This is a genomic window from Enterovibrio qingdaonensis (genome assembly GCF_028683135.1).
GTDB classification, from domain to species: domain Bacteria; phylum Pseudomonadota; class Gammaproteobacteria; order Enterobacterales; family Vibrionaceae; genus Enterovibrio; species Enterovibrio qingdaonensis.
Window position 1 is genome coordinate 1 of sequence record NZ_JAJUBB010000013.1, and the last position, 115,343, is coordinate 115,343.

Annotated in this window: 95 protein-coding genes, 1 tRNA gene and 1 riboswitch (1 of these 97 running past the window's edge); of the genes, 36 read left to right on the plus strand and 60 right to left on the minus strand. The window is 46.7% G+C overall.

From position 1 onward, the window contains the following. Positions 1–347: 347 nt before the first annotated feature. The 11 genes from LRP49_RS16555 to LRP49_RS16605 all read right to left on the minus strand — a co-directional run bounded on the left by LRP49_RS16555 (position 348) and on the right by LRP49_RS16605 (position 21,170). Entirely contained in the window at positions 348–1,934 is a 1,587-nt protein-coding gene (locus LRP49_RS16555; RefSeq protein ID WP_274143422.1) for an AMP-binding protein, read from the minus strand. A gap of 36 nt (positions 1,935–1,970) precedes the next feature. Continuing rightward, positions 1,971–3,428 (minus strand): coniferyl aldehyde dehydrogenase, encoded by a 1,458-nt coding sequence (locus LRP49_RS16560; RefSeq protein ID WP_274143423.1) that lies wholly within the window; start codon positions 3,426–3,428, stop codon positions 1,971–1,973. A 226-nt stretch (positions 3,429–3,654) separates the two neighbouring features. Continuing rightward, the gene (locus LRP49_RS16565; RefSeq protein ID WP_274143424.1) at positions 3,655–4,725 is read right to left on the minus strand and encodes an AraC family transcriptional regulator; all 1,071 of its coding nucleotides are present in this window, start codon (positions 4,723–4,725) and stop codon (positions 3,655–3,657) included. A 131-nt stretch (positions 4,726–4,856) separates the two neighbouring features. Continuing rightward, positions 4,857–5,165: a DUF202 domain-containing protein gene (locus tag LRP49_RS16570; RefSeq protein ID WP_274143425.1), complete on the minus strand. Its 309-nt coding sequence runs from the start codon at positions 5,163–5,165 to the stop codon at positions 4,857–4,859. Beyond that, entirely contained in the window at positions 5,165–5,500 is a 336-nt protein-coding gene (locus tag LRP49_RS16575; RefSeq protein WP_274143426.1) for a YidH family protein, read from the minus strand. Before LRP49_RS16575 ends, LRP49_RS16570 begins: the two co-directional genes overlap by 1 nt. A 10-nt stretch (positions 5,501–5,510) precedes the next feature. Next, on the minus strand, positions 5,511–6,359 hold the full coding sequence (locus LRP49_RS16580; RefSeq protein WP_274143427.1) for a MurR/RpiR family transcriptional regulator: 849 nt from the start codon (positions 6,357–6,359) through the stop codon (positions 5,511–5,513). Positions 6,360–6,486: 127 nt separating this feature from the next. Then, complete coding sequence (locus tag LRP49_RS16585; RefSeq protein ID WP_274143428.1) at positions 6,487–7,842, minus strand: PTS transporter subunit EIIC; 1,356 nt, start codon at positions 7,840–7,842, stop codon at positions 6,487–6,489. A gap of 1 nt (position 7,843) precedes the next feature. Beyond that, the gene (gene murQ / locus LRP49_RS16590; RefSeq protein ID WP_274143429.1) at positions 7,844–8,746 is read right to left on the minus strand and encodes an N-acetylmuramic acid 6-phosphate etherase; all 903 of its coding nucleotides are present in this window, start codon (positions 8,744–8,746) and stop codon (positions 7,844–7,846) included. 222 nt (positions 8,747–8,968) lie between these two features. Beyond that, on the minus strand, positions 8,969–17,929 hold the full coding sequence (locus LRP49_RS16595) for a S8 family serine peptidase (RefSeq protein ID WP_274143430.1): 8,961 nt from the start codon (positions 17,927–17,929) through the stop codon (positions 8,969–8,971). 876 nt (positions 17,930–18,805) lie between these two features. Continuing rightward, positions 18,806–19,966, minus strand: coding sequence for an amidase family protein (locus LRP49_RS16600; protein ID WP_274143431.1), 1,161 nt, complete (start codon positions 19,964–19,966; stop codon positions 18,806–18,808). A 61-nt stretch (positions 19,967–20,027) separates the two neighbouring features. Continuing rightward, positions 20,028–21,170: a hypothetical protein gene (locus LRP49_RS16605; RefSeq protein ID WP_274143432.1), complete on the minus strand. Its 1,143-nt coding sequence runs from the start codon at positions 21,168–21,170 to the stop codon at positions 20,028–20,030. A gap of 414 nt (positions 21,171–21,584) precedes the next feature. Next, a riboswitch (glycine riboswitch) is annotated at positions 21,585–21,699 on the plus strand. Positions 21,700–21,810: 111 nt separating this feature from the next. Between LRP49_RS16605 and LRP49_RS16610 the strand changes: the two genes are divergently transcribed. Then, positions 21,811–23,196, plus strand: coding sequence for an alanine/glycine:cation symporter family protein (locus LRP49_RS16610; protein WP_274143433.1), 1,386 nt, complete (start codon positions 21,811–21,813; stop codon positions 23,194–23,196). A gap of 67 nt (positions 23,197–23,263) precedes the next feature. Here LRP49_RS16610 and LRP49_RS16615 read toward each other — a convergent pair whose 3' ends face one another. The 3 genes from LRP49_RS16615 to LRP49_RS16625 form a co-directional block, all read right to left on the minus strand. Next, a complete protein-coding gene (locus tag LRP49_RS16615) occupies positions 23,264–23,941 on the minus strand; it encodes an HAD family hydrolase (RefSeq protein ID WP_274143434.1) in 678 nt (225 codons plus the stop codon). Between the two features lie 244 nt (positions 23,942–24,185). Beyond that, positions 24,186–24,458, minus strand: coding sequence for a DUF6482 family protein (locus LRP49_RS16620; protein WP_274143435.1), 273 nt, complete (start codon positions 24,456–24,458; stop codon positions 24,186–24,188). A gap of 143 nt (positions 24,459–24,601) precedes the next feature. Further along, positions 24,602–24,675 (minus strand) — tRNA-Cys (locus LRP49_RS16625). Between the two features lie 336 nt (positions 24,676–25,011). Between LRP49_RS16625 and LRP49_RS16630 the strand changes: the two genes are divergently transcribed. The 4 genes from LRP49_RS16630 (at position 25,012) to LRP49_RS16645 (ending at position 29,456) form a co-directional block, all read left to right on the plus strand. Next, positions 25,012–27,168, plus strand: a complete 2,157-nt coding sequence (locus tag LRP49_RS16630) for an adenosylcobalamin-dependent ribonucleoside-diphosphate reductase (protein ID WP_274143436.1) — start codon at positions 25,012–25,014, stop codon at positions 27,166–27,168. Between the two features lie 66 nt (positions 27,169–27,234). Continuing rightward, positions 27,235–27,936 carry a TSCPD domain-containing protein gene (locus LRP49_RS16635; RefSeq protein WP_274143437.1) on the plus strand — a complete coding sequence of 234 codons (702 nt, stop codon included), beginning with the start codon at positions 27,235–27,237 and terminating at the stop codon, positions 27,934–27,936. 225 nt (positions 27,937–28,161) lie between these two features. After that, entirely contained in the window at positions 28,162–28,752 is a 591-nt protein-coding gene (locus LRP49_RS16640) for an FMN-dependent NADH-azoreductase (protein WP_274143438.1), read from the plus strand. 227 nt (positions 28,753–28,979) lie between these two features. Beyond that, positions 28,980–29,456, plus strand: a complete 477-nt coding sequence (locus LRP49_RS16645) for a hypothetical protein (protein ID WP_274143439.1) — start codon at positions 28,980–28,982, stop codon at positions 29,454–29,456. A 77-nt stretch (positions 29,457–29,533) separates the two neighbouring features. Here LRP49_RS16645 and LRP49_RS16650 read toward each other — a convergent pair whose 3' ends face one another. Beyond that, complete coding sequence (locus tag LRP49_RS16650; protein WP_420791600.1) at positions 29,534–30,886, minus strand: MipA/OmpV family protein; 1,353 nt, start codon at positions 30,884–30,886, stop codon at positions 29,534–29,536. A gap of 137 nt (positions 30,887–31,023) precedes the next feature. Next, the gene (locus tag LRP49_RS16655; protein WP_274143440.1) at positions 31,024–31,659 is read right to left on the minus strand and encodes a 2OG-Fe dioxygenase family protein; all 636 of its coding nucleotides are present in this window, start codon (positions 31,657–31,659) and stop codon (positions 31,024–31,026) included. Between the two features lie 327 nt (positions 31,660–31,986). On the opposite strand from LRP49_RS16655, the gene LRP49_RS16660 reads away from it, so the two are divergent. Beyond that, entirely contained in the window at positions 31,987–32,757 is a 771-nt protein-coding gene (locus tag LRP49_RS16660) for a nucleotidyltransferase family protein (protein WP_274143441.1), read from the plus strand. A 16-nt stretch (positions 32,758–32,773) separates the two neighbouring features. On the opposite strand, the gene LRP49_RS16665 is transcribed toward LRP49_RS16660, so the two are convergent. From LRP49_RS16665 to LRP49_RS16700, 8 genes are all read right to left on the minus strand, one after another. Beyond that, the gene (locus LRP49_RS16665; protein ID WP_274143442.1) at positions 32,774–33,556 is read right to left on the minus strand and encodes a class II glutamine amidotransferase; all 783 of its coding nucleotides are present in this window, start codon (positions 33,554–33,556) and stop codon (positions 32,774–32,776) included. 89 nt (positions 33,557–33,645) lie between these two features. Then, entirely contained in the window at positions 33,646–34,836 is a 1,191-nt protein-coding gene (locus tag LRP49_RS16670) for an NnrS family protein (protein ID WP_274143443.1), read from the minus strand. A 97-nt stretch (positions 34,837–34,933) separates the two neighbouring features. Next, positions 34,934–35,875, minus strand: a complete 942-nt coding sequence (locus LRP49_RS16675; protein WP_274143444.1) for an ABC transporter permease — start codon at positions 35,873–35,875, stop codon at positions 34,934–34,936. Further along, a complete protein-coding gene (locus LRP49_RS16680) occupies positions 35,872–36,840 on the minus strand; it encodes an ABC transporter permease (RefSeq protein ID WP_274143445.1) in 969 nt (322 codons plus the stop codon). Before LRP49_RS16680 ends, LRP49_RS16675 begins: the two co-directional genes overlap by 4 nt. Next, positions 36,837–37,865 carry an ABC transporter ATP-binding protein gene (locus LRP49_RS16685; protein ID WP_274143446.1) on the minus strand — a complete coding sequence of 343 codons (1,029 nt, stop codon included), beginning with the start codon at positions 37,863–37,865 and terminating at the stop codon, positions 36,837–36,839. The genes LRP49_RS16680 and LRP49_RS16685 overlap by 4 nt, the downstream gene beginning before the upstream one ends. Before the next feature lie 8 nt (positions 37,866–37,873). Then, positions 37,874–38,821, minus strand: coding sequence for an ABC transporter ATP-binding protein (locus tag LRP49_RS16690; RefSeq protein WP_274143447.1), 948 nt, complete (start codon positions 38,819–38,821; stop codon positions 37,874–37,876). Positions 38,822–38,830: 9 nt separating this feature from the next. After that, a complete protein-coding gene (locus LRP49_RS16695; RefSeq protein ID WP_420791606.1) occupies positions 38,831–40,315 on the minus strand; it encodes a peptide ABC transporter substrate-binding protein in 1,485 nt (494 codons plus the stop codon). Positions 40,316–40,644: 329 nt separating this feature from the next. Continuing rightward, a complete protein-coding gene (locus LRP49_RS16700) occupies positions 40,645–41,493 on the minus strand; it encodes a TauD/TfdA dioxygenase family protein (protein WP_420791601.1) in 849 nt (282 codons plus the stop codon). Positions 41,494–42,075: 582 nt separating this feature from the next. On the opposite strand from LRP49_RS16700, the gene LRP49_RS16705 reads away from it, so the two are divergent. The 11 genes from LRP49_RS16705 (at position 42,076) to purT (ending at position 52,563) form a co-directional block, all read left to right on the plus strand. Further along, entirely contained in the window at positions 42,076–43,098 is a 1,023-nt protein-coding gene (locus LRP49_RS16705; protein ID WP_274143449.1) for a GGDEF domain-containing protein, read from the plus strand. Beyond that, positions 43,095–45,170, plus strand: a complete 2,076-nt coding sequence (locus tag LRP49_RS16710) for an EAL domain-containing protein (RefSeq protein WP_274143450.1) — start codon at positions 43,095–43,097, stop codon at positions 45,168–45,170. The genes LRP49_RS16705 and LRP49_RS16710 overlap by 4 nt, the downstream gene beginning before the upstream one ends. Positions 45,171–45,356: 186 nt before the next feature. Beyond that, entirely contained in the window at positions 45,357–45,614 is a 258-nt protein-coding gene (locus LRP49_RS16715; RefSeq protein ID WP_274143451.1) for a type B 50S ribosomal protein L31, read from the plus strand. A gap of 3 nt (positions 45,615–45,617) precedes the next feature. Further along, positions 45,618–45,755 (plus strand): type B 50S ribosomal protein L36, encoded by a 138-nt coding sequence (ykgO, locus tag LRP49_RS16720; protein ID WP_274143452.1) that lies wholly within the window; start codon positions 45,618–45,620, stop codon positions 45,753–45,755. Positions 45,756–45,911: 156 nt separating this feature from the next. Beyond that, positions 45,912–47,336 carry an exodeoxyribonuclease I gene (sbcB, locus tag LRP49_RS16725; RefSeq protein ID WP_274143453.1) on the plus strand — a complete coding sequence of 475 codons (1,425 nt, stop codon included), beginning with the start codon at positions 45,912–45,914 and terminating at the stop codon, positions 47,334–47,336. Positions 47,337–47,461: 125 nt separating this feature from the next. Next, a complete protein-coding gene (locus LRP49_RS16730; protein ID WP_337992955.1) occupies positions 47,462–47,974 on the plus strand; it encodes a hypothetical protein in 513 nt (170 codons plus the stop codon). Positions 47,975–48,133: 159 nt separating this feature from the next. Further along, on the plus strand, positions 48,134–48,481 hold the full coding sequence (locus tag LRP49_RS16735; protein ID WP_274143455.1) for a CidA/LrgA family protein: 348 nt from the start codon (positions 48,134–48,136) through the stop codon (positions 48,479–48,481). Beyond that, positions 48,481–49,182, plus strand: a complete 702-nt coding sequence (locus LRP49_RS16740) for an LrgB family protein (RefSeq protein WP_274143456.1) — start codon at positions 48,481–48,483, stop codon at positions 49,180–49,182. Before LRP49_RS16735 ends, LRP49_RS16740 begins: the two co-directional genes overlap by 1 nt. 135 nt (positions 49,183–49,317) lie before the next feature. Continuing rightward, positions 49,318–50,205 (plus strand): cytidine deaminase, encoded by an 888-nt coding sequence (gene cdd / locus LRP49_RS16745; RefSeq protein WP_274143457.1) that lies wholly within the window; start codon positions 49,318–49,320, stop codon positions 50,203–50,205. Positions 50,206–50,337: 132 nt separating this feature from the next. Beyond that, entirely contained in the window at positions 50,338–51,225 is an 888-nt protein-coding gene (locus tag LRP49_RS16750; RefSeq protein WP_274143458.1) for a DMT family transporter, read from the plus strand. Between the two features lie 162 nt (positions 51,226–51,387). Then, complete coding sequence (purT, locus tag LRP49_RS16755) at positions 51,388–52,563, plus strand: formate-dependent phosphoribosylglycinamide formyltransferase (RefSeq protein WP_274143459.1); 1,176 nt, start codon at positions 51,388–51,390, stop codon at positions 52,561–52,563. 31 nt (positions 52,564–52,594) lie between these two features. On the opposite strand, the gene LRP49_RS16760 is transcribed toward purT, so the two are convergent. Then, positions 52,595–53,236, minus strand: a complete 642-nt coding sequence (locus tag LRP49_RS16760; protein ID WP_274143460.1) for a thiopurine S-methyltransferase — start codon at positions 53,234–53,236, stop codon at positions 52,595–52,597. 196 nt (positions 53,237–53,432) lie between these two features. Between LRP49_RS16760 and LRP49_RS16765 the strand changes: the two genes are divergently transcribed. Both LRP49_RS16765 and LRP49_RS16770 read left to right on the plus strand, forming a co-directional pair. Further along, the gene (locus tag LRP49_RS16765; protein WP_274143461.1) at positions 53,433–53,933 is read left to right on the plus strand and encodes a SulA-like leucine-rich domain-containing protein; all 501 of its coding nucleotides are present in this window, start codon (positions 53,433–53,435) and stop codon (positions 53,931–53,933) included. A 232-nt stretch (positions 53,934–54,165) separates the two neighbouring features. Beyond that, positions 54,166–55,575 carry a basic amino acid/polyamine antiporter gene (locus LRP49_RS16770; protein WP_274143462.1) on the plus strand — a complete coding sequence of 470 codons (1,410 nt, stop codon included), beginning with the start codon at positions 54,166–54,168 and terminating at the stop codon, positions 55,573–55,575. On the opposite strand, the gene LRP49_RS16775 is transcribed toward LRP49_RS16770, so the two are convergent. Beyond that, complete coding sequence (locus LRP49_RS16775; RefSeq protein WP_274143463.1) at positions 55,570–55,935, minus strand: hypothetical protein; 366 nt, start codon at positions 55,933–55,935, stop codon at positions 55,570–55,572. The two genes, LRP49_RS16770 and LRP49_RS16775, sit on opposite strands and share 6 nt — an antisense overlap. 289 nt (positions 55,936–56,224) lie before the next feature. Then, entirely contained in the window at positions 56,225–56,599 is a 375-nt protein-coding gene (locus LRP49_RS16780) for a MarR family transcriptional regulator (protein WP_274143464.1), read from the minus strand. Positions 56,600–56,837: 238 nt separating this feature from the next. Between LRP49_RS16780 and LRP49_RS16785 the strand changes: the two genes are divergently transcribed. After that, positions 56,838–57,527, plus strand: coding sequence for a DUF2982 domain-containing protein (locus tag LRP49_RS16785; protein WP_274143465.1), 690 nt, complete (start codon positions 56,838–56,840; stop codon positions 57,525–57,527). Positions 57,528–57,561: 34 nt separating this feature from the next. Here LRP49_RS16785 and LRP49_RS16790 read toward each other — a convergent pair whose 3' ends face one another. Then, positions 57,562–58,215 (minus strand): MBL fold metallo-hydrolase, encoded by a 654-nt coding sequence (locus tag LRP49_RS16790; RefSeq protein WP_274143466.1) that lies wholly within the window; start codon positions 58,213–58,215, stop codon positions 57,562–57,564. A gap of 238 nt (positions 58,216–58,453) precedes the next feature. Between LRP49_RS16790 and LRP49_RS16795 the strand changes: the two genes are divergently transcribed. Both LRP49_RS16795 and olsF read left to right on the plus strand, forming a co-directional pair. After that, positions 58,454–59,272 carry a UDP-2,3-diacylglucosamine diphosphatase gene (locus tag LRP49_RS16795; protein WP_274143467.1) on the plus strand — a complete coding sequence of 273 codons (819 nt, stop codon included), beginning with the start codon at positions 58,454–58,456 and terminating at the stop codon, positions 59,270–59,272. 27 nt (positions 59,273–59,299) lie between these two features. Next, entirely contained in the window at positions 59,300–61,045 is a 1,746-nt protein-coding gene (gene olsF, locus LRP49_RS16800; protein ID WP_274143468.1) for a bifunctional ornithine lipid synthase OlsF, read from the plus strand. Between the two features lie 40 nt (positions 61,046–61,085). Here the strand turns inward: olsF and mepK are convergent, their stop codons facing one another. The 6 genes from mepK to LRP49_RS16830 all read right to left on the minus strand — a co-directional run bounded on the left by mepK (position 61,086) and on the right by LRP49_RS16830 (position 68,504). Then, a complete protein-coding gene (gene mepK / locus LRP49_RS16805; protein ID WP_274143469.1) occupies positions 61,086–61,637 on the minus strand; it encodes a peptidoglycan L,D-endopeptidase MepK in 552 nt (183 codons plus the stop codon). A 283-nt stretch (positions 61,638–61,920) separates the two neighbouring features. After that, the gene (locus LRP49_RS16810; protein ID WP_274143470.1) at positions 61,921–63,564 is read right to left on the minus strand and encodes a L,D-transpeptidase family protein; all 1,644 of its coding nucleotides are present in this window, start codon (positions 63,562–63,564) and stop codon (positions 61,921–61,923) included. 101 nt (positions 63,565–63,665) lie between these two features. Then, positions 63,666–64,721, minus strand: coding sequence for a DUF1513 domain-containing protein (locus LRP49_RS16815; RefSeq protein ID WP_274143471.1), 1,056 nt, complete (start codon positions 64,719–64,721; stop codon positions 63,666–63,668). Positions 64,722–64,758: 37 nt separating this feature from the next. Further along, entirely contained in the window at positions 64,759–65,784 is a 1,026-nt protein-coding gene (locus tag LRP49_RS16820) for an imelysin family protein (protein WP_274143472.1), read from the minus strand. An 8-nt stretch (positions 65,785–65,792) separates the two neighbouring features. Then, positions 65,793–67,169 carry a di-heme oxidoreductase family protein gene (locus tag LRP49_RS16825; protein WP_274143473.1) on the minus strand — a complete coding sequence of 459 codons (1,377 nt, stop codon included), beginning with the start codon at positions 67,167–67,169 and terminating at the stop codon, positions 65,793–65,795. A 78-nt stretch (positions 67,170–67,247) separates the two neighbouring features. Continuing rightward, a complete protein-coding gene (locus tag LRP49_RS16830; protein ID WP_274143474.1) occupies positions 67,248–68,504 on the minus strand; it encodes an imelysin family protein in 1,257 nt (418 codons plus the stop codon). A 318-nt stretch (positions 68,505–68,822) separates the two neighbouring features. Here LRP49_RS16830 and LRP49_RS16835 point away from each other — a divergent pair, with 318 nt between their 5' ends. From LRP49_RS16835 to LRP49_RS16855, 5 genes are all read left to right on the plus strand, one after another. Continuing rightward, a complete protein-coding gene (locus LRP49_RS16835) occupies positions 68,823–69,302 on the plus strand; it encodes a MarR family winged helix-turn-helix transcriptional regulator (protein WP_274143475.1) in 480 nt (159 codons plus the stop codon). Positions 69,303–69,569: 267 nt separating this feature from the next. After that, positions 69,570–70,793: an EAL domain-containing response regulator gene (locus LRP49_RS16840; protein ID WP_274143476.1), complete on the plus strand. Its 1,224-nt coding sequence runs from the start codon at positions 69,570–69,572 to the stop codon at positions 70,791–70,793. 197 nt (positions 70,794–70,990) lie between these two features. Continuing rightward, complete coding sequence (locus LRP49_RS16845; RefSeq protein ID WP_274143477.1) at positions 70,991–71,686, plus strand: aspartate/glutamate racemase family protein; 696 nt, start codon at positions 70,991–70,993, stop codon at positions 71,684–71,686. Between the two features lie 12 nt (positions 71,687–71,698). Beyond that, positions 71,699–72,196 carry a GNAT family N-acetyltransferase gene (locus tag LRP49_RS16850; RefSeq protein ID WP_274143478.1) on the plus strand — a complete coding sequence of 166 codons (498 nt, stop codon included), beginning with the start codon at positions 71,699–71,701 and terminating at the stop codon, positions 72,194–72,196. A gap of 327 nt (positions 72,197–72,523) precedes the next feature. Beyond that, complete coding sequence (locus tag LRP49_RS16855) at positions 72,524–74,839, plus strand: methyl-accepting chemotaxis protein (protein WP_274143479.1); 2,316 nt, start codon at positions 72,524–72,526, stop codon at positions 74,837–74,839. A gap of 107 nt (positions 74,840–74,946) precedes the next feature. Here LRP49_RS16855 and mukB read toward each other — a convergent pair whose 3' ends face one another. The 4 genes from mukB to cmoM all read right to left on the minus strand — a co-directional run bounded on the left by mukB (position 74,947) and on the right by cmoM (position 82,287). Then, on the minus strand, positions 74,947–79,407 hold the full coding sequence (gene mukB / locus LRP49_RS16860; protein WP_274143529.1) for a chromosome partition protein MukB: 4,461 nt from the start codon (positions 79,405–79,407) through the stop codon (positions 74,947–74,949). 2 nt (positions 79,408–79,409) lie between these two features. Further along, positions 79,410–80,129 carry a chromosome partition protein MukE gene (gene mukE / locus LRP49_RS16865; RefSeq protein ID WP_274143480.1) on the minus strand — a complete coding sequence of 240 codons (720 nt, stop codon included), beginning with the start codon at positions 80,127–80,129 and terminating at the stop codon, positions 79,410–79,412. Beyond that, a complete protein-coding gene (gene mukF / locus LRP49_RS16870; RefSeq protein WP_274143481.1) occupies positions 80,110–81,432 on the minus strand; it encodes a chromosome partition protein MukF in 1,323 nt (440 codons plus the stop codon). The genes mukE and mukF overlap by 20 nt, the downstream gene beginning before the upstream one ends. Positions 81,433–81,504: 72 nt before the next feature. Further along, positions 81,505–82,287 (minus strand): tRNA uridine 5-oxyacetic acid(34) methyltransferase CmoM, encoded by a 783-nt coding sequence (gene cmoM / locus LRP49_RS16875; RefSeq protein WP_274143482.1) that lies wholly within the window; start codon positions 82,285–82,287, stop codon positions 81,505–81,507. Between the two features lie 113 nt (positions 82,288–82,400). Here cmoM and elyC point away from each other — a divergent pair, with 113 nt between their 5' ends. Further along, positions 82,401–83,222, plus strand: coding sequence for an envelope biogenesis factor ElyC (gene elyC, locus LRP49_RS16880; protein ID WP_274143483.1), 822 nt, complete (start codon positions 82,401–82,403; stop codon positions 83,220–83,222). Between the two features lie 53 nt (positions 83,223–83,275). Here elyC and kdsB read toward each other — a convergent pair whose 3' ends face one another. Genes kdsB through LRP49_RS16905 form a run of 5 tightly spaced genes read right to left on the minus strand, consistent with a single transcriptional unit; the run spans position 83,276 to position 89,286 of the window. Beyond that, complete coding sequence (gene kdsB, locus LRP49_RS16885) at positions 83,276–84,028, minus strand: 3-deoxy-manno-octulosonate cytidylyltransferase (protein WP_274143484.1); 753 nt, start codon at positions 84,026–84,028, stop codon at positions 83,276–83,278. Then, on the minus strand, positions 84,028–84,210 hold the full coding sequence (locus LRP49_RS16890; protein ID WP_067415103.1) for a Trm112 family protein: 183 nt from the start codon (positions 84,208–84,210) through the stop codon (positions 84,028–84,030). Before LRP49_RS16890 ends, kdsB begins: the two co-directional genes overlap by 1 nt. Continuing rightward, a complete protein-coding gene (lpxK, locus tag LRP49_RS16895; RefSeq protein ID WP_274143485.1) occupies positions 84,191–85,222 on the minus strand; it encodes a tetraacyldisaccharide 4'-kinase in 1,032 nt (343 codons plus the stop codon). Before lpxK ends, LRP49_RS16890 begins: the two co-directional genes overlap by 20 nt. 3 nt (positions 85,223–85,225) lie before the next feature. Continuing rightward, positions 85,226–86,983 (minus strand): lipid A ABC transporter ATP-binding protein/permease MsbA, encoded by a 1,758-nt coding sequence (gene msbA, locus LRP49_RS16900; protein ID WP_274143486.1) that lies wholly within the window; start codon positions 86,981–86,983, stop codon positions 85,226–85,228. Positions 86,984–87,018: 35 nt separating this feature from the next. Then, positions 87,019–89,286 carry a DNA internalization-related competence protein ComEC/Rec2 gene (locus tag LRP49_RS16905; protein WP_274143487.1) on the minus strand — a complete coding sequence of 756 codons (2,268 nt, stop codon included), beginning with the start codon at positions 89,284–89,286 and terminating at the stop codon, positions 87,019–87,021. Between the two features lie 32 nt (positions 89,287–89,318). On the opposite strand from LRP49_RS16905, the gene LRP49_RS16910 reads away from it, so the two are divergent. Continuing rightward, positions 89,319–89,870 (plus strand): DUF2062 domain-containing protein, encoded by a 552-nt coding sequence (locus tag LRP49_RS16910; RefSeq protein WP_274143488.1) that lies wholly within the window; start codon positions 89,319–89,321, stop codon positions 89,868–89,870. A 158-nt stretch (positions 89,871–90,028) separates the two neighbouring features. Here the strand turns inward: LRP49_RS16910 and lolE are convergent, their stop codons facing one another. From lolE to lolC, 3 genes are read right to left on the minus strand one after another with little or no spacing between them, the layout of a single operon-like run. Next, the gene (gene lolE, locus LRP49_RS16915; RefSeq protein WP_274143489.1) at positions 90,029–91,273 is read right to left on the minus strand and encodes a lipoprotein-releasing ABC transporter permease subunit LolE; all 1,245 of its coding nucleotides are present in this window, start codon (positions 91,271–91,273) and stop codon (positions 90,029–90,031) included. Further along, the gene (gene lolD, locus LRP49_RS16920; protein ID WP_274143490.1) at positions 91,270–91,974 is read right to left on the minus strand and encodes a lipoprotein-releasing ABC transporter ATP-binding protein LolD; all 705 of its coding nucleotides are present in this window, start codon (positions 91,972–91,974) and stop codon (positions 91,270–91,272) included. The genes lolE and lolD overlap by 4 nt, the downstream gene beginning before the upstream one ends. After that, positions 91,967–93,163, minus strand: a complete 1,197-nt coding sequence (lolC, locus tag LRP49_RS16925) for a lipoprotein-releasing ABC transporter permease subunit LolC (RefSeq protein ID WP_274143491.1) — start codon at positions 93,161–93,163, stop codon at positions 91,967–91,969. Before lolC ends, lolD begins: the two co-directional genes overlap by 8 nt. 326 nt (positions 93,164–93,489) lie before the next feature. Here lolC and LRP49_RS16930 point away from each other — a divergent pair, with 326 nt between their 5' ends. From LRP49_RS16930 to LRP49_RS16945, 4 genes are all read left to right on the plus strand, one after another. Continuing rightward, on the plus strand, positions 93,490–94,056 hold the full coding sequence (locus LRP49_RS16930; protein ID WP_274143492.1) for a PilZ domain-containing protein: 567 nt from the start codon (positions 93,490–93,492) through the stop codon (positions 94,054–94,056). 11 nt (positions 94,057–94,067) lie between these two features. Further along, positions 94,068–97,532 (plus strand): transcription-repair coupling factor, encoded by a 3,465-nt coding sequence (gene mfd / locus LRP49_RS16935; protein ID WP_274143493.1) that lies wholly within the window; start codon positions 94,068–94,070, stop codon positions 97,530–97,532. Between the two features lie 36 nt (positions 97,533–97,568). Continuing rightward, the gene (locus LRP49_RS16940; RefSeq protein WP_274143494.1) at positions 97,569–98,471 is read left to right on the plus strand and encodes a peptidoglycan binding protein CsiV; all 903 of its coding nucleotides are present in this window, start codon (positions 97,569–97,571) and stop codon (positions 98,469–98,471) included. Between the two features lie 68 nt (positions 98,472–98,539). Further along, positions 98,540–99,094, plus strand: a complete 555-nt coding sequence (locus tag LRP49_RS16945) for a GNAT family N-acetyltransferase (RefSeq protein ID WP_274143495.1) — start codon at positions 98,540–98,542, stop codon at positions 99,092–99,094. Between the two features lie 67 nt (positions 99,095–99,161). Here the strand turns inward: LRP49_RS16945 and LRP49_RS16950 are convergent, their stop codons facing one another. The 8 genes from LRP49_RS16950 to hinT form a co-directional block, all read right to left on the minus strand. Then, positions 99,162–100,454, minus strand: coding sequence for an NAD(P)/FAD-dependent oxidoreductase (locus LRP49_RS16950; protein ID WP_274143496.1), 1,293 nt, complete (start codon positions 100,452–100,454; stop codon positions 99,162–99,164). Positions 100,455–100,822: 368 nt separating this feature from the next. Next, entirely contained in the window at positions 100,823–101,365 is a 543-nt protein-coding gene (gene ycfP / locus LRP49_RS16955; protein WP_274143497.1) for an alpha/beta hydrolase YcfP, read from the minus strand. A gap of 286 nt (positions 101,366–101,651) precedes the next feature. Beyond that, complete coding sequence (locus LRP49_RS16960; protein WP_274143498.1) at positions 101,652–102,506, minus strand: DUF6279 family lipoprotein; 855 nt, start codon at positions 102,504–102,506, stop codon at positions 101,652–101,654. Between the two features lie 15 nt (positions 102,507–102,521). Then, positions 102,522–103,367, minus strand: a complete 846-nt coding sequence (locus tag LRP49_RS16965) for a phosphotransferase (RefSeq protein ID WP_274143499.1) — start codon at positions 103,365–103,367, stop codon at positions 102,522–102,524. 3 nt (positions 103,368–103,370) lie between these two features. After that, a complete protein-coding gene (gene lpoB, locus LRP49_RS16970; RefSeq protein ID WP_274143500.1) occupies positions 103,371–103,961 on the minus strand; it encodes a penicillin-binding protein activator LpoB in 591 nt (196 codons plus the stop codon). Between the two features lie 22 nt (positions 103,962–103,983). Then, positions 103,984–104,373, minus strand: coding sequence for a YcfL family putative periplasmic lipoprotein (locus LRP49_RS16975; protein ID WP_274143501.1), 390 nt, complete (start codon positions 104,371–104,373; stop codon positions 103,984–103,986). Further along, complete coding sequence (locus tag LRP49_RS16980; protein ID WP_274143502.1) at positions 104,373–105,752, minus strand: COG3014 family protein; 1,380 nt, start codon at positions 105,750–105,752, stop codon at positions 104,373–104,375. The genes LRP49_RS16975 and LRP49_RS16980 overlap by 1 nt, the downstream gene beginning before the upstream one ends. A 65-nt stretch (positions 105,753–105,817) precedes the next feature. Then, positions 105,818–106,168, minus strand: coding sequence for a purine nucleoside phosphoramidase (gene hinT / locus LRP49_RS16985; RefSeq protein WP_274143503.1), 351 nt, complete (start codon positions 106,166–106,168; stop codon positions 105,818–105,820). A gap of 451 nt (positions 106,169–106,619) precedes the next feature. Between hinT and LRP49_RS16990 the strand changes: the two genes are divergently transcribed. Next, entirely contained in the window at positions 106,620–108,623 is a 2,004-nt protein-coding gene (locus LRP49_RS16990; RefSeq protein ID WP_274143504.1) for a methyl-accepting chemotaxis protein, read from the plus strand. 88 nt (positions 108,624–108,711) lie between these two features. On the opposite strand, the gene LRP49_RS16995 is transcribed toward LRP49_RS16990, so the two are convergent. Further along, positions 108,712–109,152 (minus strand): hypothetical protein, encoded by a 441-nt coding sequence (locus LRP49_RS16995; protein WP_274143505.1) that lies wholly within the window; start codon positions 109,150–109,152, stop codon positions 108,712–108,714. 87 nt (positions 109,153–109,239) lie between these two features. Beyond that, positions 109,240–110,283 (minus strand): NAD(P)H-dependent flavin oxidoreductase, encoded by a 1,044-nt coding sequence (locus LRP49_RS17000; RefSeq protein WP_274143506.1) that lies wholly within the window; start codon positions 110,281–110,283, stop codon positions 109,240–109,242. Positions 110,284–110,685: 402 nt separating this feature from the next. Between LRP49_RS17000 and LRP49_RS17005 the strand changes: the two genes are divergently transcribed. Both LRP49_RS17005 and LRP49_RS17010 read left to right on the plus strand, forming a co-directional pair. Further along, the gene (locus LRP49_RS17005) at positions 110,686–111,561 is read left to right on the plus strand and encodes a glycoside hydrolase family 17 protein (RefSeq protein ID WP_274143507.1); all 876 of its coding nucleotides are present in this window, start codon (positions 110,686–110,688) and stop codon (positions 111,559–111,561) included. A 63-nt stretch (positions 111,562–111,624) separates the two neighbouring features. Further along, entirely contained in the window at positions 111,625–112,530 is a 906-nt protein-coding gene (locus LRP49_RS17010) for a glycoside hydrolase family 17 protein (protein ID WP_274143508.1), read from the plus strand. A 93-nt stretch (positions 112,531–112,623) separates the two neighbouring features. Here the strand turns inward: LRP49_RS17010 and LRP49_RS17015 are convergent, their stop codons facing one another. The 4 genes from LRP49_RS17015 to LRP49_RS17030 all read right to left on the minus strand — a co-directional run. Further along, entirely contained in the window at positions 112,624–113,007 is a 384-nt protein-coding gene (locus LRP49_RS17015) for a GFA family protein (protein WP_274143509.1), read from the minus strand. A gap of 251 nt (positions 113,008–113,258) precedes the next feature. Beyond that, positions 113,259–113,783: a DinB family protein gene (locus LRP49_RS17020; protein WP_274143510.1), complete on the minus strand. Its 525-nt coding sequence runs from the start codon at positions 113,781–113,783 to the stop codon at positions 113,259–113,261. A gap of 14 nt (positions 113,784–113,797) precedes the next feature. Next, positions 113,798–114,997: a serine hydrolase domain-containing protein gene (locus LRP49_RS17025; protein ID WP_274143511.1), complete on the minus strand. Its 1,200-nt coding sequence runs from the start codon at positions 114,995–114,997 to the stop codon at positions 113,798–113,800. 26 nt (positions 114,998–115,023) lie between these two features. Further along, positions 115,024–115,343: the 3' portion of an NAD(P)H-dependent oxidoreductase gene (locus tag LRP49_RS17030; RefSeq protein WP_274143512.1), read on the minus strand. Its footprint extends 262 nt past the window's final position; only the last 320 of its 582 coding nucleotides appear in the window; its start codon lies beyond the right edge, outside the window — the gene reads right to left on this strand; it ends in the stop codon at positions 115,024–115,026.

Consider the following 115,343-nt stretch of genomic DNA (forward strand, 5'->3'; position numbering starts at 1 on the left):
GATTAATCCGCGTACATTTGTGCTAATTTACTATATAGATGCATAAAATCAGTGGATTAACTTCTATGATTGTGACCTGAATGGGAGAAAGCGGGCGTCCCTGACTAAAAACAGGCGCATTTTTACTATGTACATTGTTCAGTGTATTTATACAGCGGAATACATAAGGGAAATTTAAGCGTTATGGGGTAATTCGAGCACTCAGAGGGTCGAAACGATAACTCACTTTGGTCAGCAATGCGTTCCCCCCCCCTCTATCACTCTCTTCTTAAAACGCTGATTTATGACAAACAAAAAAAGCCCCGACGGACTCGGGGCAAACAAACAACGGCTAGGACAAAAAAGAATTAAGGCGCAATTTTCTCCGCGATTTCTCGCAAGTCTTTGCGAAGAATTTTTCCAACAGCAGTTTTCGGCAGTTCAGTTACGGTTACAATTTCTTTGGGCACTTTGTAAGGCGTGAGGTTTTCTCGGCAGTACGCTTTTAACTCATCCACGTCCAGTTCAGGTGTCGCGGTAATATACGCACGCACGGACTCACCCGTATTGTCATCGGGCACACCAATCACGGCTGCTTCTAAGACATCACCGTGTGAACAAAGAACATGTTCCACTTCGCTGGGGTAGACGTTAAAGCCGGAAACAATGACCATATCTTTAAGGCGATCGACGATTTCAATGCAACCATCTTCGAGAATTCGGCCCATATCCCCCGTTTTAAAATACCCATCGGATGTAATCGCTTGTTTGGTTTCCTCTGGGTTATTCCAGTAACCCTTCATCACCAAATCACCTTTCACGACAATCTCGCCCACATGACCGTCTGGTAGCTTTCTGTTGTTGATATCCCATATTTCCAACTGCGTACCTTTCAGTGGCGGCCCCACGGTGCCGTAATGTTCTTCACCTGGATGATTTAACGAGATAACAGGCGATGTTTCAGACATGCCATAGCCTTCGGTGATCGAGCAGCCGGTGACTTCTTTCCACGCCAACCGTGCACTTTCCACCAGTGCCGTACCGCCAGAAAGGGTTAATTTCAGCTCGGAGAAATCCAATTGTTTAAACCCTTCGTGGTTACAAAGCCCTACAAACAAGGTGTTGATACCCGCAAATCCCGTGAAACGATGCGGTTTGATTTGTTCGACAAACGCATCGAGATCTCTTGGGTTTGGAATAAGGATGTTGGTGTTCCCTTGAGAGAAAAACAGGATAAGGTTCACTGCAAAGGCGTAAATATGGTAAAGCGGCAACGGGCACACATACAATTCATTACCTGGGTCAGCATTGTCCGCCAACCTATCTGCGGTTTGAAGTGTGTTGAAAATCACCGAGCGATTAGTCAAACAAGCACCTTTTGCCAGTCCAGTTGTGCCCCCCGTGTATTGCAGCATACATATATCTTCAGGCCTCACTTCTGTTGGCTTCAGGGTCATACCTTTTGTCAAACTAATAATGCTGGCCATGTCTTTTTGAATGGTCGTGCGTTGAGTCGGTATGTTAGGTATGTCTCCGCCATGAGATTGCACCACGACGCCAATGTCAGTGTCGTTAATAATTTCAGCCAGTTTTTTCGATAACGGAGAAAAAATAACGATAGCTTTAACACCTGAATCTCGGAACTGATGGAGCATCTCGCGCTGCGTATACAGTGGATTGGTATTCACCAATATTAACCCAGCCCTTAATGCTGCAAACGCCGCAATGGGAAACTCAAGGATATTGGGCAATTGAATGGCGATTCGATCGCCAGGTTTCAACGGCGTATTGTGCTGAAACCAGCAGGCTAAGGCACGAGACTTTTCTTCCACATCGCGATAAGTCAGTGTTTCCGCACCACATATAAAGGCAGTGCTATCTCGGTAGTGCTCACAGGCCGTTTCTATCAGATTCGCGAGACTTAAGGCCCTCACTTGATTTGATTCTTGATTCACGTTTTTGTCCTCCATTACGACGTTAGATCCGTTGTTCTAGCTAATGAAAAAACGGTAGAACAACTCGTGTATCTTCTTTCCATATGGAGGAAACAACATATCACTGAAAAAGAGCCGTCCCCGTTTCAATAGTGCTTTCGAATGAGAAAATGTGCGAAACCCTTCAATCCCGTGGTAACTCCCCATACCCGATTCACCAATACCGCCAAATGGCAAGTCATCGACAACAACATGAAATGCAGCATCATTAATGCACACACCACCCGCATGAGTTTGTGTAAGAAGTTTTTCTTGGAAGGCTTTGTTAAAGCTCTGGATGTAAAGACCTAGTGGCCGTGGTCCCGCATTGACTGCATCAATGACGTCTTGGATTTCGTCATAGCCGACAATGGGCAATATTGGGCCAAAGATCTCCTCACGCATGACACGCATTGTTGGATCTGTATCCGTAACAAGCGTAAGCGGCATGAAGCAGGTAGCATCATCTGCGGGTAACCCACCGAGTGAAATGACATTTGCTCCTGACGATTTTGCTTCATCAATGTAGCCTTTAAGGCGCAGATATTGGCGAGTATTGATAATACGGGTTCGCTTACTGCTCCCTTCATGTTTGGGATACATGATGTTGTATTGCTTCTCTATCGCACCGACCAGTTCGTCTACCCTTCCCTTTGGGCAAAAAATATAGTCAGGGGCAACACATGTTTGCCCTGCATTCATGGTTTTGCCGTATATAAACCGAGATACAGCGTCGTCTACGGGCATTTCATCATCCATAATCACAGGAGACTTCCCGCCCAATTCTAAAGTGACGGGCACTAAGTTCTCTGCTGCCGCTTTCATCACATGTCTTCCCACTTGTGTCGAGCCAGTAAAAAGCAAGTGGTCAAAAGGCAGAGATGAGAACGCCTGAGCGATATCAGTTTCTCCTTGGACAACACTTACCTTGTCGGCGGCAAAAACGTCAGCAAGCAGGTGAGTTAACACCGCATTGGTATGCGGCGTGAATTCGGACACTTTTATCATTGCCCTGTTACCCGCAGCGATAGCTGCAACCAGAGGACCGATGGTCAAAAATACCGGATAATTCCATGGAGAGATGATGCCGACAACGCCACGTGGTTGATAAATGACTTTCGCTTCTGCAGGCTGGAACACCACGCCAACGTGACGCTTTTGGGGTTTCATCCAACGACGAAGATGCTTAATGGTGTAATCAATGCTTGATAAGGACGAAAATATATCTCCGAGCAGGCTTTCGTCATGGCTACGGTAGTGGAAGTCTTTTTCTAATGCCGACAACAAGGTTTTCTTTGAGCTCAGAATGGCCTTTTTCAACGATTTAAGATCTCGCACTCTCTGGTCATAACTTGGATAGGCATTAGCGTTAAATGCCGCTTTTTGTTGAAGAAAGATATGTTGCAGGTGCGACTCAAACGGCATGGCACCTTCACCGATTGTCGTTACCTCAGAGATTTGTTCAGCATTCGTCATTGAAAAATCCTCGTCTCAAGTTCTGACTTTCCAAACAATTCATCCGCTCTTTTTGACAGAACAATGAAAGACAGAAAGTATCCGTTGCATCACTATGATCGAAAACTAGGCGGATCCCTTTGTTCATTCATGCCAAAGGTTTGTCATTGAAAATGAGCGACACGCGTGAACAGCGTGGGTTTAACACGCTGTAAGATAAGAGGTAACGTGAGAGGTATTGTTATTGTCAGCGAGACGCTTGCGCGGAATGATCAGGCTCGGAGATAGTGTTTTCTGAAAGATAACTTTGGCGGTACTCGCCGGGAGCAGTTCCCAACCAGCGTTTGAATGCGCGATTAAAATTGGCAACATTCGAAAAGCCCACAAGGTAACTTATTTCGCTGATGCTGAGATGAGGTTGCTTAATATAACTGAGAGTCAGTCGCTTGCGAGTGGCATCCAATATGTCTTTATAACAGGTGCCTTGCTCGCTGAGTTTGCGTTGCAAATTTCGAAGGCTAAACCCTAGATGCTTCGCGACATCAGACTGCGATGGCGCGCCCATCGGCAGCTCTTCAATGATCTTGTTCTCTATAAGGTAACTGAGATTGGTTTTATCAACCCTGCTCATAAACTGGTTCAACATTTCCATGTGAATTTGGTTCATAACCGGGTTATTGCCCAAGCAGCGCTCTTTACATGCCGCCAAATCGAGCACGATGGCATTTCGTTCGCATCCATACTGCACCGGACAATTGAAGAACGACGCAACGGCTTCACTGTTTTCTCGTGGAGACGGTGTCGACAACTGCACTTTCAAAGGTTCTAAATTTCCACCGACCATATCTCTCGCAACTTGCACCAGCGTCGCAAGAAAAGACTCTATAAGATCAGGCGACAGCACTTGCCTCCCACTGTCAGGATAACGATAAACGACAAACTCAACGATCAGTTCATCGCCATCTTCGTAGGTTTCCATATTGCTGCAATTTGATACAACGCGTTTGTACTTAGATACGCGCTCTAGGGCTTCTTGTAGGCTAAATGCTGACTGTATGGCATAACCAAGGGCGTGTAACGCGGAGGGGTGGAAGTGCCTCGCGACTTCAATATTAAACTCGCGATCATCGACAACTTTATTGCAATACTCAAACAGATTACCCAAGCTGACTACACAAATGCGCCCTTCAGGGTCGTTCACATCTGCGGGGTCAATATTGAATTTTTCCAATGTCTCGTTAGGGTCAATATCCAGTGCTTTCATTGCACGAGTTACGGGGATAATCCAACCACTTAACGTAGAATAATACGCACCCATCTCAACTACTTCACATCATACAACTCACTCAAGTGTTGCAACGATGTAGCAGTCTGTAAAGTTACGCCTACTCATAATTGAGAACAACCGTCGGTTGACAGCCTGCATCTTCGTCGATCATGTCGACATAATTACAGAAAAACAAACGAAGTAAATGCGGTCGCTGACAGCAAAACAACGAATCCTGACAGGAGCAACTTACGAATCAGCTCCCGCCTATTGGTTACGTTGTAACTAATGGCAATCATGTTTTTTCTCATCATGCTCGAGTTAAGGGCAATCCAAGAGACAACAATCAGGCTTATCATCCCTATCGTTGATAACACACTCAGTTTTAGTAAAAGCATGACCGCCGTTGCTAACGCAAGGCTTGTTCGGGTCCAAGCAAGTTGGCTCCGCTCTCTTTGTAACCCGGGGTCTCTTTCAACGACTTTTGACATCAAATCGACAGTACCGCAATGATCAAACCCACCATGGTGACGATGACGGTTAATAAGACCAAGCTTTTGCTGTAGTGAAAAGGCTCTTCAAGGCGCATTGCTCTTTCGTTTTGATACCACCGGAAAAATGCCCAACAGCCCGTAATCACAGAGACCAAAGAGAGTAATGCAGGCAGCCATTGCGTATACAGCGGCATGTTTTCACCCAAATGGGCCGACAAAATGTCCACACCAATGGCCGTTGCTAGAAAAGCTAGAGATGTTCTAATCCACGCCAAAAACGTTCGCTCATTTGCCAAAGAGAAACGGTAATCGGGCTCTTTTCCTACTTTCATCCTCTGCGACCTATTTTTGAATGGTTCTAATCGAGCGAAGGGCTTTAGACATTTTGCCCTGATCTATGAGGGTATTTAGTTTGAAGTACAAAACGTCAAACGCCACCATTTGCAACAGTTGAGATGTGACCATCCCTAATTGCTCATGCGTTTCAGAGTAGCTGTAAGGAATGAGGTAATCGGACATGAGTGCGACTTTTCCTTTGCCAAAACGCGTTAAAGCAATGACCTTTGCCCCAGACTCTTTTGCCTTTTCTATTGCGGTAATCACTTCTTGCGTTTCACCACGCGCAGATATCACGATCAAAAGATCTTTCTCTGTCAGTAACGAGGCCTGAACAATTTGCGAATGGTAGTCAGAATTAAAATGCACGTTTAGGCCGGTGCGGATCAATTTATGGTTGATATCCGACGCGACGATTGCCGATGCACCAATCCCCGTTAGCACAATCTTTCCGCTTGAAAGCATCACCCGTGCGCATAGATCGATGACATCCGGCTCAATCAAGCTCAGAGACTGTTCAATTTTGTCGGTAAACAGTTGCTTAGATTTGCTGAGAATGGCGGCAGTAGAATCATCAGATGAGATTTCTTGGTACAAGGTGTGCGTGGTGGTCTCTGAGGCTAACTGCTGCGCTGAAGCTGCTAATTTCAGTTTTAAATCAGGGAAGCCCGAGCAGCCCAAACTTTTTGCATAGCGAATGATTGATGAATCACTGATACCCAGTTGCGCACCGACTTTTGTTGCACTTTGATCGGCTAAATCAAATGCCACATCCACAATGAACTGAGAAATCTTTTGCTCGTTTGCATTCTTTGAATGCAGCAAGGCTTTTACTTTGTTTACGAGGGTATTCATTCGCTTCCTATTGATCTTTTTTCTATACCCAAACAACGTAATATCGCGTTGTTTGGGTATAGAAGCCGAGACAGGCTCGGCTCCGTTTCATGTCGTTGCCATTTCACACAATGGCATTAACGCGTTTTTACTCTTTTGGCTCTGCAAAACCAAGAACGATGGATGCAATGAAACCTACTACCCATGCGCTAAGTACCGCAATCATAAAGTGAATTATTTGTCCCTCACCCACAAGTGGGATCAAAGACAGACCTGCCGTACCGAATGGGATGATGATACCAACTTTGAAGGCTGCCATCACCGCACCACCTGCAAATCCACCAATACAACCCGCAATAAATGTCTTACCAAGTGGCAGAGACACACCAAATAGCAGCGGTTCACCGACCCCTAGAATACCGACAGGTAATGCACCTGTGATGGTCTTCTTCAAGCGCTCATTTTTGGTTTTCAAGTAGACATAAGCTGCCGCGCCTACTTGTCCCATACCACCCATCGCAAGAATTGGGAAAAGGTAGTTCAAACCAAACGTTTCAAGAATTTGCGCATGAATAGGAATAAGGCCTTGGTGCAAGCCAGTAAGCAGCAGGAACAAGAAGCCACCACCTAGCACACCACCAACGGCAACTGAGCCTGCTGAATCGTTTAGCAATGCGACTGATACCATGCTGCCAAGCCACATATTGACTGCATGCGCGATTGGCTGCAGTACCATTAAAGCAACGGCGGACGACACGATGATCGTTACTGTTGGCGTCAAAATGAGGTCAAGACTTTCTTTACAACGGCTGCGGAACCACAGCTCAAACTTCGAAGAGAAGATACACACCAACAACACAGCAAACATGCCGCCGCCCGCTGGCACCATTTTATTGCCGAAGAGTTCAATGTTCGCCAATGCAGGGCTCGCCAAGATCGCGGCCATGACGGCACCAATCGCTGGAGAAGCCTGAAGCTCTTTCGCTGTGTTCATGCCAATCATGATTGATAGGACGGCAAAGACGGCACGCCCTACCACATTGAACAATTCGAAAATATTGGCATGTGCGGTAACAAATTCTGGTGATACCAACTTAAAGATATTCACCAGACCAAGCACCAAGCCACAGCCAATTAACGCAGGAATTGTCGGAACAAAAATAGCTGCCAGCGTGTTCAGGGCTTTTCTAACCGTCATTGGTTGTTTTTCTGCGTCGGCTACAGACGAGGTTGAACCCGTTTTATTTAGGCGCTTCGTCAATACACCCGCTACTTTGGCAGCGGTTCCCATGCCAACAATAATTTGAAATTGCTCGCCTGCATCAACCACACCTTTAACGCCTTCAATTTTCTTTAGCGCATCGGCGTTAAACATTGAGCGGTCTTTCAATACAACACGCACTCGTGTCATACAGTTTGTTAATGTTGCCACATTTCCAAAGCCACCGATGTATTGCTCAATGCCATCGGCAATGATTTCCAGATGTTCTATCTTGTTAGCCATACTACTTTCCTTGGTCTAATTGCTCATTGAGCGAACGGTAAGGTTGAGATGCGATCTCTTTTGCTTCGCTAGCGGAAATATCAAGGGAATAAAAAAGGACTGCTGCGCGAACGTTGTAACCCACGTTTTCCAGCAATTTGATTGCCACTGCTTCTTTTACATCACAAATCTGCATGACCATGTTTTGAGCACGAACTCGCAGCTTTTCGTTGGTCGGTTTCACATCAATCATTAGGTTGCCGTGAACTTTACCCAATTGAATCATCACGGCCGTGCTTATCATGCCTAACAACATCTTCTGTGCGGAACCGCTTTTCATTCGGGTTGAACCCGCGAGAACTTCCGGCCCTACGTCGGGACAAATCGAGAGATCTGCAGACTCGCAAACCAAACCACGTCCGCGTGTAGAAATGGCTACCGTTTTCGCACCAATATCGCGCGCATATTCTAAGCCAGAAATCACAAACGGTGTTCTACCACTCGCAGCAATGCCGATAACGACGTCATTACTGCTCAACCCACGCAGTTTCAGCTCTTTAGGTGCTGATTCCACGCAGTCTTCAATGTTTTCTACCGCTTGCAACATGGCTTGCTGACCGCCAGCAATAATTGACTGTACCAACGAAGGATCCGTGCCAAATGTCGGCGGACATTCCGCCGAATCAAGCACGCCGAGTCGGCCACTTGTGCCTGCGCCAACATAAAAAAGGCGCCCGCCGCAGCGAATCTGTTGGGTGATCAATTCGACCACTTTTTCAATTTCAAACAGCTCATGTTTGATGGCCTTCGGAACTTCTGCATCATTCTGATTTAAAAGGGATAACACCTCAATCAGTGGAAGCTCTGAAAGCATTTGGGTATCAGGGTTTTGCTCTTTGCTAATGGTGAGTGACAGATTGTCCATATCACTTTCTCGTTGTTATTCGACACATGAAATATATATAAATGTCGAATTCCGACAACAACGAAAAACAACTAATGAGATTTAGATCACCGAAGAAATCAAAATGCCGTTTCAATTGAGATTCAAATGAAAAAAGAGGGGAAATGAGTGCTTCTCATTTCCCCTCTTTGTAAGCGATGAACTTTAGTTAACCATTGTATTTAGTTAACGACGGTTTTCTAATCAAGAACCTGGTTGTTCAGCAATATCCGCCATGCCATTGTGATTATTGTCTTGACCACCAAAATCATCTTGGCTGTTTAACATGCCATCACCGTTACCGTCGAAGAACGAATATCCACTATTATAGATATCAAATGCCGTCCCATCGTTTGCAGGATTCAGGCTTTCCAAATCCAAATAGTCAGGGATACCATCGTTATCTGAATCTTGCGGTGCAAATACACTGCCTTCAAGATCAGCGGTGTCTACTTTGAGGTCGCCGTTTGCATCGGGTAAGCCTACTTCGATCAAATCAGGAATCGCATCATTATCGCTGTCCAGATCGATGTCATTGGTAATGCCATCACCGTCCATATCATCGTTTAACGTAGTCGTACCTAAACGACTCAAGGTGATATTGGCGATTTCAAACACGCCACTGTAGAAACTGCTATCGACGTAATAGTCGACTTCGGTAGAGGCAATGTTAACCTCTCTAACCACTTCGCCATTTCTTAGGTAGCGTACAGCATTGTCACTGACTTCAATGGCATACTTATCACCAACAGCTACACGCCCAAACGACCCACGATACGACCCGCTTTCGTATATATAAAGCGTTGTACCCGCGAAATAGAACGCAAAATCTATATCGGTATAAGACGCCCCGATTTCTTGGTCTCCCAAACCAACCATGTTGTAAGTCCCCAACTTGCTGAGAACAAAACTGAATTGGTAGTTACGTCGGAAGCCAAACGTAGAGAAGCGGTCCGAGTTGGCCTGATGAGACCAAGACCCGCCATTTGCACTTAGCTTGCCGTCTGCATATCCTGCATTGCCAACAAGAACTGGCCAGCGCGTTATGGAGACATCGGCATGCGTTTCGACGAGATTACTGATGCCATCATTGTCTCTATCCAAATCGGCATTATTGCCTACACCATCTAAATCAGTGTCTTGCGTCTCATCCGCATTGTTGGGGAATGCGTCCGCATTATCGCCGACTCCATCATCGTCTGAGTCACGGGTTTCATCTGGGTTAAACGGCAACGCATCATCTAGATCACGAGTGCCATCGTTGTCATCGTCGTCGTCATTTCCATTAAGCACTCCGTCTCTATCTGCATCCTCAGCGCGATCATCGACACCGTTTCCGTTCGAATCGACTCCCCCTTCTCCGTCTTGGAGGTTCAGCATGCCATCAGCGTTGGTGTCATAAGACGCGTAGATGAATCGGTGCATGTCATAATCCGTTCCGTCGTTCTCGGCGTTGTGACTCTCAAGGTCGAGGTAATCTGGAATACCGTCACTGTCGCTATCAGGAGCTGGACTGACAATGCCCTGCTGGAAGATATAATCGACCATCAGGTCACCATCTCTGTCCGTTAGGCCCGCTTCCACTACATCTGGGATCGTATCGTTGTCGCTGTCCAAATCGAGGTCGTTAGCGAAACCATCACCGTCTGCATCCACCGCAAAACCTGAGCCAGACGCTGGAGTCAGTTTGATGTCGGTCAGGCGTATAGCCCCGTTATAGAAGCTTGAATCCACGTAGAAGTCTGGCGTGTCACCGCTGTAGGTGGTTTCACGCAGCACGTCGTCATTCCTTCGATAGGTAATGGTGCCGTTATTCACTTCAATCGACAGTTTGTCGCCTACCTTCACGCTGCCACTGCCGAAGTTGGTGATATACGCACCGCTTTCGTAGAGATACAGGTAGGAATTAACGATGTAGAAGGCGTAATCCACATCTGAATAGTACGCGCCACCTTCAACGTTACCTAGCCCGAACATGTTGTTCGCACCCAGCGATGTCACGGTAAAGTTCAAGCGATAATTGTCGCTGTAGCCGTACTCAGAGAAACGGGCTGAGTTGGCTTGATAACCCCATGAACCGCCGTTTGCAGAGAGTTCACCGTTCGAGAAGCTTGCACCATACAATGTTGGCCAGTCGACGATCTCCGCTTCAGTGCGCAGCTCAAGTTCATCAGACAAGCCATCGTTATCGCGGTCTATGTCGGCATTGTCACCAATACCGTCATTATCCGCGTCAGCCGTCTCGTTCGCATCATTCGGGAAGGCATCTGCATTGTCGCCTATACCGTCACCGTCCGAGTCTTTAGTCTCTGACGCATCTTCTGGGAAGGCATCGGCATTATCGCCCACACCGTCACCGTCTGTGTCTTTGGTCTCGGTTGCATCTGTTGGGAAGGCATCGCCGTTGTCGCCGACACCATCGCCATCGGTGTCCGCATCTTCATTCGGATCAAACGGGAAGGCATCGTAGATATCGAGCGTGCCGTCGTTATCGTCATCCTCGTCATTCGGGTTGGAGATACCATCACCATCCGAATCTTCGGCGCGGTCATCAACACCGTTTCCGTTGATGTCTGCGCCACCCTCGCCGTCTTGCTGCGTGAGCTTGCCGTCGCCATTGGTATCAAACGCCGCGAAGTCGTAGCCATGCATATCAAACGCCGTACCGTCGTTCTCTGGGTTATTACTTTCGAGGTCAAGGTAATCGGGAATACCATCGTTATCTGAATCTGGTGCTGGATTCACCGTACCTTGCAGGTTGTTTTGATCAACCATCAGGTCGCCGTCCGCATCCGTCAGGCCTGCTTCCACCACATCTGGGATGGTGTCGTTATCCGAGTCCAAATCCAGATCGTTAGCGACACCGTCACCATCTGCATCCACCGCTAAACCAGAACCAGAGGCCGGTGTCAGCTTGATATCAGTAAGACGGATCGCGCCGTTGTAGAAGCTTGAGTCGACGTAGAAGTCTGGCGTGTCACCGCTGTAGGTAGTTTCACGCAGTACATCGTCATTTCTGCGATAGGTAATGGAGCCGTTATTCACTTCAATCGACAGCACATCGCCTACCTTCACGCTGCCACTCCCGAAGTTGGTGATATACGAACCGCTTTCGTAGAGGTAGAGATAGGAATTAACGATGTAGAAGGCGTAGTCCACATCCGAGTAGTACGCCCCACCTTCAACGTTACCTAGCCCGAACATGTTGTTCGCACCCAGTGACGCTACGGTAAAGTTCAGGCGGTAATTGTCGCTGTAGCCGTACTCAGAGAAACGCGCTGAGTTGGCTTGATAACCCCATGAACCGCCGTTCGCAGAGAGTTCACCGTTCGAGAAGCTTGCACCATACAGGGTCGGCCAGTCGACGATCTCTGCTTCGGTGCGAAGCTCTAGTTCATCAGACAGCCCATCGTTATCGCGGTCGATGTCGGCGTTGTCACCGATGCCGTCGTTGTCTGCGTCATTGGTCTCGCTCGCATCGTCTGGGAAGGCGTCTGCGTTGTCGCCAACGCCGTCACCATCGGTGTCTTTAGACTCTGACGCATCGTTCGGGAAGGCATCGGCATTATCCCCCACACCGTCGCCATCCGTGTCTTTGGTCTCGGTGGCATCTGTTGGGAAGGCATCGCCGTTGTCGCCGACACCATCGCCGTCCGTGTCGGTATCTTCATTCGGATCAAACGGGAAGGCATCGTAGATATCTAAGGTGTCGTCGTTATCGTCATCCTCGTCATTCGGGTTGGAGATCCCGTCGCCGTCGGAGTCTTCAGCGCGGTCATCCACACCATTTTTATTGACGTCCCCGCCGCCTTCACCATCTTGAAGGTTCAGCATGCCGTCGCCGTTAGTATCGAAGGCTGCAAAATGGTATCCATGCATATCAAACGCAGTTCCATCATTTGCCGCATTCTGGCTTTCAAGGTCGAGGTAATCTGGAATACCATCGTTATCAGAGTCCGGTGCGGGGTTCACTGTGCCTTGTAGGTTGTTCTGATCAACCATCAGGTCGCCGTCTGCATCTGTCAGGCCGGCTTCCACCACATCTGGGATGGTGTCGTTATCTGAATCCAAATCCAGGTCGTTCGCGACACCATCACCGTCTGCATCCACCGCAAAACCTGAGCCAGACGCTGGAGTCAGTTTGATGTCCGTCAGACGGATCGCACCGCTGTAGAAGCTGGTATCGACATAGAAGTCCGGCGTATCACCACTGTAATTAACACTGCGGATCTCACTGTCGTTATAGAAATAACGAATGGTGCCATTATTTACTTCAATCGATAATGTATCGCTTGCCGAAACAGAATTGTATCCACCGATATAGCTGCCACTTTCATAAATGTATAGGTAGCTGCCAGACAGGTAGAAGGCATAATCAATGTCACTGTAGGAAGCACTGCTTTCCGCATTGCCCAATCCGAACATGTTGTAGGATCCCAACGACGCAACCGTAAAGTTCAGGCGATAGCTGTCGCTGTAACCGTAATTGGAGAAACGCGCAGAGTTGGCTTGATAACGCCAAGAACCGCCATTCGCAGAGAGTTCACCGTTCGAGAAGCTTGCACCGTAAAGGGTTGGCCAGTCGACGATTTCCGCTTCAGTGCGCAGCTCAAGTTCATCAGACAGCCCATCGTTATCGCGGTCTATGTCGGCGTTGTCACCGATGCCGTCGTTGTCTGCGTCATTGGTCTCGCTCGCATCGTCTGGGAAAGCGTCTGCGTTATCGCCGACGCCATCACCATCGGTGTCTTTGGTTTCTGAGTCATCCTCTGGGAAGGCATCGGCATTATCGCCCACACCGTCACCATCCGTGTCTTTGGTCTCGGTGGCATCTGTTGGGAAAGCATCGCCATTGTCGCCGACACCATCACCGTCCGTGTCGGTATCTTCATTCGGATCAAACGGGAAGGCATCGTAGATATCTAAGGTGCCGTCGTTATCGTCATCTTCGTCATTTGGGTTGGAGATACCGTCACCATCGGAGTCTTCGGCGCGATCATCGACACCATTGCCGTTAACGTCTGCGCCGCCCTCGCCGTCTTGCTGCGTAAGCATGCCGTCGCCATTGGTATCAAACGCGGCGAAGTCATAGCCGTGCATGTCGAAAGCGGTACCGTCGTTCTCTGGGTTATTACTTTCGAGGTCAAGGTAATCCGGAATACCATCGTTATCAGAGTCAGGTGCTGGATTCACCGTACCTTGCAGGTTGTTCTGATCAACCATCAGGTCGCCATCCGCATCCGTCAAACCTGCTTCCACCACGTCTGGGATGGTGTCGTTATCCGAGTCCAAATCCAGATCGTTAGCAACACCGTCACCGTCTGCATCCACCGCAAAACCTGAACCTGACGCTGGAGTCAGTTTGATATCAGTGAGGCGTATAGCCCCGTTGTAGAAGCTTGAGTCGACGTAGAAGTCTGGCGTGTCACCGCTGTAGGTGGTTTCACGCAGTACATCGTCGTTTCTGCGATAGGTAATGGAGCCGTTGTTTACTTCAATCGACAGCACATCGCCGACAGCCACACTGCCACTGCCAAAGTTGGTGATGTAGGAACCGCTCTCGTAGAGGTAGAGATAGGAATTCACGATGTAGAAGGCGTAATCAACGTCTGAATAGTACGCCCCACCTTCAACGTTACCCAAGCCGAACATGTTGTTCGCACCCAGCGATGCCACGGTGAAGTTCAGGCGGTAATTGTCGCTGTAGCCGTACTCAGAGAAACGGGCTGAGTTGGCTTGATAACCCCATGAACCGCCGTTAGCAGAGAGTTCACCGTTTGAGAAGCTCGCACCGTAAAGGGTCGGCCAGTCGACGATCTCCGCTTCGGTACGAAGCTCAAGTTCATCAGACAGCCCATCGTTATCGCGGTCGATGTCGGCATTGTCACCAATGCCATCATTGTCTGCGTCATGGGTTTCTGAGGCATCTTCAGGGAAGGCATCTGCGTTATCGCCGACGCCGTCACCGTCCGTGTCTTTGGTCTCAGAGGCATCTTCAGGGAAGGCATCCGCGTTATCACCCACACCGTCGCCGTCTGAGTCCTTGGTCTCGGTTGCATCTGTTGGGAAGGCATCGCCGTTGTCACCCACGCCGTCGCCATCGGTATCCGTGTCTTCATTCGGGTCGAATGGGAAGGCATCATAAATATCGAGTGTGCCGTCGTTATCGTCATCCTCATCATTCGGGTTGGAGATCCCGTCGCCGTCGGAGTCTTCAGCGCGGTCATCCACACCATTTTTATTGACGTCCCCGCCGCCTTCACCATCTTGAAGGTTCAGCATGCCGTCGCCGTTAGTATCGAAGGCTGCAAAATGGTATCCATGCATATCAAACGCAGTTCCATCATTTGCCGCATTCTGGCTTTCAAGGTCGAGGTAATCTGGGATTCCATCATTGTCTGAGTCCGGAGCAGGATCCACAGAACCTTGGAGGTTGATACTGTCTACCGTCAGGTTTCCATCTTCATCTGCCAATCCAGCCTCAATAACATCTGGAATCGTGTCATTGTCACTGTCGAGATCTACGTCATTGGCATACCCGTCGTTGTCTGCATCGGCAGAAATGCCGGCACCTTCGATAGGCACCAACTGAAGCTCTGACAATCTGATAGCACCACTGTAGAAACTAGAATCAACGTAATAATCTGGCACTTCGCCACCAAGATTAACGGTACGGATAACATTGTCATTTCTCAGGTAGCTGACCACACCCGCTTTCACTTCAATCGCTAGCGTGTCCCCAACAGAAACTGCGCCGAGGCTTCCTCGCGATGCGCCACTTTCATAAGCGTAAAGTGTTGAGTTAACGAGATAGAATGCGAAATCGATGTCCGTATAACTCGCCGAGCTCTCTACCGAGCCCAAGCCAATCATGTTGTAGGTGCCTGTCGCTTCTACTTTGAACTGGAAACGATAATTGTCGGTAAAGCCGTAATTAGAGAAACGAGCGGAATTAGCCTGATATCCCCAGCTTCCGCCATTTGCCGTTAACGCACCTTCGTTAAACGCCGCATTTCCCGTTAATAGTGGCCAGTCAACGATGTCTGCCTGAACACGCGATTCCAGCGTATCGCTCAGACCATCATTGTCACGGTCTACGTCTCCGTTATCGCCGACGCCATCGCCATCAGAGTCTGTCGTTTCATTTGGATCGTTCGGGAATACGTCACTGTTGTCACCGACACCGTCATTGTCTGAATCCGTCGTTTCTTCTGGATCAAGCGGGAATGCATCGTTTTCGTCAGACACGCCATCGTTGTCATCGTCTGTATCTTGTGAGTTGCCAACACCGTCCCCGTCAGTGTCGTATTGTTCGTTTGGATCAAGGGGAGCCCAATCATCCTCATCATTCACGCCGTCGCCATCATCATCACGGTCAGCGTTATTGCCAATACCATCCCCGTCGGTGTCCACCGACTCTTCAGGATCTTTAGGGAATGCGTCATCGACGTCTAACACACCATCGTTGTCATCATCAGTATCAACATCGTCGAGAATCCCATCACCATCAGTATCGACAATCACAGACTCCACCAGCCTTTCCATGTCGATGATACCTTCAGATACCGTCAAGCCCTGCCATGCTGCAACGGGACGTGCCGTATCTAAAACCAGTCGCTTAATATCGCGGTAGGTCATTGAGGGATCCATTGACCACGCCAATCCCACGATACCTGTCACGACTGGCGTTGCTTGAGATGTACCGCTAAAACCTGAATAACTCCCAGACGAGTTGGCGGTGTTAAATTCTGTCGGTGCAGCAATATCTACGCTCGTACGACCGTAGTTCGAATAACTAATACGCCCTTCACTTTGATTGGATGCAGCGATACTCAGAATGTTTTCGTTATCGTAAGAAGCGGGATATACCGGTGATGCATCAATATTTGAATTGAAATTGTGTGAAGCGATGACCATCAAGTGATCATCGCCAGCGATTTGCGTGATCACATCCTTAAACGCTTGGGAGTAATCGTTTCTGATCCCCCAGCTATGGTTTGATAGGCGAGAGCCTTTGTTTGTCGCATATAACAATGATGCCATGGCGTCAGACACTGCAGCCGAGAAGCTTAACGGCCCGCCAGTATCCATTAGCTGACACCGCCACGCGCTACCTACGTAGCCGATGCCATTATCACCACGACCACAAATGGTGCCCGCAACAGGTGTACCGTGACCACCAAAAACCTGATTGGTACGACCATTTATGTCATCGACAATGCCGTTGTTATCATCATCCACGCCATTTCCGGCAATCTCATCTGGGTTTATCCAAAAGTTTCCCTGCAAGTCCTCGTGGCTGCGAAGAATACCTTGGTCATAGACCGCAATTGGCCCAATGGCCGACGCGTCAGTAATAGTATCCCACGCTTCATACGCATTAATTTGGTTTAGCCACCAAGCGTTTCCACTGCTAATGCCACTGTTAGATTCGTTCGGTGCTAATGCCCATTCAATTTTGTAGTCAGGCTCGGCATACGCCACATTGTGATGCGCATTGACAACCTCTACAGCCTCTCGCATCGACATGCTTTCAGGTAACGAGTAAACATGGAGGCGAGAATCAGGCAAGGCAGGGTTGAGTGCTTGTTTATGTTCGAGGCCGATGTCAGAAAGTGCCGTAAATGTGTCTACACCATCAGCAATGCGAACTGTGATAACGCCGGGAATATGCTCCGACTCAGCCATACGATCAAACGTGGGAAGTTTTAACGGGTCTTGCCCTTTTTGCAATTGATAGCTTTCAAACTTTAGCCAACCAGGCGTGCGCTCTTGCGCAATATGTGCGTTAACTTGCTTGAGCCAATATTCACTGTAAGGGTGCATTCTTAATGAAGCTTGAAACCAAGGCTTTTCTGGGTCGACTGGATACTCAACCCCCTGCCCGATAAGACTCTCTTCATAAGGAATTAAAGACGGAGATGTGAGGTATTGGTCAGATTGAGAGGCGGCGGGAGGATAAGGTTCTTGGGCAACGGGACGTTGGGAACGAGAGGCTTGTTGATTTTCCAATTTGCTTTCATTCATTGGTAGTAAGTAAGCCGCAATACCCGTAGCGACAGCAATTGCCACCAAAACACCAACTTTGACGAAGCCAAATTGCGGATTTCTCAACGTCACACAAGAGTGAGAAGTTTTACTCTTTTCGTTATTCGAAGCAGTCATATAGCAACCCCTATGAAGTAGGCCGACCTGCAGCTTCTGCAATCCATTTTATGCTAATATACTGAATTGCATGCTGTATAAAGAAGCCTTTCACGCACGTAAATATCCTCTGTGCTGAAGCATATGCTCGAACCAACTTCGCAATATGTCGCATTAATACGATTTACAGTAAACAGAACTTTAAACTGGGCCCACTACTACATTTCCCTCATGTTTTATGCGGTAATTCAGCCTCATTCATACGGGATGCCATTTCCTAACTCACTGTTAATTATTAAATATTTATGAATCATCTCCTTTTATACTCATTGAGTCTCGTATCGTAATCAAAATACAATTTCGTTAGTGTTTGCTAATATTCCGTACTGTAACGCGATACACCTTCCTCAGAAATCCCACACTGCTGCCGTGGAATGACCACCCGACTCCTTTTTTTGTGGGTGAGAAGGTTTCTGTTTATGTCTAAAAATGACAGATTTGTTGAATTTCAAGAACATTCACAGCCAAGGCGCAATGAAAAAACGAATCAAAACCTCGGATTTTATTCTTTTAAAACATGATATTAGGCAATCTTCCACTCATGTAATTCACCTAGTTATCCACAGAATCTGTGAATAGGTCACAAGCAACCCCAAAGCTACATTTTCTATATATTTCATGCAGATAGATGCGATTTGACAAAAAAATAAATTTTTCTTGACCTAATGACGATAATTCTGGCGGTTCAAAGCGGTATATCACCATGGTATGAAAGCGTTTTCTTAATGGATTTTTCTATTGCACATCACTGCTTTATGAGCTAGATGTTCAACGCCATATCGCATCAACGTGCACAAGAATGTGGGTAGGTATTTGAAAGGAATCTGAAAGGGAAAGTTACATAAACCATCTAGCTGCGGCTTCGAACAATATACGGTCCTCGCCAGGAAGGGCGAGTAAGGATACGCCCATTGGTGAACCGTTCACACTCACCACAGGCAACGTCAGTTGAGCTAGCCCTGCCACTTCAGCAATAGAATACAATCTGCGCTGGTTAAGCAAATATATGTCATCCACATCACCCAACTGTGGTGCGTGACCCGGTGTCGTTGGAATCATTAACAGTTCGCCACTGGAAAACAAGCCCCTCAATGTTTCCGTGAAGATCTCTCTCTTCTTTTTCGTTTCAACAAACTCTTTAAAACTTTTGCCTCGAATCCGTTTCAAGAACTCTTGTGTTTCATCAGTTAGTTTGGGTTTGTAATGATCCAACCACTGCCCATACTCCAACTCAATCTCTCGACCAAGAATCGTGGTATGAATATTATGGGCTTGGGTCAATATGAGTTTGCTAAAGTTTGATATGTCTTTTCTAGGGACACTATTGTTAGACATGGCAACCTCCCACTCCAACATTGCTTCTATGGGAAGCAATTCCTGAAAGAGCGTAGATGCATATTTTATCCCTTTAAATCTCGTGGCTTTGGGAGGTTTAGCCCAGCACTTTTCCGCAATTTGCTTAACCGTAGGTAGTTTTCGGCCCATTATGCCCACAGAGTCAAAAGAAGGTGATAGAGGAGCAATACCTCTAAGATCAATCATGCCGGCTGAAGGCCGATACCCAATTAGGTTACACAGAGAGGCAGGAATAAGTACACCACCACAGCAGTCGTTCCCAATCCCTATCGTCGCTTTTTTTTTCGCCACCGCCACAGCAATACCAGACGAAGAACCACCAAGACGTGCGCCTCTTACGACAGGATTACCTAACGTCGCTAAAAATGGATTTTGGCCGCTTATACTCGCACCGAAATCATCGACTTGCCCCTTACCAATGAGCTTGCACCCAGACATCAGCAGTATTTTGACAACTTTAGCATCAAATTTTGCGGGTTCATTTCCATCAGACCATGCCGGAATTCCTATACCTGTGACCACATCCTTCACACTCACACCATCACTGACAATCATGGATTGTCTACTAAGTACGCCGCTAGGCACATCGACCCGCTCTGGCGAAAAATGGTGGAGCATGTAATGGTTATCAAGCATAGGCATGAAACTCTAATTCTATCGCATATTCATAAGCTTAAGAGTAAATGCAGCATTTTGCTCAAAACTAACTGATATTTTGGCACTGATCGACAAGTGCGTTGTAATTGGCGCCGAAATCATCACTGGTAAAATATTCATCATTAATTTTCAATCGACGACTTTGCAACCAACTCTCTGGCGACGAGCCTTGCCCATATGGAATTTTATATACGTAAAAATGCTGGTTTTGGTGCATATAGATGAGATTTGCCGCAACCCTCAGTGGCCTATATTGCTCGTTGAGATACAAAGTAAACGCACCGCTACAGTCGTTGACGATGTAGGATCCGTTATCGCTTCTAATCGCAATATAGGGTTGTTCAGATTCAGTATAAGCTGCGAGCGACCAACTGCCTGAACGCTTGGTGAGCTGAAGGAATGGCATTCTTCCCGTATCAAAGTCTTCGGAAACCACTACGTCATCCTGTTCAACTTCGGCTTGATCTTCCTGTTTTTTTTCAACCGCATGTACCACTTTAAGAGCCGGTGCTGGCGGTGGTGGCGGACTCCCAACGAACCAGGATTTTACGAGCAACCAATTTACTTTATTGACACCATACACACCCGCCCCAACCAGTGACAACGTCACAATGAGAGGCATTGCAATTCGCTTAGTCCATGAAGAAATAGCAGCCAGTTGCAAACTCGGTGCATTATCCAATTCCGTCTCTAATACTTCGTTTTCTGATAATGCACGTTTGAGATCAGCAGCAAGCTTATTCTTCTCATTTTTAGTGTCTTCTTTTTGTGCTTTTAACCTGTTTCGTTCGTCTTTCAAAAGTACGAGTTCACCTTCTAACTTTGCTATTTTTCGCTCATATTCCGCGTTAGATCCCGAATATTGCTTTTTGGAACTCGCCTGCGCTTGTGCCAATTGCGCCTTAAGCAACTGATTAAGCGCATTTAACTCATCACGTTCACGTGTGATTTTTTGTAGTTCTAGGTTAGACAAACTGCTATCCCGCATCGATATAGAAGCAGGTGGTGTTAGATAGTTGTCTCCTTTTCCTTTCGACACGTTGTCATAAGCATGATGCACCAATTGCATTAACGCTTTTGATCCCCCCTTGTCTGGGTGAACCCGATGCGAAAGCAATTTATATCTCTGCTTGATAACGGCTTCGGAATCGTTTGATTTCGTGCCAAGGAGTTCGTTAAACGTGGTCATGTAGAGTTAATTAAAAATTCTGGTATCACTATATCGGCTGATTAAAAAGAAACTTGAACAAGCTCAAGTGGCTGACGTGCTACAAATTAATCGCAACGTCTCATATTTAAGATAGCTATAAACCCAACCGACCGCCGACCAATGTGTGGAAATTTTGTTGCATATGCACATTTAGCGATCTACTTGGAAACATCACTAGATACAAATAACAAACAAATAGCCACTTGGATTCACTTTTATCTTTAAATTGCTATTTTTCATTGCAATCTCAAAAACGTGATCTATGATACTTTTGAAAATTTGATGACCCGATGAACGCTGCTGGAGAGAGATGGCATTTGCCATCCGCCGAAGAAGTAAATCTTTCAGGCACTCATTAACACTGTATTTAGTGTTTGAGTAAGGACAGTTGCGGGAGGGATCTCTGGAGAGAGGTAAGCTCGACTTACCCGCCGAAGGAGCAAGCTCATTAGCCTACTATTGGCTGTTTATGAGTGAAACTCTCAGGCAAAAGGACAGAGGAGATAACTGCAGTAGAGCTCGCGCTTTAGTGCTGCTTTTTGCAGCTATTCTCCTCCTTTTAATCTAAGCCCAAACTTTCATCACTTTTCTACGAAAGCTTGGCATTAAAGGGGGAATCATGAACCAACCTATTTATAACTTTTTTCAAACCATCGACAACCTCGTCTGGGGGCCTCCCCTACTGCTACTTCTTGTTGGTACAGGTATTTATTTCACCTGCCGACTGGGTGCAATTCAAATCCTTAAATTGCCGCTTGCGCTGACGTACATTTTCAAAAAAGAAGAAGGCGTAAAGAACAAAGGCGATGTTTCCAGTTTTGCTGCACTTTGTACGGCTCTCTCTGCCACGATTGGTACCGGTAATATTGTTGGTGTTGCTACCGCCATTAAATTAGGTGGCCCTGGTGCGCTGTTTTGGATGTGGATGGCAGCCTTATTTGGCATGGCGACAAAATACGCGGAATGTTTGTTGGCCGTTAAATACCGAGAGAAGGATGCCAATGGCAATATGCTTGGTGGCCCAATGCTATACCTTGAAAAAGGTGCAGGCCAAAAATGGTTGGCCAAGCTTTTCGCCTTTTTCACCATTGGTGTTGCGTGCTTTGGTATCGGTACCTTCCCACAAGTAAATGCGATTGTTGATGCAAGCCACATTGCGTTCAATGTGCCGAAAGAAATCACGGCGATTGTCCTGACTATTTTGGTTGCAGCCGTAACAATCGGTGGTATCAAGTCCATCTCAGGGATGGCCAGTAAAATCGTACCTACCATGACGGTTATTTACGTCACGGCCTGTGTGGCGATTCTGGTTAATAATGCCAGTGCCATTCCTTCTGCCATTAGCCTGATCGTTGAATCTGCATTTACAAGCACAGCGGCTACAGGTGGCTTTGTCGGTGCGAGCATCATGCTTGCTATTCAATCCGGTGTTGCGCGTGGCGTGTTCTCAAATGAGTCAGGCTTGGGCAGTGCTCCAATGGCTGCTGCATCGGCGCAAACCAACTCTTGTGTGCGACAAGGCCTGATATCAATGGTTGGCACATTCCTCGATACCATCATCATCTGCTCAATGACAGGTCTAGCTCTGGTATTGACGGGCGTTTGGTCGATGGAAATCGAAGGTGCCAAGATGACCACTGAGGCGTTTTCATTAGGCCTTAATGAAAGCTTTGGTCCCATGGTTGTCGCCGTCGGTTTAATGTTCTTTGCATTTACGACAATTCTTGGCTGGAACTATTACGGTGAGCGTTGTGTCGTCTACTTGTTTGGTCAACGCGCAGTACTGACATACAAAATCATCTTCATTGGACTGGTGCTATCAGGTGCGTTCATCAAACTGGATATGATTTGGCTGATTGCAGACATCGTCAATGGCTTGATGGCAGTACCAAACCTGGTCGGTCTGATTATTCTTCGCCACGTCGTCGCAGATGAAACTAAATTGTATTTTGATGCACTGAAAAATCGAGCACTGTCTGACGCGAGTTCGCAAGCGAAAGCCTGATTGCTAGGAAAATAGCGCAAAATAAAAAAACAGCACCTAGAAGGTGCTGTTTTTTTATCTTTTTTATTTACGCAGACTTTGCACTGATCATATCTGACAGGCCAAGCTTGCCGAAAATGGCATCGTAGTGGACGAAGTTCGGAATTCTTGTGTGATGTTTCACTTTGTTGCCCACTGCCACAAACTCATACCCCAAGGTATTCGTGGCCATTTTATCCCACTCGCCATCACCAAAATACACACGGCGGTTAAACATTGCGCCTGTATCTTGTTTGGCTCGAAAAGCGGCAAGTGCCATGATTTCACTTCGTGTCATCGCGTCCGAGCAAGAGGCAAAGCTCACACCGCTAATATCAAAACCCGCGGCACGCAATTTCATTTTTGCTGATTCTTCCCAGCCACCTGTTGCGATCGCAAGAACAACATTCTCATGCGCTTTCATATCGTTTACGAAGGCGATAGCACCAGGCGTTGCCGCGAGTTCATGACTGTTCGTGGCAATGTAGGCTCTCAGTTTCTGTAGGAATAGTGTTTTCACTTCACGCAAAATGCGCATTCTTTCCTGACGCAAGCCTTGCTGGCCGATCAGCTCTTCTAAAATCCCTACATCAGTGACATTGGTAAAATGCTCCCAATCTGCAAACTCAATACCCATGACTTCTTCAACAGCAGATCGAAAGCACTCGGAGTCAAAATCGTAACTATCGATGAGCGTGCCATCGACATCTAACATAAATAAATACATTCGCGCCTTCCCTCAAATCTCTTTATTTCACAGTTCTCAATGCTGATTTGATACTGCGCTGGCGTTCCCCTAAACAGGCACCCTTTGCGTTTTTCTCTTTGTCGTATTCACAAAGACTATCTAGTGATAGTAGACGCACATCAAAGGCGTCGCACAGTGTATTGAAAAAATGTGATAAGGGAATGACTGTCTGTAAGACAGATGACAATTTTGATTAGATTTGTGAGATAGCCTCGGGCGGACATCACGGAATTGGGATGGTATAAACACTTGAATCGCAAGCCACTTCACCGATCATTTCATCGTAAACACTGTCCAGCTCAAACAGAGCTTCTTGAAAGCCCTTCATGGCCAGATGCGTTTTGGCACGTTGCAGGCAATCGAAAAACATTAACTCGCCTACATCGTCACGTTCATAGATTTTCACACCACTGCCAAACGTAATAGCGGCAAGGTATTTACCAGAGTCCCCACAACTAATAATCATGGCGTTTTGGCTAACCGAGCTATTTTGCATACACGAATCCCCGTTCTGATAGTTCGGGTTTATACGAGGTACACTTACCGACAGATCATTAGGTAGATTATGAACGAATAATGAAAGGAGTGACTGGATAAAAGAAAGCGAGAAATTGATAGGGAATGCTGAACGAAAAGAGATGGAGGCGCGTCCCGGAGTCGAACCGAGGTCCACGGATTTGCAATCCGCTGCATAGCCACTCTGCCAACGCGCCTTTGAGTAATGTAGGGTTCCCCCTGACTACGGGGCGCATTATAGAGATACGGAGTGCTAACGCAACGACTTTTTTCGCGTTTTCTACCAAGTGTTTCTGATTTGATCACTTTGACTAAAAATGCGACGTCGCCTAGTGATTGAGTTGCATTTTGAGAGCGTTAAAATGGTCAACACTCTATCCTGTAAAGATAAGTGAAATTTCTCGCAAAAAGAGTGTTTGTCAAGACTTGAAGATCACACCATATAGTGGTTTGATCTGCGCCCTGCCAAAAAGAGCCACAACATAGTGGCTTTCGCTCAACCAGACGGCATTACATTTGAGGTGCAATTTATAATGGCTAAAACCAAGTCAGCTTCTGATATCGAATCCACAGGCGTACTCGCAATTCCTTACCAAGATACGTCTATGGAAATTTGGGACAGCAAATACCGCCTGAAGAGCAAGCACGGTGACGCAGTCGACGCGACACTGGACGATACGTTCAAGCGTGTTGCTCGTGCACTTGCAGATCTAGAAAACAAATCTGTACAAGAAAAATGGTATCAAGAGTTCTTGTGGGCACTTCGTCATGGTGCAATCCCAGCAGGTCGTATTACGTCCAACGCTGGTGCTTTCGAGCACAAGCCTGCAACGTCAACCATCAACTGTACCGTAAGTGGCACCATTGAAGACTCAATGGACGACATTCTGGGTAAAGTGCACGAAGCAGGTCTTACCCTTAAAGCTGGCTGTGGTATCGGCTACGACTTTTCTACCCTTCGTCCTCGTGGCGCATTCGTATCTGGCGCAGGTGCATACACCTCTGGCCCTCTGTCATTTATGGATATCTACGACAAAATGTGTTTCACCGTATCGTCAGCTGGCGGTCGTCGTGGCGCACAAATGGGCACCATGGATATTCGTCATCCAGATGTGATGGAGTTCATCCGTGCGAAGCGTGAAGATGGTCGTCTGCGTCAATTCAACCTGTCGCTACTGATCACCGAAGAATTTATTGAAGCATTGAAGAACGATGCCGAATGGCAACTGATCTTCCCTGTTACTGCAAAAGAAGCACGTCAAGACGGCACTGATCTGCAAAACGACGAAACCATCGTTTGGGCAGACTGGCCAAGTAACGACGGTCTGGTTGAAGACGATAAAGGCCGTGTTGCGTGTAAAATCTACCGCACCATGCCTGCACGTAACCTGTGGAACGTGATCATGTCGTCTACCTACGACTACGCGGAACCAGGTTTTATCCTGATCGACAAAGTAAACCAGATGAACAACAACTGGTTCTGTGAAGACATTCGTGCAACTAACCCATGTGGTGAGCAGCCTCTGCCTCCATACGGTGCGTGTCTGTTAGGCTCAGTAAACCTGACCAAGTTCGTACGTGACCCATTCACTGAAAATGCGCGCTTCGATTGGGAAATGTACCGCAAGGTCGTTTCAATCTTCACCCGTATGCTGGACAACGTGGTTGAAATCAACCAACTGCCGCTGGCAAAACAACGTGAAGAAATCGAAACCAAACGTCGCCACGGCATGGGTTTCTTGGGTCTGGGTTCTACCCTGACCATGCTGCGCCACAAATACGGCAGCGCAGCGTCTATCGCTTTCACTGAGCAAGTTTCTCAAGAGATGGCAATCACAGGTTGGGAACAAGCGATCGCTCTTGCAGAAGAGAAAGGCGCAGCCCCAGTGATGGACAAAGATTTCGAAGTCACACCTAAGATGATGCGCTTGCGTCCAGAGATGGCGAAAGACGGCATCAAATTGGGTGACAAAGTGAAAGGTAAAGTACTCCACGCGAAATACAGCCGCTACATGCAGCAAATCGGTGAAGTACGCCCTGATCTGATTGAAAAGCTGGTTGCTACTGGTGGTCGTTTCACGCACCACAGCTCAATCGCACCAACGGGTACGATTTCTCTTTCACTGGCGAACAACGCAAGTAATGGTATTGAGCCTAGCTTTGCACACCACTACACGCGCAACGTGATTAAGCCAGGTAAAAAATCGAAAGAAAGCGTAGACGTATTCAGCTTCGAGCTGCTGGCTTACCGTGAACTGGTTAACCAGAAGGCGATGCCTTACAGCACCAAAGAAGACGAGCAACTGCCTGAATACTTCATCACCGCTGATGACATTACGCCAAGTCAGCACGTTGAGGTTCAAGCAGCAGCACAACGTTGGATTGACTCTTCTATTTCGAAGACAGCAAACGTACCGACTGACTTCCCATTTGAAGATTTCAAAAACATTTACATGGACGCATACGACAAGGGCCTGAAAGGTTGTACTACCTTCCGTTTCAACCCTGAAGTATTCCAAGGTGTTCTGGTTAAAGAAGAAGATCTGGAAAACACCACGTACGTGTTCACGCTGGAAGATGGCTCTACTTTCGAAGCGAAGGGTAACGAGAAGATCGAGTACGATGGTGAAATCCACTCGGCAGCGAACCTGTACGACGCATTGAAAGAAGGCTACTACGGTAAATTCTAACTGTAGATAACGTATATAAAAGAAGGCCGCTTTCCGCGGTCTTCTGTGAAAAAGAAGTAACTCGTTATGACACGTAAAATTGAAAGCAAAATCGTTGCTTATAAAGTAAAGAGCAAAGACGCGGTTCAGGCAGCTCCTGTTGCGCCAGTTGAAGAAGTTCCTCAACTGGAAACCATGCATGAAGAAATGCCACGTCCAGAGATCCTGCTTGGCACTACTTACAAGCTGAAAACGCCAGAGCACGTTTCTGAGCACTCTCTGTTCATTACTATCAACGATGTTGTACTAAACGAAGGTACTGACCACGAAGTGCGTCGTCCTTTCGAAATCTTTATCAACAGTAAGAGCCTTGAGCACTACCAGTGGATCGTTGCGCTGACTCGCATCATCTCTGCTGTTTTCCGTAAAGGCGGCGACTGCACTTTCTTGGTTGAAGAACTGCGCTCAGTGTTCGACCCGAAAGGCGGCTACTGGAACAAAGGTAAATACGTTCCTTCTCTGATTGCAGAAATTGGCAACGTGATTGAACAGCACCTGATGAAAATCGGCATGCTGAACAACCCAGAAATGGACGAGCACCAAAAAGCATTTTTGGAAGCTAAGCGCGCTGAAAATGCAGTAAAAGAAGAGAAGAAAGAGGAAGAAGAACCAGTAAACACTGGCTTCCCGCCGAGTGCGACCCTTTGTTACAAGTGCCACAACAAAGCAGTGATCGTGAAAGACGGTTGTCAAACCTGTCTGAACTGCGGTGATTCTAAGTGCGGTTAATGCGCTAATGATTGATGAAAGGCTTCCGATTGGAAGCCTTTTTTATTTTCAGGCTAAACAGCAAAGACCGTGTGCTTTCAAGTTTCTTGGGTAACTCGCTCGCATAATATACTTGTTCAAAAATTTCGAACAAGCATTACAGATTTTTCCGCTTTTTCACCAAAGACCAAACACCTATAGTTTGTTTCAGACAAAAAGAATCCCTTAATTTTTCTGGAGCATCTAATGGCTAACGTACTGGTTCTGAAATCAAGCATCCTTGGTGACTATTCATCATCTTCCAAATTGATTGACGAAATGGTTCAGCAATTTGGCACTGGCACTTCTGTTATCGAGCGCGATTTGGCGGCCCACCCTATTCCAGTTTTGGATGGTGAGTTGATGATGGGGTTGCGTGGTGGTGAGAACCTTTCTCCTCGCCAAGAAGAAGCTTTGGCTCTTTCCGATCAACTAATCAATGAAATTCAGGCGAGTGATACCTTGGTTATCGCCGCACCTATGTACAACTTCAATATCCCTACGCAGCTTAAAAACTGGATTGACCTGATTGCCCGCGCCGGTGTGACCTTTGCGTATACCGAGAAAGGACCACAAGGTCTTTTGAAGGATAAAAAAGCCATTATTGTTACCACGCGTGGCGGCATGCACAAAGATATGCCAACAGAACACATCACAGGTTACCTAACGACCGTTATGGGCTTCGTTGGGATTACTGACGTTCAATTCGTATATGCAGAAGCCCTAGCGATGGGGGAAGAACCTGCGCAAGCGTCTATGACGCAAGCATCCCAAGAACTTGTTAAGCTGGTTTCTTAATCATCCGACTTGATTCACCTACACCTCAAGGGTGTTAACAGTTCTTCGAACTACATTATTCACTGCTTTCAAGGACTTCGAATGAAGTCCTTTTTTTAATTTAGTTCGATCTTTGTCTCACCCTGACCTTTTCGGCATTCACTTTTCCCGCCATTTCCCGTTTTATGTTGGGTCACGAGAGCCTACGTCTCGGATCAAATGAATAAAAAGTACATCTGGAGCATTAAGTGATAAAGCCCAACCCGTTTAAAGGTTCTGACGCAGACCGCGCCGAAATTTGGGACATGTTAGTCGCCAAAGACATTCTCGCTTATACCAAAGCAGACTGGTCAATGGTGGAAAATGACTTTCTTGAAGACGAATTTTTTGCTGTCAACGCAGGGTTTGACAGTGACCCTGGCAATTGGAATCTGGCTTTCTCTCTCTTCGAGAATTATCGTGACTCTTGGTTAGAAGCAGCAAGAGCGAGCGTGGAAACAGAGTATGCTGAGCCGTTAGAAAGTGCAGTTCACAAACTCACCACGCTAGAGCAAATCGAAATAAAAGATGGTAAAGCCATAGCACGCAAACAATTTAATGGCACGATTCAAGTCGTTGGTAAGGAGCCTGAAGTCCTCAATTGGCAGACTCTTTATTACCTAAAAAAGACGCATGATGGTTGGAAAATTGTTGGCTTTACAGGCTACCTACCCTACACCGCATAAACGAAAAAGGAGCGCACTGCGCTCCTTTTCTAAATCCAAACCGCTGAATACTGCATTCTCAGCTTGTTCAGGTATCACTAAAAATCGAATTGCAGGTAAATCGTATTGTAATTACTGCCACCTTTAATTCGACCGAACTGGCTCGCTTTCTCAAATATTGCCGAGCGGTGATGCAGTGAATACCCTAACCACGCCTTATTCCATTCGGGCTTCCCGAACAGATCGCCTAGGTTTACATCGACAGACAAATCTATGTAATTAAGTAAGTGGCTAGGTTCATAGCCTTTTTCATCCAATTCCGTCTGCTCAACATAGGTAATATGATTTACGTAGGATAGGCCTTCTGCAACACCTACTCGCCACTTTGTTGGCCAATCAATGGTGTAGTACGCTTTAATCGCCATAACGATTTCAGCACTGGATGATTGCACCTCGGACTGCCAATGCCAGACAATCCCGGGCGTTAAATAAATATCCAACGGGATCCCAAAAAGCTTGTCGCTTAGCGGGTGACCATAAAACACAGATGTCAGTTGGTTGTTGTACGGGTCTTTTTCCACATCACCAGCGATGATTTCCCCAATGTTTGAGGGGGTTGCCCAGCCATGCGCCACTCTTACATATGGACGCGTGGATATTTCCCTTCTTCCTGTTACCCTGTTGTCGTTAAAGAAACCAAAGCCTGCAAACACTTCACCTTCCCAGCTTTCGCTAATCGTTGGGGAATGTCTGACGTTGGAGTCAAAATAGGTCGCATATGCGCCACCGAGTAGATACAAATTGGAATAGACATGGTATCGACCACTGAAACCAGCTTTAACATCAACGCCCGCTCCTAACCGAACACCTTCATCGCGATATTCGGACAAACCGTAATAGAAGCTATTAAAATCGGCATCTTTATAGATTGCTGAAATAGTCGCATTCAGGTCAAAACTGTCCCCCTGAATATTTTTACCCAGCGTAGCAACACCATGAAGTCGATAGTCTTTATCTGAAAGAAGGTCTAAATCCGAATACCAGCCTTCCCCCCATTGCTTTTTCAATTGAAAGCCAAAGTCGCCCGTATCACCACCGATATCGTTTTGAACTTCTCGGGGTAAATCTATAAATCTCATGCGAAGAATCGTATTCAGTCGCCAGTCACCCTGCTCCCACAGTCTCAAGCCACCTTCAATACCATGAATAAAGAACGCTTCATCTTCATAAAACATCATGGGTACAAAGCTTTGAACATTTTGACTGCCGCCTTCCGTATAAGGAATGGAGGCTGATCGCATCGTCGCTGCAATACCCCAGTTTTCACTGTGTTTTTTTCTTAGCTCAGAAAGAGTGGTAGCACCTGACTCTGTCAGGTCAGTGTCTGCCATTGCGGGTCCTGACAATACACACGCCGCAGCCAGCGAAGCAGCAAGCAAATTCGCCTTCATGAAAGTGTCCATTTGTAATAATTTTAATTGGGGAATTATATTCGGTTCTAACAGAGCATAGACGAAACCAGCATAAGAAAAGACACAACTTAGGTGTAAACAAGGCCAGCGATTAACCAAATCGCTGGCTCTTTATGCTAATGCTCGCGAGCGGTAAGAACAAAGAGGTCGATATGCCCTTTTTCATTTGGATTTAGCGCGCGAATAGGATTGGCATTGTGCCAAACCGCATGGTCATCCAGTAGCGCAACTTCACCCTCATTCATGGCTAACGAAAAGAAAGGTTGTTCTGATTTGTCTTTATAGACGAGTATTTCACCGCCTTGTACATTGTCACGTCCAATAGCCGCGATTGCGATGTGGTCAAACCCATCTTGGTGCACCCCTTCAGGTGACACGGGAGTGACATCATCAAGGGTAATCACGCGCATTTGGTGAATCTCAATATCTTGGTGGTCTTCAAGCTCATTGTTGTCTTTAAACAACTGGCAAAGTTCGTACAAGCCTTCGGAAGAAATCACTGAATCAGGAAGCTCCTCAAAGTCTCTTACTATGCCACCTTGGTGGTGATTGATGGATTCAGTTTGCATGAATGTATGGTGGGGTCTTTGTCGCACTGCGCCATCGTGACAGCGTACGATGGAATAGCGTCTCAACCGATATTGACCGTCTGCATAGGGGGTGGTTGGCAGCGTTTCAAATGTCGGTTCTAGTTCCTTTACAGCCTGGTCGCTGATATGACAAAGCTGCATAAGGTAATCTGGATGGTACATGGTAAGTCCTCCATATTGGCCTTATATTGGTCACTCTTGGGTAAAAAGCACCAACTACAGTTATCACTATCAGTTAACGACATTCCTGCAAAAATCTCAAACTCCTACAGTCTGTAAATTCAATCAAGCGACCTAAAACAACGTTAATCACCACAAATCTACCGTTTTACAGATATATATTTTTGAATATTTGATCTATGCCAAATCTCAAAACGCCAGTATGAGAGGTCAAGCTCGAACATAAGTCTTTCATTCAGCTAACATTCATCCACCACCAGTAGTATTAAACTTGTGGATACTCCCCAGACAAAACCATGAGGTAGCTAAATGGGAAGAATGTTTAAGGCGCTGATTATCGTACCAATTCTGGTAATTCGCATTCCTGCTCATGCTGATCCTGTTGATGTGAAACCATCGACCAATTGCCAGAGCATTTACTATCAGCAACCTGAAGCAACACAACAAGCCGCCCTAACTGAGCTGATGAGCATTTCATCCTTTCGCGCTCAACATCTCCAACAACCCTACTCAGATTTAAGCGAACTCTATGACGTTGCACCTAACGCGCAGGCGGAGCTAGAAACCTTAGCGTCAAACATTGCAGCAAACGTCAACGGCACTGTTCTGACCCCTGGCATTAAAGGCAAACAACGCGCAACGGAAAAAGTAGCGGGAGAGCTCAACGGCGATGCGTCAAAGCTCACTGACATCGTTCGTGTGACCATTGAGACCGATTCTATTGCCGACCTAAACCGAGCATTCGATAAACTTGCTTCAGCGACCAAAACACAGGAAGTGATTAATCGATTCCAAACGCCTCGCCCTTCCGGCTACCGAGACGTTAAAGTACTCGTTACCCTGCCAGAAACAGACCTTGTTGCTGAGGTACAATTACACCTTAAAGCAATCTCTGCCATCAAAAATGGTGAAGAACACAAAATTTATGAACAAATACAGGGTATTGAGCGTCTTGCAAGTTTACAAAAACGCGATTTGACAGAGTGGGAGTTCGCCAAAATTGAAAAATTAAGAAGCCAATCACGCGCACTTTATGATGAAGCTTGGCGAGACTATCACCCTCTAGAAATGGCGGTATAGTCGACAGATGGGGCGGTTAAGCCGCCCTTTCTTCCAATATAAACTGCTTTATTTCCACACTTTCACCCACTAACTCCACCAAGCTTTGAGAGGGAATCGCCTGCCAACCTTGGCGTTCCATTTCGTAAGGCTCCGATGCCAATACAACGCCGCCATCAACTTTTTTCACGAACATTGTGGGAGGCGGACCGAAAGATGCGTAGCGTACCCCCCAAAATTGTAATCCGTTACTGATGCATAACGAGGCTTTGAAAGGGTCTTGAATGCCTTTGGCGCGAATAGCCAATTCAATATCCGTAAACACATGTTTAAGTGCAGAACAGGGTTCGTGCTCTAACCCATGCTGTAACAACAGAAGGAAAATAAGTTCGCTGTCTGTTGTCCCTGTGCGCCTTAAGTAATATTTTTCGTCTAGCTGACGCTCAAGAGCGAAGCGAACCGCTTCGAATTCCGGAATTTGCCCATTGTGCATGAACAGCCAGTTTTCAACGTTAAAAGGATGACAGTTTTCTCTCGAGGTATTGGTTCCTGTCGACGCCCTTACATGAGCCATAAACCGATGAGACTTGGTGTGTTCTGCAATGGATCTGAGGTTTGCATCAGACCAAGCAGGTAACACTTCGCGATAAAGTGCTGGCGTACCTTTTTCCCCATACCACGCGGCACCAAACCCATCAGCATTCACCGCAGTAACCGCTTTTGTTGCTTCCATACTTTGCAGCACTAACGAATGATTTGGCCGCAACAACATATCATCAAGAAAACAGGGTTTACCTTGATACGCTAACCATCGACACATTTCTACCTCCCTTCCTGCGTTACCTACAGTATGAGACAGAAAACCATTTTTACCGTATCGAGTTAAACCATTCTGCTACAACAAACCGATCAGCCGGGGTGCCCATCAGCGCGCGCTTTCAAAAGCATCGGACCAAACCGAAGTACAAATGCACCAAACGCAATACTCCAACCTACCGCTGCAATTACCACCCACTCGTTTATGTATGCGGGGAACAAAATCGGTCCTGCAACGCGAATAACGGTTGCGACGAGTAACGAAACAAAACCAAAAGCAAAACTGGGTTGTTGGTATATCGCGCGCCCAGTATGACCTAAAGTGACGCGCACAATCATTGCGAGGATAACACCACCAAGTGCCCCCATTGCGATGAGATGTATTAAGGTATGAGAAGCCCAAGCATTGGAGATAAACGCGGCTTTCAGAAGCAAACCCAAAGGCAATGCAAAGTAGAATAAATGTAAGCTCCAAACCAAGGGTTCAGATCGTGATTTCAAGCCATTCCAGCGGTATAAACGCACCATCTGTGCCCCACCACAAACCGCCATCACTGCGCTAATCAGCCAAGTATTTACTAACGGAAAGAAACTTAGAATCGCCAATAAGATCAACGGAAAACTTGCCAATACTTCGAGCCAGATTATCGGCTTGGGTTGTTCAATTCCATAACGCTTTGCTGTGAAAAACGGGATAACACGCCCACCCATGATAGATATAAGCAACATGAACCACCAAAGCATTGCTTGCCAAAGCGCATTTGCACTAAAAGGAGGCATACCCTTAACCGTGGCATAGCTGGCGAGGTTAGCGATTAGTGCGACGAGTAACATTGGGATAAAGAATAAGTTTCTCCAACGTTTCGTAATAATCACTCGATAGCCGACTTCTAGCCCAACAACCAATAAGAAAGCTGCATCAACGAGAGCTATCAACGCCAAAGGGGCGTCTGTCCAAAACAACACTCTTGGTACAATCCATAAGCTCACGATAAATAATAGGCGTGCTCCTGACGTACCTTTTACCCCCGTCCAGGTTTGAACTGCAGTCAAAAGAAAACCAGCAACAACCGCAATCGCGACACCAAACAGCATTTCATGGGCATGCCACCAGATCGCAGGGACTTGGAGTGATAAGCCTGCTTGTCCTTGCGAAAACATCCAGCTCCACAGACAAATGGATAACACCGCATAAAGGCCAGCAAGCAGAAACAAAGGGCGAAAACCTAACCTCAACACAGGTGTAATTTTTTCTTCTTGCGCCCTGTCTACGATGTTTATCATGGGGTTGCCTCTTTAAAACTTTAAACATGCATATATATTACATGTTTAAAATTAATATAAAAGCCCCATCTCGAATCAACGGTCCCTTCCTCAATTGTTACACCATGGATTTTGGATCAAGCGCATCTTGCAATGCGTCACCTAAGAAATTGAATGCCATCACTGTCAGCAGAATGGCGATACCAGGATAAATAGCTAGGCCCGGAGATTGCCAAATAACGTCTTGCGCGTTTTGCAGCATATTTCCCCAAGATGGCATGGGTGGCTGAATACCCAACCCTAAAAATGACAAGGCACTTTCCAACAATATCACGCCACCCACCGCCATCGTCGTGGCTATGATCACTGGCGACAGTACGTTAGGCAAAATGTGCTTTCGAATAACTCGCCAAGGCGACGCGCCATAACCAATAGCCGCTTTCACGTAATCACGCTCGCGAACTGAAAGCGTACCTGAACGCACAAGCCTCGCCGTCGCAGGCCAGCCGAACAGCGCAACGATAACAATGATTCGAATAAAACTCGCATTTTCACCTTGCACCCAACTTTGTGGTAATCCCATTTTGCTTAAATCTACCGCCGCGAGAACGATCATCAGCGGCAGAGTTGGAAGTGACAAGGTAAAGTCCGCAATACGCATTAACAATGCGTCTGCCTTACCGCCAAAGTATCCTGCGCAAGCACCAATCAACGTACCAAGGACTGCTGTCGCAAATGCCGCCACGGTGCCGACAGCGAGGGAGATTTGCCCTCCGTATAGCAAGCGAAGAAACACATCACGCCCTAACTCATCGGTCCCCAACCAATACTGACTTCCTGCAGGCTCTAACCTCACGAAAAAATCCACAGCGAAGGGATCGTGACCAAACCACGCAGCGAGGAGGGGCGCACTCAAACAAAGTATCGCGAGGACTAAAATAAAGATGCCACTGACGAGGCCAGCTTTATGCCGACAAAATCGCTTCCAGACCAAATACCAAGGAGAAAAATGGGGAGGTAATGACTGCGTTGTTTTAGTCAAAGGAGAAGCTTTACTCAAGATGACGCTCCTTTGATAAGGCTGATACGCGGATCAAGTTTTGCGTAGACAATATCCGCGAGAAAATTCCCCATAAGAGCTGTGAATGTGATAACCATTAAGCCCAACAGCGCGAGGTTATAGTCATTGCCCATGATGGCATCAAATATCAATTTTCCCATTCCCGGCCATGCAAACACAGTTTCAGTAATCAATGCCCCAGAAAGCAGAAAACCAATATCTAAAGCAATGATTGTTACCAACGGGATCATCGCATTTCGCAATGCATGCTTAAATATCACCCGCGTTTTTGAAGCACCTTTTGCTTCTGCAGTGCGAATGTAATCTTGCCTAAGCACTTCCAACATGGTTCCCCGAACAAAACGCGAGTGGCTGGCAACACTCAATATAGTGAGAGAAGTGACGGGCAGAATGAGGTGTGTTAATTGGACCAAGAACCCTCCGCCTTCCGCTTCACCCGTGCCACCAGCAGGAAGCCAACCTAAGGTGACTGAAAATACCAAAATCAACATAAGTGCCAGCCAAAATGCAGGTGTTGAGAAGCCCACAAACGCGCTAAAACTGATCAGATAGTCAACCCATGTTCGGTGTTTCAATGCGGCAAATACACCGACGGGAATGGCAATTAACAAAGAAAGAATGGTCGCCAATCCGACCAACTTTACGGTGTTCCAAACGGCTGGTAGCAAAACATCTTCTGCAGGTTTGTAATACAGTCTTGAATAACCGAAATCACCTTGAACAGCGGCAAGTAACCATTGCCAATAACGATCTATCAAAGGCTGATCGAGACCCTGCAATGCCTTTAGACGAGCAACGTCTTCCGACGTCATATTGGGGTCCGAGGTTGCCATCAGATCGATTGGATCACCAGGCATCAATCCAATAAGGGCGTAAGAGGCAAACGACACCAGAAAAAGCACCAAAAAGCTTTGTAATGCCCTGCCAAGTAGATACGGTGTCATACAGCCTCCCCTTGAATATCTGGTTCAGCGTATGGCTCACCGCCGGGAAAGTGACAAGCCACGTAGTGCGCTTCATCCCCTAAAAACGCTGTTGATTGAGGCGGTGCAACGCGACAAAGGTCGGTTGCCCTCGTGCAACGAGGATGAAAAGCACATCCACTGGGCGGATTAATCGGGCTAGGTACATCACCCTGCAAGCCCCTCTCTCTCCGCCTTCTCCCTCCACTTTTCGCGGGGTTGCCTAGTGTCGGCACCGCAGCCAACAAGGCTTGACTATAGGGGTGTGCAGGCGTTGAAAAAAACGTACTTCTCGGCGCCTTTTCCACCACTTTGCCTAGATACATCACGACAACGGTATCTGCCACATAATTCACAACGGCCATATCATGGCTGATAAATAGAAAGGCCAAATCACGGGTTTTCTGAAGCCTCACGAAGAGGTTGAGAATTTGGCTTTGTACTGACACATCTAGCGCAGATAAGGGCTCATCAGCAATGATCAAAGAAGGTTCGAGCACCAATGCACGCGCAATACAAATACGTTGTCGCTGCCCGCCTGAAAACTCGTGGGGGTATCGACCTAATACCTCCTCACCTAGCCCTACTGAGTCCAAAACGTGTAGCACTTGGCTTCGCTGATACGCATCATCACCCACACTGTGGGCAGCTAACGGTTCTCCAACGAGCTCATCAACAGACATGCGCGGATTGAGTGCAGAGTATGGGTCTTGAAATACCAACCCAAGCCGCTTGCGCAAGGCTTTCAGTGATTGCCCTTTCACCGTCGCCACGTCGACACCATCGAGATACACAGTTCCTTCCGTTGGCTTTTCTAACAACGCCGCTATACGGCCTAACGTGGATTTCCCACAGCCTGACTCACCGACAATCGCGACAGTTTCACCTTTTTCTATGGTCAGCGAAATGTTGTCCACTGCTCTGAGTGTTTGTGATTGACGATGCCACCATGAGGCTTGCTTGATGGGGTAAAACTGACTGACATGATTCAATGATAAAATTGTCATAAACCACCTCAAACGTAGTGACAAGCAACGGTGTGCTCAGGATCAATGCACTGAATTCGAGGAGAATCGGATAAGCACTTCTCTGATGTTTTGCTGCACCTGTCTGCAAATACGCAGCCGCCGAGGCGTTGCTCAAGTGGCGGCACTGTACCTGGAATGGCATAGAGCTCCCCGCGTGACTCGTCCATTGTCGGAAAACTGGCAATCAACCCTTGGGTATAAGGGTGGCGCGGATTAGCAAATAACACATCTGCCGGTGCTTGTTCGACGATCTTTCCCGCATACATCACTATGACTCTGTCAGCTATTTGGGAAACGACACCGAGGTTATGACTAATAAACATGATGGCGGCTCCCGTGCTTTCTCTCAGGTCTTCGAGTAAATCAAGAACCTGCGCTTGCACCGTCACATCTAACGCCGTTGTAGGTTCGTCCGCAATGATGAGTTCGGGCTGACATGCCAAAGCCATCGCAATCATCACGCGTTGACGCATGCCCCCGGACAGTTCGTGAGGAAAGGCATAAAATCGGGTTTTCGCATCGGGGATATGAACTTGGCGAAGAATGGCAATCGCTTTTTCCTTCGCGGTAGCCTTGTCACATCCGCGGTGTAATTCGAACATTTCGGCCACCTGATCACCAATTGTGATGACAGGATTTAACGCCGTCATAGGCTCTTGAAATATCATAGAGATGCCGTCTCCACGAATTCGCTGCCACTTTTTACGATCGAAGCTCAGCACATTTTGTCCGTTAAAATGAACCTCTCCTCCAACCCGCATTACTGAGGGCTGAAGGCCTATCAAGGCTAAGGACATCAAACTTTTTCCGCAGCCTGACTCCCCGACCACACCAAGAACTTCACCCCGTTTAATCCCGAAAGACACATCATTTACGGCTGGAAAGCCATTAAATGTCACTTGCAATTGATGTACATCGAGAAGCATCTTTGTCATTACATGCTCCTAATTTCCTGCGCGGTGCCACTCTTCAATCCAATGTGTTGAAGGGAACATATGGCCTGTTGGCGTGACACCTTTCAGCCATAGTGGCAACACAAAACTGTCAGAACGAAAGTACAGTGGTAGTGCTGGAAGATCTTCTGCATAAATTCGTTGAATATCAGCAAACAACCCTTCTCTGATTTCCTGGTCGAGTGCGACCTCTATTTCATCCAACAAGGCATCCATTTTGGGGTTGTTGTAAGCCGCATAGTTTTGACCGCCCCAGTTATTTGCCTTTGTGGGAATATTTTCAGAGTGAAGCGTCGATTCAGGGGGGCTTTCCGGCGCGGAGTACCAAGCAAATAATGCGAGTCCTGTGTGTTTGCGCTCTTTAAGTGTTTGCCCAAAAAATACGCGTGCAGGCTGGTTATTAATGGTCACTTGAATGCCCATTTGCTTCCATTGCGACTGCAATACTTGTTGGACGAGCTCTCGGGTTTTATTGCCAGCTGTAGACATCAATTCCAATTGAACAGCTTGTCCATCTTCATCGACCAATTTGCCGTTTTTGATGCTGTAGCCAGCCAGTTCAAACTGCTCTTTTGCCTTTTTAGGGTCATAAGAATAGGTCACCACATCTTCTGTAAATCCGATATCACGAGGGCTGGTATCTGTGTGCGCAAGAATTTGTTTTCCTTCAAACAGCTTATCCACTAAAAGCTGCCTATCGATGCTATACAGAAGCCCCTTACGGAAGGCTTTTTTACTTAGATGGGGGTTGTCCAAATTGACGTCGAGGTGTTCGTACAGCAATCCCGGCTCATAGATAAACTGGTATTTACTCCCAAGCCTATCTTCCAATCTCAATACTTGATCAAGCGTCAGTCCAGACTCTCCGGCAATCATGTCGACCGACCCTGATAGCAAGTGCGCTTCGAGTGCTGCGGTGTTTCCGACGGTCTTAAAAGACACGCTATCAAAGTACGGCGTCATTCCTTTCCAATGGGGATTACGCACCACATTGATAAAACTTCCCGTTGCGTATTTACCCAATCGATACGGGCCGTTATAAAGTCCGGGCGTTTCCGGTGCGGTAACGTACTTGGTTTTCTTGTCGTAGTTTTCAGGGTCAGCGCGATAAATATCGCCTTCGATATGATCTGGAATAGCTGACGGCACAAACGTTCGATAATTAAATACTCGCTTGTTAAGCAGTACCTTGAGACGTTTGTCATCTAGAATGGAAAGGCTTTCAATGGTCTGATCTTCTTCATATCCCGGATTACCTTTTACACGTTTATCCGTGGAGATTTGATACCCAAGAAGCACATCTTTCGTCGTAACTGGCATCCCGTCGGCCCAAAAAATCTCATCCTTCAATTGAACCGTCAGTTCAATGCCTTCCCTTCCATCATCCAAAATGACCTTTTTCGCCAACCCATTTTCAAATGTGGGCACCTGCACGCAAAGGTGACAAATAGGTTGCCACTCCTTCCCATAAATCATCATCGGTCGCCAGTAGGCCGATTGAACATAGCTCCCCACCACCGAAGAGTCCAAAATCGGGTTTAGCCCTGTGGGGTACTGACTGACCCCGATTTTCAACGTTTCAGCATTTAAGGGCGAGAAGGCAAAAGACAGGATCAATACCGCAAACCCGCGCAATATACGCTGCTTGAACACACCAAGCCGAATCATACCTTCCTCCCGAGAAATTAGTGACAACGTCACTAAAAGAAAAACTAATCAACGCTTTAATCATAGCTAAGTTAGATAGTTAGCTCGTGCCAACATCTCGGTTTGATACCTATGCCCAAATAATGTTTTACATCCCTTTATGTATTGCTGGTCTCAAATGCTTTAGGTTGCGTCCCTTCCACAACCACACGATGGAGTCGTCGCGGCGCATCACCGTAGTCGGTCACCGCAAAATGTTGTGTGCACCGGTTGTCCCAGATTGCGACGCTCCCGACTTCCCATTTAAACCGCACTTGAAATGCCTCCTCTCGACAAAAAGAAAACAGAGACGCGAGAAGAGCATCACTTTCCTTGGGCTCTTCGCCATCAATACATTGGGTAAATTGCTCATTTATAAAAAGCGTAGGGTTCCCAGTTTCGAGGTGCTGCACGACTAATGGGTGTAAAACGGCATCGATATCCTTTGATAATTTTTCTACTTGGCTCAATCCCATGCCGTCATGTTTATCAAAGCGGCTACCCACAAAACCCTGCACCGCGTGTACTGCACGTTTATTTTCAAGGCACTGCTTCACTGTCATTGGAAGGGCTTGGTACACTGCTTCCATCGACAACCAAATGGTGTCGCCACCATGATCTGGCAGGTGCTGTGCCACCAGCACAGAGCATTTTGGTGGTACTGCTTGCCATGTCATATCCGTGTGCCAATAGCTTTTTCCGGGAGGGTTACCCCGCTCCGTCTCGATGACGCTAACTTGAGGAAAACCGCTAACATGAGGAAAAAATGGATGTGGTTTTTCTAATGTCCCAAATCTAGAAGCTAATGCTAATTGCGACTCGGGTGATAGGTTCTGCTTACGGAAGAAAATGACTTTATGCTTAAGAAAAGCATCGTATATGCGTTCAAATTCATCCTTGGTAAGCGATGACAGATCAACGTCTTCTATCATCGCACCTACAACCGTATTACTAGGCAATATCCTCACTTACACAGCTCCTTCTCATGAAATCCTCTAGAAACTGACCCGCTTTTTCCAGAAATCACTTCCTCACGATCATTGTAAACACCCCCCAACCCACTCACAGAGATTAAAGAAAATACAGAAACGACGTGGATTGCATCGGTTTTTGTACAATACCCCACCATCACCATCAGAATATTTCATCCTGAACATGCAATTTATTCGTTGAAACGATTAAGAAAAGGTATAGACTCCTCCTCCCTAAACAAGATCCAAGTCACGTTTTTTAGACAATCCCTGTAACCTGAATGGACAATGACGAAAATGAGTTTTCGCACCAAAGTAGAGAAACTAGACATCTTCTCTTTTTTGAAAGTTTGCATGCTCTCGCTTTTAATCGTTTCTACGTGTTATCAAGGCTATAACATGATTCTTGCGAGTCATCTTTCATACGACGTTCAGGACAGCTTAACCAGAGTCTATAGCTCTATCCGTCGATTCGGATCTTTTTATAACAACGCTGAAACGAAAACGCTCACAAAGGGCCAGCATCAAATAAATAATGTGGGTGTTTTTGTAAGAGACAACACCACCGAGGTTAAGTCCTTGAGCGAGGGCATTGCAAAGCTGCAATCTCAACTCGATTCGTACGCACCTAATAGTGTCTGGACAATCGCAGTATTCGAAAACCCTAGCTTCTACGCGCACTTCAGTCCATTGCGACCAAGCTATAAAGCCGTCTTCGAGAAATATACGCTTGGAGATGTCATGTCTCGAATAGTGAAAAGAGAAAAGCTCGACCATACCTATCAGGAATTTTATGGCTGTAACATTCGCCTCACCGAACCGTATGAGGAATCCCAAACTGGAGAGCGTATCCGGACCATTTATTACCCGATCCACAATAAACAGTCTTTAGAAGCTCTGGTTGCAATTGATATCAAAGACTCATTCATCGACTTGCAGGTTCAAAAATACAATCAGAAGTACGAAACCGTTTTAAACGTTGACGGCACGGATAATATCTATCACCAACGGGTACGATTGCCCTGTTCTGATGGCCAGTATTTTGGCATTGGGATTCACTACGTAGATATATTGAAAAAATCCATTATTCCATCGCTGCTGATTGCCTTTTTAGTGCAACTGACTCGGGCATTTGTTCGCCGACACGGACACTATATTAAGCATGATGAAATGACGGGTTTTTATCGACGCGATTACTACGAACCGAAGCTGAAGCGGATGCAACAGTTCTCGATGTTGATCATCGACATCGATAATTTTAAGCAGATCAATGACTCGTTCGGTCACCGAAAAGGGGATGACGTAATTCGAGAATCCGCATCTCTCATTCAAAAACTCATTCGTAGTGGCGACGTTGCCATCCGCTGGGGCGGTGAAGAGTTTATTTTACTTTTCAACGGTATGGCTCAGCACGACCTGCAGGAAAAAGCAGAGAGCATTCGGGCGGCTTTTTCTGAGCAAAAAACGGCGGGTTTAGCCGTCACTGTTTCTATTGGCGGTGTATTCCAGACTGATTCAACGTTTGGGCGATGCTACAAGGCAGCAGATACCGCATTGTACGAATCGAAGCATCGTGGACGTAATAGAGTGACCATCGCGTGAAGTATTACTTATCAGTACCGCAACCCACGTTTTTTAATCGCGTCTGTTGCGTAACACTCTCTTTCGCATTGACGTTATTGAGCACAGAATTTGCCAGCCTTTCCGTGGGGGAAGCATCGACCTTTCAATTGCTGTCAGTGACTGCAGGAATGTTCGTTGCGCTGACCTATATTTATGGGAAAAGCGGCATAGTCGGCGTTTTCTTCGGATTGGTGTTTTACTACAGCTTTATCAATATAAAACCTAGCGGCATTGGGTATCTTTATACGCTTATTGTCTCTGCGATGTTAATGCTCTCTTTGCGTGTCATTGACGGCGTAAAAAATCATCCGCATGCCACGAAATTTGTGTTCGGATATTTTGTCTTTTTGGTGCCAGGCATTACGACAATGCTACTGTCGATTCTTGCCCCTAACGAGCTGAATCGCACGTTGGCCCTGCACCTTTACTTGACTGACTCAATTGGTATTTTGATCACCGCACCTATCATAGCGGCAGGTATATACAGCGCACGTAAACTTCGCAGCCGTCAGTATGTTAAGAAGCTCATTAAGTCTGGCCCACCGCCTCACCTACTGTGTAAGTTCTTATTGGTTGTCACGCTTATTGCTGTACTAAATAAGCTGGGTCACGAGCATGTAGATAAGTACTTGTACTACATGTTACTTGCACCGCTTGTTATTCTAGCTGTCCTGAACTTCTCTGAAATGACACAGGTTGTCTTGATCATCATTGGCTTCAACCTATTGATTCATAGCCATGACATCACTGATTTACGGGAATTAAACAACAAGTTAGCGTTGTTTTTGAACTTCTCGCTCATCATCTACATCATGCTTGATTACAAGTTGTCATTGAGGAAAGAAGTTAAAGAGAATACGCAAAGATTATATTTTGATAAGCAGAGCGGATTTAACTCATACCAGAAGCTAGAAGCGGACACGAATGAGAAGCGTAACTTTGTTGTCGCCGCGTTAGATTTAACACCGGCATTTAAGTACCCAGCGGACAAGCGAGACAACATCCTTCGTCATATATCGGTGTTCTTTCAAAAAGAGACCCATTTATTCGACCAGTGCTTCATTCTGTACGATGTATCTTCGCTGATTATTGTCGTGGATGACAATGAACATGCCATCACGAAACTCGCTGACATTCCATATCGACTCAATGGAGCGATGAATGAGAAGTACATTAACTTCAGCACAGATCGTATTTATTATTGCCGTTGCTCAAAAGGCATTCGAATCAGACATGCTGTGACACAATTGAATACCAACATGAGGTTAGCGGAGAAAAACGCTAATGCGACCCTGATCAATTGTGATAACACAGATTATGAACGATACATTCTCATGCTCGAGGACTTAAGCGACGACAATATAAATATTCTGCGTCAGAACTATTTGGATTGTCAGGATCCCGCAAAGCAACGCTTTGAGCTCCTGTCTCGGTTCACCGTTAACGGCGATATTCTCAATACTGGCCACGTTTTCCATTGCGCGCAAAAGTTGGGACACATGGAAAGCCTAGAGAAAAAAATCCTGTATAAGCAGCTTCAGTACATCAATAGTCTTTCGGAAAACAGCTATGAAACTGCATCGATCAACTTAACACCTGATTTTTTGTGTAACTCTAGTGCTATTCGCACCCTTCTTGCGTTCGTGAAGCATCAACATATTCCAGCGCAGAAAATCTGCATCGAAGTTGTTGAGTCAGGTGAAATCGAAGACCAACAGTTGCTGGTTGATAACCTCAATCGTTTAAAGAAAGCGGAATTTCAAGTGGCATTGGATGACTTCGGTGCAGGTCACTCTACCTTCAACCAGCTTCTTTCTATGCCAATCGACATAGTGAAAATTGATGGCGCGTTGGTGAGGGATTGCGACAAAAACTTTGTGAAACAGCAGATCATCGAAAACTTGCGCACCATTACGAACGTATCTCATATCAAAGTCGTCGCTGAGTGCGTTGAAACAGAAGATGAGCAACGGTTTCTCGCTTCGATGGGGATTGACTATTTGCAAGGGTACTTGGTTCACAAACCGACCTTGGTCAGCATTTTCGATTAATTTTGCATGCACGTAAAACAACAACAGGAGCATCTCGCTCCTGTTGTTGTTTATTCCTGCCACCCGCGCTTATGCCCGCTTAGCCACGTATCCCCCTTCCCTACTTCTTCCAAATCGTAACAAGTCGCATTTGACAACTAAAAAATTATTGTTATGTTATAACATCACACATCAAGGAGGTGTATTATGAAACCAGGTATTCACCCTGAGTACAGAACTGTTGCATTCCATGACACGGGTGCAGACAAATACATTCTTGTTGGTTCCACGGTGCAGACTCGTCGAACCGTAGACATTGACGGCGAAACTTACCCTTACGTGACGCTGGATGTGTCTTCGCACTCCCATCCGTTTTATACGGGTAAACAAAAAATGACCAAGCAAGATGGCCGCGTTGCACGTTTCAACCAACGTTTTGGCTCAAAAAACTTAAAGGCAAAATAGAAGATGAAAGTACTCAGTTCGCTGAAAAGCGCAAAGATGAGAAGCAAAGACTGCCAAGTCGTCAAACGACGCGGAAGGCTCTACGTGATTTGTAAATCAAACCCACGATTCAAAGCTGTCCAAGGGAGAACAAAAAAATAAACACACACCCGAAAAATGCAGGGGCTGATTTTTCTCAATCAGTACCCTGCATATCTGCATGATGCCAACAGCCAACCTGATTCCACGCCTTCTAACAAGATTTTTCCCGACAACTGCGATAATATCCCATGGTCAATCAAACCTTTGGAATACACCGTGGCACAATCCAACGAACCTACATTCTTTTTCTATGATTACGAGACCTTCGGCACAAGCCCTTCCCTTGACCGACCTTGTCAGTTCGCTGGTGTAAGAACCGACAAAGATTTGAATGTCATCGGTAAACCCTTGGTGATCTACTGTCAGCCGCCCAATGATTATTTACCGCAGCCAGAAGCTTGTTTGATCACTGGCATTACACCACAAACAGCGATGCGACAAGGCCTGACAGAGCCGGAGTTTATTGCCAAAATCCACGAAGAGTTGTCCGTGCCCAATACCTGTGGTGTTGGCTATAACAACGTTCGCTTTGATGATGAAGTGTCACGATACACGCTTTACCGTAACTTCTTCGACCCTTACGGATGGAGTTGGCAGAATGGCAACTCTCGCTGGGATCTTCTTGATGTCATGCGGGCCGCTTATGCGCTTCGTCCAGAAGGCATCGAATGGCCAGAAAATGATGAAGGCCTTACCAGCTTTAAGCTTGAGCATCTGTCCGTCGCCAATGGTATTGAACACAGCAATGCGCATGACGCGATGGCGGACGTTTACGCAACGATCGAAATGGCGAAAAAACTCAAAGCTGCTCAACCGAGATTGTTTGACTACCTCTATACGCACAGAAACAAAAACAAGCTAACGCCACTGATTGACGTGGTCTCTATGAAGCCGCTTGTTCACATCTCCGGGATGTTTGGGGTTGAACGCGGAAACACAAGTTGGATTGTGCCTGTTGCATGGCACCCGGATAACAAAAACGCCGTGATCACGGTCGATCTGGCTCGTGATCCATCGCCACTTTTTGAATTAGACACTGACGCGCTTAGGGAACGTCTCTATACCAAGCGAGATGAACTTGGCCCTGATGAACTGCCAGTGCCAGTAAAGTTAGTCCACATCAACAAGTGCCCTGTGCTTGCTGAGGCCAAAACATTGCGCCCAGAAGACGCAGAGCGTTTGAATATCGACAGGATGGCCTGCCTTGAAAACTTGAAGAAGCTTCAAGCGCACCCCGAGGTTAGGGAAAAACTCGTTGAACTCTTTGCGGAAAAACGAGAATACGCAGAATCAAACAACGTTGATGCTGCGCTGTATGAAGGTTTCTTCTCACCGGCTGACCGCTCAACCATGGACATCATCAGACAGACACTTCCTGAGAACTTACCTGCACTAGAGATCCAAGTGTCTGACCCTCGTATTAAGCCACTTCTGTTTAGATATCGCGCACGTAACTATGCGTGGACCCTAACTGAACAAGAGCAAAAGCAATGGCATTTGCACCGAAGGGACTATTTCGAAGCAAATCTTCCTGCCTATATGACGAACTTGGAGTCACTTGCTGAATCACACCAAGATGACCAAAAAAAATTCGGCATCCTAAAGTCTGTTTTTCAGTATGTTGAATCGCTGGTTTCTTAATAAATACAGACCATTAGCAATATTGACTATTTAGTGACTGAACAAATGCGTCGTTGAAATTTCAACGACGTTTCATTTGAATTTTTGTGAATTGCGTCCACACTTTTTAAATAGTGCATGGTGTTTTGGATGAAATAATGGTCACAAAAGTAAACAGCAGATGCTATCGTTTTTCTGACGTCGATTTCGAGCCAGAGTCACGAACGCTTTATTGGAGAGACTGCTCCGTCACGACATTGACGTACGAAGAATGTCGTTTGCTTGAGATGCTTTGTTATCATGCAGGGCAGGTATTATCTGCGCGTGTGCTCTATACATCCACATCATTACCCGACACCACCTTCACTCAGCACCAAAACAGCCTATGCTCGTTACTCGCCAAGTCTTACCGTCAAGGTGAAAAGGTCCTTCCTTTAGATGTTGTTGGGGATCACGGTTATCGCGTAGACCTTCCTCAAAAGACCTATCAACGAGAAATCGAATCAGTTCCCGAACCGTCAGAACCGGACCAGCTTGATGTCCAGTTAAACTTGCCCGACGTTCCATTGGATCCACCAAGCAATAAAAAAGCTATCGTCATTTCAATTGCCTGTATTTCACTGTTTGGTATCGCGACAACGGCATTCTTTCTCCTTTAAATCCCCTTTTTCCTGCACGCCAACACGTATTCCAAAATGACGCAATGCGGGCCTTTATGGCCCTCAATCATTTTGTGCAAAAATAGAAGGATAAAATACGAGATTTTTTTGTGCCCGACGTACTAAAATTGGCGGATCGCTTTTTAGAGAGTTTCCGACGTGAAGTATCTGCTAGGCCTTGTCCTCATATTCGTTTATTACTTGATAGGCACCCTTCTCACTAAGGCCCTTCATTTACCCATGCCAAGCAGCATTATCAGTATGCTGTTGCTGTTTGTCAGTTTGACATCCGGCATTGTTCCTGCGCGCTGGGTTAAAGATGCTTGTACGTTATTGATCACCGTGATGCCGCTATTTTTCATCCCCGCTAGCATGGGGCTAATGGATCATTTCCATCTGCTTATCTCTGAGTCAATGCCACTTCTTGGCGCAACTTTGGTAAGTTCTGTAACCGTACTTGTTGTGATGTCAAAAGTACTCGACAAACTCCATAAGGAGGCTGAGTAATGTGGTTAGTCGCAACACTCATCGTCTATTTTGTGGCGCGTCAGATCGCGCTTAAAGTTCGACACCCTATTTGTAATCCGTTGCTATTGAGCCTATTGGTGCTGATGCCAGCCGTGATCTATTCCGGCAATACGTACCACGATTATTTCAAGCAAAATGAAGCCATCAATTTTATGCTTGGCCCCGCAGTTATCGCCCTTGCTTATCCGCTGTATGAACAAATGCATGTCATTCGACAGCACTGGAAGATCATTCTTGTTGCCTGTTTTGCAGCGAGTATTGCTTCAATGATTCTAGGTGGCGGCTTCGCTTTATTGACAGGCGGCAACTTAAAAATTGCTGCGACGGTATTGCCTAAGTCCATTTCCACACCGTTTGCGCTAAGTACAGCCGGACAAATTGGCGGGATACCAGCTGTGTCTGCAGCACTTGTTGTATTGGCAGGCCTTTTTGGTGCGCTGATTGGCTACCCACTACTTAATATGATGAAAATTAAATCCCCTTTGGCGCGTGGACTGTCAATTGGGGCAGTTTCACACGCTATCGGTACGGCGAAAGCGGCTGAAACGAACTATCAAGAAGGCGCATTGAGTTCACTCTCTTTGGTGATATGCGGCATCATGACGACGATACTGGCACCGTTAGTCTTTCATCTCACGACATGGCTTCTCTGCGAACAGCTTTCGATGTGCCTCACATGAAATCGAATACATGTGAGATCAACCTAAACGATGCAATGAAACTCATGATTGCATCACATAGGTGATCACGATCACGTTCAGTGGTGCCAATTTGTCGATAGAATACTTGCCCATATAACAACAAACGGAGCTGCCATGCGAGTCAGCGTTAAAGAAGCCATTTCTGGCCTTTCTTCTCCTTTAAAAGAAGAGATGGAAAAGATTGTTAGTTCTCCCGATTTCGATGCCACTATCAGTCCCGAAGAATTCGCGTCACTTTCACATGTAAGCGGGTTATCCGATGCGGAATTACGCGTCGCATTGTTGCCTGTTGCTGCTGCTTTCTCCATTGCCCCTATTTCTAAGTTCTACGTTGGCGCGATTGCTCGCGGTGTGTCCGGTCGTCTTTACTTCGGCGCAAACATGGAGTTTGAGGGCGTACAGTTGAGCCAATCAGTGCACGCTGAACAGTCCGCCATCAGCCACGCATGGATTAAAGGTGAAACAGGTCTTACCGATATCACCATCAACTACAGCCCGTGTGGTCACTGTCGTCAGTTTATGAATGAACTCAATGGTGCTGACAAGCTGGAAGTACAATTGCCTGAACGTGATGCAATGCTGCTTCATCAATACCTGCCAGAGCCTTTTGGTCCTGCCGATCTGGGTATCGAAGAGCCCCTGCTCGCACCAGTAAACCATGGCATGGTGGCACACGAAGATGACGCATTGATCCAAGCGGCGATGGGTGCAACAAACCGCAGTCATGCTCCGTATTCTAAGAACATCAGTGGCGTGGCCATTCGCGACAAAAACGGCAATATTTTCTCCGGTATGTATGCTGAGAACGCAGCGTTCAACCCTAGCCTGCCGCCACTTCAAGTTGCAATGATCGCAATGAACTTGGCAGACATCCCACTCTCTCATATCCAAGATGTGGTGTTGGTTGAGAAAGCGAATGCAGCCATTAGCCACTTGCAAGACACGCAAGCCGTTTTGGAAGCACTCAACCCGGATATTCCACTGGCATATTTGGCGGTTTAACGTCGAAAGTTAGGTTATTAATCTGCCCGTAATCAAAAAATCGCCAGTCAGTCTGGCGTTTTTTGTAATATCACTTCCCCTCTAAGAAAATTTCGTTACTATCACGTCTCTTTCCAACAAACCCGAATTCCAATGACTCAACGACACAATCCCGTTCTCGGGGCGACATGGATGCTGACTGCTGGCCTTTGTTTTGCCATGGTTAACAGCCTCGCTCAGTATGTCAGTTTCAAAATGCAACTGCCTTCCACCACCGTTGCGTTCATTCAATATTTTATCGCCTTAATCGCGATGATCCCTTGGCTACGCTCAATGGGCATCAAAGAAGCGTTGAAGACCGAACACTTTGGCATGCACTGTTTACGTGTATTCTTTTCCGTTGTCGGTATTCAATTATGGCTCTGGGCCCTCGCATACCCGGTACCCATTTGGCAAGGCATTGCGCTGCTCATGACGTCTCCGCTCTTCGCCACAATCGGATCTGGCCTTTTCTTAAGAGAAAAAGTCGGCCCTGCAAGATGGATAGCGACGTTAGCCGGCTTTATCGGTGCCATGATCATTTTGGAGCCATGGTCAGATGAATTCACGTGGGCGACGATGCTACCAGTCGGTGCGGCGTTCTTCTGGGCCACCTACTCATTGATGGTGAAAAAGCTCTCTCACCATGACTCACCTACAACCATGGTTGTTTACCTGCTCGTCCTCATCACGCCATTTAATATCGTGTTGGCGATTCCTGAATGGTCGATGCCATCGGGGACTATGGTTTGGGTAATGCTGTTAGGTGCGGGTTTGCTTACAGGTTTAGCGCAGTGGGCAATCGCAAAAGCGTATGACGTGGCTGATGCCTCATTTGTTCAGCCGTTCGATCACGCAAAGCTTCCATTGAACGTACTGTTTGGATTTTTGGTATTTGGTTGGGTTCCGCCAGGCAGGCTTTGGCTGGGAGCAGCAATCATCGTTTCCGCTGTGTTTTTCATTACCCACTGGGAAACCCGAAAGGCATCTGCATCAAAATAAGCGTTGCAGCACGCGAATGAATCGAAGCCACCCTGACAGGTGGCTTTTTTGTTGCCCCTCAGAACAATACTGAATTGCACAAAGAAACAAAGCAAACGCTTGCGCAAACGTTTGCTTTGAGTAAAATCATCTGCAAATTCTCGCTGTTGATGGAAGATAATAATGATTGGAACCGCTACTCGACCTAGTGCAACCCGCGTTCTTTTACTTGGCTCTGGAGAGTTAGGCAAAGAAGTCGCCATTGAGTGTCAACGCCTTGGCATCGAAGTGATTGCATGCGATCGATATGCAGACGCCCCTGCGATGCAAGTTGCCCACCGCAGCTACGTTGTCGACATGCTGGACGGCGACGCGCTGGCTAACATCATCGCGCAAGAAAAGCCACATTATGTCGTTCCTGAAATCGAAGCCATCGCTACCGATAAACTGGTTGAACTTGAACAAGGTGGCCTTAATGTCGTGCCAACAGCACGCGCAACGCAGTTAACCATGAATCGTGAAGGTATTCGCCGCTTGGCTGCTGAAGAGTTATCGGTTCCCACCTCTCCCTATGTATTCGCAGATACGCTAGAAGAGCTTGAGTGCGGTATTGCACACGTGGGTATGCCCTGTGTTGTTAAACCCGTGATGAGCTCTTCTGGCAAAGGTCAGAGTGTCATTAAAACAGAAGCAGACATTGTTAATGCCTGGGCGTATTCGCAAGAAGGCGGTCGAACTGGACGTGGCCGCGTTATCGTCGAAGGCTTTGTAAAGTTTGATTATGAAATCACATTGCTGACAGTGAGTGCCGTTGACGGCATTCATTTCTGTGCACCTATTGGCCACCGACAGGAAGATGGCGACTACCGAGAATCTTGGCAACCGCAAGCAATGAGCGAAACCGCCCGAAAAGCCGCGGAAGATGTAGCAAGAAAAGTCGTTTCTGCACTGGGTGGATATGGTTTGTTTGGCGTAGAGTTATTTGTACGCGGTGACGAAGTACTCTTCAGCGAAGTTTCTCCTCGCCCACACGACACGGGTATGGTCACCTTGATATCTCAAGATCTGTCCGAGTTTGCCTTGCATGTTCGTGCATTCTTAGGATTACCCGTCGGCAACATTCAACAGTTCGGCCCATCTGCTTCCGCTGTTGTGTTGGCGGAAGGAACATCTGAGAACATACAGTTCAGCGGTATGGCACAGGCCCTCAGCTACCCTGACACTCAAATTAGATTATTTGGCAAACCCGATATTGATGGAAGACGACGTCTGGGCGTCGCACTCGCACGAGATACTGACATCGATTCCGCAGTTAAAAAAGCAGTTAATGCTGCGGGGGAAATCAAGGTTACTTTCTAAAAGAAACGCCACCTTCGCAGGTGGCGTTTTTTTATGGTTTTTCTATCAACCACACTTCCTCAGAGAAGTATGTCGCGCCTTTACCTTTTGGTGGTCTTTCGCACTCGTCATCACGATTTAGGTGGGTCACTTTACAAGAAGCAAACAAAGACTGAACTTCACTTGCCGTAACACTAAAAGGCGGTCCATCCATTTGATCTTGTGGATAGTCCAACGTCACCAATAGAATCCTGCCACCCGGTTGCAACAATGAAAGCAAACGCTCTGTGTATTGTTCTCTCATTCCTTCAGGCATGGCAATCAACGCAGCGCGATCATACATTAATGGGTACGTCTCTAACGGTGCGCTGAAATAATCACCGCTATAGATAGATATTTCATCAAATGTATAAAGCTTCATGGTTGGTGCAATTGACGTTACCGTCGGCGTATAGAAATGCTCCGCAAAGAATGCTCTTACCGCGATTTCACTCAGTTCAACGCCAACAACATCTGCATGTTTCGTTGCTAACCAATTTAAATCCTCCGTTTTCCCACACATAGGCACAAATACTGCGTCACTGCGCTGTGGGTTCAACTGGGACCAATACTTAATCAACAAAGGGTTGGTATCTGGCAGATGAAAACCTATTCGATTCTCTGCCCAACGGCTATGCCAAAACTCCTGATCCATATTGTCCGCTTCCTCATGATCGTTTTGCGGCACATGATAACAAGCTTGCTCTTCCGCGCAAATCATCCCGTCCCTCGAGACAAGCCAAACATTTCCGTGATCTGTATCTCGATATTTTTATCATTCCTATTGTTTTTCGATAAAAACACAACTACTGTATAGGCATACAGTATTGGATATTCATACAGGAACCAACATGAAACAGACGCTTGCGCTCTCTCATTCAGTACAAGAATCTTCTTTTTCCCGCTCGGCTGTACGTGATTGCTATGTGCGCGTTGCCGCAGGCTCTAGAAGTACCCGCGCTCCGATGCACCTGCTGAGCAGTGATTCAGCAAGCAATCATTTGGTTTCTGTCACCGTCTATCGCGATAACATGAGTGAACTCGCCTATCTCCTTCGTTTACTCAAAAGCCTCAGTGAGTCAAACAAATGGATCACGCTCATCGCTCCACCAGCAGGTTTCAGTACATCATTACTGACGCAAGCTGGCATTGATGCAAAACGTATTCGTGTTGCGAGAGCAACAAACCAGCACAATGCACAAAGTCTTTTAGAAAAAGCACTGACGTGCAACACATCGGCTGCCGTTATCGCCTTTGGTCAATCCAATGATTTTGCGTCCGCCGATCAATTAGCAGCTTTGAGCAACACACCGGCTTTCGTGATCAGCGGTTTCAATATGCATTACCATTAATCAGACAACATCCAAGATCACACGCCTTCCCACTCTTCATTACCTTTCAGGCATTCAGGTGCATTCCACAGACAGTTTTACGTGGAATGCACAAAACTCGACCTTCCCAAAGGCAACTGTTTCATCCAAAAACAATCCTGCAATCATTAATCCCATTTCTGAGTAATTCTCGACGCACCAACTTTAACTATACTTCCCCCACTTAACTCGTTCGTTATTTTTAGGTAGTACTTTGAGCAATAAACTCGATTTAAAAGCACTGACAGCTCTTGTCATAGGTTCCATGATTGGCGCAGGGGTATTTAGCCTTCCTCAGAATATGGCGGCAGTCGCAAGTCCGGGCGCGGTGACCATTGGTTGGATCATCACAGGGATTGGAATGATATGTTTAGCCCTGACGTTTCAACAATTGATCGAGATTAAACCAGAGATACAAGGGGGCGTTTTTGGCTATGCTCAAGCCGGTTTTGGCGACCTTACAGGCTTCTTTTCTGCTTGGGGGTATTGGCTGAGTGCAACCGTAGCAAATGTTTCCTACTTGGTTATCGTCTTCAGTACATTAGGGCTGTTTTTCGACACAAGCACTTTTACGTTATTTGGTAACGGTAATACCCTTTTATCCGTCGCGCTGTCCTCTATATTGATTTGGCTCGTTCATACATTGGTGCTGCGTGGTGTTCAAACCGCCGCCATCGTGAACTACATAACAACCATCGCAAAGCTTATCCCAATCATCGTCTTTATCGTCGTGGCCTTGTTTGCATTCCACTGGCATACCTTCACCTTCGACTTCACAGGTGCCAATATTCCGGGTAAAGCAAGTCTGTTTGAACAAGTAAAACAAACAATGTTAATCACGGTTTGGGTATTTATTGGTGTAGAAGGTGCAGTGGTTGTTTCTAGCAGAGCCAAAAGTACCTCTGACGTAGGCCGAGCAACGATTCTGGGTCTGCTTATTTGTTTGTTCCTGTATGTCTCTGTTACTTTGCTTTCAATGGGTGTTGTTTCGACTCCCGAACTGGCGAAGTACCAAAATCCATCAACCGCAAAAATTCTACAAGCATTAATTGGTGAAACAGGTGTCGTGCTGATCGGTGTGGGGTTGATCATTTCAGTGACGGGTGCATACCTAAGCTGGACGCTGCTTGCGACAGAAACACCTTACACTGCTGCAAGAGACGGCATGTTCCCCAAGTGTTTTAGCAAAGTGAATAAAAATGGAACGCCCTACAATTCACTGTGGCTAACCAGCATCGTCATTCAATTGTGTCTGTTTGTGATGTACGCCATTGGCGGTGGTTACGATGATTTGCTGACAATCGCCTCTGAAATGATCCTCGTCCCATACCTTTTTGTGGGTGGATACCTGATGAAGGTGGCCTACGGCGAGGGGCATTCTACAAAAGTGAAATTCGTTTCAACGTTGGCGACTTTTTACGGGATTTGGCTGCTTTATGCGTCAGGTATTCACCATTTGTTGTTAGCCGCACTGCTCTACATCCCTGGCATTATCTTCTATATGATCGTCAGAAAAGAAAAACATGAGCACGGATTCACCACAGCCAATAAGCTGATTCTTGGATTTTTGTTAGCAGCGGGTTTAGCCGCTATATATCTGATAATAAAAGGCGTGACTCTATAACAGGCTAACTTGAAGAGATTCGCGATCATCACTGAATTGCTGGATATCAGCCAATGTGTGTTTAGTGATTTTCGCGATTTCTTTTTCGTCCAATGAATATGGCAACATGATATTCAATTGATGAATATTTCGCGTTCGGGCGAGCTCAATAAGCGTAATAAGGTTGGACACATCGCTATTTAGCGATGAGAGTGACTGACTGGCTATCTGTGTAAACTCTTCGCTCGGAAAACACCGTGCATTTTCCTCTTTATCGCGGTTAAACGACCAAGGCGCAAGCTGCAACAACAACGTATGGAAAAATGCGCGCTTGTACTTATTTGACTCACATAAAAACCGCGTGTAATCGTAATTAATCACGCATGTGGGCTTCGTGTCCGTACTATACAAATATCCAGTCATAGCAAGTCCCGTTTGCTTTTATTGTTTTTAGGATAATGTCCAAGTTACCCATCACTATATTTGATATTTTTGTTTTCTCGCGCGAATAAAGTAGAAGTTTGTCCTTGATCGTTTAATTTTTTTCTTTGCCCAAAAATACAACCAGCACACATTACAATGACTTAACACACCCGAAAACTGCGCTTACATTCAGCAACAAAAAAACCAGCCCTGAGGCTGGTTCTAAATTGGGAATATACGGAAGTGATTACAGTGCTTTGTAAATCACTTTGCTACCCATTTGTACGCGCTCAACCATGCCTTCTTCGGCCAGTTTTTTCAGAGCACCTGTCGCCCAAGAAGCCGCTTTCGCATCTTCTTGACCAGCAGCCAGGCCGATACCTTTAGGGTTGATACCCTCCGCATTCTGGCGAACAATATCAAGCACTTGTTGCTGCTTAGGCGTCAGAGCGACGTCTGCTACCACTTTTGGTGCTTCAGCTTTTTTCTCAACAGCTGGCTTAGCTGCCGCTACTTTCTTAACAGCCGCTTCTTTTTTAATAGACGCATTAACCACTGCTTTTGCAGCTTTAATGTGTTTTTGAAGCTTAAGTTGAACTTTGCGTTTGTGAGAGATTTTCATTAAATCGTCCTACCTCGATGCACTGCGTTAAGCATCCCCTGAATACAGCAGGGTGAAAAACAAAGCGCGTTTTATACCAAAAATCACAGTGATTTTGTAGCTCTAACACCAATTCACAGCAAAACTTGCGCTAACTGTCAGAAACCGCATGATATTTTGTTCAACTTATCATCACCTTCTTTATTACGGAGGTGATCGTACTACGCTTAAAGCGAGTAATTAGAAGGACAACTGTACTTTGACGAGAAAAAGATTGCTGATTTACCCGCCAAATCAACGTATAGGAAAGTACTTCACCATCGCGGTCATTCTGCTCGCGATTGTTGTACTGACCTTCATCGTTACCCTGCCCCAAGTCAAAACCGTACCTGCGTTGATCGGTCTGCTGCTTATGGCGGGTTTAGGTATCTATATCTCCCACATTGTGGATGAGCACAGACTATCTTTTTCTCTGTCTGATATGCACATGCAACATCACACGAACAAAGGGGGCTGGAGCGTAAAGTGGTCAGACATTCGTGAAATAGGTGTCCCCAGCGTATCGCTTGATGGCTGGCATCAACCTTTACCTTGGATGGGGATCCGGCTAAATGACTACGAGCCTTTCCTTGATGGCATCAGTTTTCGGCTTGCTAGCCAGATCATTATGGAACAGCGCGGACTATTGCTCAGTGCTTATCGACGTACAGAGGAACCAACTAACACCAAACTTGAAGATATGATGTTCGATGACGAGCCCTACGTGGCAACGTCAGGGAAAGTCTATAAAGGATTGATAGCGATGCTAGCAAACAGAATGTCTTATACGCGGGAGTTACTCGGATACGATGTATTTGTTAGCGAAGACCTGCTGGATCGTCCGCTTGATGACTTTGTGGGATTGACGAGAAGATACTTAGCGTCTGCGGGCACAAAGCCCGCAGAGTGACCTACGTTATGAGGTCAGAGCAACCTGTATTGCGTTACCAAATTGGCATTTCATCAGCAACATAAGGGTTGTTTTTACGCTCGTTACCAAAGGTAGAGTTAGGACCATGCCCAGGAACAAACGTGACATCATTGCCTAAAGGAAACAGTTTTTCTTTAATCGAACGAATCAGCGTTGCATGATCACCTTTTGGAAAGTCAGTGCGTCCGATACTGCCATTAAACAAAACGTCGCCAACCCATGCCATACGCGCTTCTTCACTAAAGAACACAACGTGGCCTGGTGTGTGACCAGGGGTATGAATCACTGCGAGTTTGTTTTCCCCCACCATGACTTCATCGCCTTCATTTAACCACTCAGTTGGGTCAAATGCTTCGGTGCGTGCAAAACCAAACATTTCACTTTGCGCAGGCAGTGCTTGTAACCAGAAAGCGTCTTGCTTCTCTGGACCAATGACAGGCACATTGTAAGCTGCTGCAATTTCTTCCGTTCCACCTACGTGGTCTAAATGACCATGCGTCAACAGAACCTTGGTGACCTTTACACCCAGTTCATTGATTTTAGCTACCAGCTTAGAAACATCGCCACCTGGGTCTACCAATGCTGCCTCATTGGTCTTATCACACCAGATGATTGAGCAATTTTGCTGAAATGCAGTAACAGGAACGATTTCGTACTTCAGAGCCATATTAAATTCCGTATAAATGCGAAAAACTGCCAAAGCATAACACGCCCGCAATCTCATTTTAATGAGAACCTGCTATCGACCGAGACTCTCCTTTTCCTGTGTGTAATCAGCAATGTCATTGGAATGACATCACTTTGAAACAACAACGTCACTGGTCTGAAAAAACATGTTCATCCTCGTTCCGTAACGTAGCCACCAGTGACGTATAACTTTTCGTATCATTACCAAATCAGTGCTTATGAACCCATACTCTGTGCGAACGTTGTGGATCTCAGATCTTCATCTCGGTAATAAAGATTGCAAAGCCGGTTTCTTGCTCGACTTTCTGAATAAGCACGATGCTGAAACTATCATTCTTGTTGGAGACATCGTCGATTTCTATTCGATGAAATCCAGCCATCATTGGCCAGAATCACATAGCCAAGTCCTTTCCTTGCTGATGCAGCGAGCCCATAACGGTACGCGTCTTATTTACATTCCTGGAAATCACGATGCTGTCATCCGTCAATATCTCAAATTTAACTTTGGGCACGTTGAAGTGAGAGCGAGCCATATCCACGAAACCCTCACAGGCAAGAAGATCATTGCTGTGCATGGCGACGAATTTGACAGCGCAGTTTGTCATAAACGTTTAACCGCGATCGCAGGTGATGTTGGCTACGATCTGCTGCTATTTCTCAATCGTTGGTGGTCGCGAGCCCGCCAACGAATGGGCTTTCCGTACTGGTCACTCGCGTCATACATAAAGTCCAAGGTCGCGTCCGCCAATGTCGCCATTCAGCGATTTGAAAACGCAGCAATCCAATATGCCCGCAGAAAAGGCGCACATGCCATCGTTTGTGGCCACATTCATCACCCAGACATGAAGGTATTGGGTGACGAGTTGTACCTCAATGATGGTGACTGGATCGAAAACTGCACCGCTTTACTTGAACAGCATGATGGCACCATCCAACTCATTCGGTGGACCGAACGCTGTGAATTGCTGGCCGAGAGCTATGCATTTGCAAGCCTCCAGCCTGACGCTGTAAGCGAAAAGAAAGACGAAGCGGCATAATGCAACCCCACTTTGTAAAGGACTCTCATGTTCAATATTGATCACGTCATCGCGGCAAATTATCCATCAATCGCAGGAAAGCCTTGGTTGGCACGCCCCGTTAGTTCCACCTTACGTCGATTACTCCACGAAGAAGCGTTTCAGGATTTCGCCATTAAATACCCTTATCTGAAAGGCTTCGAATTTGTTGAGCAGGTACTGGACTACTTTCGCTTTAGTTACACCACCAGCGACAGGCAAAGAGAGCGTATTCCCTCGTCAGGGCGCATAGTCATCATCGCGAATCATCCAATCGGCTCGCTCGATGGACTAGCACTTCTAAAAATGGTTCGAGAGATCAGACCGGACGTTAAAGCGGTCGCGAACAACCTACTTATGCAAATTGAACCACTTCATGGCTGCTTGCTGCCCGTTAACAACATGTCTGGAAAAACGCCCAAAGAGAATTTGCGGAAGATTGATGAATGGCTACAAAGTGAAGGCGCGCTCATTATATTTCCTGCAGGAGAGGTATCGCGATTTGGTCCAACTGGCGTGAAAGACAAAGAATGGCATAGCGGGTTTCTACGCATGGCCTCCAAGGCTAAAGCACCCATTTTGCCTATCCATGTTGATGGCCGAAACTCCGCCATTTTCTACGGTGCCTCTTTGGTATATAAGCCGTTATCAACCTTATTACTAGTCAATGAAATGTTTGGGCAAGAGGACAATAGCATCGCGCTGACTATCGGTGAAGCTATCCCTTTCTCCAGCTATAGCACCAGTGCCAACCTCCCCATAAAAACACGTGTAAAGCTGTTCAAAAAGCATCTGTATAACTTGTCACGAGGAAAAGCAGGCGTCTTTCCAACAGAGTCTGCAATTGCCCCACCTGAGCCTCGTCTGGCACTAAAAGAAGAGTTGGAAAACAGCGAACGTCTGGGCACCACACCCGATGGTAAGGCGATTTATCTCTATCGTTATCGCGATGAATCCCATGTTATGCGGGAAATCGGCCGTCTTCGCGAAGTCGCATTTCGCGCTGTCGGAGAAGGCACAGGTCAACGCCGAGACATAGATAAATATGACCAGCACTACTTTCAACTGGTCCTTTGGGACCCCGATGCGCTCGATATCGTTGGGGCTTATCGATTTTGTGATACACAAGCTGTCATCGCTCAACATGGTATCGATGCGGTCTACACCAACACGCTTTTTGACTTTGAAAATGGCATGCAGCCCATTCTGCAGAGCGGACTGGAGTTAGGCAGGAGCTTTGTTCAACCTAAATACTGGGGAAAACGAAGCTTGGATTATCTGTGGTTGGGTATAGGTGCATTTTTAGCGAAGCACCCTCACTATCAGTATCTCTTTGGCCCAGTCACCATCAGTAATGCAATGCCCCACACGGCGAAAGAGTTGCTAATCTATTTCTATCGTACTTACTTCGGCTCGAAAGAATCGATTGCCACATCTAAGCGCCCTTTCAATATAGAGAATCAAAGACTAAACACACTCTTAAACCAATTCTCCGGTGATGATTATCACGCCGATCTTAAAACGTTAAAAACTCTACTTGATAACTTAGGGACGGCAATCCCAACGCTATATAAGCAATACAGCGAACTCTGTGAGCCTGGCGGTGCACAGTTTTTAGACTTCAGCGTGGACCCAGATTTTGCTGACTGCATTGACGGCTTGGTCATGGTGGATATTTCAAAATTAAAGGCAAAAAAGCAGAACCGGTACATTCATTCCCACAAAGAAGCCAAACCGTGTGAGACGGTACGCTGAACACTAAAAAGGCGCGAATTCATCGCGCCTTCTCACTGGCTTACCACGCCCTTACCGGCCCCGTATCTATATGAATAAAACCACTGTTGGGGTAGTAGCCAACGCCCCCCGCCTTTAAAGACAAAGCGGCATTACGCAACGCAGCCAAAGGGACACCTTCAACAAAGAAATCTATCGCTTGGCCTGTCATGTGATAGCTCTTCTTTGCCTGACCACCACCGCTCTTTCTCAACATTTCGTTAGTCGCAGGCGAACGATAGCCGGATACCATAGTGATCGGATTGGGAGCCTTTACCATGCCACATATCGCGACCAGTTGGTCGTATAGCTTAGGATCCATCTCGGTAGAAAGATTTCGGCGATGATCACGACACAAGTGATTTAACTCACCCAAGCCTTTCGTGAGATATTGTTGACCATCGAAATAGCAAACATCGAGATGTTCACCGGTATTAATACTGGTCATTGCCAAATTTCGCGGTTTCCCTTGAGAAATAGGGAGCGCGAAAGCAGGATTAGGTAACACTGCCGCAGTAAGACACGCGACGCCACCCAACATAAAGCGGCGACGTTGAAGATCCAAACCGTCCATAAAAACCAACAAATTCCCACAAAAGAAAATCACAATAATCAGCGTCTGAACTCAGCTTTAAAACGCATTAACTGTCAGAAACGCGAAAACAAAGGCGAATTTATAGATTTGTGAATTCACAATCAAATGGGGTTTTGTCTCGAAAATGAGCGAAAACATGTAAAACAGCTGTCTTCGTGCTGATATTTCACACAATTTCGCATTTGTCAGAGAAATGTAAATAAATGCAATTATGGCGAATAGAACACAAGGCTGAAATCACTCGTGTTAAAAACAGGCCAACTTAGATGGGCAGACGTTGTGCCGCCAGAGACGTAACTGCGGTGTTATTTCGCTTTGGGCGCGCATCATAGTGATAAACGTCATCACGAAACTCTACGCCCCCCTCTTCATTGACCCAAGCCGTTTGATAAATCGTATGGACTTCAATTTTCTTTCTAAGAGAGACCCATTTGGTCTCGGGAATTTGGCGATAATAATCATAATCACCAAACTCAAGGCCAGATTTGTTCAACAAAATCTGCGCAAGGACCTCGGCCTTTTGAACGCGAATGCACCCTGAACTGTACGCTCGGCGTTCCTTGTTAAACAAGCTTTTCGCGGGGGTATCATGCAGGTAAATGGCATTTCCATTCGGCGTATTAAACTTGTATCTGCCTAGCGCATTAAAGTTACCTGGAGACTGCTGAAGTTTATACGGGAAATTTCTCGGCGTGACGCTCTCCCAATCAATTTCCTCATAAGGAATGACGCTCCCGTTTACCCAACTACTCAGCACGGTATAGGAATGCTTCGATAGATACTCATTATCTTCCCTGACCTTGGGCAGAATATCCTCTCGCATAATTTTCACAGGAACATTCCAGCTAGGGTTAAACACCACGGAATCCAGACGAGACTCAAACAGCGGTGTGCGACGGCTTGGGCGTCCTACGACCACTTTACTGTCTAAGATAAGTTGGCTGTCTAACCAGAACTCCATCTCATAATTAGGGATATTTACCAATATGATCTTGTCGCGGCCCGTCGGCCACAACCGCAGGCGCTCCATGTTGAGCGCAAGGATCTGAATACGATTATCGACCGATTTATTCAGCCAACGGCGCGTTTTATTACCAATTACACCGTCAACTTTAAGGCCATGTCGTTGTTGAAACTGCTTTACCGCGTTCACTAAGGTTGCATTATAAAAACTGACTTTCGCAATTTTTAGTTGCTGGGCTTCTGCCGTATTCAGCACACCCTGCCTTTCTAAATTGGTAATGAGACTATCCGCGTTATCCAGCTTCTCACCGTGCTTTATCAACCCTCTCTGAACAAACTTTGGCCAGTACGTAGGTTCTAGATCCTGTAACGCAACAATCGCTTTTGCCATTTCTCGATACTGTGATGTGTCCGGACGCAATCCATGGACAAACGAATACAGTTTATTCTTCAATGCAGAAACCAAAAATCGGTTCATCTGTGTAAGTGTCGGGGCAGGTAAAACGGTATCAATGTCGGTCCCAAAAAACCAACTTTTGCCATTTTCAGGTATTGACTCGATATAACCAATCAACGCAAGAAGACTGTCTGTTGCAAACACATCATAAGCACGCCAATCTCCGCTTGCTCTAAGCTCTCTGAGTATGACTGCTCGCCATTCAAAATCCTGGCTGATCCCAGCTAAAGAGATAATATTAATTTGCGTTTCTAATTCGTCCTTGGCGCGGTAATCATGCCAAATAGGAGAAAACGAAAAGCTTTCATAAATACGTGCGACGTCATTTGGATAAGTAACAATGGCCACTTCTGGCTCGGCTTGTTGAACCCAAAGCAACGCTTCTTCAGAGGCACGACGTTCGTCAGCAGCTTGCACAGCCATTGCCACGTGTGGCAATAGGGCAAAAAATATCAGTGCCTTGAAAATCATACGGACAGAAAGCATGCGTCACCTCCAAATAGAGATCTTAGTATGGCAAATGACACAATATTCGTTGGCGGAATTTTTATGAATATTAGAAATCAGAGAGTTAGAAAAGCATGATGTTAAAGCATGACCCAGTGATTATCCCAAGTAACATCAGAGCGATGATAAATAGGGCTTTTTTCTGCTTTTTGTATGACTGTTTGCCCACTTCCAGAGCTCAGCGCAAATCCCTCTTGATTTGCCGAAGCGCCTGATGCATCAAGTAAAGATCCCATTTCCACGAGTTCTTTTGATGACAGGTCCCAAACACCAAAGCAATTGCCTCTCGGTGACGTTGCAACGATCTGTGAATCTGTACAAGCCACACTCCCAATATAGTGATTGAACCTTTGCCATTGCTCCGCCTTCGCATGAAGAGCTTGAAAATGACCATCCGATGACAACATGGCCAGCAAGGGACGTGATATCGTCTCGTCACCTTTGTATTGCTGCGCAATCACAACATCTCCGGTCCCGCTGATAGCAATGTGTCGGATACTCAAATGTCGATCAGCCAATTCATATCTGCCTTTAACCGCCCCACTCTCCTTATCTAACAAAACCAGAGACGGAGCCATGCTATCAATATTCAGTTTTCTCCTGCCTTGCGTTTGAATACCACCAACCGCCACAGCTAACGTCGTGTCATTGACAACCCTTACCTCATGAGGACCGGTGCCAAAGCCAGAAAATTCCCGGACTTTGCGTAACCCGCCCGCAGGTGACACCTCATAGACACCGATAATCCCTTCACTTGTTTCATTAACACCTTCACTGGCATAGAGAAAATCACCAAACACATCACCATGACCATAAAATTTGCGATCCGCTGTTTGGTGATAAACGCCGAGTGAAGATCCATTCTTTGTATTAATGGTCTGAATAAAAGTGCCCGGACGGCGCGCAAAGACGAAACCAAGAGATCGCTCCCGCATAAGCGCAATACCATGTCCACGCGTCGGCAGTGGCGTTCTAAAGCAGGTTTCGCCTTCGCTGGAAATACCAATTACCTCATAGAAACCATTGCTACCTTTTGCGCACCCCAACATACTCGGCACTGGTTCTTCAATCACTCGCTTGGTGGTTCTTACAGCCAACACGGTGCCACCAAAGGATGCTATGCCGATAGCAGACAAGATGATGCGCCTCCTCTTTGGGCATATATTCATACCGTTAGTCACCGTCCGTTGAATTGAAACCGACAATCATGCCAAGCGCGGGCCCTACTTCCTCACGGAGTGCAATATTGATGTACTCGAGGTTATTCAAAAGCGTAATCAAATCACGATAGCCCGCTTTGGTATCTAGCAGTGCTTTTAACCCTTCCCCCTCTGGAATGCTCTCCAGCGCAGTCAACCAATGCACTGAAAGACGTTTCGCAAGCTCAGGATGACCATTATCGATGAGCACAGGACGCATTATCTGTTCATACAGAGTGCGCAGATGCGCAATGTTCTCACGTGTTGCTGTCAAAGACTGCTGTGAACGCCAGAACGGGGCTTGATATGGTTTGGGATAACCGGGTTTACCCATGGGGATCTCAATACTCTTAATTGCAGTTTCAAGCTGTGCTGTTAACAGCCTAAGAGCGTCTGCTTCCAACTGATTTTTATTGGTCTGTCCCCACGGGTTTATCTCCCACGAAGTCACTAACGCTTCGGCGGAATTAACCAGATGTTTAGACGTCACAACCATCAATGAACAATGTGTTTTCACATCCTTCATGTTGCTTGGATCAAATAGCAACCATTCCATCGCACCTAGCCCTTGAACCGCCACACTCTCATTAGAAAGAGACGCCACGGAATAAGGGCCACCGGATTGGATCAGTCGTGACATTTTTCGGCCCGTTGTGTTTTTTTTATCCGGAAAAAACTGTATCTGCCAACTTAATGCTGCCGCTTTCGCGTTGCCAACATTCGCCCCCTGAAGCGGAGCCCACGCCGTTACAGCGTTTAACCACGCCTGTTTTGTTTTCTCTTCTTGCTGCTTACCACTCTTAATTTGGCAGAGCGCACCGGTGGAGATAGCAAGATTTGATACTGCATCTAGAAAGTGCTTTGCGCTTTGTTGCTGGCTCGCCCAAAGTTTGTCTGACATGTCTGCCGTTTTTGCTTCCAATCCACACCCTATTAAAGCGGTGACGCAGAAAACGACAAAGGGCCACTTCAATGCGGTCATGTATCCAGTAAGGTTCATTTAGCCACCTACAAAGAAAGAAGGAATGCGATCAGTGCGTTGCGCTGATTCTCATCAAACCCCAACACCTTTTGCTTAATCGACTCCGCTTCACCGCCATGCCAAAGCACAGCCTCCATCACATTTCTTGCTCGCCCATCGTGGAGGAGCTCAGTATGGCCATTCACTTCTTCGGTATACCCGAGACCCCATAACGGAGCGGTTCTCCACTCGGTGCCTGTCGCGATAAACTCGCCGCGATGATCAGCAAGCCCTGAGCCCATGTCATGCAAAAGTAGGTCAGTGTATGGCGAAATTAACTGGTTGCTGATGGCCGTTCTGTTTTCCACAACACCCGTTCTAATCTCCCGCTGATGACAACTCTGACACCCAATATCCATAAAGAGCATTTCACCCTTAACCACGAGGGGATCATTCATATTTCGACGCTTAGGGACGGCAAGGTGCTGAGTATAGAACTCAACGAAGTTAAGAATTTTGTCGCTGACTTCAGGCGAGCCACCATTCGGTAGCGCATCACACAGGGGCTGTGCTGGGGAACAATTTTCCGACGGGAAGAGCGACGTTGTTAGCCCTAAGTCACCATTAAACGCGGCCGCATTCTGCTGCATCAGGCTCGGCTGCCCCGCTTTCCAACCAAATCTTCCCAACCGAACCGAGCTGGATTCAACGTCCCAAACCTTGTTAGCGCGACCTGATATCCCCTGACCCTGCTGGTCTTGCTCTTGCGCAAACCGCATCAACGTTTCTTCAGGAATGGCTTCAAGCAGCCCTAGCCCGATCATCGGAGGAGCTACCCTAAGAGACATTTGGGTATCCGGGTGCAGTTCACCGTAATTCAGACCTTCGAGAGTGAGCACAGGCTTTCGTAGTTCAACAACAAAACCGTCCTTGAACGTCTCCGTATGCGTCTCAAACGTGATGTTTATTTGCCCTTCCTCTTTCGAACCGGACAGTGCTACATCTTGTAACTGCCCTCCATAGGTAGGTTCAGGCACGTTCCCATGTTTAATCACCCATGCTTTTTGAGCTTTTGTCACCGCAGGTACACTGAGGCGTACTAAGATAGAGACCGCATTCGTATCACCTTCACTGGGTAAGTGGCCACGACCGTCTTTAATATGGCAATTTTGGCACCCGTTGGTATTAAACAGAGGCCCTAAGCCATCTCGGGCATCGGTCGACGCAGGCGCACTCACCCAAGGATTTCGAAAAAAGCTATTACCAACACTGAAGTCTATTTGCTCTGACAGGGGCAGGTTTGATGCGGCTTGCGAAAATGCGTTTGTGCCTTGTTGCGAGGTCGTGGTATCTCCACCCGATTTCGGAGAAGCGGGGAGGCAAGAAGAGAACAAAACAGATAAGGTAAACAAAAAATACTTCATACATCCTGCGAGAAATATTGGCTTTAAGAAATAGGAAAAGCCCCCAAAGCATTGGAGGCTTGTTCTAGTGATACGTATTTAGAACTGATGGTCAGCCGTATCAGGGTTCAAATTGCTTACACCTACAGCTGCCGCAATTTGCTCAATACCTTTTGTTTGTGCGACCAACGCACTAATTGCATCATTAACCAATTGATTCCCCGCTGCATTATCTGAAGCAATGAGCTGATCAAAGTACACATTTCTATTTTCGGCAGACTCCACCAGTCGATAAACTTCTTTTTTGGCATTATCAAAATCGGCCTTAATGGCTTTTGCCGAACTAGGGTCAACCGCTTTCACCATGTCATATAGCGAAGGGCCGGTCAGCATCGTTCCATCCACCCTTTTGTAGGAACCAGTGAATACGTTATAAATACCTAATTCATTGTAATAATGAGAGTTGTGTGTGTTGTCTGAAAAACAATCATGTTCATCTTCCGTTGAATTGGCTTCCAGAGCTACTTTCATGCGCTCTCCAGCCAACTCCCCTAAAGATAAGGAGCCCATACCAAATAGCATTTTGCGCAAACCGTTATCGGTATTTTCCGTGAGAAGCGTGGCCCGATAATTGTCTTTCTGTCCCGATGCCCATTGATTTTCCATCCAATTCAAATCGGCAACCAGTAGTTCCGCAGCAGCCTTTAAATAGGCTCTGCGACGGTCACAATTTCCATTTGTACATGACTCCCCATAGGCAAAGTCACTATAAGAGCGGTTTCCTGCTCCCGCATTCGTCCCGTTTAAATCTTGGCCCCAAAGCAGGAACTCGATAGCGTGGTAGCCAGTTGCAACGTTAGCTTCAGAACCAGCGAGTTCATTTAGTGAAGCAAGGAGGTCAGGTGTGATATTGGAAACATCAAGAGTTTCACTCCCCATTTTCAACGCGTTATTCGCAACAATATTTGCGACTGCACCAGGATTCCCAAGCTCGTATTGATAATCATCCGCTACATAATCAATAAGCCCCTCATCAAGCGGCCATGCATTAAGCTGTCCTTCCCAATCATCGACGATGGCGTTACCGAATCTGAACACTTCTGTTTGCTGATAAGGCACGCGTGATGCAAACCATGCCTCCTTGGCGGCTTGCAGTGTTTCTGCCGATGGTTTTTGGTTTAAAGCATCAATTGCTGCGTTCAAATCGACCGCCGTTGCATGTGCATCACTAAAAACGGCATGAGCAATATCCGCATAATGTTCAACTACATCGATATTTGATGCTGCTGACACGTGAGTCGCAACGCTGGAGAAAATCAACGCAGAGCATGCGATAGCAAGAGATGAGCGATTCATAATTCTTCCTTGAGTAAATACTTCTTAACATACGAACGATATCGTTAATAATTATTACACTCATTTACAATTGCATTCAAATGTAAATGTGAATCAGTCTCATTTTCTATTGGTAATGATCACAACATCACCTTGAAACAACTGAAATGTCTCAACGTTAAGCAAAGGAATAAGAATAAAATCCAAATCGCTTTCGCGAACTCTTTTCTAAATGTGTAAGGTTTGGTAAGAAACGTGCGAAAGGCCTTTTAAAAAAATGGTTTTGCACAGATAATTTCGGCGATTTATACAACTTGCAGTTTTTAAGGAGACGCTTCTATGGAGAAGCACGAAGAGGTATTGGTTGCATTGAGGCAAATCATCCGTGCCATCGATCTGCATTCTAGAAAATTGAATAAAGAAGCAGGACTAACCGGCCCGCAACTAGTGCTAATGAGAGCGATTCATGATCTTGATGAAGTGACTATTCGACAACTGTCAAATCACACCAACATGAGTCAAGCTACGGCGACAACAATTCTCGATCGTTTGGCAAGCCGTAACCTAATCGTTCGCGTCAGAAGCAATCTAGATAAACGCAAAGTGCACGCCCACCTTACTCCTGAAGGTGTTCAAGCATTAGAGCAAGCTCCTAAGCCTCTGCAAGAAAGTTTCATTTCACGTTTTCAGGCGCTCGAAGAGTGGGAACAATCACTTCTAATTTCTTCTGTTCAACGTATCTCATCCATGATGAACGCCGATAGCATTGATGCAGCACCTCTTCTGGAAGTTGCACCATTAACGTCTTCAGAGCACTAATTTTAAAAGCCCTTCGGGGCTTTTTTCATCTTATTTGCTTTCTACAAAAACAGCCTCAACCTATCACTCCCCTTTCATTCCTCTCCCCACCCACTGAAACCACCACTTATTTCTTGACAAAAATTTATTTCACTAAACACATAAAAAATAACGGTCTGGTGTAATATTTTTAGGCATAAACACAAAATAACCATGCAGCGAGTGTTGAAAATTAACCATTAGAATCTAATTTTAATTTGAGACTTTAGTATTAATAGTGAGAGCGAGATGAAACGTTCTAGACGCGTGATGGTTATCGATGATTCAGAATCTATCTTGGCCTTGATGGTATCGATGTTGGATGGTATCGGTTACGAAGATGTCTGTACCCATTCATCTCCTCAAAAAGCACTCGCGCAATTAAAACGCTCACCACAACTCTTCGACATTGTTTTTACCGACCTAAATATGCCAGAAATTGACGGCATGGCCGTTATCAGGGAGCTAGGCGAAGTCAACTATCAAGGGGGAATCTGCATAATTTCCGACCTTGATGTGCGCATCATTGAGCTCGCTGCAGAAGTCGCTAGGCAACAAAAAGTCTGCCTGTTGGGCAACATCGCAAAACCAATAACACCAGATGGACTGCGATTGATTTTCGACCGAATGTCGCAAATAGAGGAACGAAAGTTTATAAATTTCAAAAAGATGTCAAAGAAAGAACTTTTAGATTGTATCGTTCGTCAGCAAATCATCCCGTACTACCAACCTAAACTCAATCCGCAAAACAATCTCGTTGAAAGCTTAGAAGTGCTGGCGAGAATAAAACTCCCTGAAGAAACGGATGCTGTCTTACCAGGTCGATTTATACCTACCGCCATGGAACATGAACTCATGGATCTCCTCACCATGCAGTTGGCAGAGAAAACAGCATCAGACATGGACTCTTTATCCGACATTTTTGGCGATCACGTTAAAGTCAGTATCAACCTTTCCCCCCAACAATTGGCAGATCTCGACATTCCAAACCGCCTTGAGGCTCTTTTTGAAGCCAGACAAATCGATAAAAACCGTGTCGTTTTAGAGATCACTGAAGAATATGCGCTTAAGTCCTCTGAGCAAATGGAATCATTAAACAGATTAAGAATCAGGGGATATGGGTTGTCTTTGGATGATTTTGGAACAGGATTTACCAATATTCAGCAACTAAGGAGCCTTCCCTTTACCGAGGTAAAAATCGATAGAACGCTCATCAACCAGATTCATTCAGACCAATTCAGCCAAGTCATCGTCAGTTCGTTAACGGATATTGCAGAAAAATTTAAAGTAGATCTGGTTGCAGAAGGCATCGAGCATTTTGAAGATTTAGAATACCTTACCGCGCGTTATCCCGGCATTCTTTTGCAAGGCTTTTTAATTAGTCGACCTCGCCCAGTAGAAACATTATCAGGGTGGTACCAGCAATGGTTAAAAGGTGTAGGTGCGTCAATCGTGGAAAACAGCCAAGCATAACCACTATTTAAAGTATTTGTCAGAAGGTTCGTCAGCATACGGGCCTTCACCAAACGCAAATCCACCTTTCATTTTTACCAGACGACTCGCTTTCATATTTTGTTAGTTCAAATCTGAATTTTGTGATACCTCTAATCTAAACGCGTTTTCACAGTGCGCTTTGTACCTGTTTAGTTTTGTTAAAGGAATAATCACAAATGAAATCAATCGGCGTGATCGGTGGTATGAGCTGGGAATCTACCATTGTTTACTATCGTCTGCTCAATCAATACACGAAGCGTCAATTAGGCGGTCATCACTCAGCCAAAATACTGATGAGCAGCGTCAACTTCGCTGAAATTGAAGCATTCCAACGTAGCGGAGATTGGGACAGTTCAGCAAGAATTCTCGCCGATGAAGCAAAAAAATTGGAAGCAGCAGGTGCTGACTTTATTGTTATCGCGACAAATACGATGCACAAAGTTGCCAACCAAGTACAAGAAGCCATCTCAATACCTCTCCTTCACATTGCTGACGCAACGGCTCTGGCATTAAAAGAGAATAATATTCAACATGTTGGTCTTCTCGGCACCCGATTTACCATGTCCCAACCTTTTTACAAAGAGCGTTTAGAACAACACGGTATAACTGTGTCTGTTCCACCTGAATGGCACCAAGATGTCGTTCACGAAATTATTTATCAAGAACTTTGCCAAGGCGAAATAAAGGCGCATTCTCGTCAACAATACTTAGCTGTCATCGACGAGCTACAACAAAACGGTGCGCAAGCTGTTATTTTGGGTTGTACCGAAATCGGGCTTCTCGTTCAACAAAACCACACGGATGTCCCGCTTTACGACACCACAGATTTACATGCTTTTGCGGCAGTAAAGTTTGCATTAGAAGAAAAGTAGTAGAGAGTCAGGATGACAGTACGAAAAGCAACACAGTTGGATTTAGCTGCGATCAACGCGATCTACAACCACTACATTACTAATACATCAATAACGTTTGATTATGATGAATGGTCAATCGAGCAACGGCAAACATGGTTTGATAAAATCAATCACAACAACGATATATACCACGTCCTAGTAAAAGAGGATGAACAAGGAAGCGTGATCGGTTTTGCTTACAATAACGAATTTCGAGAGAAATTAGCCTACCGGATAAGTTCAGAGCTTACGATTTACCTACATCATGAGTATGCATCTAAAGGTGCAGGAACTCAGCTCATGCAGGCTCTATTGGCAGAGATATCTGGGTCTGAGATTCACAGAGTTTATTCTGTTATTACGCTGCCCAACCCTGCATCACTTAAGCTGCATGAAAAATTTGGTTTTAAACAGGTGGGGATTCTGTCGGAAGCTGGCTATAAATTTGAGCAGTATTATTCGGTAGCGATTTTGGAAAAATCGATTTAATTCTAGTTTGTTACAAGAAACCTCCTATTCGCTAGGCATTAATAAATACTAACTTAATGCCTAGCCATTAATACACCCTTCACACCTTTATTCCTCAAGAAAATAAACTTGCATTGGATGCCTGAGTGCCAGTAGCCCAACTTTTACCTATTAACACTAGCTATTATCTAACTGTTATATATAGCTAAAATTTAAAAAACACGCCTTTTCATAGAGTTATACGCGTCAGGCGCAAATCTGAAGACTTCTAGACACTTAACGCAGAAAACCACCTACACTTAGTATGTTATTTATGCAACAGATGCAACATATTTGGAGCGGACTAACATGAAAATTTCCACAAAAATTAAAGCCGCCTTTGTTGGCATGAGTGCATTTGCAGTCATTGCCACTGCAGCATTGTTAACGGTTACTGCAACTAACACATCGAGTAATGCACTCGAAAAACAAGTGCAGAACCAATTGCTCTCAGTTCGTGAAGTGAAAAAATCCGAGATTGAGCATTATTTTGATGGGATCAGCAAGCAATTGACGAACCTCGCAAACTCCACCATGACGGAGGATGCGATGCTACAGTTTTCTAAGAGTTTTCAAAGCGTCAAAACAGAAGCTACTCCCACGCCAAATCAGGCTGAAAAACTGCGCGACTACTATACCAATGAGTTCGGTGCCACTTTCGAAGAAACCAATGCCAAGGATGCGAATGCGCTAGATACACTCGAAAGTATTGGGCTAAATGGAAAACTGCTGCAAGAAGCTTATATCGGGGTTAACGAAAATTCGCTAGGGAACAAACACCTGTTGGATAAAGCGAATGATGGGACCACTTACAGCGAAATTCATGAAGTTTTCCATCCTAATTACCGTACGTTTCTCGAATCGTTTGGATACTACGATATCTTCTTAGTCGATAACGCGGGTAACATTGTTTACTCGGTATTTAAAGAGTTAGATTACGCGACTAACTTGGCGACTGGCCCTTACAAGGACAGTGGGTTAGCGGAAGCATTCCAAGGGGCAAAAAATCTAGCAAAAGGCGAATTCTCTTTTATAGATTTCTCCCCGTACTACCCATCGTATGATAGCCCTGCTTCGTTTATCGCTACGCCTGTTGTCAAAAACGGAACCAATATCGGTGTCCTTGTTTTTCAAATGCCCATTGATAACATCAATGCGATCATGACGTACGGCGGAAATTGGAAAGCGGACGGTTTAGGCGATACAGGGGAATCATTCCTCATCGGTCCAGATAATTTAATGCGCTCCCAAAGTCGACAGCTGGTCGAAAACAAAGCTGCCTACATCGACAGTTTAAGAAAGTCAGGTATCAGCAAAGAACTGATTGATCGGATAGAAATGACTGAATCATCAGCGGGACAGCAACCTGTCAAATCAGTCCATGTAAATGCCGCCCTTGGCGGAGATGCAGGATTTGGTACCGTGATTAATCACGTTGGCTCTGAAGTGTTTGCAGCCTATAAATACGTCAACATTTTGGGTAAACAGTGGGCCTTGGTAACAGAAATTGACAAACAAGAGGCAATGGCTGAGGTCACTTTATTAGAAAATACATTGTCTACTTTTTCCGTGGTTATCGGGGCTGCATTGATCACCATATCTATACTGATGGCTTGGCTAATTGCGGGCAGCATCAGTAAACCCATCTCTAAGCTCACGGACAAAATCTCCCGCATTGCAAGCACGCATGATTTAACGCTCCGCCTCGAAGTTAAAGGCAAAGATGAAATCACCGCACTTTCTACATCCATGAACTCGATGCTTGATGATTTTCTTCTCGTCATCAAAGGTGCTGACACCACGGTGAAAGCGTTAGGTAATGCATCTAATGAAATCCAGAACAATATTGAGTCTATGCGCAGTGAAGTTGACATGCAGGCATCAAACTCAAGCCAAGTCGCTGCTGCCGCGACAGAAATGAATGCCTCGATATCCGAAGTTGCTCAGTATGCAAACAGTGCCTCTCAGTCTTCGGAGAATGTCGTACTTTCTGTCCGCCAGAGTGCCGAAGTTGGCCAACGTTTGGTTTCAGAAATAGCAGAACTCTCTACAAAAATGGGCGATGCAACCAATTCAATGCAGCAACTCTCTGCCGAGAGTAATTCAATCGGGTCAGTATTGGATGTTATCCAAGGGATTGCGGAACAAACTAATTTGCTCGCTCTAAACGCAGCAATTGAAGCGGCTCGCGCAGGTGAGCAAGGCCGGGGCTTCGCCGTTGTTGCCGATGAAGTGCGTTCGCTTGCGATTCGAACTCAAACATCGACAGAAGAGATTCGAGCGAAGGTTGAATCATTGCAGTCAGAAACCAATAAGGTCGTTAATGGTATATCTGGTGCCAATAAATTTGTTGCCAGCAGTGTTGATAACTGCAATAAGAACAACGAAATGCTGGATCAAATTGCCAATATGATGACAGAAATTAACGATATGAATACGCAAATTGCGACTGCCGCAGGTCAACAATCATCTGTCACAGAAGAAATATCGTCTAATGTAAACAACATCGCGAACTCGTCACAGCTAGTGTCCGATAAAACGCACAGCACAGACAGCACGGCGACAAGTATTAACGAACAAGCTAAACAGCTCACAGAACAAATTGGCATGTTCAAAATAGCCTGATGCTTTAAACGAAAAAAGCCCTTACGTATGTAACGTAAGGGCTTTTTGTTTTGAAGCACAAGATAAAAAGCCAGTTTCATTCTGGCTTTTCACGCATTAATCATGCGCTACTGCGCAATCTCCAACGCTTCTTGTACTGGCGTCGTTACCTTTGCAACTTCGCCAAATCCACGTAGACCAACCACATGTACGTGCTCTTTATCGTTAAAGATCTTACGTACAAGTTTATAGGTTGTTCCCTGCTCAGGGCTGATATTTTCAGGCGCGGCAATAAGAAGCTGCATATCTAGACGATGACAAAGCTCAAACAAGGTCGAGATAGATTTCGCATCCAGACGCGCTGCCTCATCAAGGAACAGCAAACGACACGGAATCACATCTTTACCACGTAGGCGACGAGACTCTTCTTCCCAACTTTGTACAACCATCAGGAGAATAGCTTGACCCGTACCAATCGCTTCACCGGTAGACAACGCACCCGACTCTGCGCGTAACCAACCATCAGTTCCACGGTTAACTTCGATACCCAGCTCAAGATAATTGCGGTAATCCAATAGCTCTTCACCCAGAACCTGCGGTGAACGCTGACCCATGTCGATATGCGGATTCAAACGCTGGAACAATTTCGCCATTGCTTCAGAAAATGTCAGTCGGTTATTACCAAAGAGATCCTGATGCTGCTCAGCATTCTCGGCAAGACCCGCCAACAGTTGAGCGTGCGTTTCGCGAATAGAGACGTTTAGGCGAACACCTTGAACCTGACCGAAGGCAATGTTAGACAGGCCTTGGTTCAGCAAACGGATACGATTTTGTTCACGCTGAATGGTCTTACGAATGATGTTTGCCACCGATTCAGAACTGATTGCTAGACGCTTCTCACGTTGCGTCAGCTCTTCGGTCAGACGACCTAGCTCCACTTCCATCTCTTCAATCGCTTCAACCGGATCGTCAGTGCGAATGATGTCATGGCGAATACGCTCACGCAGATGCTGGTATACCGCAACGTAGAACAGAACTTTACGCTCTGGACGCGCCATATCTTCTGACGCTCGCAGCGCATCGCGTAGTGTTTCGTTATCAGCAACCGCTAGGCGCAGCGCACCCAATGATTTATCTGACAGAGAACGCAGTTCGTCAGCAGACATGTACGCCATTTCACGACGATTCAGTTGCTTCTCAACATTGCTGGTGCGAGCAATCTTCAGTACGCCAACCCAGCCTGCTTTTGCGTTCACCACGAAAGTACGCAGATCTGTGTATTCTTTACCCGCTTTTTTCAGCGTTTTCACCAGAGATTTCATCTCTAGTTCAATCGAAGTCAGACCCTTTTCAAGCTCACTCTTACGTGAGCGTGATTGAGATAATTGCGCGTTTAGTTCATCACGTCGAATACGTGCACGCTCTTCTGCTTCAACATCGGCACGAACACCCAACTCCACCAATTCACGTTTGAATTCCGCAACAGTTTCCTGTTTCGCTTGGTGGGAGCTTTTTAGCGATGCCAATAGCTGGTTGTATTGGTTTACTTGATCACGAACCTGTTTCACGTGCTCACGCGAACGCGTACGTGCACGCTCAGCATCTACCAACTTCGCCTTCAACTGTTCATTCAGCTCGCTGCTCTTATCCAATAGAGCCAGCGCGTCTTCATAACCAAAGTGGTGACGACGCTCAACCAGATCAGACAGCGCAAACAGCGTCTTCTTCAGCGTTTGCAGTGACAAATCTGCTTGCTGGTATGCTTCATTCAGGGCATCGAATTGCTCTGGGTCAGCATCCAAGGTAGAAACCAAATTTTCTAACTCAGCCAATGCTTTACCGTGTTCGCGCGTAAAATGGCGAGCCTCATCAGCTTGAGACAGACGGCTTTCCACTTCTTCTAAACGCGATTCCAGTGTCTCGTCTTCTAGCGCACTCACCACGTGTTGAAGTTTATTCAACTGCGCAATGGCTTCTTTCGCGCCCGTCAACTGTCTACGGATTTGCTGCTCGTTATCACGAAGTTGAACAAGCTGACGTTGAACACTGCCGCGTTTCTCACGCAGATCTTTCAGAGCTGCCTCTGGATCTTCGTTAAAAGCAACACTCATGTGGTTAGACACGAACTGGTTAAAGCTTTGGCTCAAACGCTGCAATTTCTGCGCATCAAATGATGCCTTTGCGTAGTTTTCGACCAACTCTTCACGTTTTTCACGCAGAACTTCCAGACGATGCTCACGCGCAGCTCGGCCAAACAACGGTACTTTCGGGAAGCGTGAGTAACGCAATTGACGATCGTTCAGGTGAACGCAAACGGCACCTTCCATCTCGTCAGCATCAAATACGCTATCATCAAAACCTTCGGCTTCGCCTTCGATGATATAAAGGTCTTCTGGGCAATCTTCGATATCAACCAGTTTCTCTTTAATACCTTTCAGGTCAGGTACAACGATGGCGTGACGCGCAGGACCATATAGTGCTGAGAAATACGGCGCATCATGCATGGTGATGTCATCGTAAATTTCTGATAGCAGCGTACCACCAAGGGTATCGGCCAGAGATTGCAAACGCGCATCATCACTACCGCCAGGTTGTGCAAGACGCTCAATCTCTGCTTCCAGAGCCTGTTTCTCAGTCGCCAATTTGTCACGGGTATCAAGCGTTTCACGCTCTTTCGCCATGACTTTCTGCATAGTGTCGAGCACCGCTTGGTTATCGTAAAGTTCTTCACCAGATTGCTCTGATAATTTCTCTAACGATGCCTGTGCCGCAATCCATGCTGGTGCAACCTTTTCAAACTCTGCAATTTTGGCAACGAATTCGTTTTCATTGCGTTGCAGTTCACGTGTTTTCTCTGATTGCTCGCCAACAGACTCTTCTGCAGTTTCCAATCGCTCTTGCTGACGCGCAAATTCAATTTCTACCGCGTCTTCAGTGACAACTGACGTCGAGAATTGACGCTGATATTGCTCCGACAGGGTCTTCGCCTGTTGGAAACTACGCATCTGACGTTCGAGGTCGCGACGTTGCGCTGCAAGTTGGTCAGCATTCGCGGCCAGAGACGCAAACTCGCGGCCTTTTGAAATTGCATCGCGTGCTTTTGCTGCTGCATCGCCACGTTCAACCTGACCCACTACACTGCGCACTAGCTCCAAGCCACGATCAAATTGCTTTGCTGCCGCTGAAGACAAATCCAACTTATGTTTCAGGCTCAAAAGCTCAGAAGTCTGACGCTCTTCGTCGGCTTTCAACGAAGACAGCAAATCTGTCGCGTTGTCTTGTGTCAGCTCGTCGTTTGCAGTCAGTGATTGTGCTTTTTCTAAGGCTTTAACCGCTTGTTGGTATTGCAACGCGCGGGTTTGCTGCATATCCAGTGCTTGTTGATAATCTGCCAACTGTGTTTTCAGGCTATCAACTTCTTCTTCACTGAGATGCGCTTGCTCTTCCGCCATGGCGAGCTGTTCGGTTGCTTCTTCCACAACCATCATCTGCTCTTCTAGACGAACAGCCAGCTCTTCCAGATCTTCCTGGTAGCGCTCGACTTTCTCTTGTTGGCGTACAGCAGTTTGCACCAATTGCAGGTGATCAGATGCTGCCTGATGGTCCAACTCTAAATGCGACTGGCTTTCCGTCAATGCATCCAGCTCGTCGGTCATGCGACCAAATGTGCCTTGGAAGTCATCAAGCTGCCGACGCGCACCCAGCAAGTCACCACGGCGCTTCATTGCCTGCTCAAGCTTGTTGCGACGTTCATTTGCATGGCGCATGTAGTCCGACGCAACATAGTTGGTCGATTCAGTGATCAAGTGTTTGAACAAATCACGGTCACGTTGAGTCAGCTTGATCGCTTCCAACGTCATGCGGTTTTCGCGAAGTGCCACTTCCATGTCTTGGAAAGCTTTCTTCACCCCGCCGTTTTGCGGCAGCAGGTAATCGCGAAGCGACTTGGTAATCGCACTTGAGATACCACCGTAAAGCGATGCTTCAATCAAACGATAGAACTTCGAGCGGTCGGTCGAGTTACGCAGTTTTTTCGGTAATGCACCGAACTCAAACATTTGTGCATGGTAATCAGTCACGGACGTAAACGCTTTAAAATGCGCTGTCTCGTACTGACTTAGTGAGTCTTTGACTTCATTCAATTGACGAACACGCACCTGATTTTCAGACACGCTTTCAATCAAAATATCAGTGACCTTGGCATTCGAAGGCAAGCCTTGAATGATAAACGGCTTGATATCTACTTTCTTGTCGCGACCTGCCACTTGCTGAAGGCGCACACCAAATAGAATGCGTTGGTTACGTGAGTTGATGACATCCAGAGCTGCATAACATGCACCCGGTTTCAACTTACCGTGCAGGCCTTTATCACGTGATGCGGTTGAACTCCCCGCCTCGGTAGTATTGCGGAAATGCAGAAGGCTTTGGTCAGGGATCAGAGCGGTAATAAACGCCGCCATGGTTGTAGATTTACCTGCACCGTTACCGCCTGATAGCGTTGTAACCAAATTGTCGATGTCAAAAGTACGTGCAAAGAAGCCGTTCCAGTTGACCATGGTCAGCGATTGGTATTTACCGCGTTGGATCATGCTCATGCTTGAACCTCCTGATCATCTTCATCACGTTCTTCGTCATGCTCATCACGAAGCAAGCTAGATTGCGCGTGCTCTTGCGTATGGATCACGGCTTCACCGTCACGGATCAGACGCAATTGCGCTTCGCGCATGTCGTCACCAGCACGCACATCAGCACCGAAGCGGAAGGTTGCTTCGCTGACACGGAATTTTCCGTTTTCACCGATCGGCACAATCATGCCCAAACGGCGAAGACGACGTAATGATGTTTTCACTTTGTCGTGAAGTTTTTCACGATCAAGATCAGAGCCGCTCGCACGTAGCGTCACCAATTTCATGAGTTTCTTTTCATCAGCCAAAGAAAGCAGTTCATCGAACAGCTCTTGGGTGGTGAAAATGCCTTCTTGAGCAAGACGTTCTGGGCTCAGATACAGGAAACACAGCACCTTACCCACCAACATATCCAACTCAGACAACACGCTACGTCCAATCAAAGACGTTGAACGAGGACGCAGATAGAAAAAACCTTCCGGTGCACGCACCAACTCAGCGTTATAGCGTTGGTAGAAATGCTGCAATCCGGTTTCAAACTCAATCAGATACGCATGATTATCTAAATCTTCGCTGGCGATATGGCGGCCAGCACGCAGCGCACTATCTAAAGCCGGGAAAAGCGGATTAGCAATCGCTTTTGCCAGTTCCTCCGGCATAAATTCTTCAATATTTATCGATGACATTCGCTTGTACCTTGGCTCCGTATTCGTTAATTGCCTGCCAGTCTGGTTGAATTGCTTGCATATCAGATTGCGAGTAACCAAGACGAACCGCTTGGTTGATGACAATTCGCGCCAGATCGAAATGACGAGCGTGTGGGTGTTGAGCCAAATAGTTTTTCAGTACGACGCCCAAATCGATGCCCTCGCCTGTTGCTCTATGACGAGACAGCATGTCAGCAATTTGGTCGCTCAATTGATCGTTAACCAGTGTCAGTTCTTCAAACTCGACTTCCGCAGGCATTTCACCGGTCACTTCGTCATCGCGAAGAACCAACGCTTCGTCACGCAAATCGCGCAAACGCTCTGCATCAGCAAAAGTCAGGAACCATGGGTTATCGAAATATTCTGTCACCGACTGGCGAAGGCGCTGGCTGAACGCGCGGTTCTTGTCCATGTCGATGGCATTACGAATAAATTTATGAACGTGGCGGTCATAGCCAATCCAAAGATCGATGGCTTGTTGTCCCCAGTTCACAATGCGGTCTAGCTTCATTTGCAGGTTGTAAATCATGGCATCGACAAACTCGAGGTCATCACGACCAAGCACCTGCTCTTGAATGTTCAGAAGCTGCGTCTGAAGCTGATCACCTGCCGATTGCAATGTATCTTGCAGCTCACGCAGAGTGCTCGATGTTTCATTCAGCAGGTGCTCACAGTTTGCAATCGCGGCTTGCCAGTCCTGATTCAACAGCGCAGCGATGTCTTCTTTCACTTTCTGCTGTTGCTCGTCCATCGTGCGCTGGTTCAAATCGATACGATCGAAAATTTCGGCCACTGAATATTTCAGAACGCCGTAAACGTTTTTGCGCCAAAAGTCCGCATCACCATCTTCTGATGCTGCTGACAGAGCTTTATCGATTTCATCCGCAACCATAGACAACTGAATGGACAGCTTTAATGAGCTGTATTCGCGATGACGCGCGTAATAATCACTGATACCCAGTGCTAACGGCGTAAGACGATAGATACTTGCACCGTCGGTCATTTCACTCGTGAAACGACTCATCAGGCGGCTTCGCACTAATTCGTTGATTGCATTGTTTGCTCGGAATGCGATGGTTTCGCTGGCTTGCCCGAACTGATCGCTGACAATGCGAAATGCATCAATCAGCTCTCCTTCTCCAAGCTCCTCCTCGAAACGCTCGCTGCTCAATACGGCAACGGCGAGAAGGAATGCCAGCCGTTCCGGTGGCAAATTGAGAGAAAAGTCGTTTTGTTTCACCCAACCTACCAACTCAGGAACAGTCTGAGAGAATTCGCTCATCCGTTTTCCTTGTTGTTTTATATACCCAAACGACCTGATGATGCTCGTATTCAGGTTGTTTGGGTATTATCGTTATAACTCGAGAGGCTTTTGTGCGTACACGTGAATGTAGCGACCTAACGAAATAAAAGGTTCCTGACGGCAGAGTTTTTGCTCCATCGCCACGACCTGTTCAAAGGTGTACTCACCCGTTCTCGTGTCTTTCATGTAGTCATGGAACGTGCGGACACCACTTTTCCCTAAAATGTTAAATCCAGCGTCTTCAATCCACTGATAGACATCTTCAGGTTGAAGGCCTTTTTGTGGTTGAAGTTTAAAACGTTTTCTGTGCGGCATCCCTTCTTCTATATGAGTGAGATTGCCACAAATCAGGTTCTTAAAAAGAAGACCATTTTGGTTATAGAACATCACAGAGACAATGCCACCCGGCTTGACCTGTGACAGTACGACATCCAGTGCTTCTTTTGGATCGGCCAACCATTCCATCACAGCATGGAACAGAACAAGATCGGTCTGTCTTTCCATATGTTGTGCGATTTCCTGCACTGGCGCATGGACGAAGCGATATTGCGCCAGAAGGCCTGCTTCATCGATATCTTTTTCAGCCAGTGCGAGCATCTGTGAAGAAAGATCACACAAGGTAACTTTGTGGCCGCGATGCGCTATCTGTTGTGATAGCTGTGCAAGACCACCGCCAGCATCCAAAATGTCTAACGGAGTAGATTCACCCAGTTGTTTCAATATTGATTCGAGATCTTGCCAAACAACGGCTTGGCGGATTTCTCCTTTGCCCGAGCCGTAAATGTTTTTAACAAATTTGTGGGCAATGTCGTCGAAATTTCTATCCCCTGTCACAGCGCCTTCGTTATCATAATCTGCTAAGGGGTACATTTTGGCATAAGCCTGCCGTTAATAAAGGCTTGATGCACGTATTGACCCCTGTTTGACTATATTTCGGGCGACATTTCATGTTTGAACTAAAAAAACTTATATCAACTTTACTGATGCCCCTTCCTGCGCTACTGCTTATTGGATTTTTTGGCCTGTTCCTTATCTGGTTTACGCAGCGAAAAGGCTTCGGTTCGTTCTTTGTATTTGTTTCACTATTGTTAATTGGATTGGTGTCTTTTCAGCCATTCACATCTTCATTGCTAATGCCATTGGAGCGCAACCACACACGCTTCCTGCCCACTGATGAACCTGTCGATTACGTAATGGTTCTCGGTCATGGTCATGTGGTAGATGACGAAATACCGCCCACTTCTGAGCTTTCTCGGACCGCATTGATGCGTTTAGTAGAGGGCATTCGAATTCATTTTATGTACCCTACATCCAAACTCATTCTGTCAGGTTACGATGGAGGCTATGAAGTCAGCCATGCGCGCATGTTGGCACGTGTTGCAATGGCAATGGGCGTAAACCAAAACAACATTTTGCTGCTTGAGACAGCAAAGGATACCTGGGAAGAAGCCTACCAAGCGGCGTCTGTCGTTGGGACCAGTAATTTGGTGTTGGTGACGTCAGCAAGCCATATGGACCGTGCATTGTATGAGTTTGACTCAGCGGGCCTCGATCCGGTCCCTGCTCCTACCAATTTCATCGCACAGAAAGAAATCAAACAGCCTTGGATTAAATATTCGCCTCGCGCGCAATACCTCGAGCAGTTTGAAAAATACTGGCATGAGCGCCTAGGACAGCTTTGGCAGCGCATGCGCGACAAAGTTGCGCAGCAAGAAGCGCAGTTTCAGGGCGACCCCGTTACTTCTCCTGAAGCCGTAAAGAATAATTAAGGTTATATTCGACACAAAAAAAGCTGCCATAGGCAGCTTTTTTATTAAGATTTTTACTGGTTTGCCACAATACGGCGCACGACCTCTAAGTCTTCAGGCGTATCTACGCCTGCTGGCGGTGCTTCGATCGCCACATCAACATGGATCTTCTCACCGTACCAAAGCACACGAAGTTGCTCTAGGCATTCAATATGCTCAATCGGGCTAGGTGCCCAATTAATGTAAGTATTGATAAAGCCCGCACGGTAACCGTAAATACCAATGTGGCGTTTTAGGTTGTGGTGAATTTCTGCAGGTGCTTTCGCGAAGTTATCACGATCCCAAGGAATCGTCGCACGGCTGAAGTACAGCGCATAACCGTCTTTGTCGGTAACGACTTTCACCGCATTTGGGTTAAACACCTCATCGGCATGATCAATGTTTACGGCAAGCGTAGACATCGGTGCTTGAGACTTCGCGAGGTTTTCCGCGACTTGACGGATCACGCTTGGTGGAATCAGTGGCTCGTCGCCCTGCACATTTACAATGATTTCATCTGCAGCCAGATTGTACTTTTCAACGACCTCAGCCAAACGCTCCGTGCCCGACTGGTGATCCGCACTCGTCAGACACACTTCACCGCCAAAGGCAGTCGCTGCGTCAACGATACGCTGATCGTCGGTCGCGATAATGACTTTATCTGCACCAGATTTCAGAGATTGTTCGTAAACCCATTGGATCATTGGCTTACCACCAATATCAACCAAGGGTTTTGCTGGCAATCGACTCGACGCATAACGCGCCGGGATCACTACCGTGAATTTCATTATTGATTAACCTCGTCAGATGACATCTCACGCGCTTCCGTGGTCAGCATTACTGGAATGCCTTCGCGAATCGGATAGGCCAAACGGTCGAATTTACAGACTAGTTCGTTGTTTTCTTTGTTGTAGTTCAGTTTTCCCTTACATGCAGGGCAAGCAACGATTTCAAGCAGTCGGTGATCCATATCCATCCTTCACTTTCAAAATTGTATTTATCATTTGGGTAGCCGCCTCTTCGCTAAAGCGCGCATCAACCGGCAGATACCACCAATTCTCGATATTCTGGTTTTGCTGAACAAAGCGACGACACTTTACGGCGTCTTTTTCTGTCATCAGCAAATGTTCGCCTTGTTTCGCCAGCGCATTCAATTGTTCAAACTCAAAGGCTTTATGATCGGCAAATGGCTCGCAGTGCACAGGTTTGACGCCCAAGCTCTCTAACGTATTAAAGAAACGTTGTGGGTTACCAATGCCCGCCATTGCGACTGTATTGTTTAATGAGTCTGCTGCCACTTTCTCGCCAGTTTTGATGTTCACCAGCTCGCTGGGTTTCAGGCTCATAGGCAATTCACCACGTTGGGCTTCGCCACCATTACAGACGATAAAATCCACGCTCTTCAAACGCTCGGGTTGTTCACGTAGTGGCCCAAAAGGCATGTAATGCGCATTACCGAAACGGCGCTCACCATCCACAATGACAAACTCAATGTCGCGATCGAGTTTATAGTGTTGTAAGCCGTCATCAGTAATGACGATATCAACGCCTAATGGAAGTAACGCTTTGACCGCATCACTGCGGATGGGTGAAATGGCAACAGGCACACCGGTTCGCTGATATATCAGTACCGGCTCATCCCCTGCCGTTTCCGTGCTGGTCGTATCATCAAGGACAAAAGGGTATGAATCCGCTTTGCCACCATAGCCACGAGACACAACGCCAGGTTTTAACCCTTTCGCCTTAAGCTGTTCCACCAGCCAAATCACAACCGGTGTTTTACCGTTGCCGCCCACGGTGATGTTTCCAACAACAATCACCGGAACAGGCGCACGATAGGCTTCACCTTTGCCATCCAAAAATGCCTGACGACGTTTACGAGCAATCGCGCCAAACACTTTGCTAAGTGGCCACAATAGTGGCGCACCGACGATGCCTAGCGGGTGGTTTTCAAACCAGATTTTTTCAATCAAACCCGCCAATGCTTACTCTCCAAATTGGATACGATATAGCTGAGCGTACGCGCCGTCATTGGCCATCAAGCTGGCGTGATCACCGCGTTCGACAATCTCACCTTCATCAACAACCAAGATCTGATCCGCTTTTTCGATGGTAGACAAGCGGTGTGCGATCACCAGCACGGTGCGGTCTTTTTGCAGCTCATCCAGTGCAGCCTGAATCGCACGCTCTGATTCAGTATCAAGTGCTGATGTCGCCTCATCAAGGATAAGTACTGGCGCATCACGTAACAAAGCGCGAGCAATCGCGATGCGTTGACGCTGACCGCCAGACAGGCTTACACCGTTCTCACCAATCACCGTATCAAAACCGTTTTCCATACCACGGATGAAATCAGCAGCAAATGCCAATTCCGCAGCACGCTCAATTTGCTCACGGCTGTAATCTTCTGTCGCCGCATAAGCAATGTTATTGGCGATTGTGTCGTTAAACAAATGAACGTTCTGAGAAACAATCGCGACGTGAGTACGCAGGTTGCTCAGGGTGTAATCTTCAATCTTGGTGCCATCAATGGTAATTGCACCACTGTCGATGTCATAGAAACGTGTCAGCAGGTTCGCAATCGTACTCTTACCAGAACCAGAGCGGCCAACCAGTGCCAGTGTTTGACCCGCAGGCAAATCGAAGCTCACTTTGTTCAGTGCTGGCGAGTCTTTTGTTGGGTAGGTAAACACAACGTCGTTAATTTGAATGTCGCCTTTAACGCGCTCAATCGTTTTCTGACCGTTATCTTTTTCGGTTTCCATTTCCATCAGTTCGAACAGGCTATTACATGCAGCCATACCGCGTTGGAACTGGGAGGTAACGTTAGTTAGTGCTTTTAACGGGCGCATAAGACCAAACATCGCACCAAAGACAACAGCAAACGTACCGGCAGTCAGTTCGCTACGAATTGCATCGGTATTTGCCAGCATAAGCACAACAACAAGCGCAAATGATGCAATCAACTGAATCACTGGGTTCGCAATAGCCTGCGCAGAAACCAACTTCATGGTCTGTTGACGCATACTGTTGCTGACGCTTTCAAAACGCTTTTTCTCTACGTCTTGACCGCCGAAACTCAGAACAACCTTGTGGCCTTTTAGCATTTGTTCAGCCGAGGTGGTAACAGACCCCATCGCTTCTTGCATGTTTGACGATATTTTACGGAAACGCTTTGAAACCACGCGAATCGCAATCGCTACGATTGGCGCAATCACCAGCAGGATCGCTGAAAGCTCCCAGCTGTAGTAAAACATCAACGCCATCAAGCCGATGATCGATGCACCTTCACGCACCAAACTAACAAGTGCGCCGCTGGTCGCGTTAGCAACTTGCTCTGAATCGTAAGTGATACGCGATAGCAAGGCACCCGATGACTCTTTATCAAAGAAGCTAACCGGCATTTGCATGAAGTGATTGAACATGCGGCGACGCATAACCATAACCACCTTGCCAGATACCCAAGACAAGCCGTAGGCAGACACAAAACTGGATATACCGCGTACCGCCATGAGAAGAACAAGGTAGAGAGGCATCCATTTCAGAAAGTCACTGTCCACACTGTCATAAGTGAAACCTTCGTCGAGCAAAGGTTTGATCATGGAAAGCATAAGTGTGTCGCTGGCAGCATTAATAACCAACGCGATGATGGCAACTACCAAACCTAACTTGTAGTCCGTGATATACGGCCAAAGCTTTTTGAAGGTATCCCACGTGGTTTGATCTTGATAATTTGATGACATTTTATTTGCTTATATTTCTGCAATTAGCGGGCATTCTACTCTTTTCTTTTGGGTGCTCCAAACATCTTACGGTACCAAAATGGCTCCTCATGCTTTCTCTGGCTACTTAATCGCCAACCTTTGTCGGAGAAATACACCGTCGTCTGCCCATATTCAACGGTGTCATACCACGGAATACCCGCTTCTCTGTATCGCTCAATGATATCGGGATGAGGCAAGTTCCAAGGCGTATAACGCCCCGCTGAAGCAATTGCCACTTTTGCGCCTACGGCCTCTAAAAATGCATTTGAAGATGACGACTTACTGCCATGGTGAGGAACAATCATGACTGTAGAGGCAATAACACCCTCTTGTTCGAGTATGCCGAGCTCTTCTTTGTAGGGAACATCACCGGTCAGCAACACTGCGTGATTACCATCTGACACTCGCACCACACAAGAGTCCTCATTTTCTGCTTCAGGCACGAGCTTAGACGGCGTCAACGCGTCAAACGTCAAGCCCTGCCAAACCCACCTTTCCCCCGCCCGGCAGGGCAAGTATCCGGCCTTGTTTTCGGGACTTCTCACCCAACGCGGTGAATACCGCTCGATAACCCATTGCTCTCCACCTGCATGATCGTTATCTCCATGGCTGACAATAAGACCTGCCAAAGATACACCGCGTTTTTGCATCACAGGGTCTAAAACCAATTGCGCCATATTTCCACTTTGCCAAGCAGCACCTGTGTCATAAACAACCGCTTGTCCCTGCTTTTCAATAAGCACCGAGAGACCGTGACCAACATCTAGAACATCAATGCGCCATTCATCGCTGTTTTGGGGTTGAATAAGACTCGCCATCAATGCCATCACCATCGACATTTTCAAGATCGCAAAAGAACGCCACTGCGTGATCAGAAGCAAGAAAGCCAGCCCCCACACGAGTAGAGGCACCTGAATTGGCATTGCTGAGGGGGTATACCAACCAAAATCAAACGCGGTTAGCAGCCACATTACAGGCCATAACGACAGATCGGCTAACTGCCAAAATATCTCGCCCGCATGAAAGAAAGAAAAAACCAACGCCATAAGGATCGCTGGAACAGTGACAAAACTCACCAAAGGTACAGCGATCAAATTTAATACCAGTGCAGGTAAACTGATGCCGCCAAACCACAGCCAGGTAATGGGTAGCATCCCGACCATTAAGTAAACTTGCACCCTAGTTAGCTGACCAACACTATATAAAAATCGGCGTCTTACGGTGTTTTGATGATGGCTGGCATTTTTACTAAATGTCACTGAAACACAAAGTACGGAGACCGCACTAAACGAGAGCCAAAAGCTCGCGGAAAAAACCGATAACGGGTCGAAGATTAACACCACCGCCAAAACAATAACTAACGCTTCAAATACATCAAACCGCGCCCCAAGTAACCGAATAATGCAGGCCACACTTAGCGCAAATAGTGCCCGCTGTGATGTTAATGAGAACCCTGCCATCCATGCGTAAAAAACAGCAAGCAACATGCCTGTGAGCAAAGGAAACCAAAGATACTTATCGGCGTGACTAAGAATTGGCATACACAACTTTGTGACACTGTAACCCAACAAGAAAGCCAACCCAATGTGAAGCCCAGAAATCGCGAGCAAGTGTCCAAGACCCGTGTTTCTTAGTCCTTGCCAATCATCGCTTGAAAGCAGACTGCGCTCTCCAAACGTTAATGCAATTAAAAAGCGTACCGAACGAAACCCGTCGGTTAAACGCACGACCTCATCAAGCATGTCTTGACGGAAAGATTGCGATCCTTGCAATCGCTCAGCTGTTTTTAACGACCCCTTGGCATGAATATGTTTTGAAAGGAAATATACTTCCGCATCGAAGCCTGCTTCATTGACACGACCATAAGGCTCTCGAAGCCTGACCTTTAGTCGCCAACGCTCCCCCTGCTTCGGCTGCTCATCAGAGCGCCAATAAACACGGACACGAAATCGTTCAAAAACGTCTAGATTTCGTCCATCTACCGTATCCACATCAAAAATTACGTTTGTTTGCAGTTTTTGCGCTGTAAAAAGGCTGCCAACTTTCCCCTCTATGGTAGTATCGTGTGCCACTGTTAAGGCGGAATTTGTTTTGAAAAGAAATAGACCCGCTGCACTGTATGCAATAAGGCCGCCCACGGTGAGACCCATTGCAAATGCTGGAAGGCATTTACGCAGCAAGTAAAGGATGACGAAAACCGGAGCAATCGCACTCAGTGACGGAACCTCCGGCCACCATTTAAGCGATACGATAGCAATAACAATACCCAGCAGCATCTTCATGCAGGTATTGAACCCGAAAGAACTGAAGACTTATGCCAAAAAAAATAATTAAAAAATATTTGCCAAAGCATGACGTCATTCGCAAGCAAAAAGCACTGGCAGTGTTCGGCAACTTGCTTTACGACCCGAATCTCTGGTGTTTGAACCGTCGTTCTGCGTCGGGTGCTTTTGCGGTGGGCTTGTTCATGGCATTTGTGCCACTTCCAAGTCAAATGATCATGGCAGCCGGACTGGCTATCATGTTTGGCGTTAACTTGCCGCTGTCTGTTGCGCTGGTCTGGATCACCAACCCAATTACCATGCCGGTCATTTTCTACGGCGCGTATAAGTTGGGTGCTTTCTTGATGGGAACCCCCGAACATCACTTCCATTTCGAGCTTACTTGGGAGTTTTTGTTCAATCAAATGAGCCAAATTGGTCCCCCATTCCTACTGGGCTGTTTCGTCTGTAGTATCATTTTTTCCCTTATTGGGTATTTCGGTTGTCGCGGTGTGTGGCGATACTCCGTCGTAAGAAGCTGGCAAAAACGCCGCCTTCGCCTGCCGAAAATCAAAGTATTGAAAAAGAAAAAATCTGAAGATTAAAAAAATACCCCGCATTCGCGGGGTATTTTTTTATTTCGTAATAGGTTGCGAGGAGGATTGCAGCCTAGCTAGCCACAATGTAACTCGTGAGTTTATCATTGCCGCACCGCATCACGTTCCTCTCCGTAATCACTTCACTCTAATCATTTCGCACTAACTCACTTGGCACTTAGTACAGATGCAGGCTGCAGTTTGCACGCGCGCTGAGAAGGGTACCAGGTCGCCAGCAAGCTCAAAACCACCGCTGTAATCGACACCATGAGAACATCTGAAACATGCAATTGTGTCGGCAAGAAATCGACAAAGTAAATGTCACCAGACAAGAAGTGATGTCCCGTCAGTTTTTCAATCGCACCGACAATCTCGGTAAGATTTAGCGCCACTAAACAGCCTGCAATCGAACCCAGTACGCTGCCCAATAAACCCGAAAGCAAACCGTGCCAAATGAAGATCGAACGGATCAGCCTGTCTTTTGCTCCCATCGTGCGCAGCACAGCGATGTCACCGGCTCTGTCTTTTACTGCCATCATCAAGGTAGAGACAATGTTGAAACAAGCGACACCGATGACCAGCACCATAACGATATACATAATGGCGCGTACCATTTGAATATCTCGGTAGAGAAAGCCGTATTCCTGCGTCCAATTATTGAGGTAGACATACTCTTTCAGCGTATACCCCACTTCGCGAACTACTGCGCGCGCATTTAACGGATCAGTGAGTTTCAGCGCAACGCCAGACACGGCGTCTCCCATATTCTGATAAGCCTGAGCATCCGCGATAGGAATGAGCGCAAGCCCGTGGTCCACCTGACCGCCAAGACTCAAAATACCGGTCACTTGCAAACGAATACGTTTGGGCGCGCGAAGCTTCAATTCAGGGTCCGGTGACGGAACCATCACAGTTAGCCAATCACCCACTTTGACACCGAGTGCATCGGCAATACCTTTACCTAACACAACGGCACTTTTTCCCGGTACCAAGGTTTTCCAACCATCACCAAGAACATAGTCACTGATACTACTGATTTTTTTCTCTTGGACCGGGTCGATACCACGAATCTGCACAGGCTTTAGGTTCGCGCCCTTTTCCAGCAAGCCAGTGAACATGACATACGGCGCACCCGCGACAACGTTCGGGTTCATCTCGGCCGTTTTCTGCATTTCTCGCCATGTTTTTATTGGGGCTTCAACACCCGCTAATTGCGCGTGAGGAATCACGGACAGAACACGGTTTTGAAGCTCTCGCTCAAACCCATTCATCGCTGATAAGCCGATGATGATCACCATAACCCCAACAGATATACCCATCATGGAAGACATCGAAATAAAGGAAACCAGTTTGTTCCTGTGTTTCGCTTTACTGAATCGTCGCCCGATGAAAAGAGACAGCGAATGCATCATGACGGCATCGCCTCTTGCGCTTTGCTTTCGACAAACTGACCATCCAGCATCGCCAGTTGGCGGTCGAGCTTTCCGGCTAACTCTTTATCGTGGGTAACAACCAAAAATGCCGTATTGAACTCGCGGTTAAGTGTTCGCATCAAATCGTAAATATCGAGTGCGGTTTTATGATCGAGATTACCCGTAGGCTCATCCGCCAATACCAACGCGGGTCTATTCACCACTGCACGGGCAATAGCAACACGCTGCCTTTCACCACCCGACAGCTCAGACGGTCTGTGTTCCGCACGATGCGACATACCAACAGCATCCAGCATCTTCATTGCTTGCTCTTTTGCTTCAGCGGGTTTTACGCCCCCAATCAGCAGTGGCATTGCGACGTTTTCAACCGCAGTAAAATCAGCAAGCAAATGGTGGAATTGATAGATAAATCCAATGTGTTTATTCCGCAGTGTCGCCTGATCAGACGAACGCATACTGACGACATCTTGTCCCTCGAAAAACACCTGCCCCTCGGTTAACGTATCTAACGCACCGAGAATATGTAGAAGCGTACTCTTGCCCGAGCCTGACGCACCAACGATCGCCACCAGCTCACCCTTTTCAATCGAGAAGGAAACCCCTTTTAGCACGTCTGTCGTTAGCTCGCCCTCTTGATAAGTTTTTTTAACGTTTGAACAAGATAGCAATGCATTACTCATAGCGAAGTGCCTCTGCTGGGCGAACAGATGCCGCCTTTAACGATGGGAAAAGTGTGGCGAGAAGACTCAGTACGATTGCACCGACCACCACTGTAACAACCTGATCTATACCGAGAGAAACAGGAAGCGAAAGCCCTCCTCCCAGCAAACTCAAATTAAAAAACTGCATGATTTCGTTAATATTCAACGCCAAAAGACTACCTGCGACCCCGCCTAGCACCGCTCCAATGACACCACTGCTTGCACCTTGAACAACGAACACGAGCACAATGCTGCGATGTGTCATTCCTTGCGTTTTAAGGATCGCCACTTCCGATTGCTTCTCCATCACTACCATGATGAGTGCAGAAATAATGTTGAATGCAGCGACCAGAATAATCAGTCCTAACATCAACGCCATCATGTTCTTTTCCATTTTCACGGCCTGGAATAGCTCACCACGTAATGCTCGCCAATCGGACCACTCATACCCCATCGATTCAGCCACTTTTTCAAGCTTTGGCACATCAAAGGGTTCGGTCACAAAAAGTCGCAAATCGGCTGGCTGAGAACGCGGTAAACGCATCAAGCGCGACACATCATTGAGGTTGGCATACATCAACTGCCCGTCCACATCAGTCGCGGTGTCGTATATGCCTGCAATTGTAAAGTTTCGTTGGGAAGGAATGCGACCGACCGGTGTGAATTGGCTGGCACTGGTGATCATTACCCGGACTTTATCGCCCTCAGACACATCCAGATCACTGGCGGTTTTTCTGCCAATAACCAATTTGTAGCTACCCGGTGTCAATTGACTGATCGCGCCTCTTACCATGTACTGCTTAATGGGTTCGTGGCTATCAGGGCTAATGCCTAACAATTTACCGGCACCTATCGCGACCGGGCTTTGCACAATGGCATCTGTGCTGACAATCGGCGCAGTGCCTTCTACACCGTCTAAATGACCAAGGGTATTTACATCCGGTGCATGCTCAGCAGATCCTGAGACAATCGCTTGAGGAATAACCCCTAAAATACGGTGCTTTAACTGTCCTTCAAAACCATTCATCACCGACAGTACCGTAATCAACGACATGACACCGATAGTGATGCCTGCCGTAGACATATAAGAGACAAATCGGCCGAACTTGTCGCCAGAGCGCCCTTTTAAATAGCGCAATCCAATAAACACCGGTAACGGGTGAAACATAAATACTGTTCTCGAAAACTCGTTAGGCTGCGTATTAACACCAATTTTGGCCACAGCGAAGGTTGAAGCAAGAATACCTTTTAGGTCAGATGATTGCCATGAAAGGCCTCTTTTTCTCCCAGCTTTAGGCGGCTTTTACGCCAATTTGTTCCTTTTCTTTTCAATTTGTTGCGCGAGTGATGAACTTTTATCCTTCGCTTGCCTGTCTACAACAAGACAACCTACAAGTATTTGACACCTCATGTAACAACGCGAGATGAAAGTGAGGTTGAGGAATCGCGGTTAGTGCGTGATAATCAACTGATTACAAAGCTATAGGCATGATAATGAGTCAGGACGAATATTTTTCCGTACATGCGCACCTAAAGATTAACGTTGAAGTGCTTGGTGACGATGAGCATGTACCTTCTGACATCGAGTTTGGGCGTGAAATTCCCATCGCGTTCCGTATCGCAAGTCAATGTGGAGACTTGGATAACTCAGTCGAAAAAGAAATACAGGCCATCAGTCACGAAGACGGCCATGCTCTGATGAAGTATCTCCAATCTCAAAATGAAAAAATCAACCTATTGCTTGGATTTATGCTTTCACAGCAAGACGACCCAACCATTCGATATCAAACCGAAACCTTCGGTGCCAGCAGCCTCACGTTTATTGCGAAGCAAGCCTTCCAAAAAGGACAGCATGTTCGCCTAAAGCTCTTTCTTGAGAACCCACCCTCAGCAATTTACTGCTACGGTAGCGTATACGGCTGTAAAGAGAAGAATGGTAAGTATGCAGTCGGTGTGAAATACATTCGACTGCAAGAAGAAGACCGAGATGTACTTATACGTGCCGCGTTACATCAACAACAAAAGCTGCTTCGTCAGCGCGCACTGGAAAGAAATAACTAAGCCTCAATTCGATGACAGACAACCTTCTCTTTAATTTGCCCGCTCCAGAAAAGGCGGGCGACACACGTGTGGTGGCCAATCTCCTTGGTGCGTCGCTGTCTCTTACAATTGCCAGCCTTGCCAATCAGCAACAACGCTTCATACTTCTGGTTGTCCCAGACAACCAAACGGCGTTAAAGCTAAAACCAGAGATACAGCAATTTACCCAACGCGAATGCCATGTATTCCCTGATTGGGAAACCCTTCCCTACGACAACTTTTCACCGCATCAAGACATCATCTCTGATCGTATTGCGCGCTTGTACCAATTACCGCAGCAAAAATCGGGGATTTTAATCGTTCCAGCCAGCACGTTGATGCAACGTGTGATGCCGCGTTCTTTCTTGCTTCAACATGCATTGATCGTAAAAAAAGGCGATAGGTTATCACTGGAAAAACTCCGACATCAGCTCGAAGTTTCGGGCTATAGACATGTTGATCAAGTCATTGAACACGGCGAGTATGCCAGCCGTGGCTCGATCATCGATCTCTTTCCAATGGGCTCGAACCAACCTTATCGCATCGATTTTTTTGATGACGAAGTCGACACCATTCGAGAGTTTGATCCCGAAAACCAACGTTCTGTTCAAGAATTGGATCAAATCAACCTGTTACCCGCACACGAGTTCCCAACAGACGATGACGCTGTTGAAGCATTTAGGGTCAGATGGCGCGAACAGTTTGAAGCCAGACGCGAGCCAGAGTCGATTTATCAGCAGGTCTCCAAGAAGACATGGCCATCAGGCATTGAATACTGGCAACCGCTGTTTTTTAACGAAACAGAAACGCTCTTCGACTACCTGCCTGACAACACCTTACTGGTAGTTAAAGGGGATATCGAAACTGCCGCTAATCAGTTTCTCGCAGACGCGGATTACCGCTATGACCAACGCCGCGTAGACCCACTGCGTCCGCTGCTACCTCCGAATGACCTTTGGCAAAATGTCGATGAACTGTTTGGCCACTTTAAAGCTTACCCGCGTGTTAAGCTTTCCCTAAAACCGGATGATGAGAAATCCGGTCGCCAAAATGCACCTGTCTCATTGCTGCCAGAACTCACCATCAACCAGCAACTGAAAGAACCTCTTGGTGCACTTCGCCAATTTACCGAAGGGTTTACCGGCAACGTCATCTTTTCGGTGGAAACCGAAGGCCGGCGCGAAGCCATGCTGGACTTACTCGCGCGTATTAAAATTCGGCCGATGGTCTGCGATACCTTAGATGAAGCCTTAAATGCGCCAACTCCGCACAGTATGGTGGTTGGCCCTGCAGAAGTGGGCTTTATCTGTGAGTCGCCACATTTTGCATTGATTTGCGAAACTAACTTATTGGGTGAGCGCGTTGTTCAACAGCGTCGCCGAGACAATAAAAAAGCGACCACAAACAGCGACACGTTGATTCGCAATCTCGCCGAACTGGAACCGGGACAACCTGTCGTGCACCTTGAACACGGTGTCGGTCGTTATTTAGGACTGCAAACGCTGGAAGCTGGCGGCATAGAAACTGAGTATGTGACGCTAGAATACCAACAAGGTGCAAAACTCTACGTTCCTGTTTCGTCATTGCACCTCATCAGCCGCTACAGCGGCGGCGCAGAAGAATCGGCCCCACTCCATCGTCTCGGTGGCGAGGTTTGGGAAAAAGCACGTAAGAAAGCCGCCGAAAAAGTCCGAGATGTCGCTGCGGAATTACTGGATGTTTACGCCAAACGCGCGACAAAGCCAGGGTTTGCGTTTAAGCATGACCGCGAAGCCTATCAGGATTTCTGCGCTGGCTTCCCGTTTGAAGAAACGCCCGACCAAATTCAAAGCATCAACGCTGTGCTGTCTGATATGTGCCAACCTATCGCCATGGATCGTCTGGTTTGTGGTGATGTGGGCTTCGGGAAAACCGAAGTGGCAATGCGCGCAACATTCTTGGCTGCAAACAACAGCAAACAAGTTGCCGTCTTGGTGCCAACCACCCTGCTCGCCCAACAGCACTTTGAAAACTTTCGCGATCGCTTTGCGAACCAACCGGTTCGTGTAGAAGTTCTGTCACGCTTTAAATCCGCCAAAGAGCAGAAGCAAATTCTTGCTGATTGCGCGGAAGGCAAAGTCGACATTTTGATTGGCACTCACAAGTTGCTGCAAAGCGATGTGAAGTTTAAAGACCTCGGCCTTCTGATCGTTGATGAAGAGCACCGATTTGGTGTTCGTCAGAAAGAAAAAGTGAAAGCCATGCGTGCCGATGTGGATATTCTCACGCTTACCGCAACGCCAATTCCACGCACCTTGAATATGGCCATGAGTGGCATGCGCGACTTGTCTATAATCGCCACCCCACCGTCGCGTCGATTGGCGATCAAAACCTTCGTCCGTGAGCGTGAAAAGAACCTGATACGAGAAGCCATGTTGCGTGAAATCATGCGTGGTGGTCAGGTGTACTTCCTCCACAATGACATCGATAGCATTGAAAAAACCGCTGATGAGTTAGCAGAATTGGTGCCTGAGGCCCGAATCACTGTTGGTCACGGGCAAATGCGCGAACGCGAACTAGAACGCATTATGTCTGATTTCTACCACCAGCGTTTCAATGTACTGGTATGTACGACAATCATCGAAACAGGTATCGATGTGCCGACTGCAAATACCATCATCATGGATCGGGCTGACCATTTAGGTCTTGCGCAGTTGCACCAACTGCGTGGTCGCGTTGGGCGCTCGCATCACCAAGCCTATGCCTATTTGCTGACGCCGCACCCAAAACGCATGACCAAAGACGCGATAAAACGTCTTGATGCTATTGCGTCGCTCGAAGATTTAGGTGCGGGCTTCACGCTGGCAACTCACGATCTAGAAATCCGTGGTGCAGGCGAGCTACTTGGTGAAGAACAAAGTGGCCAGATTCAATCTGTCGGTTTTACGCTTTACATGGAAATGCTAGAGCAAGCCGTCGAAGCGTTGAAAGAAGGCAAAGAGCCTTCGCTTGAAGATTTGCTCAACCAGCAAACCGACGTCGAATTGAGGCTGCCTGCGCTCTTACCTGACAGCTACATACCCGACATCAACACCCGTTTGTCGCTGTACAAACGGGTGGCGGGCACTAAGACGCAAGATGATATTGAAGAGCTGCGCGTAGAGCTGATCGACCGATTTGGTCTATTGCCAGACGCCGCTTCCAATTTGCTCACCGTGCAACAGATCAAACTTGATGCTGCGAAGCTTGGCGTTCGTAAGATTGATGCTCATGATCGAGGCGGTGTGATTGAATTTAGTCAAAATGCCCAAATTGATCCCGGCTTCTTAGTGGGTCTGTTACAATCCCATCCAAGCCGCTACCGTTTCGAAGGTCCAACCAAGTTGAAAATTATCGAATCTCTTACAGATCGTAGAGATAGAGTGACCTTCATCGAAACACTATTAAGCGACTTTGCTAATAATTTGTTGGTTGCTTGATGACAACGCAACCAAGTTTTAAAATGGAGTAATGCTTTGAAAAAGCTGATTTTCCTGCTGCTGTGTACGCTAAGCTTACCAACCAAAGCAGAACGTTGGTTTGATGTTGAAGTGATTGTATTTAAACGCAATCAAGACCCTACATCCGTAAAAGAAAAATGGCCAGAGACGCAGCCGAACATCAATTTGTCTAATGCCGTATCAGTATTTGATGCCGTTTCACTCAAGGAACGCGGCCTACAGCTACTTCCTCAAAGCGAATGGAAGCTGAATGCCGAGTATAAGAACCTGTCAAAACACGCGGGTTTTAAGCCATTGGTGCATGTTGCTTGGCGACAAAATGACGGCAGTCGCGGTGTAATGCCAAAACTGCGTTTTACGGCGGGTCCAGATTACGGCAAAGATTACTACCTTGATGGCACACCAAAAGATGCGCCTGCGTTTGTTGCTAATCCAAATCAGGGCACAGTAAATGTCACCGGTACTGATGCATTGAATGCCACCAACGCTGCGACGGACACAAGCACCGTACCTGCTGCGCTTGCCGCACCAGCGAAAGAAAGCGGACCAATGTACGAACTGGATGGCTTCATTCGTGTCTACGTTCAACATTACCTGTTTATCGAAACGGATTTAGTACTGCGCGAACCAGGTGAGCGAAAAGTGCTTAAAGATGTGAATGCCGTTCCAGTGCCGCTCGATAATCAGACCGACACGGAAACAGACACACTGATGAACGACAATGCGCAAGTGTCTACCACAAACGAAGGCACTGCTGTAACGGGTCTGCAAAAACTGGAACGTCAGTACGAAGTTGAAAAATACTTAGAACCTTATGCTTTCAAACAGAAACGTCGCATGCGTAGCGGTGAAGTGCATTACCTTGATCACCCACTCATGGGCTTGATCATTCAAGTTACCCGCGTCGAAAAAGACTAAAAATCCGCCCTCCTACGAGGGCGTTTTTTCTTACTATAGTTTTATACCTGAAATCATTAGCCTCCCCTATGCAATCAAATTTAGAGTTCCAAACCGATCGCTTGCTGCTCCGTGCCTTAAAAAGCGTTGATATGAACGCGCTTCAAGATGCCATTAGCCAATCGGCCGACACGATTTCCCCTTGGCTAGATTGGTGTCACGAAGATTTCGATGACATGGACGCCGATGCATGGATTAACCGCAGCCGACAAGGCTGGCTGACAGGAAGCAGTTATGAACTCGCTGCCTTTGAATTGGATAGCGGTGAGTTTGTTGGCTGCGTGTACATTTCCAGTATTGATTCTGTCGCCAACATGGCCAATCTGGGCTACTGGACTGCAACACGTTATCAAGGACAGGGATATGCGCTAGAAGCCGCTGAGATGGCAGCGACGCTCGCATTTAGCCACCTTCTGTTGACACGACTTGAGTTGGTCATGGATCCCGACAACACCCCAAGCATTCGCATCGCAGAAAAGCTGCGTGCTACTTATGAGTGCCGTGCAAGAAATCGCTATATGTATGATGGTGAAGCGAAAGAAGGGTTGGTTTACAGCCTTATTCCGGAAGACATATTTTCCTAACTTCCCGACAATTTGCATTCATCAAATATCAAGCATAAAAAAAGCTGCCTTTCGGCAGCTTTTTCAATTAGTGCAGTTTTAGCGATGGTCGCAATACGCGGTTGATGCGGCTCACCAGCATCATCAAACCGGTTTTGATAAAACCGTGTAGTGCTATCTGGTGCATGCGGTACAGCGATATGTAAACCACACGCGCCAGACGCCCTTCAACCATCATCGAACCGCGAGTCAGGTTACCCATCAAACTACCAACGGTAGAGAAACGGCTCAGTGATACCAAAGAACCATGGTCTTTATAGACGTAATCTTTCAGCTCACGGTCTGTCAGCTTGGCAACGATATTTGCAAAACAACGGCTTGCCATCTGGTGCGCAGATTGTGCACGAGGCGGAACCATTGAGCCATCAGGCTGCTCACACGCTGCACAGTCACCGATAACGAAGATATCTTCATCACGCGTGGTTTGTAGCGTTGGCTTGACCACAAGTTGGTTAATGCGGTTAGTTTCAAGGCCAGCGATGTCTTTTAAGAAATCAGGTGCTTTAATGCCTGCTGCCCATACCATGATTTGCGCAGAAATCTTGTCACCATCTTTGGTGTTCAAGCCGTCTTCTTCTGCTTTGACCACCATGGTGCCAGTGCGTACGTTCACACCCAGCTTAATTAACTCTTGTTGCGCGGCACCTGAAATACGTGGTGGCAATGCAGGAAGAATACGTTCGCCCGCTTCGACCAATGTGACGTTCAGTTTCGAGCTATCCAAGTCCTTAAAGCCGTAGTTGTGAAGCTCTTTGATGGCATTGTGCAGCTCAGCCGACAATTCAACGCCCGTAGCACCACCACCAACAATGGCGATATCAACCGTGCCATTGCCCGAGTTCGCATGAAGCTTCAAAAACTCATTGTTCATTTCATTACGGAAACGACGAGCTTGTTCAGGGCTATCAAGGAAAATACAGTTGTCACGAACACCCGCAGTGTTGAAATCGTTCGACGTTGAACCAATTGCCATAACAAGGATGTCATAGCTCAACTCTCGCTCAGGCATCAACAATTCGCCGTCGGATTTGTCATGCAATGCCGCAAGTTTGATGGTTTTTCTTTCGCGGTCTATGTCTGCCAAACTACCCAATTGGAAATCAAAGTAATGATTTTTGGCATGCGCACGATAGCTGATCGCATCAACACCTTCATCTAGCGAACCCGTTGCTACTTCATGCAGCAAAGGCTTCCAAAGGTGGCTTGCTTTACGATCTACCAGAGTGACGTTGGCGCGTCCCTTGCGTCCAAGCGTGCGACCTAGCTTAGTTGCTAACTCTAAGCCACCGGCACCGCCACCTACTACAATAATATTGGTCACGATTACTTCCTCACCATGAATTTAAAAACGAAAAACTGTGCTGTACCCCGCGGTTAAATAGCGGCATACGAAAAATGTGTTGTAGGTAGTGAGGTAAAAGCACTCTCTGAGAGTGATGTGTTGCGATATTTTGTTTGAATATTCCTCGCAACTTATCTGTATCGTTTTTTACATAACGCTTTTTTCAGACCGTTTCATTATACAGCCAGTTTGATCTCAATCAATTTTTTAATCTAATCATCGACATCGATTGCAGTAAAAATGCCCACTTATGTTATGGATTTACATTCATTGATATCGGAACGAAAGAAAAACGAGCGCATGATGTTGCAACATGCGCTCGCTTATATTGTGTAGTGGGTAAACGGCTAGTTGGTGTCCTTGAAAGACTTCATCGTTTGCAGATGTGCAGATATGCTAGCGAATTTGTGGGTTTGTTGCTCGTCCCAAATGATCTCGTAATTTTTCTCTAACAACGCTGCATTACGCGCATTGTCGAGTACATCATCGTTAGTAGACAGGATCACTAAGCAACGGCCTGCGTTTTTTTGTCGAAAATCTTCAACACACTTGGTGGCAATATCGACATACTCTTCTGGCCGATCAATGCGGCCTTCCATATTTTCTTCAGGGAAAAGGTTCGGATTGAATATCACCTGCTTGATGCCTGACAGGAATCCGATACGCTCCGACCAGTACCCTCCAAGACCCACGCCGCAAATCAGCGGGTGCTTGTCGTCGGAAAGCTCCATATGCTTATTCACTTCTTTCAACAAGTGCTGCATATCGTGCTTAGGATGTAACGTGCTGTAGTTAATAAAACGAATATCAGAGTCAATGAACTGCAGTTGCATGACTTTTTCGTGGTTTCCAGGGCTTGTGGAGTCAAAGCCATGAAGATAGATAATCACAAAAATTCCCTCTTAAACCGTGTTGGCGTATACAGCTCGCCAATTTCTCTTACCTCAAACACATTGTGTGGTCATATGAATGATGATTTCAGACCCTGCTTATGAGTGTTACAAGCCGGCAGGCAATCCCAATTCGCCACTCTCGCCACCTTACACAATGAGGTTGATGTTTTGCTGTACCAAGGTGATAACACAATTACGTACATAATCACATACTTTCATTACGGTTAAATGGGGAAACAATGGCGAACTTCAATAAATCGCCATCGAACTGGTGGTAAATCAGTCAATTCACCAACGCAGAAATATCGCTGGAAATGGAGGCCAACTTCTTACGCATTGTGGTTCGCTGCTCGTCGGAGAGATGCTTGTCGATACGTTGAAGCAATTCATAACGTCTTGCGAGATAAAGGGTAATATCGCTTTGGTGTTCATCACTTTGGAAGGTCACCAGCCGTGCAAAATAATCGTTGATTCGGCTTTCGAGATTTGGGGCATTCCGCTCGGTCAGAATCAAGGTCAGCTCACCCATCAGGTCATCACGAATAGCATAAAATACAGGTCGCATTTCTATCTGATACGTGGCCATTTCAAAAAACTGCTGAGATTGCTTCGAACCGACTGACTCAATCCAAAATTCTGCACGCTCAACAAGCTTCTCTTGACGCCTCTCTTGTTGGGCCTTCAGAGAGCCTTTATTGGCTTTACCTACCGCTTCCTCAATGTTCTCCGACAATACGGCAAGCCATTGCGCAGCTTGTTCATCGTTGAGTGAACGAATCAAGGTTGCTATTGCCGGCGTCAGCCCTTCCAGCGACGCCAGGATCCTTTCATTGGCATACGAGTGATACGCACGCACTTGCGAATAGCTGAGAGGCTGACTCATGTCCCTTTCAAGTTGAACAAGCAGTGCTTGGAGTTTCGGAAGTTCAGTTGCGCGGTGCCATTGATGAAACGCCTCGAGATCGTTATCTAGTTGCGTTTGTTGCTTGGACGTCAACGTAACATAATCAGACAGGTAGTAGTCGATCCAAAACGGTAAGGTGTTATAGGCAAGTTGATTGGTACACGCAGAGAGGAAAACCGTGAGCACGATTACAGGCAACGCTTTCCACGTATTGAGCCTTAGTACTCGCATCATTTCCCTCCCCGAATGCTATGAATGATTGTGTATGTAATCTTCCGTTTTTCGTTGGAAGAACTGCATTCTTTCCCTGTAAATGTCCAAGCCATAGAGCTCAAAGCCCAGTGCATACCATAGGACACCCAGATAATCAGCGACTGGCTGCCAGCGTTGACAATGCGCAAGCCAAGCCCCTTTATCCGCTATACCTTTCGTTTGACAGTACGCATCTACGAAGGTTTCAAGTGCAAAGCCATTCGCCAGTGAGGTCATCACAATATCCATCGCGGGATCGCCCAATCGCGCGTATTCCCAATCAATCACCGAGACATTACCGTCAGGCGTAAGGATCAGATTGTAATAGCCCAAATCGTAATGACAGGTTGTCAAAGGCAGGCCGCTTTCGAAAGCATTGTTTTGAAAATACGTATGAATCTTCGTTAACGATCGGTCAATCGAGGAAGGCGTAAGTTGAGAATAGTAGTACTCACCTTTTTCAAATGGGTCAAAGCGAGAAGACATCGGCGGCAGAGCGTGGATGTCTGCCAGCAATCCCACTGTCAGTTCGAAGTCAGGGGCGGTGAACGTTTCTCCTGCAACCCAAGGGTTTAGGAGGCCACCTTCAATAAGCTGACATGGCGCGCATGCAATCCCCGCCTGACTTGCCAACGTTAATGCCTCAAACTCCGTCGAGCGATTTAGCCCAAACGCCTGCGTAGACATGCCATTTGGACGCCAGACATAAGAGACATCATTGTCATCCGTCACTTTTACACAACGGTTGCTTAAGCCACCATCAAGGAACTCAAGCTCTTGAACGATCAAATAAGGCCGCAACATCGTAACAAGTGCGGCCTTTTCTTTTTCAATATTTGGCACGTATTACCAGCCTAAAAACGCCTTAGATTGCTTCTTACGGATCTCGGTTTCATCAGCCCATTCAATCAAGCCTGTTTCCAAATCCATTAAGCGCATGGTCATTTTGTAGTAAACATCTTCGTCACTGCCGTCACGTTTTACAATGCTCGCGAGGTTGCCATACAACATGTACTGAGCACCTACCATTTTACCGAACTGGATAGCAGTGCCTGGGTTAACCAATGCGTCGTTGTTTTGGAAATCCAGTTGCTCTCGAACTTGCTCAACGCGCGTCATATCAACAAAGCGGAATTTCCCTGATTTCAGCATACGCGTACTGATGCTGTCAGTGACCGATTCTGTATCAATATGCTCAGCCGTTTTATTCTTGATTGACTCAACAAACACGATAGGACGGTTATCACGAGTAATTGCCCCTACGGCACCTGAAGACAGCATGCTGTCCGTCATTTCCACAGCAATGGTTTGAAGGTCTGTTGAGCCAAACTCGATAGTGGTTGTCTCGACTTCCTGCGCATCACCGTAACTCACTTTTTGCGAACAACCGCCAAGTACCAGAGCCGCGCCTACTAGCGCAATCACGCTTTTATTCATTCTGATTTCCTGTTTTCGTATATCACTGAATGTTACGTAATGACACGCGGAAGTTGGTTGCATTGGAATTCAACGCAACGCCCTGCAATGTCACCGAATCACCGGCGTAAACAATAAATGGTTTCCAAGGTGAGTTACCATTGTCCACTTCCAAACCTTGCGCGTCATACCAATTAAATCGGTATTGAAGGTTTTGCACATCACTGCTCTTATTGGTTACCTTCACTTGCGCAAGTAGTCGATCATTTATGACACTGGTTTGTGCATTGCCAAACTCTAACGCTTGACCAAGCATGGTGTTACTCAGCACAACATTTTGATTTCTACTGTCAATACTAATTCCAGTTTCTGAATTTGTTGCACAACCTGCCAACAAAAGCACTGCTGAAACCAATGCTACTGCATACCGCATTAGACCCCTCCTAATGTTCCTTGCCAGTCCACCACTTCCCCACTTGCCGTTGACAGCCAAAGAAGTGTTGTCCTTTCGGGTGTTAAATTCACTGTTATCGTTTTTCCGTTAATCTTAAGCTCATGCTGGCCAGGACGCATATAGCCGCTGTACAGACTTGCTCTTGCGGGTAACGTTTGCCAGCTTCGCGTGTCTGGCTGCTCACTTACCGCGTTATACACACTGGTAAGCAGGCTGCCCAAGCCCGATTCATCGTTCTTAGAAATGGACTTGTGAAATTCATTTTTAGCCACGACCCTCAGAATTTGGCGTACAGCCATACCTGGCATAGCCTCATTCAGCGCGTGTCTTGCCATCGCGTTGACATCCGCCAGCGCATCTAAGCGGATCGTCTTTCCGTCTAAACTGAAAGACAGCGGCTGCATTTCCCTCTGTTTAGCATAATAAGGCAACGCCAAGGTGTGAGACTCGACGTTCCCATTATTGTCTGTCAACCAGAGCGGCAACCGCCAACCTAATCTTGGGTCGACCCATCCATCTTCTGCGAGTACGACTAACTTTGCCGATCCTTTTGCAGGCGGTGAATAGTCACCGTACTTACGTTCAAGTAACGTTAAATCGTTCTTGCGTCGCTGTTTCGATGCAATACGCATAGCTGCTTCAGCAACATATTGATTATCGGGCGCAACTGCAAGTGCTCGATTGTAATCAATAAATGCGCTGTTCTCATTGCCTTCAGCGTCATAGAGTAATGCCGACAAGTAAAACAAGTATGCATTCTGGACCGCACCTAGCGTACTACCTGCATCAGGATACCGAGACAATATTGCACCCACATTGTCCGAAATGCCGTTTTCATGCGCACTTTCCTCGGCCAAGGTCAGCTCTTTATCACGCAGCTTTTTTGCTTCTTCTTGAATTTGCTTTGCACGCCTGACTTCAACGAGCGCGCCTTGCAGGTCACCCTGCTCTAAATAACTTCTTATTAAATATAAATGCAAGAAGCCTAGCTCATAAGACGGTGCGACATACGTCAGCATATTGTCGTTGGTTGCCAGCGCACCGACTTGGTTAAACCCTTCAGATATTTGAATAGCCGCCTGATTCGCCTGTTCTTTCACCGCAAGATCCGCCAGATCTAACGCTTCACGCGTCTGTGCGTTGTCTCCCGCCAATAGCGCAAACCGTGACCTTTCCAATTCATCCAGCACCTCACCACCAGCACCTGCTGGCAATGCGTCTATGGCCTGCGAAAACGCCCCTTGTTGCGCCAGTGAGCGTGATTCAGCAAGCCCTGCAGAATAATGACTAAACAGACCTTGCACTGACATATTGGCGCAACCCGCCAACCCAATCGTAAGCAGGCTAGCCAGCGTCATCTTTTTAACAGACGAAAAAGAAGCCCTGCTAAACAAAGCGAGGGCTTTTTGTGATTCTGATTTCATTAGCCGAGAAGTAGTGGTCCCAGTGGGCGGCCACCGAGCAAATGCATGTGAATATGGTAAACCTCCTGACCGCCATGAACATTACAGTTCATGATGAGGCGGTAACCGTCTTCAGCGATGCCTTCTTCAGCAGCCAGTTTACGAGCAACGGTGAACATGCGACCCATTGCGGCCTCATCTTCTACTTCGATGTCGTTAACTGTTGGGATAAGTTTGTTTGGAATGATCAAAATATGGCTTGGCGCACGAGGGTTAATATCGCGAAAAGCCGTGACAAGGTCATCTTGATAAACCACGTCAGCCGGAATTTCCTTGCGAATGATTTTACTGAATATGGTTTCTTCAGCCACGAGCTGCTCCAAATTAATGATTTCAAGGAGGTGTAAGTATGCTTTACCCCGATAAATTGAGCAATAATGAACACTGTTTTTATGGGAAAATCGCGATTTGCGATCGTACTTTCAGTTTTGTTTACGATTTAAACAACACATAAAGACAAACCCAACGGAAGTATCACCAACTAGACGTTTATTAATCAAAGTCTCAACAAATTTGCGTCCTACTTCAAATTGTCGGAAGCACAGCGATTTTTTACCATAAAGATTCTGAAATACTTGCAGATGATAAGAAAAGCAAAGCGTTACACCGCGTAGTGCGTGTCACTACAGTGTCGCTTCAATAATCAAAGCAAGTTTAGCAATCTTGATTCTTTCTCGATTGCAACACCAAGCAACCGACCGTTTGTTGTAGTCCGGAAGCAAAGAGGGATGCACCAGTCAAAAACTGGTGGGAGGAATAAAAATGGCAAAGAAACGACAAAGTTCTGTAATCCGCAGAATGTATGCAGGGTTTGCAGTGCTGGCCGTCAGCCTTGTGGCGACCAATACACTCAACCTAAATAGCTCTCAAAATATCCACGACCAGTTAGAGGTTGTGACCTCCGAAGCACTACCCTTAGTTTCTATGTCTAACGATGCAAGTGTTAGTCTTCTTGCTGCAGACAAAATCTTCAAAGATTACCTCACAACCAGTAATATCCATCAAAGTACAGAGGTCCTTGAGAGCTTCGAAGCCGCAAGGAAAAAATTTGACGTTGCCCTGAAAAAACTGGATGAAGCTTCGGCCAGCCAGCCCGAGTTAGCCAACCAACTAAAGCAGTTGCGTGAAATTGAAACCCGTTACTTTACCGAAGCAGCAACCGCCATTGACAATTATCAACGTCAACAAGCAGCTAAAGCTGAAGGTGTCACGGCAGCGCGCCAATTCCAGCGCATGAACACGCAGCTTGCACTTGGCATGCAGGATTTCATTGCGAACAACGGCAACAACACCGTCAAAATCATCTCTAAAACCTACTTTAAAAAGCTTAACGAGACTGAGACCCATACCTCCGACGCACTGGCCAGCACCAGCTTGGATGACGTAAATAAAGCGATTACGGAAAACAAACGCAGTATTCGTCAGTTGAATTACTCTTTCCGTTCGTTAACTTCTCAGCTTCCTGATTTAACAGACAAATTCCAGAAAGACCTAGACCTCTTCACGAAAGACGTAAGTCGTGAAGGCGGTGTACTTGACCAGCATTACGCTTACCTAGTCGCAACGAATGAGCTGTACGAAAATATCGGCGTACTCGCGGCTGAAGTTGACAACGCAATGTCGATCCTTACCTCTTTCCGCACCCAAGCTGAAGTTGTAATGGCTGACTCCATCGAAAACGCAAATAGCGTCTTTAAGAAAGGGGTTCAGCAAACCGTCTTTATCGGTGTGCTGATTCTTGCTGTCACCGTTTTCATTGGTTGGAACATTGCACGTAGTGTTCGTAAACCACTTAGCAATACCCTTGTGGTACTTGAAGCCCTCACAGACGGCGACATGACACAACGTATTGACGTCAAAGAGCATAACGAGTTTGGTCAGCTTGGCGACCATATCAATACCCTCGCCTCTAACTTGCAAGGTATTCTCCGACAGCTTAGGGACGCCGCAGAAGATCAGGCGCAGGTGGCAGCGCAAAACCAATCAACCACCCAAACAGCGAAATCACAGCTTAACGAACAGCGTCAACAAACTACGGCGGTTGCTGCTGCAATGACTGAAATGGAACATTCCGTTCAAGACGTTGCAAACAGTGCACAGCAGACCATGGATAAAGTTATGGAAGTGAGTGATGCTGCCGCTAAAGGCCGCGAGATCATGACCCGTAGCATCAGCACGACGCATCAGCTTTCTACCCGTCTTGACGAATCCGTTGCTGTTGTTTCTTCGCTGCAAGAAATGACATCCAGCATCGAAACCATTCTCGATGTTATTAGTAACATCGCCGACCAAACTAACCTACTCGCCCTGAACGCAGCGATTGAAGCAGCACGTGCGGGCGAACAAGGTCGCGGATTTGCGGTCGTCGCTGATGAGGTTCGTGTGCTGGCGAAACGCACGTCTGATTCAACATCTGAAATCGAAGACATGATTAGCAAGCTGCAAACACAGTCACGTGACGCAGTATCTGTCATGCAAGAATGTGTTGATGAAATGAGTAACAGCGTAACACAAGCGTCTGATGCTAACTCTGCCATGGAAGAGATCGAAGCCATCATCATGATGATCAGCGACATGAGCAGCCAAATTGCTCAAGCCGCTGCGGAGCAACGTACCACGTCTGCCGATATTGCCCGTAACGTCGAGCACATTAGCTTTATTGCCGACAGCAGTTACAACGCAATGCAGGATGTTGCCAGTGCGAGCGACCGACTAGATGAGCAGGCTGAAACGCAAAACAACCTGGTGCATCAGTTCACCGTGTAAGGTTCACAACAAGGTTTTAAAGGGCATCGGAATGATGCCCTTTTTTTGTTCTGCCTGATTCCAGCGTAGTGCTGCACAGTAGGGACAATCAACGCACAAAGAAAAGCTGTTTTACTTGGTCGTTAAAGTCAAAGGTATTCAGGATCCAGCCATCATAAGGTTTGTAAAAAATAAACCGCCAAACCATCACGTGCTTTTCAAACTTCTGCAGGTAGGTGTACTGAATCATGGAATCGCCAAGCACTTGCTGTGAAATAAAATCAAACCCTATCGACTTTCCAAATCTTGCATTAATGGCAGGTTGTTGCACCGCGACTCTTGCCACTTCTGCATTAAATTCTGCTTTTGAAATCGGAATGTAGGGCCTCATCAAATTGATACCCTTTTCCATTTTGTCTTTGCTGACTTGCTCCATAATGCGGTCAGTCAGTGCTTTCGCAGCTTTGTAACTTGGTAAGGTTTTGACATCAGCAGAAAATGACATACTGCTGAACATCAAAAGAAAAGCAAAAGCGATTAAACGTCTCATACATCCCTCTCTGAATAGCCTTTATCCATCAAGACTTTAATTACTATATCCAGATCGGGTTACACATGATGTCTCAAAGCTAACATCTCATGCTGATATTCCCTTAACCAACGAATCCATGATTGATTTAGCACTGCCACTTTTAATGCCTTTTGCATTAGTACCACACCAAAGTGGCGTGAAGTGCTCCAACCCTTTGGCCTCTGCTGCAGCCCTGAGAGGTGTCATTTCTATGGAGGGGTACGGAAACGCAGGAACACTTGTATTCATATTTCCGAGTTCTAGCATCGCCTTATTAACAATTCCGCGTGCAGGACGACCTGAAAATATATTGGTGATTGCAGTGCGTTCAACGGCTTCACTTTGTATCGCCTGTCGATGGTAACGCGAGGTTTTTGCTTCATCACTTAATAAAAAAGCACTGCCGATCTGCACGCCATCGGCTCCTTGCGACATGATGTCGAGCACGTCTTGCGCCGATGCGATTCCACCAGCGGCGACAATCGGAACGGAAAGATGACGAGCTAACACGTCAACGAGTACCGTCGTTCCGATTTGGCACTCAAGATCATTACTTAAGAACATGCCTCTGTGACCACCCGCTTCTATGCCCTGCGCTATCACCACATCGCAACCATTAGCCTCAAGCCAGAGCCCTTCTTCCAGCGTCGTCGCAGACGACAAGACCACAGCCCCCCACCCTTTTACTCGCTGCAATAATTGCGGTTCCGGTAAACCAAAGTGAAAACTAATAACAGGGGGCGCAAAGGGCTCCACAACATCGGCAATATCATGATCAAAAGGCAGGCGTGACGCACTGTTCCCTAGGCGTTTTTCATCGACACCAAACGTATTAAAATAACCCGTGAGTTTTTTACGCCAAAGGCGATGTTTATCCTCATCAAAAGGCAGCATCTTATGGCAAAAAAAATTCAGGTTATATGGCTTCGTAGTGGCTGTTTTTATTCGCCCCACTTCATTGGCTATCGCCTCTGCATCGAGCATCGCACAGGGCAAAGACCCCAAGCCACCCGCCTCAGAAACCGCGATGGCTAATTCAGCGTCTTGGACGCCCGCCATTGGAGCTTGGATAATAGGAAATTCAATTCCCAGATATTCCGTGATTGTCATAACTCGGGGGCTTCCTTTCGCATATTGGAAGGTTAACTAGACATTATCGTCACAAAACCAAACACCTCTTGGCAACCATTACGCAACAAATATGCTAGCTCTGTACATTAAATCAAGCTGCTGTTTTTATGCAATAAACCGCCATTTCCGGCCGAAAAATTCCCACTTTAGCGTCACACGTAACACCTACGCACATTTGTGATCGAACCTACCCTTCCCTCAAAAACGTGTTGTCTATTTGGACCTATATGGCAAAACTTCAAAAAGAAAGCGCTTTCTTTTTGGTCGTCAACGCGAATAACACCTGAAGTCAGCAGAGAAAAATACGTCTGGAAAGCCAAGAAAGAAGAGGCTGAATCCAAGGCATGGAAGCCCATGTTATATCCGTAGGGAGTTAAAAAAGTGTCGAGTAAGCTGTATCAGCCCGCTCTGGGTGGTGTAAAGGATCTGGACGCGCTAAAGCGTAAGACCACCGAGATCCTCAATGAGAGAATCCACGGCATTTCGTTCAGCCCGTACATCGAAGGACAAGGTCCGGGTTCAAAAATCAGCGAAGAACAGATCGAAGAGAGACTGAGCATCATCAGTGACAATGTTAACTGGGTGCGCTCATTTTCCTGTACCGAGGGTCACGAGAATATTCCTCGCATCGCCAAAGCCCGTGGCCTCAATACCATGGTAGGAATTTGGATTGACGACAATAGAGAGAAAAATGAAGAAGAAATCCAAAACGCCATTGACGTCGCCAAAGCCGGTCATGTAGATATCCTTGCCGTCGGAAACGAGGTCCTCCTCCGTGAAGACATTCCAGAGCAAGAGCTAATTGCATATATCAATCGCATCAAAGAAGCCCTTCCAAATGTCAGCATCGGTTATGTCGACGCCTACTTTCTGTTCGAAAACCATCCGGCTGTTGCAGATGCCTGCGATGTCATCCTGACAAATTGTTACCCCTTTTGGGAAGGCTGCCCAATCGAATTCGCTGTGCCTTACATGAAAGAAATGTATCGCCGCGCCAAAGCAGTCGCAAAAGGCAAACCTGTCATTGTGTCAGAAACAGGATGGCCAAACGAAGGCATCGCAGAACGAGGGGCAGAACCCTCTGAGTTGAATGCACTTCGCTATTTCGTCGACACCTACCAATGGGCGGAAGAAGAAGGCATTGAAGTGTTTTATTTTTCTTCGTTTGACGAAGCGTGGAAAGTAGAGAAAGAAGGTGCTGTCGGCGCCTACTGGGGCCTCTGGGACAAAGACGGCAAATACAAATACCCGGTTTAACACATTCTTAAGGTAATCAACCACCACACGGTTGGAAATACGCAATATAAGGTAATGCGCGCTATGGAATACAGAAACGCTATTTGTTACTCAGGCTATCGTGAAGGTCAGAACCCTCGTGAGGGGATCTACCCAACCTACAATGAGATCAAAGAAGACCTGATTATTCTCTCCAAAAACTGGCAGGCTCTGCGTCTTTATGACTGCAGCCATCACGCCCGTTTAGTGTTGGACGTTATTCGCACTGAAAAGCTGGATTTTAAAGTCATGCTGGGTGCAGACGTCGCCGCAGAAATGAATAACCCAGGCTGCCCATGGGGAGCCCAATTCAGCGAAGAAATGCTCGAAGAGAACCGTCGCCACAACCATCAAGAGATTCAGCAATTGATCGCGTTGGCCAATGCCTTCCCAGACATTGTTGATTATGTCTCTGTCGGTAACGAGGCGAGTGTCGAATGGACGGATCACCTCATCTCCGTTGAGAAGCTGGTCGAGCACGTGAAAACAGTTAAATCCAACATTTCCCAGCCTGTTACGTTCTGCGAAAACTATGTGCCGTGGACTTACAAGCTCGATGAACTCGTTGCCGAATTGGATTTCATTTCCCTGCACACCTATCCAGTTTGGGAATACAAAACCCTTGATGATGCGCTTGAGTACACCAAACAAAATTACTACGCCGTGGCAGACAAATACCCGAACAAGCCTGTGATCATCACAGAAGCAGGTTGGGCTACCGCCTCTAACGGTCGTGGTATTGAAGAGTGGAATGCCTCAGAAGAGCTTCAGGCGGCCTATTACGAACAATTACTGGAGTGGACCCGTAAAGAGCAGATCCTCACCTTCGTATTTGAAGCATTTGATGAGCCTTGGAAAGGCGATGCTCATCCTCAAGAGCCTGAGAAACATTGGGGCCTGTTCAAAGTAGACCGCACACCGAAATTGGTGATGCAAGCGCTCTACGGCTAAACAGGTAACGCTCAACAATATAATTCAAACACAAAGAGGCGGATCAACCGCCTCTTTTTTCCCGACTGTCCACGCATCACTCGCTCGACACGGTTACAGGTTTATCCCTTCACCCGGCTCATGAATGCCACTTGTGACGGTCACATTCTCCACATCATAGGGATTCACGCCTTCTAGGCACGCCACATTTATCCCATATTGATACGGGTTCGAACGACGTTGATGGTGGGTATATATCCCACAACGTTTGCAGAAATAGTGCTTTGCTGTCAGCGTATTGAATTGATAGAGGGTTAAAAACTCTTCACCTCGCGTCACCATCAAATCTTTAACGTCAACTGAAGCCATGACCGTGCCTCGCTTTCGGCACATAGAACAAGAACACCGTCGCGCATCCTCTAGTCCATTCGGCATTCTCAGCTCAAGCTCTACAGAGCCACAGTGACACGTTGCTTTATGTACCTGTTTGATATCCATATCGTTCTCCTTCACATAGAGTCAATCTCAATGCGCGTCTTTGACCACAAAGAAGTCATGCACCGTGGGCGTGGCTATAAGCGCAGAAGTTACATGGTAAATCGGTGTCATTTCGCTCTTTTCGAAGAAGAGCTCCACCTTTAAAGCATAGTAAAGTCCCACAAATTCAACAGGTTTTGCATTTCGTATCACATGACTGGATTATCAAGGTTTGAATACAACCACGAAAAGGGCTTAGCCTTGCAAACACGCTATTCGCGCAATAAGCCAATCAGGTCTGTAAAATAGTCACTCTCTCCGCTTTGGCTTAACAGAGTTGTAAATTGCCCACGGTGATGGGTTTGATGGTTAAAAAAGTGAAGCAAAACGGAGGGTAACGGGTCTGAAAACATCGCCCCAGATAGATTTCGATAAGTGACGTGGCCTTCAAACTCTGTCGCATCAATGCCTTCGACCCATTCTAGAATCAAAGCATCCAGTGCTTTGCGGCCATTTTCCAAATCATCCAACGTCGAGCAGAAGTGGACTTTATTTGATGTGGCCGTTGGAAAGACTCCTAATCCTTTGTCCAAATCCACCGCGCTTTTCACCGACGTAAAACGGGCCAACCAAAGCAAATCGCCCGTATAAATGTGGCTTAGGGTATGGAAGGCACTGCCAAAAAATGCACCTTTGTCCGCGTAGAGATCGTTATCTGTCATCTCTCGTGCTTTTGTATACAAGGCTTCATTCATCCATTGGTTATACCTTGCCAGCAGAACAAATTGTGCTTTCATTTCAAGTATTCCTTTTAAACATTTGGCTCATATTTGACCCTGTTAAGACCAATCGCTGGCAGAATATAGTCAGCAATAAGCTCGAACGGGTAATCTTCGTCCTGACTAAGAAATGCACCGGATGTCATAACAAATACCAATTGATAATCAGGGAATATATACAGCTCTTGACCACCCGCTCCTCGCATTCCGGCGACCTGAATACGCTCTCCTCTTACCGTCAGCGTTGGAAACCACCAGTTGTGGCCATAGGCAATACTCTTGTCTTTCCAGAACCGTCCCTTTGGCTGCAAACTTTCTTCAGCCCATTCTTCAGAGAAAATACGCTCGCCGTCCCACTCGCCCTTATTCAGATAGAGCTGCCCTAACTTTGCGAGGTCACGTGTGCGAAGGTAAAGACCCGACGAGCCTAAATACTCGCCCGTCTGCTCATGGGCAAACCAGTCGTAATTTGAAATGCCCAGTGGTTGAAAGAGTGCTTTATCGGCATAGTCGCGCAAATTCGTCCCCGTTACTGCTTCGACAACGCCCCCAAGCAGAACGCTCATCGCGCCTTGATACGTAAATACATCACCGGGCTGGTGTGCTACCCCTTTATTAAACACATACGTATACGGCTCTGGAGATAACCACATATTTAGCGCATCGCTGTTTTCCGTACGCCACTCGCTCCAATCTAAACCGCTATTAAAATTCAACGCGTGTTCCAGCGTGATATTGGCCTTTTCCTCTGCATTTGGAATCAGGCTTTGATCAAAAAAGCCGTAAAGTGGCAGATTGGTATCAGAGATTGAAGACTCATGGAGCAAGCAGCCAATAAGCGTTGCGACGACTGTTTTCGAGATAGAGCGCATTTGATTCTGCGTATCAGCAGACGGCGGAAAATGGCGAGGCATGGGTAACCCATCGTTATCGCTCATCACACGGTAATACTGCTCGAACACAAGATGACCATTTCGGATAATGGCAATTGATTGTACTTTTTTGGTTTTTCGTATCGTCAAGTGGTTATGCAATTCAACGAGCGTTTTAGGATCAAACCCTTCAGCTTCTGGCGACACGGTATTCCAATCTTTTTGCTTGGAAGCCTGTGTCCATTGAAAGTTGTGTAAATCAGGCTCTGGAAGATAAAACGCAAACCAAAGAACAAAAAAGATAAGCCCAGAAATAAACAGCGCAATAAACCCATTTTTGAAGAAGGGGTTATCTAGCATTAGGCAGTACTCCCTCGCAAGCCGCATCAAAATGCGGATTTAATTCTTTCGACAAACTGCTTTGCACGCTCTTCTGAGACATTTTCACTTTTATAGAGCGACAACATGGTGAACCGACACCGTTTTGCGCACGCCCCTAACAACGCAATGCGGAGTATTCGCTTCACGGGCTGCCACAATACGAAGGTGTCTACCCACCAAGGCGAACCCAATGTCGTTATCACTTTGACTTCTTTAAGATTTCTAAGCTTTGGCGTGATTGCACCTAAGTCATCAGCATGATCATAGGCGTGACCGGGGGCCCAAACACGGTCAAACCAACCTTTTAGTATCGCAGGGAAGCCAA

Bases quoted from the DNA above. Each gene is read 5' to 3' on its own strand.
- msbA (WP_274143486.1), bottom strand. From the start codon at position 86,983: ATGTCATCAAATTATCAAGATCAAACCACGTGGGATACCTTCAAAAAG.
- murQ (WP_274143429.1), bottom strand. From the start codon at position 8,746: ATGGACAATCTGTCACTCACCATTAGCAAAGAGCAAAACCCTGATACC.
- LRP49_RS16575 (WP_274143426.1), bottom strand. From the start codon at position 5,500: ATGAAAGTAGGAAAAGAGCCCGATTACCGTTTCTCTTTGGCAAATGAG.
- LRP49_RS16610 (WP_274143433.1), top strand. From the start codon at position 21,811: ATGAACCAACCTATTTATAACTTTTTTCAAACCATCGACAACCTCGTC.
- LRP49_RS16980 (WP_274143502.1), bottom strand. From the start codon at position 105,752: ATGACGCTGGCTAGCCTGCTTACGATTGGGTTGGCGGGTTGCGCCAAT.
- LRP49_RS16580 (WP_274143427.1), bottom strand. From the start codon at position 6,359: ATGAATACCCTCGTAAACAAAGTAAAAGCCTTGCTGCATTCAAAGAAT.
- LRP49_RS16810 (WP_274143470.1), bottom strand. From the start codon at position 63,564: ATGCTTTCTGTCCGTATGATTTTCAAGGCACTGATATTTTTTGCCCTA.
- LRP49_RS16995 (WP_274143505.1), bottom strand. From the start codon at position 109,152: ATGAGACGTTTAATCGCTTTTGCTTTTCTTTTGATGTTCAGCAGTATG.
- LRP49_RS16780 (WP_274143464.1), bottom strand. From the start codon at position 56,599: ATGAAAATCTCTCACAAACGCAAAGTTCAACTTAAGCTTCAAAAACAC.
- LRP49_RS16685 (WP_274143446.1), bottom strand. From the start codon at position 37,865: ATGACAATTTTATCATTGAATCATGTCAGTCAGTTTTACCCCATCAAG.
- LRP49_RS16835 (WP_274143475.1), top strand. From the start codon at position 68,823: ATGGAGAAGCACGAAGAGGTATTGGTTGCATTGAGGCAAATCATCCGT.
- lolD (WP_274143490.1), bottom strand. From the start codon at position 91,974: ATGAGTAATGCATTGCTATCTTGTTCAAACGTTAAAAAAACTTATCAA.
- LRP49_RS16620 (WP_274143435.1), bottom strand. From the start codon at position 24,458: ATGCAAAATAGCTCGGTTAGCCAAAACGCCATGATTATTAGTTGTGGG.
- LRP49_RS16820 (WP_274143472.1), bottom strand. From the start codon at position 65,784: ATGAACCTTACTGGATACATGACCGCATTGAAGTGGCCCTTTGTCGTT.
- kdsB (WP_274143484.1), bottom strand. From the start codon at position 84,028: ATGAAATTCACGGTAGTGATCCCGGCGCGTTATGCGTCGAGTCGATTG.
- LRP49_RS16760 (WP_274143460.1), bottom strand. From the start codon at position 53,236: ATGGATCAGGAGTTTTGGCATAGCCGTTGGGCAGAGAATCGAATAGGT.
- LRP49_RS16670 (WP_274143443.1), bottom strand. From the start codon at position 34,836: ATGATAAACATCGTAGACAGGGCGCAAGAAGAAAAAATTACACCTGTG.
- LRP49_RS16660 (WP_274143441.1), top strand. From the start codon at position 31,987: ATGGGAAGAATGTTTAAGGCGCTGATTATCGTACCAATTCTGGTAATT.
- LRP49_RS16570 (WP_274143425.1), bottom strand. From the start codon at position 5,165: ATGTCAAAAGTCGTTGAAAGAGACCCCGGGTTACAAAGAGAGCGGAGC.
- LRP49_RS16665 (WP_274143442.1), bottom strand. From the start codon at position 33,556: ATGTGTCGATGGTTAGCGTATCAAGGTAAACCCTGTTTTCTTGATGAT.
- LRP49_RS16690 (WP_274143447.1), bottom strand. From the start codon at position 38,821: ATGACAAAGATGCTTCTCGATGTACATCAATTGCAAGTGACATTTAAT.
- ykgO (WP_274143452.1), top strand. From the start codon at position 45,618: ATGAAAGTACTCAGTTCGCTGAAAAGCGCAAAGATGAGAAGCAAAGAC.
- LRP49_RS16765 (WP_274143461.1), top strand. From the start codon at position 53,433: ATGAAACAGACGCTTGCGCTCTCTCATTCAGTACAAGAATCTTCTTTT.
- LRP49_RS16855 (WP_274143479.1), top strand. From the start codon at position 72,524: ATGAAAATTTCCACAAAAATTAAAGCCGCCTTTGTTGGCATGAGTGCA.
- LRP49_RS16715 (WP_274143451.1), top strand. From the start codon at position 45,357: ATGAAACCAGGTATTCACCCTGAGTACAGAACTGTTGCATTCCATGAC.
- LRP49_RS16565 (WP_274143424.1), bottom strand. From the start codon at position 4,725: ATGGGTGCGTATTATTCTACGTTAAGTGGTTGGATTATCCCCGTAACT.
- LRP49_RS16960 (WP_274143498.1), bottom strand. From the start codon at position 102,506: ATGATGCGAGTACTAAGGCTCAATACGTGGAAAGCGTTGCCTGTAATC.
- LRP49_RS16640 (WP_274143438.1), top strand. From the start codon at position 28,162: ATGGCTAACGTACTGGTTCTGAAATCAAGCATCCTTGGTGACTATTCA.
- LRP49_RS16650 (WP_420791600.1), bottom strand. From the start codon at position 30,886: ATGAAGGCGAATTTGCTTGCTGCTTCGCTGGCTGCGGCGTGTGTATTG.
- mepK (WP_274143469.1), bottom strand. From the start codon at position 61,637: ATGGACGGTTTGGATCTTCAACGTCGCCGCTTTATGTTGGGTGGCGTC.
- LRP49_RS16750 (WP_274143458.1), top strand. From the start codon at position 50,338: ATGACTCAACGACACAATCCCGTTCTCGGGGCGACATGGATGCTGACT.
- lpoB (WP_274143500.1), bottom strand. From the start codon at position 103,961: ATGAATAAAAGCGTGATTGCGCTAGTAGGCGCGGCTCTGGTACTTGGC.
- LRP49_RS16560 (WP_274143423.1), bottom strand. From the start codon at position 3,428: ATGACGAATGCTGAACAAATCTCTGAGGTAACGACAATCGGTGAAGGT.
- LRP49_RS16990 (WP_274143504.1), top strand. From the start codon at position 106,620: ATGGCAAAGAAACGACAAAGTTCTGTAATCCGCAGAATGTATGCAGGG.
- LRP49_RS17000 (WP_274143506.1), bottom strand. From the start codon at position 110,283: ATGACAATCACGGAATATCTGGGAATTGAATTTCCTATTATCCAAGCT.
- LRP49_RS16615 (WP_274143434.1), bottom strand. From the start codon at position 23,941: ATGTATTTATTTATGTTAGATGTCGATGGCACGCTCATCGATAGTTAC.
- LRP49_RS16600 (WP_274143431.1), bottom strand. From the start codon at position 19,966: ATGCCTATGCTTGATAACCATTACATGCTCCACCATTTTTCGCCAGAG.
- lolC (WP_274143491.1), bottom strand. From the start codon at position 93,163: ATGTTTCACCCGTTACCGGTGTTTATTGGATTGCGCTATTTAAAAGGG.
- LRP49_RS16595 (WP_274143430.1), bottom strand. From the start codon at position 17,929: ATGACTGCTTCGAATAACGAAAAGAGTAAAACTTCTCACTCTTGTGTG.
- LRP49_RS17015 (WP_274143509.1), bottom strand. From the start codon at position 113,007: ATGGATATCAAACAGGTACATAAAGCAACGTGTCACTGTGGCTCTGTA.
- LRP49_RS16905 (WP_274143487.1), bottom strand. From the start codon at position 89,286: ATGAAGATGCTGCTGGGTATTGTTATTGCTATCGTATCGCTTAAATGG.
- LRP49_RS16630 (WP_274143436.1), top strand. From the start codon at position 25,012: ATGGCTAAAACCAAGTCAGCTTCTGATATCGAATCCACAGGCGTACTC.
- LRP49_RS17025 (WP_274143511.1), bottom strand. From the start codon at position 114,997: ATGCTAGATAACCCCTTCTTCAAAAATGGGTTTATTGCGCTGTTTATT.
- LRP49_RS16845 (WP_274143477.1), top strand. From the start codon at position 70,991: ATGAAATCAATCGGCGTGATCGGTGGTATGAGCTGGGAATCTACCATT.
- mfd (WP_274143493.1), top strand. From the start codon at position 94,068: ATGACAGACAACCTTCTCTTTAATTTGCCCGCTCCAGAAAAGGCGGGC.
- purT (WP_274143459.1), top strand. From the start codon at position 51,388: ATGATTGGAACCGCTACTCGACCTAGTGCAACCCGCGTTCTTTTACTT.
- cdd (WP_274143457.1), top strand. From the start codon at position 49,318: ATGCGAGTCAGCGTTAAAGAAGCCATTTCTGGCCTTTCTTCTCCTTTA.
- LRP49_RS16605 (WP_274143432.1), bottom strand. From the start codon at position 21,170: ATGACCACGTTTAACGAACTCCTTGGCACGAAATCAAACGATTCCGAA.
- mukB (WP_274143529.1), bottom strand. From the start codon at position 79,407: ATGATCCAACGCGGTAAATACCAATCGCTGACCATGGTCAACTGGAAC.
- LRP49_RS16795 (WP_274143467.1), top strand. From the start codon at position 58,454: ATGAACCCATACTCTGTGCGAACGTTGTGGATCTCAGATCTTCATCTC.
- LRP49_RS16790 (WP_274143466.1), bottom strand. From the start codon at position 58,215: ATGGCTCTGAAGTACGAAATCGTTCCTGTTACTGCATTTCAGCAAAAT.
- olsF (WP_274143468.1), top strand. From the start codon at position 59,300: ATGTTCAATATTGATCACGTCATCGCGGCAAATTATCCATCAATCGCA.
- LRP49_RS16975 (WP_274143501.1), bottom strand. From the start codon at position 104,373: ATGCGGTATGCAGTAGCATTGGTTTCAGCAGTGCTTTTGTTGGCAGGT.
- LRP49_RS16930 (WP_274143492.1), top strand. From the start codon at position 93,490: ATGAGTCAGGACGAATATTTTTCCGTACATGCGCACCTAAAGATTAAC.
- LRP49_RS16850 (WP_274143478.1), top strand. From the start codon at position 71,699: ATGACAGTACGAAAAGCAACACAGTTGGATTTAGCTGCGATCAACGCG.
- LRP49_RS17020 (WP_274143510.1), bottom strand. From the start codon at position 113,783: ATGAAAGCACAATTTGTTCTGCTGGCAAGGTATAACCAATGGATGAAT.
- LRP49_RS16585 (WP_274143428.1), bottom strand. From the start codon at position 7,842: ATGGCTAACAAGATAGAACATCTGGAAATCATTGCCGATGGCATTGAG.
- LRP49_RS16830 (WP_274143474.1), bottom strand. From the start codon at position 68,504: ATGAATCGCTCATCTCTTGCTATCGCATGCTCTGCGTTGATTTTCTCC.
- LRP49_RS17010 (WP_274143508.1), top strand. From the start codon at position 111,625: ATGGAATACAGAAACGCTATTTGTTACTCAGGCTATCGTGAAGGTCAG.
- elyC (WP_274143483.1), top strand. From the start codon at position 82,401: ATGTTTGAACTAAAAAAACTTATATCAACTTTACTGATGCCCCTTCCT.
- mukF (WP_274143481.1), bottom strand. From the start codon at position 81,432: ATGAGCGAATTCTCTCAGACTGTTCCTGAGTTGGTAGGTTGGGTGAAA.
- mukE (WP_274143480.1), bottom strand. From the start codon at position 80,129: ATGTCATCGATAAATATTGAAGAATTTATGCCGGAGGAACTGGCAAAA.
- LRP49_RS16655 (WP_274143440.1), bottom strand. From the start codon at position 31,659: ATGTACCATCCAGATTACCTTATGCAGCTTTGTCATATCAGCGACCAG.
- lolE (WP_274143489.1), bottom strand. From the start codon at position 91,273: ATGATGCATTCGCTGTCTCTTTTCATCGGGCGACGATTCAGTAAAGCG.
- LRP49_RS16825 (WP_274143473.1), bottom strand. From the start codon at position 67,169: ATGAAGTATTTTTTGTTTACCTTATCTGTTTTGTTCTCTTCTTGCCTC.
- LRP49_RS16740 (WP_274143456.1), top strand. From the start codon at position 48,481: ATGTGGTTAGTCGCAACACTCATCGTCTATTTTGTGGCGCGTCAGATC.
- LRP49_RS16890 (WP_067415103.1), bottom strand. From the start codon at position 84,210: ATGGATCACCGACTGCTTGAAATCGTTGCTTGCCCTGCATGTAAGGGA.
- LRP49_RS16840 (WP_274143476.1), top strand. From the start codon at position 69,570: ATGAAACGTTCTAGACGCGTGATGGTTATCGATGATTCAGAATCTATC.
- LRP49_RS16910 (WP_274143488.1), top strand. From the start codon at position 89,319: ATGCCAAAAAAAATAATTAAAAAATATTTGCCAAAGCATGACGTCATT.
- LRP49_RS16680 (WP_274143445.1), bottom strand. From the start codon at position 36,840: ATGACACCGTATCTACTTGGCAGGGCATTACAAAGCTTTTTGGTGCTT.
- LRP49_RS16695 (WP_420791606.1), bottom strand. From the start codon at position 40,315: ATGATTTATGGGAAGGAGTGGCAACCTATTTGTCACCTTTGCGTGCAG.
- LRP49_RS16635 (WP_274143437.1), top strand. From the start codon at position 27,235: ATGACACGTAAAATTGAAAGCAAAATCGTTGCTTATAAAGTAAAGAGC.
- LRP49_RS16945 (WP_274143495.1), top strand. From the start codon at position 98,540: ATGCAATCAAATTTAGAGTTCCAAACCGATCGCTTGCTGCTCCGTGCC.